Source organism: Streptomyces sp. NPDC014623 (genome assembly GCF_043088245.1).
Taxonomy (GTDB): Bacteria; Actinomycetota; Actinomycetes; order Streptomycetales; family Streptomycetaceae; genus Streptomyces.
In genome coordinates this window covers 1-113583 of sequence record NZ_JBIBZU010000008.1, presented here as the reverse complement: position 1 = coordinate 113583, position 113583 = coordinate 1, and the positions used below count along the sequence as shown (strand labels likewise).

Annotated in this window: 96 protein-coding genes and 9 pseudogenes (1 of these 105 only partly in view); 58 read left to right on the top strand and 47 right to left on the bottom strand. The window is 69.7% G+C overall.

The window, feature by feature from the left end:
- Both ACF1FZ_RS15370 and ACF1FZ_RS15365 read right to left on the bottom strand, forming a co-directional pair.
- Nucleotides 1-1010, bottom strand: the 5' portion of a protein-coding gene (locus ACF1FZ_RS15370) for a methyltransferase (protein ID WP_391773874.1). 76 nt of this gene lie to the left of the window's left edge; the window shows 1010 of its 1086 coding nt (coding positions 1-1010); the start codon lies at nucleotides 1008-1010; its stop codon lies off the left edge, out of view.
- Nucleotides 1011-1053: 43 nt separating this feature from the next.
- On the bottom strand, nucleotides 1054-2157 hold the full coding sequence (locus ACF1FZ_RS15365; RefSeq protein WP_391773873.1) for a nitrous oxide reductase family maturation protein NosD: 1104 nt from the start codon (nucleotides 2155-2157) through the stop codon (nucleotides 1054-1056).
- Between the two features lie 123 nt (nucleotides 2158-2280).
- On the opposite strand from ACF1FZ_RS15365, the gene ACF1FZ_RS15360 reads away from it, so the two are divergent.
- Both ACF1FZ_RS15360 and ACF1FZ_RS15355 read left to right on the top strand, forming a co-directional pair.
- Nucleotides 2281-2682 carry an ACT domain-containing protein gene (locus ACF1FZ_RS15360; protein ID WP_391773872.1) on the top strand — a complete coding sequence of 134 codons (402 nt, stop codon included), beginning with the start codon at nucleotides 2281-2283 and terminating at the stop codon, nucleotides 2680-2682.
- A gap of 46 nt (nucleotides 2683-2728) precedes the next feature.
- On the top strand, nucleotides 2729-3229 hold the full coding sequence (locus tag ACF1FZ_RS15355; protein ID WP_391773871.1) for a hypothetical protein: 501 nt from the start codon (nucleotides 2729-2731) through the stop codon (nucleotides 3227-3229).
- Here the strand turns inward: ACF1FZ_RS15355 and ACF1FZ_RS15350 are convergent.
- On the bottom strand, nucleotides 3168-5432 hold the full coding sequence (locus ACF1FZ_RS15350; protein WP_391773870.1) for a germacradienol/geosmin synthase: 2265 nt from the start codon (nucleotides 5430-5432) through the stop codon (nucleotides 3168-3170). The two genes, ACF1FZ_RS15355 and ACF1FZ_RS15350, sit on opposite strands and share 62 nt — an antisense overlap.
- A gap of 237 nt (nucleotides 5433-5669) precedes the next feature.
- On the opposite strand from ACF1FZ_RS15350, the gene ACF1FZ_RS15345 reads away from it, so the two are divergent.
- Complete coding sequence (locus ACF1FZ_RS15345; protein WP_391773869.1) at nucleotides 5670-7001, top strand: N-acetylmuramoyl-L-alanine amidase; 1332 nt, start codon at nucleotides 5670-5672, stop codon at nucleotides 6999-7001.
- A gap of 99 nt (nucleotides 7002-7100) precedes the next feature.
- Here the strand turns inward: ACF1FZ_RS15345 and ACF1FZ_RS15340 are convergent, their stop codons facing one another.
- Entirely contained in the window at nucleotides 7101-8237 is a 1137-nt protein-coding gene (locus tag ACF1FZ_RS15340; protein WP_391773868.1) for an aminoglycoside phosphotransferase family protein, read from the bottom strand.
- A 231-nt stretch (nucleotides 8238-8468) separates the two neighbouring features.
- Between ACF1FZ_RS15340 and ACF1FZ_RS15335 the strand changes: the two genes are divergently transcribed.
- The gene (locus tag ACF1FZ_RS15335; RefSeq protein ID WP_391773867.1) at nucleotides 8469-9965 is read left to right on the top strand and encodes a hypothetical protein; all 1497 of its coding nucleotides are present in this window, start codon (nucleotides 8469-8471) and stop codon (nucleotides 9963-9965) included.
- A 126-nt stretch (nucleotides 9966-10091) separates the two neighbouring features.
- Here the strand turns inward: ACF1FZ_RS15335 and ACF1FZ_RS15330 are convergent, their stop codons facing one another.
- Both ACF1FZ_RS15330 and ACF1FZ_RS15325 read right to left on the bottom strand, forming a co-directional pair.
- On the bottom strand, nucleotides 10092-11528 hold the full coding sequence (locus ACF1FZ_RS15330) for a PP2C family protein-serine/threonine phosphatase (protein ID WP_391773866.1): 1437 nt from the start codon (nucleotides 11526-11528) through the stop codon (nucleotides 10092-10094).
- Nucleotides 11529-12446: 918 nt separating this feature from the next.
- Complete coding sequence (locus tag ACF1FZ_RS15325) at nucleotides 12447-12947, bottom strand: tetratricopeptide repeat protein (RefSeq protein WP_391773865.1); 501 nt, start codon at nucleotides 12945-12947, stop codon at nucleotides 12447-12449.
- Nucleotides 12948-13008: 61 nt separating this feature from the next.
- On the opposite strand from ACF1FZ_RS15325, the gene ACF1FZ_RS15320 reads away from it, so the two are divergent.
- Nucleotides 13009-13758 (top strand): VanZ family protein, encoded by a 750-nt coding sequence (locus ACF1FZ_RS15320; RefSeq protein ID WP_391773864.1) that lies wholly within the window; start codon nucleotides 13009-13011, stop codon nucleotides 13756-13758.
- A 62-nt stretch (nucleotides 13759-13820) separates the two neighbouring features.
- Here ACF1FZ_RS15320 and ACF1FZ_RS15315 read toward each other — a convergent pair whose 3' ends face one another.
- Both ACF1FZ_RS15315 and ACF1FZ_RS15310 read right to left on the bottom strand, forming a co-directional pair.
- On the bottom strand, nucleotides 13821-15563 hold the full coding sequence (locus ACF1FZ_RS15315; protein ID WP_391773863.1) for a glycoside hydrolase family 6 protein: 1743 nt from the start codon (nucleotides 15561-15563) through the stop codon (nucleotides 13821-13823).
- Nucleotides 15564-15578: 15 nt separating this feature from the next.
- Nucleotides 15579-15830 (bottom strand): hypothetical protein, encoded by a 252-nt coding sequence (locus tag ACF1FZ_RS15310; protein WP_391773862.1) that lies wholly within the window; start codon nucleotides 15828-15830, stop codon nucleotides 15579-15581.
- A 962-nt stretch (nucleotides 15831-16792) separates the two neighbouring features.
- On the opposite strand from ACF1FZ_RS15310, the gene ACF1FZ_RS15305 reads away from it, so the two are divergent.
- The 8 genes from ACF1FZ_RS15305 to ACF1FZ_RS15270 all read left to right on the top strand — a co-directional run bounded on the left by ACF1FZ_RS15305 (nucleotide 16793) and on the right by ACF1FZ_RS15270 (nucleotide 24419).
- Nucleotides 16793-19744: a glycoside hydrolase family 48 protein gene (locus tag ACF1FZ_RS15305; RefSeq protein WP_391773861.1), complete on the top strand. Its 2952-nt coding sequence runs from the start codon at nucleotides 16793-16795 to the stop codon at nucleotides 19742-19744.
- A gap of 101 nt (nucleotides 19745-19845) precedes the next feature.
- Complete coding sequence (locus tag ACF1FZ_RS15300; RefSeq protein WP_391773860.1) at nucleotides 19846-20361, top strand: DinB family protein; 516 nt, start codon at nucleotides 19846-19848, stop codon at nucleotides 20359-20361.
- Nucleotides 20362-20521: 160 nt separating this feature from the next.
- On the top strand, nucleotides 20522-21160 hold the full coding sequence (locus ACF1FZ_RS15295) for a DUF4230 domain-containing protein (RefSeq protein ID WP_391774024.1): 639 nt from the start codon (nucleotides 20522-20524) through the stop codon (nucleotides 21158-21160).
- Between the two features lie 115 nt (nucleotides 21161-21275).
- Nucleotides 21276-21713 (top strand): nuclear transport factor 2 family protein, encoded by a 438-nt coding sequence (locus tag ACF1FZ_RS15290; RefSeq protein WP_391773859.1) that lies wholly within the window; start codon nucleotides 21276-21278, stop codon nucleotides 21711-21713.
- Between the two features lie 125 nt (nucleotides 21714-21838).
- Nucleotides 21839-22510, top strand: a complete 672-nt coding sequence (locus tag ACF1FZ_RS15285) for a TNT domain-containing protein (protein ID WP_391773858.1) — start codon at nucleotides 21839-21841, stop codon at nucleotides 22508-22510.
- 8 nt (nucleotides 22511-22518) lie between these two features.
- Nucleotides 22519-22752 carry a hypothetical protein gene (locus ACF1FZ_RS15280; RefSeq protein ID WP_391773857.1) on the top strand — a complete coding sequence of 78 codons (234 nt, stop codon included), beginning with the start codon at nucleotides 22519-22521 and terminating at the stop codon, nucleotides 22750-22752.
- A gap of 103 nt (nucleotides 22753-22855) precedes the next feature.
- The gene (locus ACF1FZ_RS15275; protein ID WP_391773856.1) at nucleotides 22856-23854 is read left to right on the top strand and encodes an alpha/beta fold hydrolase; all 999 of its coding nucleotides are present in this window, start codon (nucleotides 22856-22858) and stop codon (nucleotides 23852-23854) included.
- 52 nt (nucleotides 23855-23906) lie between these two features.
- The gene (locus ACF1FZ_RS15270) at nucleotides 23907-24419 is read left to right on the top strand and encodes a DUF664 domain-containing protein (protein ID WP_391773855.1); all 513 of its coding nucleotides are present in this window, start codon (nucleotides 23907-23909) and stop codon (nucleotides 24417-24419) included.
- On the opposite strand, the gene ACF1FZ_RS15265 is transcribed toward ACF1FZ_RS15270, so the two are convergent.
- Nucleotides 24377-25216 carry an AraC family ligand binding domain-containing protein gene (locus ACF1FZ_RS15265; protein WP_391773854.1) on the bottom strand — a complete coding sequence of 280 codons (840 nt, stop codon included), beginning with the start codon at nucleotides 25214-25216 and terminating at the stop codon, nucleotides 24377-24379. The genes ACF1FZ_RS15270 and ACF1FZ_RS15265 overlap by 43 nt on opposite strands.
- An 88-nt stretch (nucleotides 25217-25304) precedes the next feature.
- On the opposite strand from ACF1FZ_RS15265, the gene ACF1FZ_RS15260 reads away from it, so the two are divergent.
- Together ACF1FZ_RS15260 and ACF1FZ_RS15255 are read left to right on the top strand one after the other, a co-directional pair.
- A complete protein-coding gene (locus tag ACF1FZ_RS15260) occupies nucleotides 25305-25736 on the top strand; it encodes a DUF2000 family protein (protein WP_391773853.1) in 432 nt (143 codons plus the stop codon).
- 123 nt (nucleotides 25737-25859) lie between these two features.
- Nucleotides 25860-26147, top strand: coding sequence for a hypothetical protein (locus ACF1FZ_RS15255; protein WP_391773852.1), 288 nt, complete (start codon nucleotides 25860-25862; stop codon nucleotides 26145-26147).
- Between the two features lie 25 nt (nucleotides 26148-26172).
- Here the strand turns inward: ACF1FZ_RS15255 and ACF1FZ_RS15250 are convergent, their stop codons facing one another.
- The 6 genes from ACF1FZ_RS15250 to ACF1FZ_RS15225 form a co-directional block, all read right to left on the bottom strand.
- A complete protein-coding gene (locus ACF1FZ_RS15250) occupies nucleotides 26173-26607 on the bottom strand; it encodes a protein-tyrosine phosphatase family protein (RefSeq protein WP_391773851.1) in 435 nt (144 codons plus the stop codon).
- 2 nt (nucleotides 26608-26609) lie between these two features.
- Complete coding sequence (locus ACF1FZ_RS15245; protein ID WP_391773850.1) at nucleotides 26610-26882, bottom strand: HPr family phosphocarrier protein; 273 nt, start codon at nucleotides 26880-26882, stop codon at nucleotides 26610-26612.
- A 45-nt stretch (nucleotides 26883-26927) separates the two neighbouring features.
- Entirely contained in the window at nucleotides 26928-28910 is a 1983-nt protein-coding gene (locus ACF1FZ_RS15240) for a fructose-specific PTS transporter subunit EIIC (RefSeq protein ID WP_391773849.1), read from the bottom strand.
- 81 nt (nucleotides 28911-28991) lie between these two features.
- Nucleotides 28992-29939, bottom strand: coding sequence for a 1-phosphofructokinase (pfkB, locus tag ACF1FZ_RS15235; protein WP_391773848.1), 948 nt, complete (start codon nucleotides 29937-29939; stop codon nucleotides 28992-28994).
- Nucleotides 29936-30697, bottom strand: coding sequence for a DeoR/GlpR family DNA-binding transcription regulator (locus ACF1FZ_RS15230; RefSeq protein ID WP_391774023.1), 762 nt, complete (start codon nucleotides 30695-30697; stop codon nucleotides 29936-29938). Before ACF1FZ_RS15230 ends, pfkB begins: the two co-directional genes overlap by 4 nt.
- Nucleotides 30698-30834: 137 nt before the next feature.
- A complete protein-coding gene (locus ACF1FZ_RS15225; protein ID WP_391773847.1) occupies nucleotides 30835-31089 on the bottom strand; it encodes a DUF6296 family protein in 255 nt (84 codons plus the stop codon).
- A gap of 275 nt (nucleotides 31090-31364) precedes the next feature.
- Here ACF1FZ_RS15225 and ACF1FZ_RS15220 point away from each other — a divergent pair, with 275 nt between their 5' ends.
- The gene (locus ACF1FZ_RS15220; RefSeq protein ID WP_391773846.1) at nucleotides 31365-31619 is read left to right on the top strand and encodes a DUF5133 domain-containing protein; all 255 of its coding nucleotides are present in this window, start codon (nucleotides 31365-31367) and stop codon (nucleotides 31617-31619) included.
- Nucleotides 31620-31798: 179 nt separating this feature from the next.
- A complete protein-coding gene (locus ACF1FZ_RS15215; RefSeq protein WP_391773845.1) occupies nucleotides 31799-32641 on the top strand; it encodes a PepSY domain-containing protein in 843 nt (280 codons plus the stop codon).
- Between the two features lie 94 nt (nucleotides 32642-32735).
- On the opposite strand, the pseudogene ACF1FZ_RS15210 reads toward ACF1FZ_RS15215, so the two are convergent.
- Nucleotides 32736-33232 (bottom strand): annotated as a pseudogene (locus tag ACF1FZ_RS15210) (GNAT family N-acetyltransferase).
- Between the two features lie 214 nt (nucleotides 33233-33446).
- Here ACF1FZ_RS15210 and ACF1FZ_RS15205 point away from each other — a divergent pair.
- Both ACF1FZ_RS15205 and ACF1FZ_RS15200 read left to right on the top strand, forming a co-directional pair.
- Complete coding sequence (locus tag ACF1FZ_RS15205) at nucleotides 33447-34592, top strand: hypothetical protein (protein ID WP_391773844.1); 1146 nt, start codon at nucleotides 33447-33449, stop codon at nucleotides 34590-34592.
- 209 nt (nucleotides 34593-34801) lie between these two features.
- Nucleotides 34802-35569 carry an NPP1 family protein gene (locus tag ACF1FZ_RS15200; RefSeq protein ID WP_391773843.1) on the top strand — a complete coding sequence of 256 codons (768 nt, stop codon included), beginning with the start codon at nucleotides 34802-34804 and terminating at the stop codon, nucleotides 35567-35569.
- Nucleotides 35570-35606: 37 nt separating this feature from the next.
- On the opposite strand, the gene ACF1FZ_RS15195 is transcribed toward ACF1FZ_RS15200, so the two are convergent.
- Nucleotides 35607-36038: a VOC family protein gene (locus ACF1FZ_RS15195; RefSeq protein ID WP_391773842.1), complete on the bottom strand. Its 432-nt coding sequence runs from the start codon at nucleotides 36036-36038 to the stop codon at nucleotides 35607-35609.
- A gap of 172 nt (nucleotides 36039-36210) precedes the next feature.
- Entirely contained in the window at nucleotides 36211-36633 is a 423-nt protein-coding gene (locus ACF1FZ_RS15190; protein WP_391773841.1) for a PPOX class F420-dependent oxidoreductase, read from the bottom strand.
- Nucleotides 36634-37000: 367 nt separating this feature from the next.
- Here ACF1FZ_RS15190 and ACF1FZ_RS15185 point away from each other — a divergent pair, with 367 nt between their 5' ends.
- Nucleotides 37001-37267, top strand: coding sequence for a hypothetical protein (locus ACF1FZ_RS15185; protein WP_391773840.1), 267 nt, complete (start codon nucleotides 37001-37003; stop codon nucleotides 37265-37267).
- 369 nt (nucleotides 37268-37636) lie between these two features.
- Here the strand turns inward: ACF1FZ_RS15185 and ACF1FZ_RS15180 are convergent, their stop codons facing one another.
- The gene (locus ACF1FZ_RS15180; protein ID WP_391773839.1) at nucleotides 37637-38179 is read right to left on the bottom strand and encodes a MerR family transcriptional regulator; all 543 of its coding nucleotides are present in this window, start codon (nucleotides 38177-38179) and stop codon (nucleotides 37637-37639) included.
- 472 nt (nucleotides 38180-38651) lie between these two features.
- Here ACF1FZ_RS15180 and ACF1FZ_RS15175 point away from each other — a divergent pair, with 472 nt between their 5' ends.
- From ACF1FZ_RS15175 to ACF1FZ_RS15160, 4 genes are all read left to right on the top strand, one after another.
- The gene (locus tag ACF1FZ_RS15175) at nucleotides 38652-38822 is read left to right on the top strand and encodes a hypothetical protein (protein WP_391773838.1); all 171 of its coding nucleotides are present in this window, start codon (nucleotides 38652-38654) and stop codon (nucleotides 38820-38822) included.
- 129 nt (nucleotides 38823-38951) lie between these two features.
- Nucleotides 38952-39458: a GNAT family N-acetyltransferase gene (locus tag ACF1FZ_RS15170; protein WP_391773837.1), complete on the top strand. Its 507-nt coding sequence runs from the start codon at nucleotides 38952-38954 to the stop codon at nucleotides 39456-39458.
- A gap of 289 nt (nucleotides 39459-39747) precedes the next feature.
- Nucleotides 39748-40413 (top strand): maleylpyruvate isomerase family mycothiol-dependent enzyme, encoded by a 666-nt coding sequence (locus tag ACF1FZ_RS15165; protein WP_391773836.1) that lies wholly within the window; start codon nucleotides 39748-39750, stop codon nucleotides 40411-40413.
- A 289-nt stretch (nucleotides 40414-40702) separates the two neighbouring features.
- A complete protein-coding gene (locus tag ACF1FZ_RS15160) occupies nucleotides 40703-41548 on the top strand; it encodes a GNAT family N-acetyltransferase (RefSeq protein ID WP_391773835.1) in 846 nt (281 codons plus the stop codon).
- Nucleotides 41549-41684: 136 nt separating this feature from the next.
- On the opposite strand, the gene ACF1FZ_RS15155 is transcribed toward ACF1FZ_RS15160, so the two are convergent.
- The gene (locus ACF1FZ_RS15155; RefSeq protein WP_391773834.1) at nucleotides 41685-42575 is read right to left on the bottom strand and encodes a TIGR03620 family F420-dependent LLM class oxidoreductase; all 891 of its coding nucleotides are present in this window, start codon (nucleotides 42573-42575) and stop codon (nucleotides 41685-41687) included.
- 368 nt (nucleotides 42576-42943) lie between these two features.
- On the opposite strand from ACF1FZ_RS15155, the gene ACF1FZ_RS15150 reads away from it, so the two are divergent.
- Entirely contained in the window at nucleotides 42944-44017 is a 1074-nt protein-coding gene (locus ACF1FZ_RS15150) for a glycerophosphodiester phosphodiesterase family protein (protein ID WP_391773833.1), read from the top strand.
- Nucleotides 44018-44666: 649 nt separating this feature from the next.
- Here ACF1FZ_RS15150 and ACF1FZ_RS15145 read toward each other — a convergent pair.
- Nucleotides 44667-45275, bottom strand: a complete 609-nt coding sequence (locus ACF1FZ_RS15145) for a hypothetical protein (RefSeq protein WP_391773832.1) — start codon at nucleotides 45273-45275, stop codon at nucleotides 44667-44669.
- Nucleotides 45276-46169: 894 nt separating this feature from the next.
- Between ACF1FZ_RS15145 and ACF1FZ_RS15140 the strand changes: the two genes are divergently transcribed.
- Entirely contained in the window at nucleotides 46170-46532 is a 363-nt protein-coding gene (locus ACF1FZ_RS15140; RefSeq protein WP_391773831.1) for a hypothetical protein, read from the top strand.
- A 335-nt stretch (nucleotides 46533-46867) separates the two neighbouring features.
- Here ACF1FZ_RS15140 and ACF1FZ_RS15135 read toward each other — a convergent pair whose 3' ends face one another.
- Nucleotides 46868-48331 (bottom strand): Gfo/Idh/MocA family protein, encoded by a 1464-nt coding sequence (locus ACF1FZ_RS15135; RefSeq protein ID WP_391773830.1) that lies wholly within the window; start codon nucleotides 48329-48331, stop codon nucleotides 46868-46870.
- A gap of 1022 nt (nucleotides 48332-49353) precedes the next feature.
- Between ACF1FZ_RS15135 and ACF1FZ_RS15130 the strand changes: the two genes are divergently transcribed.
- From ACF1FZ_RS15130 to ACF1FZ_RS15105, 6 genes and pseudogenes are all read left to right on the top strand, one after another.
- Complete coding sequence (locus ACF1FZ_RS15130; RefSeq protein WP_014158060.1) at nucleotides 49354-49557, top strand: cold-shock protein; 204 nt, start codon at nucleotides 49354-49356, stop codon at nucleotides 49555-49557.
- A gap of 803 nt (nucleotides 49558-50360) precedes the next feature.
- Nucleotides 50361-51683: a geranylgeranyl reductase family protein gene (locus ACF1FZ_RS15125; protein WP_391773829.1), complete on the top strand. Its 1323-nt coding sequence runs from the start codon at nucleotides 50361-50363 to the stop codon at nucleotides 51681-51683.
- Nucleotides 51684-51695: 12 nt separating this feature from the next.
- Entirely contained in the window at nucleotides 51696-52205 is a 510-nt protein-coding gene (locus ACF1FZ_RS15120) for a hypothetical protein (RefSeq protein WP_391773828.1), read from the top strand.
- A gap of 376 nt (nucleotides 52206-52581) precedes the next feature.
- Nucleotides 52582-52926: pseudogene (locus tag ACF1FZ_RS15115) on the top strand (DUF3662 domain-containing protein); the annotation flags it as partial.
- 984 nt (nucleotides 52927-53910) lie between these two features.
- Complete coding sequence (locus ACF1FZ_RS15110; RefSeq protein WP_391774022.1) at nucleotides 53911-54921, top strand: MinD/ParA family protein; 1011 nt, start codon at nucleotides 53911-53913, stop codon at nucleotides 54919-54921.
- 394 nt (nucleotides 54922-55315) lie between these two features.
- Nucleotides 55316-55942: a hypothetical protein gene (locus ACF1FZ_RS15105; protein WP_391773827.1), complete on the top strand. Its 627-nt coding sequence runs from the start codon at nucleotides 55316-55318 to the stop codon at nucleotides 55940-55942.
- A gap of 147 nt (nucleotides 55943-56089) precedes the next feature.
- On the opposite strand, the pseudogene ACF1FZ_RS15100 reads toward ACF1FZ_RS15105, so the two are convergent.
- Nucleotides 56090-56373 (bottom strand): annotated as a pseudogene (locus ACF1FZ_RS15100) (LysR family transcriptional regulator); the annotation flags it as partial.
- On the opposite strand from ACF1FZ_RS15100, the pseudogene ACF1FZ_RS15095 reads away from it, so the two are divergent.
- Together ACF1FZ_RS15095 and ACF1FZ_RS15090 are read left to right on the top strand one after the other, a co-directional pair.
- Nucleotides 56374-56621, top strand: a pseudogene (locus ACF1FZ_RS15095) (dehydrogenase); the annotation flags it as partial.
- 482 nt (nucleotides 56622-57103) lie between these two features.
- Nucleotides 57104-59104 carry an NAD-binding lipoprotein gene (locus ACF1FZ_RS15090; protein ID WP_391773826.1) on the top strand — a complete coding sequence of 667 codons (2001 nt, stop codon included), beginning with the start codon at nucleotides 57104-57106 and terminating at the stop codon, nucleotides 59102-59104.
- Between the two features lie 260 nt (nucleotides 59105-59364).
- Here ACF1FZ_RS15090 and ACF1FZ_RS15085 read toward each other — a convergent pair whose 3' ends face one another.
- Entirely contained in the window at nucleotides 59365-59643 is a 279-nt protein-coding gene (locus ACF1FZ_RS15085; RefSeq protein WP_391773825.1) for a hypothetical protein, read from the bottom strand.
- Nucleotides 59644-60025: 382 nt separating this feature from the next.
- Between ACF1FZ_RS15085 and ACF1FZ_RS15080 the strand changes: the two genes are divergently transcribed.
- Entirely contained in the window at nucleotides 60026-60292 is a 267-nt protein-coding gene (locus tag ACF1FZ_RS15080) for a hypothetical protein (RefSeq protein WP_391773824.1), read from the top strand.
- Between the two features lie 220 nt (nucleotides 60293-60512).
- A complete protein-coding gene (locus ACF1FZ_RS15075; RefSeq protein ID WP_391773823.1) occupies nucleotides 60513-61319 on the top strand; it encodes an alpha/beta fold hydrolase in 807 nt (268 codons plus the stop codon).
- 274 nt (nucleotides 61320-61593) lie between these two features.
- On the opposite strand, the gene ACF1FZ_RS15070 is transcribed toward ACF1FZ_RS15075, so the two are convergent.
- Together ACF1FZ_RS15070 and ACF1FZ_RS15065 are read right to left on the bottom strand one after the other, a co-directional pair.
- The gene (locus ACF1FZ_RS15070) at nucleotides 61594-63054 is read right to left on the bottom strand and encodes an amino acid permease (RefSeq protein WP_391773822.1); all 1461 of its coding nucleotides are present in this window, start codon (nucleotides 63052-63054) and stop codon (nucleotides 61594-61596) included.
- A gap of 297 nt (nucleotides 63055-63351) precedes the next feature.
- Entirely contained in the window at nucleotides 63352-64260 is a 909-nt protein-coding gene (locus ACF1FZ_RS15065; RefSeq protein WP_391773821.1) for an NAD-dependent protein deacetylase, read from the bottom strand.
- A gap of 168 nt (nucleotides 64261-64428) precedes the next feature.
- Here ACF1FZ_RS15065 and ACF1FZ_RS15060 point away from each other — a divergent pair, with 168 nt between their 5' ends.
- From ACF1FZ_RS15060 to ACF1FZ_RS15040, 5 genes and pseudogenes are all read left to right on the top strand, one after another.
- Nucleotides 64429-65007, top strand: coding sequence for a 1,4-alpha-glucan branching protein (locus tag ACF1FZ_RS15060; RefSeq protein WP_391773820.1), 579 nt, complete (start codon nucleotides 64429-64431; stop codon nucleotides 65005-65007).
- Nucleotides 65008-65144: 137 nt separating this feature from the next.
- Nucleotides 65145-65849: pseudogene (locus tag ACF1FZ_RS15055) on the top strand (DUF4872 domain-containing protein); the annotation flags it as partial.
- Between the two features lie 1072 nt (nucleotides 65850-66921).
- Complete coding sequence (locus ACF1FZ_RS15050; protein WP_391773819.1) at nucleotides 66922-67425, top strand: metallophosphoesterase family protein; 504 nt, start codon at nucleotides 66922-66924, stop codon at nucleotides 67423-67425.
- Nucleotides 67426-67860: 435 nt separating this feature from the next.
- Nucleotides 67861-68739, top strand: a complete 879-nt coding sequence (locus ACF1FZ_RS15045) for an alpha/beta fold hydrolase (protein WP_391773818.1) — start codon at nucleotides 67861-67863, stop codon at nucleotides 68737-68739.
- A gap of 66 nt (nucleotides 68740-68805) precedes the next feature.
- The gene (locus ACF1FZ_RS15040) at nucleotides 68806-69147 is read left to right on the top strand and encodes a hypothetical protein (protein WP_391773817.1); all 342 of its coding nucleotides are present in this window, start codon (nucleotides 68806-68808) and stop codon (nucleotides 69145-69147) included.
- 262 nt (nucleotides 69148-69409) lie between these two features.
- On the opposite strand, the gene ACF1FZ_RS15035 is transcribed toward ACF1FZ_RS15040, so the two are convergent.
- Complete coding sequence (locus tag ACF1FZ_RS15035) at nucleotides 69410-69652, bottom strand: DUF6411 family protein (RefSeq protein ID WP_391773816.1); 243 nt, start codon at nucleotides 69650-69652, stop codon at nucleotides 69410-69412.
- A gap of 318 nt (nucleotides 69653-69970) precedes the next feature.
- Nucleotides 69971-70552 carry a snapalysin family zinc-dependent metalloprotease gene (locus ACF1FZ_RS15030; protein WP_391773815.1) on the bottom strand — a complete coding sequence of 194 codons (582 nt, stop codon included), beginning with the start codon at nucleotides 70550-70552 and terminating at the stop codon, nucleotides 69971-69973.
- Between the two features lie 410 nt (nucleotides 70553-70962).
- Here ACF1FZ_RS15030 and ACF1FZ_RS15025 point away from each other — a divergent pair, with 410 nt between their 5' ends.
- Nucleotides 70963-71352, top strand: a complete 390-nt coding sequence (locus ACF1FZ_RS15025) for a siderophore-interacting protein (protein WP_391773814.1) — start codon at nucleotides 70963-70965, stop codon at nucleotides 71350-71352.
- Between the two features lie 251 nt (nucleotides 71353-71603).
- On the opposite strand, the gene ACF1FZ_RS15020 is transcribed toward ACF1FZ_RS15025, so the two are convergent.
- Both ACF1FZ_RS15020 and ACF1FZ_RS15015 read right to left on the bottom strand, forming a co-directional pair.
- Nucleotides 71604-71981, bottom strand: a complete 378-nt coding sequence (locus ACF1FZ_RS15020; protein ID WP_391773813.1) for a hypothetical protein — start codon at nucleotides 71979-71981, stop codon at nucleotides 71604-71606.
- Between the two features lie 435 nt (nucleotides 71982-72416).
- Nucleotides 72417-72674, bottom strand: a pseudogene (locus ACF1FZ_RS15015) (VOC family protein); the annotation flags it as partial.
- A 54-nt stretch (nucleotides 72675-72728) separates the two neighbouring features.
- On the opposite strand from ACF1FZ_RS15015, the gene ACF1FZ_RS15010 reads away from it, so the two are divergent.
- Nucleotides 72729-73001, top strand: a complete 273-nt coding sequence (locus ACF1FZ_RS15010; protein ID WP_391773812.1) for an ArsR/SmtB family transcription factor — start codon at nucleotides 72729-72731, stop codon at nucleotides 72999-73001.
- 408 nt (nucleotides 73002-73409) lie between these two features.
- Here the strand turns inward: ACF1FZ_RS15010 and ACF1FZ_RS15005 are convergent, their stop codons facing one another.
- Nucleotides 73410-74270, bottom strand: a complete 861-nt coding sequence (locus ACF1FZ_RS15005) for an SGNH/GDSL hydrolase family protein (RefSeq protein ID WP_391773811.1) — start codon at nucleotides 74268-74270, stop codon at nucleotides 73410-73412.
- Between the two features lie 489 nt (nucleotides 74271-74759).
- On the opposite strand from ACF1FZ_RS15005, the gene ACF1FZ_RS15000 reads away from it, so the two are divergent.
- Complete coding sequence (locus ACF1FZ_RS15000) at nucleotides 74760-75293, top strand: 2'-5' RNA ligase family protein (protein WP_391773810.1); 534 nt, start codon at nucleotides 74760-74762, stop codon at nucleotides 75291-75293.
- 944 nt (nucleotides 75294-76237) lie between these two features.
- On the opposite strand, the gene ACF1FZ_RS14995 is transcribed toward ACF1FZ_RS15000, so the two are convergent.
- A complete protein-coding gene (locus tag ACF1FZ_RS14995; protein ID WP_391773809.1) occupies nucleotides 76238-77740 on the bottom strand; it encodes a SulP family inorganic anion transporter in 1503 nt (500 codons plus the stop codon).
- Between the two features lie 392 nt (nucleotides 77741-78132).
- On the opposite strand from ACF1FZ_RS14995, the gene ACF1FZ_RS14990 reads away from it, so the two are divergent.
- Nucleotides 78133-78546, top strand: coding sequence for a MerR family transcriptional regulator (locus ACF1FZ_RS14990; protein ID WP_391773808.1), 414 nt, complete (start codon nucleotides 78133-78135; stop codon nucleotides 78544-78546).
- 347 nt (nucleotides 78547-78893) lie between these two features.
- Here ACF1FZ_RS14990 and ACF1FZ_RS14985 read toward each other — a convergent pair whose 3' ends face one another.
- A complete protein-coding gene (locus tag ACF1FZ_RS14985; protein ID WP_391773807.1) occupies nucleotides 78894-80315 on the bottom strand; it encodes a hypothetical protein in 1422 nt (473 codons plus the stop codon).
- A gap of 143 nt (nucleotides 80316-80458) precedes the next feature.
- Here ACF1FZ_RS14985 and ACF1FZ_RS14980 point away from each other — a divergent pair, with 143 nt between their 5' ends.
- Nucleotides 80459-81730 (top strand): molybdopterin-dependent oxidoreductase, encoded by a 1272-nt coding sequence (locus ACF1FZ_RS14980; RefSeq protein WP_391773806.1) that lies wholly within the window; start codon nucleotides 80459-80461, stop codon nucleotides 81728-81730.
- Nucleotides 81731-82040: 310 nt separating this feature from the next.
- Here the strand turns inward: ACF1FZ_RS14980 and ACF1FZ_RS14975 are convergent, their stop codons facing one another.
- From ACF1FZ_RS14975 to ACF1FZ_RS14965, 3 genes are read right to left on the bottom strand one after another with little or no spacing between them, the layout of a single operon-like run.
- Nucleotides 82041-82826, bottom strand: coding sequence for a class I SAM-dependent methyltransferase (locus ACF1FZ_RS14975; protein WP_391773805.1), 786 nt, complete (start codon nucleotides 82824-82826; stop codon nucleotides 82041-82043).
- Nucleotides 82823-83467: a DUF2064 domain-containing protein gene (locus ACF1FZ_RS14970; protein ID WP_391773804.1), complete on the bottom strand. Its 645-nt coding sequence runs from the start codon at nucleotides 83465-83467 to the stop codon at nucleotides 82823-82825. The genes ACF1FZ_RS14975 and ACF1FZ_RS14970 overlap by 4 nt, the downstream gene beginning before the upstream one ends.
- Nucleotides 83464-84207 (bottom strand): glycosyltransferase family 2 protein, encoded by a 744-nt coding sequence (locus tag ACF1FZ_RS14965; RefSeq protein ID WP_391773803.1) that lies wholly within the window; start codon nucleotides 84205-84207, stop codon nucleotides 83464-83466. Before ACF1FZ_RS14965 ends, ACF1FZ_RS14970 begins: the two co-directional genes overlap by 4 nt.
- 114 nt (nucleotides 84208-84321) lie before the next feature.
- Here ACF1FZ_RS14965 and ACF1FZ_RS14960 point away from each other — a divergent pair, with 114 nt between their 5' ends.
- Together ACF1FZ_RS14960 and ACF1FZ_RS14955 are read left to right on the top strand one after the other, a co-directional pair.
- The gene (locus ACF1FZ_RS14960; protein ID WP_391773802.1) at nucleotides 84322-85173 is read left to right on the top strand and encodes a response regulator transcription factor; all 852 of its coding nucleotides are present in this window, start codon (nucleotides 84322-84324) and stop codon (nucleotides 85171-85173) included.
- A complete protein-coding gene (locus ACF1FZ_RS14955; protein ID WP_391773801.1) occupies nucleotides 85170-86276 on the top strand; it encodes a sensor histidine kinase in 1107 nt (368 codons plus the stop codon). The genes ACF1FZ_RS14960 and ACF1FZ_RS14955 overlap by 4 nt, the downstream gene beginning before the upstream one ends.
- Before the next feature lie 23 nt (nucleotides 86277-86299).
- Here ACF1FZ_RS14955 and ACF1FZ_RS14950 read toward each other — a convergent pair whose 3' ends face one another.
- On the bottom strand, nucleotides 86300-87361 hold the full coding sequence (locus ACF1FZ_RS14950) for an NAD-dependent epimerase/dehydratase family protein (protein WP_391773800.1): 1062 nt from the start codon (nucleotides 87359-87361) through the stop codon (nucleotides 86300-86302).
- A gap of 139 nt (nucleotides 87362-87500) precedes the next feature.
- Nucleotides 87501-88158, bottom strand: a pseudogene (locus ACF1FZ_RS14945) (methyltransferase); the annotation flags it as partial.
- On the opposite strand from ACF1FZ_RS14945, the pseudogene ACF1FZ_RS14940 reads away from it, so the two are divergent.
- The 7 genes and pseudogenes from ACF1FZ_RS14940 to ACF1FZ_RS14910 all read left to right on the top strand — a co-directional run.
- A pseudogene (locus tag ACF1FZ_RS14940) lies at nucleotides 88150-88239 on the top strand (aminoglycoside O-phosphotransferase APH(3'')-Ia); the annotation flags it as partial. The pseudogenes ACF1FZ_RS14945 and ACF1FZ_RS14940 sit on opposite strands and share 9 nt — an antisense overlap.
- 279 nt (nucleotides 88240-88518) lie before the next feature.
- A complete protein-coding gene (locus ACF1FZ_RS14935) occupies nucleotides 88519-89331 on the top strand; it encodes a FadR/GntR family transcriptional regulator (protein WP_391774021.1) in 813 nt (270 codons plus the stop codon).
- A gap of 226 nt (nucleotides 89332-89557) precedes the next feature.
- The gene (locus ACF1FZ_RS14930) at nucleotides 89558-90877 is read left to right on the top strand and encodes an ABC transporter substrate-binding protein (RefSeq protein WP_391773799.1); all 1320 of its coding nucleotides are present in this window, start codon (nucleotides 89558-89560) and stop codon (nucleotides 90875-90877) included.
- A complete protein-coding gene (locus ACF1FZ_RS14925) occupies nucleotides 90877-91836 on the top strand; it encodes a carbohydrate ABC transporter permease (protein ID WP_391773798.1) in 960 nt (319 codons plus the stop codon). Before ACF1FZ_RS14930 ends, ACF1FZ_RS14925 begins: the two co-directional genes overlap by 1 nt.
- Nucleotides 91833-92687 (top strand): carbohydrate ABC transporter permease, encoded by an 855-nt coding sequence (locus ACF1FZ_RS14920; RefSeq protein WP_391773797.1) that lies wholly within the window; start codon nucleotides 91833-91835, stop codon nucleotides 92685-92687. Before ACF1FZ_RS14925 ends, ACF1FZ_RS14920 begins: the two co-directional genes overlap by 4 nt.
- 37 nt (nucleotides 92688-92724) lie before the next feature.
- Nucleotides 92725-93939, top strand: coding sequence for a D-mannonate dehydratase ManD (gene manD / locus ACF1FZ_RS14915; protein ID WP_391773796.1), 1215 nt, complete (start codon nucleotides 92725-92727; stop codon nucleotides 93937-93939).
- 562 nt (nucleotides 93940-94501) lie between these two features.
- On the top strand, nucleotides 94502-95164 hold the full coding sequence (locus ACF1FZ_RS14910) for an O-methyltransferase (protein ID WP_391773795.1): 663 nt from the start codon (nucleotides 94502-94504) through the stop codon (nucleotides 95162-95164).
- A 3-nt stretch (nucleotides 95165-95167) separates the two neighbouring features.
- Here ACF1FZ_RS14910 and ACF1FZ_RS14905 read toward each other — a convergent pair whose 3' ends face one another.
- From ACF1FZ_RS14905 to ACF1FZ_RS14865, 9 genes are all read right to left on the bottom strand, one after another.
- On the bottom strand, nucleotides 95168-96319 hold the full coding sequence (locus tag ACF1FZ_RS14905; RefSeq protein WP_391773794.1) for an HAD-IIIC family phosphatase: 1152 nt from the start codon (nucleotides 96317-96319) through the stop codon (nucleotides 95168-95170).
- Between the two features lie 44 nt (nucleotides 96320-96363).
- The gene (locus ACF1FZ_RS14900) at nucleotides 96364-97470 is read right to left on the bottom strand and encodes an acyl-CoA dehydrogenase family protein (RefSeq protein WP_391773793.1); all 1107 of its coding nucleotides are present in this window, start codon (nucleotides 97468-97470) and stop codon (nucleotides 96364-96366) included.
- On the bottom strand, nucleotides 97463-97765 hold the full coding sequence (locus tag ACF1FZ_RS14895) for an acyl carrier protein (protein ID WP_391773792.1): 303 nt from the start codon (nucleotides 97763-97765) through the stop codon (nucleotides 97463-97465). Before ACF1FZ_RS14895 ends, ACF1FZ_RS14900 begins: the two co-directional genes overlap by 8 nt.
- Nucleotides 97762-98655, bottom strand: coding sequence for a 3-hydroxyacyl-CoA dehydrogenase family protein (locus tag ACF1FZ_RS14890; protein ID WP_391773791.1), 894 nt, complete (start codon nucleotides 98653-98655; stop codon nucleotides 97762-97764). Before ACF1FZ_RS14890 ends, ACF1FZ_RS14895 begins: the two co-directional genes overlap by 4 nt.
- A 110-nt stretch (nucleotides 98656-98765) precedes the next feature.
- A complete protein-coding gene (locus tag ACF1FZ_RS14885; protein WP_391773790.1) occupies nucleotides 98766-99878 on the bottom strand; it encodes a Rieske 2Fe-2S domain-containing protein in 1113 nt (370 codons plus the stop codon).
- 4 nt (nucleotides 99879-99882) lie between these two features.
- Complete coding sequence (locus tag ACF1FZ_RS14880) at nucleotides 99883-101343, bottom strand: cytochrome P450 (RefSeq protein WP_391773789.1); 1461 nt, start codon at nucleotides 101341-101343, stop codon at nucleotides 99883-99885.
- 20 nt (nucleotides 101344-101363) lie between these two features.
- Complete coding sequence (locus ACF1FZ_RS14875; protein ID WP_391773788.1) at nucleotides 101364-102368, bottom strand: 3-oxoacyl-[acyl-carrier-protein] synthase III C-terminal domain-containing protein; 1005 nt, start codon at nucleotides 102366-102368, stop codon at nucleotides 101364-101366.
- Nucleotides 102369-102385: 17 nt separating this feature from the next.
- Nucleotides 102386-108451 carry an SDR family oxidoreductase gene (locus tag ACF1FZ_RS14870; RefSeq protein ID WP_391773787.1) on the bottom strand — a complete coding sequence of 2022 codons (6066 nt, stop codon included), beginning with the start codon at nucleotides 108449-108451 and terminating at the stop codon, nucleotides 102386-102388.
- Nucleotides 108448-109920: an acyltransferase domain-containing protein gene (locus tag ACF1FZ_RS14865; protein ID WP_391773786.1), complete on the bottom strand. Its 1473-nt coding sequence runs from the start codon at nucleotides 109918-109920 to the stop codon at nucleotides 108448-108450. Before ACF1FZ_RS14865 ends, ACF1FZ_RS14870 begins: the two co-directional genes overlap by 4 nt.
- Nucleotides 109921-111263: 1343 nt before the next feature.
- Between ACF1FZ_RS14865 and ACF1FZ_RS14860 the strand changes: the two are divergent.
- From ACF1FZ_RS14860 to ACF1FZ_RS14850, 3 genes and pseudogenes are all read left to right on the top strand, one after another.
- Nucleotides 111264-111716, top strand: a pseudogene (locus tag ACF1FZ_RS14860) (transposase family protein); the annotation flags it as partial.
- A gap of 354 nt (nucleotides 111717-112070) precedes the next feature.
- Nucleotides 112071-112274, top strand: a complete 204-nt coding sequence (locus tag ACF1FZ_RS14855; RefSeq protein ID WP_055611897.1) for a cold-shock protein — start codon at nucleotides 112071-112073, stop codon at nucleotides 112272-112274.
- A gap of 350 nt (nucleotides 112275-112624) precedes the next feature.
- Nucleotides 112625-113583: DEAD/DEAH box helicase (locus ACF1FZ_RS14850; protein ID WP_391773785.1), on the top strand; the 959-nt coding region annotated here is incomplete at its 3' end.

Here is a 113583-nt window from a genome sequence, read left to right as displayed (position 1 = left end):
GACATCCGGCCGACGAGGCTCTCCCGGGTGTGCTTGGCGCCCCCCACGTTGAGCAGGAGCAGCAGGTCCATGGCGGTGGTGAACCTCATCGACGGGGTGTCGTCGACGAGATTCTCGATGATCACCACGCGGGCGCCGGGCCTGGCCGCGGCGACCACGTTGCGCAGGGTCCTGCGGGTGCTCTCGTCGTCCCACTCGAGGATGTTCTTGATGATGTACATATCAACCTCGAACGGGACGTCCTCACGGCAGTCCCCGGGGACGATCCGCACGCGGTCGGCGAGCCGTCCGCCGTCCCGCAGCCGCGCGTCCGCACGTGCCACGACACCCGGCAGGTCCAGGAGGGTTCCGTGGACCGAAGGGTGCTTCTCCAGCAGGCTCGCGAGGACATGCCCCTGACCCCCGCCGATATCGGCGACCGAGACCACCCCGGTGAGGTCCAGGAGGCCGGCGACGTCCTGGGCGGACTGCATGCTGGAGGTGGTCATCGCCCGGTTGAACACCTGGGCGGACTCACCCGCGTCCTGGTGGAGGTATTCGAAGAAGCCCTTGCCGAACGTCTCCGGGAAGACGCTCGTGCCGGAGCGCACCGCGTCGTCGAGCCGCGGCCAGACCTCCCAGGTCCAGGGCTCCGTGCACCACAGGGAGATGTACTTCAAGCTGTCGGGGGTGTCCTCGCGCAGCAGCCGGGACATCTCCGTGTGGACGAACTTCCCGTCCGCCGTCTCGTCGAAGATCCCGTAGCAGCCCAGCGCGCGCAGGAGCCGTCGCAGAGGTACGGGCTCGGCGTCCACGAGCAGGGCGAGCTCGGCGGCCGACGCAGGCTCTTCACCCAGAGCGTCGGCGACGCCCAGTCGCGCCGCAGCGCGTACGGCCGCGGCACAGGCCGCTCCGAACGCGAGTTCCCGGAGCCGCATGGACGGAGGCGGGTTCTGCGCGGCGGAAATCCGCGGTGCGGCGGGAGGGGGTGCGACGGGGGTGGTGCCGGGGGTGGGACTCACGGTGGTCATACCGTCTCGTTTCTCCTTGTGCGACTTCTGCGGCGGTGAACCGTCAGCCGGCACACATGCCTGCCGGGACGGATGTCCCGCACGTGTTGCTGACGAAGGTGTTGCCGGTGCCCGAGGTGTCGCGGTCGGCGAGGTCGGCCGGCTTGTTGCCCTGCACGAGGTTGCGGCTGATGGTGTTGTCGGTGTTGAGCGCGCCCACGAAGCTCTTGAACAGCAGAATGCCGCCGGAGAGCGGGGTCGAGCCGACGTTGTCCCGGATGACGTTGGAACGGACGACCGTGGCCTCGCTGCCGGTCAGGACGATGCCGGACCCCTGGATCGCGGACAGGCGCGGGGTCGCCGGACAGAACTTGTTGTTCCCGATGATCCGGTTGCCGCTGATCGTCATCGCCCCGGCCGCGGGCTTGGACTCGTCACCGACGACGAACACCCCGCTGCAGTTACCGGTCAGGGTGTTGCCGTCGATCACGAGGTTCCTGACCCGGCGGGCGGTCACGCCGATGCGGTTACCGCTCACGGAGTTGTCCACGACCAGGGTCCCGCCGGTGTCGGTCGCCCCGCCCTCCTCGCTGACGGAGTTGGCGACGAAGATGCCGGCGTCACCGTTCCCGGTGGCGGTGTTGTTCCCGAAGTCACCGCGGGTGGACCGCTCCTGTGCGATGCCCCAGGTACCGTTCCTGCCGGCGGTCACCCTGCGTACGGAGAGCCCGTCGGTCCAGGACGCCCAGATGCCGCTCTTGTCGAAGCCGGAGACGGTCAGTGAGCGGATGCGGACGTCGTCGACCGTACGGTCTTTCGTCCCGATGACGCAGACGCCGTGACCGCCCGTGGCGCAGGCGTTGGCGGCCTTGGCCTTCTTGGCGCCCTTGGCCTTCTTGGTGGCCGCCGGCGTGATCACCGTACGCCCACCGGCTCCGCGCAGAGTCAGACCGGGCGTGGTGATGAGCACGCTTTCGCGGTACGTGCCGGCCAGGACGACGACGGTGTCGCCGGGCTGTGCGGCGTCCACCGCGCTCTGGATCGATTCGCCCGGACGCACCACGAGATCACGTTGACCGGACGCGGTGGAGGGAACGGCCGCGAGGCCCAGGGCCGTGGCAGTGGTCACGGTGATGCCTGCCAGGCATTTCATGTGTCTTCTTCTCATGAGCCGAAGCTATGGGCGATCGGCGGCCGGTGCCACGCAAGGTGCGCGTATGGATACATGGCGTGCCCGAATGGCTTACCCGTGCCGTCGTACCCGTTTCCACGCGGCCGGTAGCGTAGCCCCGTGACGGGCGAACATGATCTTCGGACACTCCTGCACCGGATGCGGCCGGAGCTGCGTTCCGGCCGCTACGTCTACACGACCCTGCCCGGCGGTGAGGTACCCGCCGGTGTCACCCCGGTGGTCACCGTGTCCGAGCGGGAAGGGCTCACGCTCGTCGTTCCCGAGGCGCAGGCCGTGGCCTCAGGACTCGAGTGTCATTTCGTCGCCGGCTGGATCACGCTCCGTGTGCATTCCGCACTGGAAGCGGTCGGACTCACCGCAGCGGTCTCCCTGGCCCTCACGGACGCGGGGATCAGCTGCAACGTGGTCGCCGGATTCCACCATGACCACCTCTTCGTGCCGTACGCGCGTGCGGCCGAGGCGGTCCACGTGCTCGAGGCGCTGGCCGCGGAGTCCGCGTAGAAGTGCCCGGCTCCGCAAGGTGAGCCGGGACACGTAACATGGCACCATGTCCTTCCTCCGCCGCCGTAGCGCCGCCACACCCGCGGGCCCGGACTTCGATGTCCTGGCCATGGACCCGGGGGACTGGCCCGGCAACCTCGGCGCCGGTCTGCTCCCTGCTCCCGATGGGAGCTGTCAGGGCGTGTTCCTTCGCTACGACCTGTTCGGCGGACGCGGCCCCGCGATGATCATCGGAAATCTGCCGGAGGGCTCACCGGCCCGCGAGACCGAGGAGGGCCAGGTTCCCTTCGAGGTCGCCCAGCTGCTCCTCGCCCTCGAGAACGACGAGCCGGTCGAAGTGACCGGCACCGAGGACGTGCCCGTCATGCAGGGCGACAGCCTGCTGATCGTGCGCCGTGTCAAGCTGTCCGAGAGCCGGATCTCCTGCGTCCAGTTCGACCGGAGCGACGGCGTGCTCGTCACCGTCGCCTGCTGGGACCGGCCGATCACCGACGATCTGTACGCCCTGTTGAAGCCACTTCCCGCAGAACTGTTCCAGCAGGGATGACATCTCCCCGGGGCATCAGCAGCCGCGTCACCCGCGCCGCCGACGTCCCGAACCCCGTGGGCCCGCTGATGTGCCACGGGGTTCCTGTGCCCCGGCGCAGATCCTCCTCGCGATAACGCCGGCAGTCCCGGTGCCAGATCAGGATGCCTGCCAGCCAGTGCTGGAGCTCCACCACGTAACCGGCCAGGACCTCCCTGGCCTCCGCGTCCAGATCGAAGTCGTCGTACAGAACCGGAAGCTCCTGTTCGGCGACATGCTGGAACTGGCGCATCCGTGAATTCATCAGATCATGCACGATCGCGACCCCCGTCGGGTAGTCCACCCCGAAGAAGTTCTGCACCACCAGGACGCCGTTGTGCACCTCACCCTCGTACTCGATCTCCTTCTGGTACGAGAACAGGTCGTTGAGCAGACACGCGTAATCCGCCGCCGCGTTCTCCAGGGACCGCATCGGACCGCTGCGGTAGACGGCGTCCGGCACCTTTCTGCCGTGGCCCAGCCGGCACAGGCTCATCGTCAGGTCCGAACCGAACGTCGCCCGGCGCATCTCCATGTAGTCCACCGGGTCGGGGATCCGGTTCTGCGCCTGATTGGCCAGTTCCCACAGCCAACTCGCCGTCATGGATTCCACCGCCTCCCGGAAGGTGCGGCGCGCGTCCTCGCCCATCGGACCGGCCGTCCGCCGCCAGAGGTCGGCGAGCCCTCGCTCCAGCGCGTTGACCGGCTCGGGCCCGGCCGATCCGTCCAGCGGCATGAAATGCGACAGCCGTTCGTTGGCCAGCCGTGCCCCCGCCAGATCACGGGACCGGCCGTGGACCACCGGAAACCAGTCGTCACCGTACGTCCCCCAGGTCAGCCACCCCGAGGACAGGTCGAGCTCGTCGGGAGTCGCGTCAGGATGCAGCCCCGCGGCACAGAGCGGCAGATCGGTCGCGATCAGCCGTTCCTCGTCCCAGATGTGCGAACCCGGCACACCCGGCTGCGCCTCCAGCAGCCCCATCCGGCGTGCCCAGTCCACGATCCGTACCCGCGCCCCGTCCAGATGCGGACTCAGCGTCGTGCTGAACGGCATGTCGAAGTCGGGCAGCAAGGAGGGACCGACACGCTGGTAGGGCACATGGGTGTGGCTGCGCAGCCGCGACGACTCCGAGCGGGGTGTGAAGCGGAGCGACGCGGCGGCCATGCCGAAACCGGGCACGCTCTCTCCCGCCCCGCCGCCGTTCATGTAGCGGCTGGAGCGCATGTGCCACTCATGGCCACCGGACTGCCAGTCCTGGAGCCCCTTCACGTAGGCCAGGACAGCGAGCGTCCCGTCGGCGGTCAGCCCCTTCTCCGCGCACAGCGGACCGAGTTCGGTGAGGGCGGTGTTCTCGAACTGCTGCAGGCGCGACGTCAGCAGGTCGTTGACCACTTCAGCGGCCTCCTGGGTCGAGCAGCCCAGAAACCTCTCCAGGACCAGGACACCGTTGCTGTTCTCGCCTTCGTCCTCGACCTCGCGCTGGTACGAGAACAGGTCGTTACGCAGATGCACGCCGTCGGAGAAGGCGTCCCTCAGCACCCGCAGCGGGCGTGAGGCGGACACCGCGTCAGGGACCTCCGCGTTCGCCGCGTACTCCACCAGCCCTGCCGACCACGGGGCCCCGCCCACCTTGCGGCGCATCTCGATGTACTCGACGGGGTTGGCGATGCGCCCCTCGTTGATGTTCGCGAGCTCCCACAGGGATTCGTAGAGCAGATTCTTCGTCGCCTCGGCGAACCGGGCCCGCCAGGCATCGGACATGGCAGGTACGGTCCTGGCCCAGAGGTCGGCCAGCCCCGCTTCCACCGGATTGGCCGGCTCCGGATTCGGCGCGCCCCGTTCCATGGGCATGAAGGCGGGCAACCGGTCCAGATAACGCTTGCCGCCCTCGCGGTCCGGAACCCGTTTGAACAGCTCCAGGAAATGGTCGTCGAAGAAGAAGACCCACACATACCAGTCGGTGACCAGGGACAAGGCCTCCGCCGAGCAGTCAGGGTGGGTGTACGCGCAGAGAAGTGCGTAGTCGTGGGATTCGAGGTCCTTCTCCTCCCAGATGCCGGAGCCTTCCAGCATCCCCATGCCGCGCGCCCACTCCCGGGTGTGGCTCCGGGCCGACTCCAGATGAGGGTTGAGACGTGCCGGGTACGGCACGTAGAAGTCCGGCAGTGAGAAGGGCTGTGCCATATTGCGTCCGGCCTTTCCGAGAGCTCGACGCGGTCCGCGCGGACCGGCCTGTCGGCGCCAGCACTACCCCTCGGCCATCCGGGGCACTCACGGCGCGAAATAGTCACACAATTTCAGGTCCGGCTGTGCGCGGCACTCTTGACTCTTCAGTACCTTCCGCCACAGAGTGTGCGCCGACCGACGAAGACGGGAGCGGCCCCGGGCACGGTTCTGCCACCCCGCCCAGGAAGGGTTGTCATGACGTCGAAGCAGAGGACCAGATTCGCGCTCGCCCTCACCGCGGCGGGGGCGCTGAGCGCGGCGCTCCTCTCCCCGGCTGCGGCCGGCGCGGACACCGTACGACCGGAATGCCCGCGCGGCCTGGCCTGCGACTGGATTCCAGCGGCCTACCAGCAGACCGGCGACCCGGCGGACAAGGACACCTACGGCAACTACGACACCGCGGACCGGCCCGGCAGCAACGCCGTCAAGTTCATCGTCCTGCACGACACAGAGGTCGACTACGACACCACCCTGAAGATTTTCCAGAACCCCGCCAACCAGACCTCCGCCCACTACGTGGTGCGTTCGTCCGACGGCCATGTGACGCAGATGGTGAAGAACAAGGACGTGGCCTGGCAGGCGGGCAACTGGTACCTCAACACCCATTCCATCGGCATCGAGCAGGAGGGCGTCGCAGCCGAGGGTGCCAAGTGGTACACCCCCGAGATGTACCGCTCGACCGCTCGACTGGTGCGTCACCTGGCGGCGAAGTACGACATCCCGCTCGACCGGCAGCACATCCTCGGACACGACGGTGTGCCGCCCACCAGCGCGGCGGGTACCCGGAACATGCACTGGGACCCGGGGCCCTACTGGGACTGGAACCGCTTCATGGCGCTGCTCGGCAAGCCCACGGGGCCCAGCGCGCCCAGGAAAAGCGAACTGGTCACCGTGAGCGCGGACTTCGCCAGGAACCAGCAGGAGTTCCGCGACTGCGAGAAGAACGTCGACCTGCCCCGGCAGGGCAGCAGCGCGGTCCCGCTGCACACCGGACCGTCCGCGGACTCGCCGCTCTTCTCCGATCCGGGTCTGCACCCGGACGGCTCACCGGGAACGAATTGCGCCGCGGACTGGGGCAGCAAGATCAGTGCCACCCAGCAGGCCGTCGTCGCCGACAGGGTGCCCGGCTGGACGGCGATCTGGTGGTACGGGGAGAAGGCGTGGCTGCGTACCCCCGTGGGTGCCCGGATCGTCAGCCCTGTTTCCGGCCATGTCGTGCGACCCAGGGAAGGCAGGGCGGAAGTACCGGTGTACGGCGTCGCCTACCCGGAGAAGGGGGAGTACCCCACGGAGTTCGCCAAGCCGACGGTGGGCAGCCCGCTCGTCTACACCATCAAGGCGGGGCAGGCTTTTCCCGGTGGTGGAGAGGCGCCCACCGGCTATTACTACGCACCGACGATCGACGCCTCGAAGCCTTACGACCACACGTACTTCCGCGGAGCGCAGAAGTACGTGACGGTCCAGATCGGCCACCGGATCGGCTTCGTGAAGGCGACCGACGTCGACGTGGTGCGAGCCGGCTCATGAGCAGCGGCTGAGACCACGACCGGCGCGCTGCGGGGCCCATGTGTCGGCATCGGTCCCGCAGCGCGCCCCGTCCGTCAGGCCGGCCCCGACCCGGCGTGGTCAGCGCGTGCCCACCGCCGCGCGCACGGCCCGCCGGGCCATCGCGCAGTCGTCGTGCAGCCTGCGCAGCAGCAGACGCTGCTCCTCACTGGAAGACATGACACCCTGCCGCTCCTGCCCCCCACCGGTCGATGCGCCTTCACGCATGGCCCGCTGGACAACCGTCTCATATGTACGGATCTCCCGCGTCAGGACGAGCATGAGGTTGACCAGGAAGGCGTCACGTGCCGTGGAGCCCGCCGCCTGCGCCAGCTGGCTGATCTGCCGCCGCGATGCCGGTGCGTCACCGAGCACGGCCCAGAGTGTGGCCAGGTCGTAACCCGGCAGGTACCAGCCGGCGTGCTCCCAGTCGACCAGCACGGGCCCGGTGGGCGGCAGCAGGATGTTCGAGAGCAGGGCGTCACCGTGGCAGAACTGGCCCATGCCCTGCCGGCCGCCCGCATGGGCCAAGCCGTGCAACAGCTTCTGCAGGTCACCCAGATCACGATCGGTGAAGAGCCCCAACTCGTGATAGCGGGCGATGCGCGAGGCGTAGTCAAGCGGCGCATCGAACAGGCCGGCCGGCGGCCGCCAGGCGTTGATGTGGCTGATCGCTCCGAGAACGGCCCGCAGATCCGCACGGGGCGGTGCCTCCGCCGGATGCCTCGTCAGTGCCGCGACACGGCCGGGCATCCGCTCGATCACCAGGGTGCAGTTCTCCGGGTCGGCAGCGATCAAACGCGGGACCCGAACCGGCGGACGATGCCTGACGAAGGCGCGGTATGCCGCTATTTCGTGCCGGAACCGTTCCGTCCACGCGGAGGAGTGGTCGAGTAAACACTTGGCCACCGCGGTCGCGCGGCCGGTGGTACCCACGATGAGCACCGAGCGCCCGCTGCGGCGTAGCACCTGCACCGGACTGAACTCCGGACAGATGCGGTGCACGGAGGCGATGGCCATCCGCAGCTGCGCGCCCTGGGCACCGGACAGGTCCAGTCTTCCGCTGAGTGGTTGCGCGCCCGGCCCCGCCGCCCGCCGGGTCCGACCCGTGCCGGACGCCGGTGACGCGGCGCGGGGGTCGAGATAGGGCCCGCCGCCCGCCCCCAAGGGACGAAGCGGCCGGAGCGGGGCGGGCACGGAGGACGATGCTGTGTACATGGGCGAGACAGATCCCTTCGTGCGCCGACAAGTTGCGTGCGTCGCCCCGGCCGGCGGCCGTTCGGCACCCTGGGGAGTGCCTAGGGCTGCCGGGCGGGGTGGCGCTTTCCTACCTGACACCGGTGGGCGGGTGGCACAACATCTAGCGACCCCTGGCGAACCCTGGCGAATATTCACCCGGCATCCGCCGGGGGGCTAGGGTCAAGTCAGCCGAGAACCTGGGGGCTTGACGTGACCGGAGAACCCAACACCCGCCTGTCCGACCTGTTCGGCCTGGCCGGCTGGTCCAAGGGCGAGCTCGCGAGAATGGTGAACAGGCAGGCGGCGGCCATGGGCCACCTCCAACTGGCCACCGACACCTCGCGGGTGCGGCGTTGGATCGACAGGGGGGAGTCCCCCCGTGATCCCGTGCCCGAAGTGCTGGCGGCTCTGTTCACCGAGCGGCTCGGCCGTGTCGTGACCATCGAGGACCTCGGGTTCGGCCGACGCGGGCGTGTGGGAAGGCGGCGAAAAGCCGGGACGGAAGACAATCCCGACGGTTTGCCGTGGGCGCCCGAACGGACGGCAGCGGTCCTCACCGAATTCACGGGAATGGACCTCATGCTCAACCGACGCGGCTTGGTGGGCGCGGGCGCCGCGCTCGCCGCTGGCTCAGCAATCACCGGTGCCATGCACGACTGGCTGCACTCCGAACCCGCTCCGGCGGCCCGGACCACCCGCCTCAACGACCCCCTGTACGCCGACAACGCCGGTTTCGATCTGTACGAAGCCGCCCCCATCGGATCCGAGGAGATCGAGGCCCTCGAGCACTCGGTCGAGGTCTTCCGGGCCTGGGACGCCTCCAGAGGCGGCGGACTGCAGCGCAAGGCGGTCGTGGGCCAGCTCAACGAAGTGGGCGGCATGCTCGCCTACCACCACCCCGAGCATCTGCAGCGCCGCCTCTGGGGCGTCGCCGCCAACCTCGCGGTCCTCGCCGGCTGGATGTCCCACGACGTGGGCCTCGAACCCACGGCCCAGAAGTATTTCGTGATCGCGGCACACGCCGCGCGCGAGGGTGGCGATCGACCGCGTGCGGGGGAGGCGCTCTCCCGCGCTGCACGCCAGATGGTCCACCTGGGCCGGCCGAACGACGCCCTGGACCTGATGAAGCTCGCCAAGTCCGGCTCCGGGGAGGAGACGCTGCCGCGTACCCGGGCGATGCTGCACACCATCGAGGCCTGGGCACAGGCGTCGATGGGCCGCGGGCAGGCCATGCGGCGAACACTCGGTGAGGCCGAGGAGCTCTTCGCCTCGGACAAGGGCGATGTGCCTCCGCCGAGCTGGATGCAGATGTTCGACGAGGCGGACATGCACGGGATGCAGGCCCTGGCCTTCCGTACGCTGGCCGAGCACGACCCCGGTGTGGCCTCCATCGCTCAACGCCATGCCAAGCAGGCACTCGACCTGCGGATAAACGGGCGTCAACGGTCCAAGATCTTCGACTACATCTCGCTCGCCTCCGCATGCTTCATCGCCGACGACCCCGAGCAGGCCGACCGGTACGCACGTCTTGCTCTGGTGTCGATGGGGGAGACGTCCTCGCACCGGACCTGGGACCGGTTGCGCGAGATGTACCGGCTCACCGGTCAGTTCGCGGGGCACGGCAAGATCGAGGACCTACGTGAGGAGATCGAACGCGCCCTGCCTCAAAGGGCGTCCCACAAGAAAACCAACGGCTCCCGGGTCTGACACCGGGGCCGCCGCCGACCAGCTCAGGACGACAACTGGGAACACATCGCAGGTCCGGCGGGTCGGACGGTGCCCATGGCGGACACAGGGCGGCCTGGAGCTCCTTGTGGGCGGTTCCGGAATCCCTCATGTCTCGACACGGGCCACCAACACACAGGCGCCATGGAACCGTTCGGCTGATCCGAGCGCTTCGACCATGGCTCGTACACAGTCCTGTGAGGTGCGGGCCTGCGTGAACTGAGACGTCAGCCCCAGGAGGAAATCCAGGTCGGCGCTCCAGTCGCTCCGGCGCGTCAGTCCATCGGTGTACAGCACGAGCACGTCGCCCGGGAGCAGGACCACCTGGTCCTGCTCGTAGGTGACTCCGGATGCCGCCCCGAGCAGTACCCCGTCCGGTGAGGGCAGGGGCCGCCCCACCCCGTCGCGGAACAGCAGCGGCGCCGGATGCCCCGCCTGCGCCCAGGTGAGTGTGCCGGTCGTGGGATCGAAGCGGCAGCACACGGCGCTGCTCAGGGCCGGCTGCGCCGAGCATTCGATCAGCTGGTTCAGGTGACTCATGGCCGCTCCCGGCTCGAGACCGGTCACGGCCATGCCCCGCAGGGCGCCGAGCAGTATCGCCATGGCTGAGGTGGCCGGGATCCCCTGGCCGGTGAGATCACCGACGGTGAGGAGGGTCTTTCCGTCCGGGAGCGCCAGGGCGTCGTACCAGTCGCCACCGATGAGATCACCCGGTGCCGACGGCAGGTAACGAGCGGCGATGTCCAGTCCACTCCCGTCCTGGCCGGGTACCTGCAGGAAGCCGTCCCGCGGAGGAAGGACAGCTTCCTGGAGTTCCACCGCCATCCGGTGCTCGGCGCGGGCCATCTGCTCCTGACGTCGCAGCGTGTCCCGTGTCCTGCTCACGATGTGCTGACCGCGTCTCAGCCTGCTGACATCGCGCACGACCGCCCACATGGAAGCGGTGCAGCCGTCCGCGTCCAGGACGGGTTCGCCCATCATGTGCAGGGTCTGCATACCACCGTCGGGCAGCAGGATCCTGAACTCGCCGTCTATCGGTCTGCCGTCCACCAGGCAGTCGGTCACCATGGACGTCAGGAGGGGCTGGTCCTCCCTGAGGAGGACGGACGGCAGTTCGTCGAGGGACAAAGCTCCTGTCCCCGGGGCCTTACCGAAGATCTGATACAGCTCGTCCGACCAGCTGACCTCATCGGTGAGCAGATTCCACTCGGCACTGCCCACCCTGCTGAGGAATGAGCCCGTCGGCGCATCGGCCGACGGCTCCGGGGCGGCAGCCCTTCCTGTGGATCCGGCGGCCGCGTCGCGGGTGATGCCGTCCCGCAGCTGTCCCAGATGCTCGCCCAGATCGTCGAGCTGATGAACGGCGAGCTCACAGAGCGCCCGCTGCCAGCGCAGCTGGGGATCGCCGTCGTCGATCACCGGGGTGTCGCGCCGCACGGCGTCCACGTCGCCGCGTAGCAGCCGGGCCCGGCTGATCAGGGCGTCGACGGCATCCCGCTCCGGCGGCTGCGGGGCGGGGCGGTCCGCAAACAGATGGGACGGCATCTGGTACTCCGATACAGGCGGTGCGGCCGGTTCATGGGGTGGACCGGACTCGACTGTCGCACAGGCCGAGAGGCCTCGTAAGCGGTTTGGCAACACTCGACGCGGTCTTGCTTTCGGCATATGCCATCGGCTGGGTGGAGTGAAAGAACGTCGAACACCCTTGCCGTTGACGAGAGTTGACGCAAGCAGTCGGGCGTGAACAACTCGGTGCGCGCCCGCGCGTGCGGCCCCGCGCGACTCGCGGGGGCCGGGAGCAGGGCGTATGCGGAGTGAGCGCCGAGGCGGTCGCTCGGGCCGCCTTTCGACGGCGCGCCCGGACTGACGACCGGGGATGCGTCGATCATTTGTTCGTGAATTGGATGCGGGGGTCTGTGGAGGCGTCCGGCCCCCGCCCCGGGTTGTTCGTAGCGGAATGCCCGAGGGGCCCGCCGTGGCGCGCCCGGGGCCGGACTCGTCCCCTGCTCGGGCCCGCCGCCGGAACCGGCCACGCCTGTGTGATGCGGAAGGGCCGGTGCGACGACCCGGCCCAACTGGAACCGCGGAAGTTCGACCCGGTCGCAGGCGGGCGTGTGATGCTCGGTGAGGCCCGCCGGTGCCCGGCCTCACCATCTTCCTGCTTCCCGCGAAGAATCCTTGGCCTGCATGTTCGTGGTGTGGATCACACCCCGGGGGGTGAATTGACGGGAACGCCGGAGGGTGGTTTATCGTTCACCTATACGTGGGAGTGAGGGTCCGGAGCGTACCCAGCGGTGATCCACCTCCACTTCCGCACACGAGCCGCCCCGGCTGGATTCCCCCGATCCGGCCGGGGCTCCCCCTTTTTCATGGGCCTGAGCGGGCCGCACGGGCCCAGCCGTTCTGCGCTCGTACGGCTCGCAGGCGCGGAGCTCGCAGGAACCGCACGCACAGCGCACGCGCTCACATGGTCTGCGTGAGATCCGCCGCGTAGTACTCGATGGCCGCCCGATACCGCTGCACCTGCGGATCTTCGCTCGTCGTCGCGGTCAGGTGCAGCAGCAGTCGCATGGCTTCATGATGCTCGCCGGTGTTGAACAGGGCCATGGACAGAAAGGTCCGCAGAGCCCCGTCGTCCGGGAACTCCGACACACCCCGCCGGAGCGTCTCGACGGCCTGCCCGAACCTGCCCAGGACGCGGTAGGTGCTGCCGAGCCCCAGCAGCGCTCCCTGGCGCTCCTCATCGGTGAGGCCGTCGCCCTGCAGACTCCGCTCGTAGTACGGCACGGCCTCGGCCTCCAGACCGAGCACATCGTGGACCCAGGCGGTCTGATAGGCGATGTCCGCTGCGTCGGGGAACGTGGCGGTGAGGGAGAGAAGGTGCTCCCTGGCCTGTTCGGGGTGGCCCTGTTCGCGCAGCCGCACGGCCTCCGCGAGCAGTTCGTCCTTCTTCTGTGCGCTCATTCGCTCATGCTCGCACCCGGCCCGGGGTGTGGGCGTCGATGTCGGGGGAATCCGTTCCGCCATGACAGCAGAGGCGAATGGCAGTGCACGACGCAGGAGGGTGGGACGGCTACTGTTGCGCGCCGCAGTGCTGACCGCAGCGTTCCTGGCGCTCGTCGCGTTCTCCGTGGCCCTGGCGAAGGTGACGCTCACACCGTCGCCTGCGTCGGAGGACATCGTGACCTCCAATCTGAAACCGGGGCGGTCCCTGCAGCAGTACGCGCAGGACTACACCTTCCTCGCGGCGTGCAAACAGGCCGGCGGAAATCTGCTGCTGGGCGCCCCGTTCGGTGTCCTGCTGCCGATTCTGGTGCCGCGCCGCCGCCGCATGGTCCGGATGATGGTGCTGACCGCGTCGGTCATGGCGGTCGTCGAGCTCGCGCAGGGCGCGCTCGTGGCAGGGCGGGCCTTCGACATCGACGACGTGATCCTCAATACGGCCGGCGCGCTGTTGGGATACGCGCTGGTGGGCCGGCGCATCAGCCACCGCTACCACACCCTTTCGGGCGCCCCGGCCGCCGAGAACGAAGCGGAGCGGGACACGGAACCGAGGTTCGGCCGCAAGGCGAAGGCCGGCACCGAGGGGGAGGCCGCCGTCATGTCGAAGACGGGGATCAGGGCGAAGCGAGAGAGCGGTCCCGGGGCCGGGTCCGCCGCACGCCGGAGCGCGTCCGCGCCGGTGGCTCGCGGACGCGCTCTGTTCGACAGGTGGCGCAGCCGTCGGGCGGGCCCGGGCGGGGAAGCGCCCGGGGCCCGTCGGCGCGGAGCTTAGGCCATGCCCCCGGGGTTCCGTCCGTCTCGCCCTCCGGACGGACGGAACCCCGGAGCACTCTCTCAGAGCGCCGGGTAGGCGTTCTTCATGAGCTCCTGGAACTGGGCAGAGAACCACTTGCCGGAGACCGGGGCGTCGGGCAGCGCACCGGACATGTTGTTGCCGTTTCGGGCGTTACCCTCATAGGTCGGGTCGCACATCCGGTCGAATCCCTTGCCCTCGTCGTTCGGGATCTCCTTGCTGGAGCCGTCGGACTCCCCCGGGGGCTTCATCCAGACGTACGCGTCGATGCCGGCGGCCGGAGCTGCCTGCGGCCGCTCACCGAGACCGGCTCCGGCCTGGTTGCACCAGTTCCCCAGGTGGATGCGCCGGTCGTAACGGCCGCCGTCCACGTAGGTGTCCACGTTGGTGGTCGCACCCGGTCCGGTCGGCCGGCCGGCGCCGCCCCAGCCGTTGCGTGAGGTGTCGATGAGCATGCCGATGTCGGAGTTGAAGCCGACGGAGACCAGTTCGTTGCGGAAGGCCTGGGCATAGGACTGCTCGTCCGTGTAGCGATTCCAGTCGATCCACTTCGACTGACGTACGGACGTGCCGTTGACGGTGTCGTCGATGGAGAAGTGATCCTCCGTCGTCGCGCCGTAGTTGGCAGTGTTGGTGATGAAGCCGTGCACGTCGTCGACGGTCGCGCCCTCAGTGGTCGCCGCCTCCTTGAAGATGTCGGCGGTGGGGCCGAAGTTGTCGTCCCAGCCGATCCAGCCGTGGTGCCCCGCGTCGATGTAGTTGTAGACGTTCGGAGCGTCGCCGAGCTTGTTGAGCGCGTAGCCGACGCCCTTCTGGTAGTTGCCGTTGGCCTTCATCACGTCGCACTCCGGCGTGGCCGTGGGCCGGCCGCCCGCGTTGGTCACGAGGTTCGGCAGGGAGTCGATCTCGACGGTGGTGACGATGCGCAGACCCGCGTACTTCTCATCGGCGAGGATGGCCGCGATCGGGTCGATGTACTCGCTCTTGTAACGGCCGATCTCGGTGGGGCCCAGCTCGCCGTTGGAGGCGAGTGCCGAGCAGTCGCGCCCGGGCAGGTTGTAGATGACGAGCTGGACGACGAGTTCGCCGGAGCCCTTCTGGGTCAGGGCCTCGTCCAGGTGGTCACGCAGGCCCATGCCGCCGTTGGCGCCCTCGATGGCGGCGATGCGGTCGAGCCACACACCCGTCGGCTGGTTCGCGACCCGGCTGCCGCCCGGTTCGGCGGCGGCGTTGGCCGACCACTCGGGGTTCACGTAGACCTTGGCGCCCTGGTAGGGGTTGTCCGCCCGCTCACCCGCGGGCGGGTCGGTCGGGTCCGGCGGATCGGTCGGACCGGTGGTGCCCCCGTCGCAGGTGACGCCGTTCAGCTTGAAGGTCGCGGGTACGGTGCTGTTGCCGTTCCCGGTCGCGTTGAAGCCGAAGGTGGCGGAGGATCCGGTGGCCAGGGCGGCGTTGTAACCGGCGTCCTTCGCGGTGACGGCGGTGCCGCTCTGCGAGACGGTGGCGTTCCAGCCCTGGCTGACCTTCTCGCCGCCCGAGAACGACCACTGCAGCTGCCAGCCTGATATGGCGGCGCCCAGGTTCTTGACGCTCACGGAGGCCGTGAGTCCGCCGTTCCACTGGTTCTGGATCTTGTAGTCGACGGTGCAGCCCGCCGCCGCCGCGGCGGAGGTTCCGAAGGGGGCTGCCGCAGCGGCGGAGCCCGCGGCTGCGGCGACGAGTGCTCCCGCGGCGATGAGCGCCGTTCGGGATCGGCTCAGGGTGGTGCGGCTCGTGCGGCTCATACGAATTCCGTTTCCTCAGCTGTCGAGGGCGCGCAGATGTTCACGCGGCCCGTTTCCGTACGGGATGGGGGTACCGTCGTAGTCGCTGATCAAGGACGGGGCCGTGGAACGCGGTCCCAGGTGTTCCAGGTCCGTCCGGGAGAAGAGGCCCCTGCCGTCGAACTCCTGCACGACCCGGTCGGCGGATCCGGTGGGGGCAGGTGTTCTCGCCGATCTCGCCCGTGGTGAGGGGGTCTCGGCCTGGGCGATGCGAGCGGGGCGCCGCAACTGCCTTCGTTCGCACGGAGGCCGGAGTTGCAGGCAGGCGAGGACGAGCGGTCGTGCGTGCCCGTGGTCCTCATGCCCGGCACCGGGGAGGGCGCCGTCGGCGCGCGTATCGGAGTATCCGGCGTAAGCGCCGGCCGGGCGGCCGTGCCCCGGGCCTCGGCCCGCCGGGCCGGCTCTTCCCGGGCACTGTCGTCCTTCTCGTCCGCGTACTGCGGATCCATGGTGTTCAGGCCAAGCCGGCACTCCTTGTTCAGGGGACACAGGGGCGGTGCGGTGACTCCCGCCGAGGCCCGCCCGTGCAGAGGCGTGCTCGACGAGCTCGTTGTTCCGCATCTCCGTTCCGGACGGTCCGGAGGAGGGGGCGGAAGGATCCACCGGACCGGTGGAGCCGGCCGGATCCGCGGTGCGGAGCGTGCTGTCGAGCCTGGAGGCACCGGTTGCGGGGTCCGGCCCGCACCGGCGGCCAGGAAGACCGCCGCAGATCCCGCACCGTTCGCGCGTGTCCCGTTCAGGCTGTCGCCGGTCGTAGCGTCCGCCTCGTGGGAACCGCCCCCCTGAGACGCGGTGCCGGTCTCCGCCGTGGGTACGCGGGCGGATCCGGAAGCCGTGACCATGGTCGCGACAGTGCTGCCGGCCATGGCGGACGCTGCTCCGGAGAACAGCCTGAACAGGTGCGATAAGTGCGGGAGGTGACGCATGAGCGACTCCTTGCAGATCGGGCGTGCCCCCTACGGCACGTCGACTGGTGGAACCGCTCCCACTGGTGTGGCTTGACGTTAGAGCGTCAAGTGGTGTCGGTCAACACACCAGTTCCCATCTCTTGCTGTCGAAATAATTCGACTCTTCAAGCGTCTTGACTCTCTTTTTCCCCCTCCCCATGCTGGGAGCGCTCCCACTGGTTCAAGGCTTGTGCTCAGCCCCGCACGCCCCCCATGTCGCCGAGCCGCGAGGAGGTACTGCGCATGCCATCGGGACGCGCACGAAGAACGTGGTTATCGAGGAGACCCGGCAGAACCGGAGCCCGACACCGCCGTCTGTGGACAGCATTCACGGCGGCACTGGCCCTCCCTCTGGGAATGACCGCCGCGGCCGGCGGGCCGGCCCAGGCCGCAGCCGTCCAGTGCAGCGTGGACTACAAGACCAACGACTGGGGTTCGGGCTTCAGCGCCGAACTCACCGTCACCAACAGGAGTTCCGCCGCGATCAACGGCTGGACCCTGACCTATGACTACGCCGGCAACCAGAAGCTCACCAACGGCTGGAACGGGACCTGGTCCCAGTCGGGCAAGACCGTCACCGTGAAGAACGCGGGCTGGAACGGCTCCATCGCCGCCGGGGCCGCTGTGACGGCCGGCGCGCAGTTCGCCTACAGCGGCACCAACACCGCACCGACCGCGTTCGCCGTCAACGGCACCGCGTGCGTCGGTGCCCATCAGCCGCCGATCACCGTCCTCACCAGCCCGGCGCCGGGCGCCGTCTTCTCCGCCGGAGACGCCGTCCCCCTGGCAGCCACCGCGGTAGCCGCCGACGGAGCGGGCATCAGCAAGGTCGAGTTCTACGACGACACGAAGCTGCTCGGCACGGACACCACGTCCCCCTACACCTACAGTGCCGAAGGGCTGTCCGTCGGCGGCCACTCGCTGTACGCCAGGGCGTACGACGGCCGCGGTGCTTCGGCCGAGTCGACCCCGGCGGGCATCACCGTCGCCGCAGGTCCGGCAGTCGTCGCCACACCCGCACAACTCGGCGTTCAGCAGGGTAAGTCGGGGACGTTCAACGTATCGCTGTCCACCGCACCCTCCTCGTCGGTCACCGCCACGGTGGCGCGGAGTGCCGGGAACACCGGCCTGAGTGTCACCGGTGGTGCGAGCCTCACGTTCACCCCGTCGAACTGGTCCACTCCCCAGAAGGTGACCGTCTCGGCCGATGCGTCCGGTACGGGGGCCGCGACCTTCACCGTGACGGCCCCTGGACACAGCAAGTCCGACGTCACGGTCACCCAGCTCGCCGCGGCGAAGGAGTACGACGCCCGCTTCCTGGACCTGTACGGGAAGATCACCGATCCGGCGAACGGTTATTTCTCCTCGGAGGGCATCCCCTACCACTCCGTCGAGACCCTGATCGTCGAGGCTCCCGACCACGGACACGAGACGACGTCGGAGGCATACAGCTATCTGATCTGGCTCCAGGCGATGTACGGGAAGATCACCGGGGACTGGACCAAGTTCAACGGTGCGTGGGAAACCATGGAGACGTACATGATCCCCACCCACGCCGACCAGCCCACGAACTCCGCGTACAACGCGTCGAAGCCCGCCACCTACGCACCCGAGCACGACACCCCGAACGAGTACCCGGCCGTCCTCGACGGATCGGCGGCCTCCGGATCGGACCCGATCGCCTCCGAACTGAAGAGTGCGTACGGCACCGATGACATCTACGGGATGCACTGGATCCAGGACGTCGACAACGTTTACGGATACGGCAACTCTCCCGGAAAGTGCTCGGCCGGGCCGAACGAGACGGGCCCTTCGTACATCAACACCTTCCAGCGTGGTGCGCAGGAGTCGGTCTGGGAGACCGTCACCCACCCCACCTGCGACAACTTCACCTACGGCGGTGACAACGGCTACCTGGACCTGTTCACCGGGGACGCCTCCTACGCCAAGCAGTGGAAGTTCACCAACGCTCCGGACGCGGATGCCCGCGCCGTCCAGGCCGCCTACTGGGCGGACGTCTGGGCGAAGGAGCAGGGCAAGTCGAGCGAGGTGTCGGCGACCGTCGCCAAGGCGGCGAAGATGGGTGACTACCTCCGCTACTCCATGTTCGACAAGTACTTCAAGAAGGTCGGCAACTGCGTCGGCCCGACCACCTGCCCCGCCGGCAGCGGCAAGAACAGCGCGCACTACCTGATGTCCTGGTACTACGCCTGGGGCGGTGCCACCGACACCTCGGCGGCCTGGTCCTGGCGCATCGGATCCAGCCACGCCCACGGCGGTTACCAGAACCCGATGGCGGCCTACGCCCTGAGCTCCGTCACCAGCCTCAAGCCGAAGTCGGCCACAGGGCAGCAGGACTGGGCCAAGAGCCTGGACCGGCAGATGGACTTCTACCAGTGGCTCCAGTCCGACGAGGGGGCCATCGCGGGCGGTGCGACCAACAGCTGGAAGGGCAGTTACGCCCAGCCTCCGGCCGGTACGCCGACCTTCTACGGCATGTACTACGACGAGAAGCCCGTCTACCACGACCCGCCGTCCAACCAGTGGTTCGGCTTCCAGGCGTGGTCCATGGAGCGGGTCGCGGAGTACTACCACGAGTCGGGCGACGCCCAGGCCAAGGCCGTACTCGACAAGTGGGTCGACTGGGCCCTGTCCGAGACGACCATCAACCCGGACGGTACCTACCTCATGCCGTCCACCCTCAAGTGGTCGGGTGCGCCCGACACCTGGAACGCCTCGAACCCCGGAGCGAATTCCGGACTCCACGTCACGGTCGCCGACTACACCAACGACGTCGGAGTGGCCGGCGCCTACGCCAGGACCCTGACCTACTACGCGGCCAAGTCCGGTGACGCCGAGGCGAAGGCCACGGCCGAAGGGCTCCTCGACGGCATGTGGAGCCACTATCAGGACGACGCCGGAATCGCGGTTCCCGAGACCCGGGCCGACTACAACCGGTTCGACGACCCGGTGTACGTCCCGAACGGCTGGACCGGCGCGATGCCCAACGGCGACACCGTCGACAACGACTCGACGTTCCTGTCCATCCGGTCGTTCTACGAGGACGACCCGAACTGGCCGAAGGTGCAGGCCTATCTCGACGGCGGAGCCGCTCCGGTCTTCACCTACCACCGGTTCTGGGCACAGACCGACGTCGCACTGGCTCTGGGGGCGTATGCCGATCTCCTGGAGTGAGTGACCGCGGTGCCCAGGGGTTCCGGCCGCCGGCCATCAGCCGGGGGCCGGAATTCCGGCCGGACCTCCCCCGGACGGACGGCGGGAGGCATGATCATGCGATGACATGGACAGCTCCCGAAACCACCCGCGTGCCCGGACCGCTCACCGGCGGTGAGCGCGAGACACTGACCGGCTACCTGGCCTTCTACCGCAGCACACTTCTGCAGAAGTGCGCCGGCCTGACGGGCCGAGAGCTCGCGGAGCAGACTGCCGAGCCGTCCAACCTCACCCTGCTCGGCCTGATCCGGCACATGGCCAAGGTGGAACGCATCTGGTTCCGTCAGGGGTTCGCCGGCCTGGCGCTACCCCCGATGTACGACCAGGACAAAGGTAAGGACGCGGACTTCGAAGACCTCTCACCGGAACGCGCCCCCGAGGACCACGCCCGCCTCGTCGAGGAGATCCGCCTCGCCGACGAGGCGGTGGCGGGGGCGTCGCTCGATGCCACCTTCACCTTGCGCGGCTCGGTCTACTCGCTGCGCATGGCGCATGTCCACATGATCGGGGAATACGCGCGCCACACCGGGCACGCCGACCTCCTGAGGGAGCGACTGGACGGCACCACCGGGGCCTGATGCCTCCCCCGCCTCACGCCCGTACAGGATCTGGCGTAAACCGGTGTCCGGGCGGACTGAAAGGGCCGGACCGGGTCACACGGAAGACATGACGTCCACTGACGTAACGACGGACAGCACCAGGGACCCCGGCCGCGGCAGCGGGCCGCACCGCAGCCGGATGCGGGGGTGCCTGCCGTTCGCCGGCGTGTGCGCCGTGGCACTGGTCCTGCTGCTTCTCGGCTCCCGGCTCAGCTTGCTGCCGGGGTTCGGGGACCTCTTCGGCGAGGAGACCGATGACCGCTCCGGCCCCGCAGTGCTCAAGTCCATCCAGGACATGAGCGCGTACGAGGCCGCCTCCGGAAACTTCCAGGTGGTCGTCGACCTGGAGAAGGACGCCAAGCTCCTGCCCGACGCCATCCGGGGCACCCGGACGCTGTACGTCGGCGCGGGCACCGTCGGAGCCTCCGTCGACCTGGGCAAGGTCGGGGCCTCCGGGGTGACCGTCAACGAGGACCGCACCACGGCCGAACTCGTGTTGCCCCACGCGGTTCTGGGCAAGCCCGCCCTGGACCCGGACCGCTCCTACGCCGTGTCCAAGCAGCGTGGGCTCCTCGACCGGCTCGGTGACTTCTTCTCCGGCAACCCCGGCAGTGAGCAGGCGGTGAACAAGCTGGCCGCACAGCACATAGGAGAGGCCGCCGCGGAGAGCGGCCTCACGGAGCGGGCCGAGAAGAACACCACCTCGATGCTCCAGGGCCTGCTCGGTTCGCTCGGGTTCGAGAAGGTCACCGTCCGGTACGGCGGTCCTCGCGGCTGACCCCTTCGCCGTTTCCGCCCGCCTGCCCCGCCTTCACCGGCCCGGCTGCCCTGCGCCACACTCACCGGAACGAACGGCCGCCCCGTCGGCCGACAGGACCCAGGGAGTGATGACCATGACCGCCGAAACCACAGCACGTTTCAGGGCCGCCGTCGAGCAGGGCGATCTGGCGGCACTGGAGGATCTGTTCACCGAGGACATCCGCCTCCTCAGCCCGGTGAAATTCACTCCCTTCGAAGGCAGGCCGATGGTGCTCGGCCTCTTCGGCGTGCTCCTGCGCACATTCGAGGACTTCCGCTACGTCGGTCACTTCGCGGGCGAGGCCTCCACCAGTGCCGGGGGTCCCCGGGAGCCCTCGGAGATCCTGCTGTTCAGGGCGACGGTGAACGGCAAGGAGATCCACGGGATCGACCTGCTCCAGTTCGGCGAGGACGGCCGCATCCAGGAGTTCACCGTGATGGTCCGCCCGATGTCCGCGGTCCAGGCGCTGGGCGAGGCCGTACTGCGAGGGCTCGCCGCCGACGGTTTCGTGCCGGACGGGACGACGCGCTGAGAGGACGGGGCCGGCCAGGGTCCTCCAGGCCGGGCGCCGGACGGCATGGCGCGAACGCGGTGCGAAGCGGCTCGATTACCCTGGGTGAAGAAGTAAGGCTTTCATGCATCCGAGGGGACCTCCGAATGAACCGTATCCGCACCGCACTTGCCGCGCTGGGCATCGTCGCAGGCCTGGTGACCGCGCCCGCTGCGAGCGCCGCACCGCATGAGAACCGTACGGCGGCGGCAGCCGGCCACGACCCCTGCACCGGTGAGTTCCTCGGGGACGCGCGGCTGGGCCCCCGGTGGCTGCCCTCCACGAAGCAGGCGCCCATCGGCCCGCTGCTCAAGGGGTACAAGCGCACGGGCAGCCTGTCTTCCTCCGCCTTCCTGAACAAGTACTGGGAGGGGACGGCGGACACAGGCAGCTGGAAGTACCCGCCCAACGACGGCTTCGCCGAGGTCAACGGACGGATCGACAAAGAGCCTGCGAAGCTGCGCACCGGGCAGCGCCTGGACCGCTTCGGATCGGAGTACGGTGGATACCTCGCCCCCGCCGGCGACGCCTACAAGGAACGCTCTCTGCCACCGCAGAACCTCAGCACCCGTGATGTCGCGTCTCCTTGTGACTACCGCCTCTACAAGGTCGCCAAGCCGTTCTGGGTCTGGCAGGGCAGCATCGCACCGTGGTTCGAGCAGCCCGGCGGAGGACAGCAGATCAAGCTCGACGCCGTCTTCCTCGACCCGGGAGCGGACCAGCGGCTCAACGTGAAGTGGCTGCTGGACCACGCCTACCTCACGCCGGCGGACGCGTAGACCGAGCTGTGGACCGCCGGGAGTTGCGTGCCGCACTCGTAGCGGCCGACGTGGCCGACGGCTACTACCGCATCGAAGGAATCCATGAACCGGCCCCCACACCCCCGGATTTCCTGTTCCTGAGGCAGGCGCCCGACGGCGTGTGGGAGACCGGTGCGTACGAACGCGGGAGGTACGGGGTGGTCGCGCGGCATCCGGACGAGGCAGCGGCCTGCGCACACCTTCTGCGCCTGCTCGTCTGACCGGCCACCGGCGGTTTTGCCGTAACGGCAAATTCCCTTGGTCAGAGGTATGGCGGCGCCGAATGATGGTCACGCAGTCAGGCCCGAGAACTCGAGGAGACACATGCCGCAGCCCGCCGAGCCTTCCGCGACCGTCCCCGGAGCCGTGCACCGGCTGGTGGACGTACCCGGCGGCCGGATCCACCTCCTGGAGCAGGGGACCGGCCCCCTCGTCCTCATGATCCACGGCTTCCCCGAGACCTCGTACTCCTGGCGCCACCAACTCCCCGCCGTTGCCGCGGCGGGCTTCCGGGCGGTCGCTCTCGACGTCCGCGGATACGGGCGCTCCTCGGCCCCCGGCACAGTGGACGCCTACCGTATGACGGCCCTGGTCGCCGACAACGTAGGAGTCGTGCACGCCCTGGGTGAGGAGACCGCGACGGTCGTCGGCCACGACTGGGGCTCGCCGATCGCCGCCAACAGCGCTCTGCTGCGACCGGACATGTTCACCGCCGCGGCTATGCTCAGCGTTCCCTATGCTCCCTGGAACCCTGTCCGTCCCACCGACGGCTTCGCCCGGATCGGCGGGAACGAGGAGTTCTACGTCAGCTACTTCCAGCAACCCGGCCGCGCCGAGGCGGAGATCGGTCCCGACGTACGCGGGTGGCTGGCCGGGTTCTACACCTCGCTCTCCGGCGACACCATGCCGCCGCCGGGCACGGACAGCCCCTTCTTCGTGCCTACCGGAGCGGCCATGCGTGACCGCTTCACCGGTGGGCCCCTCCCTTCCTGGCTCACGGAGCCGGATCTGGACGTGGTCAGCGCCGAGTTCGAGAGGACAGGCCTGACCGGCGCACTCAACCGCTACCGGAACGTCGACCGGGACTGGGAGGACCTGGCCGCCTGGGACGGCGCACGCCTGGCCTGCCCCGCCCTCTTCATCGGGGGCGCCCTCGACTCCTCCACCACCTGGATGGCCGACGCCATCGCCGCCTACCCCACGACGCTCCCGGGCCTGGTCTCCTCACACATCCTGGAGGAGTGCGGGCACTGGATCCAGCAGGAGCGTCCCGCAGAGGTCAACGCCCTGCTGACGAAGTGGCTGCACACCGTGAACCCGTGACGGGCGCGTGTCGAAGACGGGGCCCCGTCCGGGAACCGGCGATGGTGGACGTATGAACAGTGCAGGCATTCTTGCCGATGCGTTCGAACGCATCCACGAAACGGTGCACGCCGCAGCCGAAGGTCTCCCGCCCGAGGACCTCAACGCCAGGCTCGACGAGGACGCTAACTCCATCGCCTGGCTCGTGTGGCACCTCGCACGCATCCAGGACGACCACGTCGCCGACGCAGCGGGAACCGAGCAGATCTGGTTCACCGAGGACTGGGTGTCCCGCTTCGATCTGCCCCTCGAAAAGGGCTCGACCGGCTACGGCCACAGCAGCGCGCAGGCGGGTTCCGTGAAGGTGGCGTCGGGCGGCCTCCTCCTCGGCTACTTCGACGCCGTGCACGAGCGGACCCTCGGTTACGTCCGCGGGCTCGACGGACGGGCCCTGGACCGCGTCGTGGACGAGGTATGGTCGCCGCCGGTGACCCTCGGAGTGCGGTTGATCAGCGTCATCGCCGACGACCTGCAGCACGCCGGTCAGGCCGCGTTCGTCCGGGGGGTGCTGGAGCGCCGTCGGTGATCTGCGGATCCGGTGCGCGCGTAGTGTCCCGGACTCGTGCCGACCACCCGCTTGAAGTGCCGGGAGAAGTGGGACTGGTCGTAGAACCCGACCGAGGACGCGACCTCCGGCGCGCGCAGCCCACCGAGCAGCAGGCGCCTGGCCAGATCGACGCGGCGTCCTGTCAGGTACTGGTGCGGAGCCATGCCGAACTCCCGGCTGAAGGCCCGCACCAGGTGTGTGTGATGGGTGTGCAGCCGCTCCGCCGCGACACGGAGCGGCAGCCCTTCGGCGAAGTGTTCGTCCAGCAGGTCCCGGAGCGCGTACGCGATCCGGCGGTCGGGCACCTGCGGGGTGACGGGCTCGTCGCGCAGGTGCCCGGCGAGACGTTCGGAGACGAGCGCGAGACGGCTCTGCGCCTCCAGTTCGTCCCCAGGACGCTCGAGCGTCCGGTGGAGCTGGTGAACACGGTGGCGCAGCCGCGGATCCCGCAGTACGGGCCGGTCCACCGCGCGTCCTACGAGGTCCGCGTCGATCTGCTCGGTGTCCAGGTACAGGACACGCTTGCGGAACCCCCCGGGCCTCGCCGCATCGCCGTTGTGCGGGACGTGCGGGGGCAGCAGCGTCACCACCGAGCTGGGCGCCCCGTGCTCATGGCGGTCCAGGTCGTAGCGGACCATTCCCTCGTCGACGATGAGCAGCGTCCACGCGTCGTGGGTGTGCATGGGGTATGCGTGATCGGCGAAGTGCGCGTGGAAGACCTCCTGGATGCCCTCGACGCGCGGACGCCACGCGGTGATGTCCGGACGTGCACCCATGGGCGAAGCGTACAAGAGCGTCACCGGCCACCTCGGCATGCAAACTTCGTACAAGACGGCCGGAGGCCGGGCTCGGCAGACTCCCGGCATGACCGACGACAACGCACCCGTACGCTTCGACACCAAGATCGCTGTACTGCTCCGTGACGACCTCGAGACCTGGCAGCGGCTGAACGTCACCGCCTTCCTGGTGAGCGGCCTGGGGACGCAGGTGCCCGAGGTGATCGGCGAACCGTACGCCGACGCCGACGACACCCCGTACCTGCCCATGTTCCGGCAGCCCGTACTCGTGTTCGCCGGATCCAAGGAGCTCCTCACCACCGCGCACACCAGGGCGGTCGGCAGGGGCGTGACCCTGGCCGTGTTCACCTCCGACCTCTTCGCGACCGGCCATGACAAGGCCAACAGGGCAGCGGTCCGGGCGGTGCGAAGGGACGGGATGGACCTGGTGGGCCTGGCGGTGTACGGCCCGCGTAACGCCGTCGACAAGATCCTCAAGGGTGCGTCGATGCACCCCTGACGTGCGTCCCGGCGTTACCGAACGGATACCCACGGGCACACCCGTGCGGGTGATGGCCGCCGGTGCCATACTCAAGACAAGTCCGCTTGACAGGCTTGTCATTGTCCCGAAAGGCGACGCGTCATGAACTGGGCATCGTGGACCACCCTCGGTGTCTTCGCGGGAACCGGCGGAGTGCGCACCGAAGAGGTAGGTGTCGTGAGCGGTGATCTGACCGTGCACACGACGTGGACCGAGGACCAGGCCGAGGTCGCCGTTCAGTACAGCGGCGCCTCGGACTGGTTCACATTGGCCGGCAGTCCGGTACCGTGCCGGTCGGAGGAAGAAAGCAGGTCCTTCCACCAGAGCGTCGTCGAGGCGGTACGCGCCGGCGGCGGAGCCACGGTTCCGGTTCCGCAGACGGTGGACTGACCGGCACGCGAGGTACGGCAGCCGGTCAGTCTGCCGCGAAACGCGCCACGTACCGGCGCTGCCAGGGTGTTTCCACGGCTCTGGGGTGATAGTTCCGGCGGACGTAAGCGACCGCTTCTCCCGCCGGGACGCCGTCCAGCACGGCCAGGCAGGCCAGGGCCGTACCGGTCCGTCCGCGGCCGCCTCCGCACGCGACCTCGACCCGTTCGTCCGCGGCACGTTTCCACGCCTCCTCCAGCACGGTGCGCGCCGCCGCCCTGTCGGTGGGCAGACGGAAGTCGGGCCAGCGCAGCCACTGCGATTCCCAGGTCACCGAGGGGGGCGGGCCGCCCAGCAGATGGACGGCGAAGGCCGGCTCGGGGCCTTCGGGGAGCGGACGTCTCAGACCGCGGCCGCGGATCAGCCGCCCCGACGGCAGCCGCAGCACACCCTCATCCGCCGGGTCCCAGGTCTGCTTCACACTCAGTCCCTCCCGTCGAGATCCTGCGACAGGAGGCGAGCCAGTTCCTCGACCGCGTCCGGCGCGCTTTCGCCCACAGCCGACAGCACCAGCAGATCGCCGTGCTGGGCCGCCAGGGCGAGTACCGACAGCATGCTTCGGGCGTCGACCGGCTCACTGTCCTCGCGCGCGACGGTGACGGCGACCGGCTGACGCATGGCCGCCTGGACGAAGAGGGAGGCGGGGCGGGCGTGCAGGCCGCTGCGGGAGCCGACGGAGACGGTGCGCTGGTACACGGTTCACTCCTGGGTGGGGGTTCGTGGTTCGGGGAGAGGCAGGGATCAGGCCGCGACGGGGGCTTCGGACCTGTCGTCCGTGGGGGTGGCGCCGGGGTCCCGCCGCATGCCCTTGAGGGTGACGACCAGAACAGCGGACACCGCGGTGCCGACGGCGATCGCCAGCAGGTAGAGGAACGGCTCACCGATGAGCGGAACGACGAAAACACCGCCGTGCGGAGCGCGGAGCGTGCAGCCGAACGCCATGGACAGCGCACCCGTGACCGCCCCGCCGGCCATCACGGACGGAATCACCCGCAAGGGATCCCCCGCGGCGAACGGGATCGCTCCCTCGGTGATGAACGAAGCCCCCAGCACCCATGCCGCCCTGCCGTTCTCCCGTTCGGTACGGGTGAACAGCCTGCGGCGTACGGTCGTGGCGAGGGCCATCGCCAGGGGAGGCACCATGCCGGCCGCCATCACCGCGGCCATGACCTTGAGGCTGCCGGGAGTCGGATCGGCCAGTCCGCCGACCGCGAAGGCGTACGCCACCTTGTTCAGCGGACCGCCCATGTCGAAACACATCATCAGGCCGAGGACGATGCCGAGGATGACCGCGTTGGAGCCCGACAGCCCGTTCAGCCACTCGGTGAGGGCGTTCTGGAGGGAGGCGATCGGCTTGCCGACCACGATGTACATCAGGAAGCCGACGGCGACCGACGCGAGCAGGGGGATCACCAGCACCGGCATGATGCCGCGCAGCGTGGGATGCACCTTCACCCGCTGGATGGCCATCACAACCGCACCGGCCAGCAGGCCCGCGACCAGGCCGCCGAGGAAGCCCGCATCGACGGTGAGCGCGATGGCGCCGCCGACGAAGCCGGGGACGAGCGCGGGCCGGTCCGCCATTCCGTAGGCGATGTACCCCGCCAGCACCGGAACCAGGAAACCGAAAGCGGCGCTGCCGATCTGGTTGAGCAGGGCGGCCCAGCTGGCGGCCTCGCCCCATACGAAGTGGTCGGCCACCGACTTCGCGCTCGCGATCTCGTAGCCGCCGATGGCGAACGAGATCGCTATGAGCAGCCCTCCGGCCGCCACGAACGGCACCATGTAACTGACACCGGACATCAGGTAGGTGCGCAGCCGGACACCGAAGTGCCCGGAGGTTCCCGCTGTGCCGCCCGTACCGGCATCCGGGCCGTGGCGCTCGTCGAGGACCCCGCTGGTCTCTCCCCGCTCCGCCTTGCGCCGGGCCTCGGTGATGAGCTCGGCCGGCCGATTGATCCCGGCCTTCACGCCGGTGTCGACGACCGGTTTGCCGCCGAACCGGGCTTTCTCCCGCACATCCACGTCATGGGCCCAGATGACCGCGTCCGCGGCGGCGATCACCTCCGGGTCCAGACGGTCGAAACCGGCCGATCCCTGTGTCTCGACATCCAGCACGACGCCCTGGGCACGCGCGGCAGCCTGCAGCGACTCGGCGGCCATGTAGGTGTGCGCGATACCGGTCGGACAGGACGTGACGGCGACGATGCGGAACGGTCCGGTCGTCTCCCCTTCCGTGTCCGCCGCAGTCGTCTCATCCGGGGCCGGAACCGGTGCGGGAACCTCCTCGCCGCGGATCCGGGCAGCCGCGGTGCCGGGAGCGCCCTCGGCCCGTAGCGCGCCGGTGAAACCGGGGTCCATGAGCCGCCGCGCCAGGCTCGACAGGATCGTGAGGTGGTCGTCGTCCGCGCCCGCGGGCGCGGCTATCAGGAAGACGAGGTCTGCGGGACCGTCCGCGGCACCGAAGTCGATACCCCTCGCGCTGCGGCCGAAGGCCAGCGTCGGCATGGTGACATGCTCGCTCCGGCAGTGCGGAATGCCGATGCCGCCGTCCAGGCCGGTCGGCATCTGTGCCTCGCGGGCCGCCACGTCGGCGAGGAAGCCTTCGAGGTCGGTGACACGGCCGGCTGCGACCATCAGTTCGGCCAGTGAACGGGCGGCCGCGCTCTTCGTCTCGGCGGACAGATCGAGATCGACCAGTTCCGCGGTGATCAGCTCACTCATCGCGGGGCTCCTTGCTCGTGGACCGCCCGGGGGCGGACGCGGGGGACGGGGGCGTCGTACGGCTGGACAGGTACGGGACGGTCATGTGGTCTGCTCCGTGAGAGCCAGGTCCACGGGGATGTCCTCGGTGGTGACCACCGAGGACGGATCGAGGTCGGCCGGTGCCGGCATGGCGCTTCCGGGCAGCTGCACGGCGGCGGCGCCGTGCGCCACCGCCGCCGACAGAGCGGCGCGGCCCGCTCCGCCTGCGGACAGGAACCCCGCGAGCGAGGCGTCCCCCGCACCGACGTCGCTCCGGACGGTGTGCACCCGCGCAGCGGCGAAATGGGCCCCGGACCGTTCCACCAGCAACTGTCCGACGGCCCCCAGGCTGGCGAGCACCGACCGTGCCCCGAGCTCGCACAGCTCCTGTGCCGCCTCGAGCGCGTCACCGACCGTCGCGAGCGGACGGCCCACGGCCTCGGCGAGCTCCTGGGTGTTCGGTTTGATCACGTCCGGCTGTTCACGCAACGCGGCTACGAGAGCGGCGCCGGAGGTGTCGAGGGCGATCCGGACGCCGGCACGGTGGCTTTCGGCGACCAGGTCGGCGTACCACTGCGGGGGCAGTCCGCGGGGCAGGCTTCCGCAGCAGGCGATCCAGTCCGCGCCCGCCGACCGGGCCCGGACGGTGTCCAGCAGGCGCCCGGCCTCGGCGGGGGCGATCTCGGGCCCCGTCGCGTTGATCTTGGTGAGTGTGCCGTCGGGTTCGACGAGGGTGATGTTGGTACGGGTGCTGCCGGTGATCGGTACCCCGGCAGCTTCGATGCCGTGCTCTCCGAGCAGCCGGGCCAGCAACGCGCCCTCGGGTCCGCCCAACGGTGCGACGGCCACCGTGCGGTGCCCGGCGGCGGCGGCCGCACGGGAGACGTTGACGCCTTTGCCCCCGGGATCCACACGGTCGGCGGTTGCCCGCAGCACGGAGCCACGGATGAGCCCGGGAAGCTCGTAGGTGCGGTCCAGGCTCGGATTGGGAGTGACGGTCAGGATCATGCGCGTACTACTTCCGTGCCCCGGCTCTCGATGGCCCGGGCGTCGTCGGGGCTCAGCCCCGTATCGGTGATCAGCAGGTCGACGTGTGAAAGATCGCCGAAGCGTGCGAAGTGCTCCTGACCGGCCTTGCCCGAGTCCGCGAGGAGCACCACTCTGCGGGCCGCCGCGATCACGGCACGCTTCACGGCGGCCTCGGCCAGGTCCGGGGTGGTCAGTCCGCCCTCGGGAGAGAACCCGTTCGTGGCGAGGAAGACGACATCCGCGTTGATCTCGGCGTATGCGCTCAGTGCCCAGGCGTCGACAGCAGCGCGGGTGCGGTGTCTGACCCTGCCGCCGACCAGGTGCAGTGCGATCCCCGGATGGTCCGCGAGGCGTGCGGCCACGGGCAGGGCGTGGGTGACCACGGTGAGGCGCGAGTCGACCGGGACGGCGGCCGCCAGCCTGGCGGTCGTCGTGCCGGCATCGATGATGATGTTGCCCTCGGCCGGGAGCTCACCCAGGGCCGCGGCGGCGATGAGGTCCTTCTCATCGGCCGCCACGGTGTCGCGTTCGGCGAGATCCGGCTCGAAGCCGAGCCGCCCGGCCGGGATCGCGCCACCGTGCACCCGGCGGAGGAACCCTGCGCGGTCGAGCACCTTGAGATCACGGCGAATCGTCTCCGCCGTCACCTGGAACTGCTCGGCCAGGGACAGTACATCGACGCGTCCGCTCTCGTCGGCGATGCGGAGGATCTCCTGCTGCCGCTCCGGTGCGTACATGTGGTTACGTATCCGTTTCATGCCCGAGTCTGTGGTTTAACCGGCAGACTACGGCCGTATCTCCGGAAAGTAAACACATTCGGATGGAGAGTGGGCGTGAACGGACTTCGGTGCAGTGGAGGTGCCGTCCGGAGCCCTCAGTCGGAGCCGTGGGCTGTGGTTCGTGGGCCCAGCGGCCGGGCCAGCAGCGGGGCTCCCAGGACCTGATGGCCGCCGCTCGCCTGCATGCGCACCTCGCCGCGCTCGCTGATCTCGGCACGCACGATTCCGGACTCGTCCTCGTATATCGGATAACCGCCCGCGCCGGAGCGCGCCGTGAGGTGGACGGCGACCACGTCGTCCTCGGCGCCGCCCGCCCGGAATATGAGCTCGTAACTCTCCGGGTAATCCATGACCCACCTCCCGACCGGGCAGGCAACAGCCGCTCGCCCGTCACCTCCATTGTTTCCCATCGGGACGCCGTGCGCCGGGGGAAGCGGGGGCGGGTGACCCTCCGTGATTGCGGATGCGGAACGGGTCCGGCGGAGTGACCATCATTTACAAGGGACCGGACGCGTGCTGTCAGCTTCGCACGGCCGGCCGTGACGCCAGGCGCTACCGCCGGCGCGATCGGACTTCGTCGGCGCGGGACCCACGGTTCCCGGCCGCCCTGTGGAGAGGAACTGCCGTGCTGATGGCCAATCCTGCAACGCTGCGGAATCTCGTCAAGCGCTACGAGGCACTGCGAAGCACCCATGCACGGCTGGGCACTTCCGAGAGCAGCCGCCGGCTCGAGGACGTCTCCTACACCCTCTGCGTCACCACCGGAACCAGGACAGTGCCCGCCGCCCTGGCCACCGCCGCGGCGCAGTTGCGCGCCGTCCGGTCCACGGGATCGCTGAGTGCGGCACCGGTGTCCGCCGAGGCGCAGCTGACCGCTTGATGCCGCACAGCTCCTCCGGGGAAGGCGCCGGTTCGCACGAACCGGCGCCTTCCTTCTGTCCGTGCGTCTCCGGGCGCGGGGCGGCACGACACGCCGAATGGGCGGACGGCGCGGTCGAACGGGTGACAGCCGCCGGTCGGACAACATGACTGTTCGCAGAGGCGGCTAGGCATGCAGGCATGAGATTTGAGCCCCGTCGAAACAAGACCGTTTCCCCGCGTACCCGTCGGCTCCGTGTGGCCGGCGGCGCCCTGAGCGCCGCCGCACTTGCCGCCGCTCTCGTGACCGGTTGTGGTCAGGACAGCGGTGACAGGACAGCTGCGGAGACCTCGGAGGCAGCGAAGGTTCTCCCTGACCAGACGACCAGTCCCTCCGGGAGTGTTTCGGGCAGCCCCTCCGGGACGGCGCAGCTGACCGAGGACCAGACCGAGCGCAAGGAACTGCTGTCGACCGTCAAGGTCACCTTCGACAAGGCCGCCACGACGGCCGTCGGTGAGGTGTCCGGTGGCAAGCTGACCGACTTGGACCTCGAGGGCCTCGACGACGAGGACGACGACGACGCGACCGGCAGCCCGAGCCCGACCGGCAGCCCGACCGGCGCCAGCCCGAGTCCTGAAGCCACCGGGAGCCCGAGCGGGACCGGCAGCCCGAGCCCCAGCGGCAGCGCCGGCAGCCCGAAGTGGGTGGCGGAGGTCGTGGAGAAGGACGGCACCGCTCACCGTGTGACCATCGACGCGATGTCCGGCGACGTCATCGACTTCGCACCGGAAGCCGGTCAGAGCGATGCGGACAAACAGGAACTGGCGGCCCGGATCGCCAAGGCGACGCAGACGCCTCAGCAGGCCGCGAAGACCGCCATGGGCAGGCAGAAGGGCTGGGTCACCTCGATCGCCCTCGACGAGAACGACAGTCAGGTTCTGGTCTGGAAGGTCGACGTCGTCTCCAAGGGATGGAACAAGACCACCTTCGACGTGGATGCGGTGAAGGGCACGATCACGGACGAGCAGATCGACGAAGACTGACGCACAGCACGAACGGGCCCATCGGTGGCGGACCGCAGCGCGGTGCGCCACCGATGGGCGTTCCATGGCCTGAGCTCCGCGGGACTACCCGGGCTCAGCGGTCCGGGTCCGTCAGATCGCGGGTGAAGCGCAACCCGGGTCTTCCCAGCAGAGTGACGGCGCCGGTCTCCACGGAACCGCACGGGCCAGTACGGTCCTCGAACCCGTGTTGCCCACCGTCGTCCCGGCCCGGAGTGAGGTCAGGCCGTACTCCGCGAAAGCCCGTGCGCATGCCTCGCGGACGCCCGACGTGGCCAGCCCCGCCCCGCCCCGCCGCTCGCCCGGCGATCCGGTAACCGATCTCCGCCGAGCCGTCCGCGAAGCCGACGAGGCTGACCCGTCCCAGGACTGCCCCGTCCTCGTCCGTCAGGATGTGGAAGTGGTGCATCCCCGCTTTCTGCTCCGCCAGCAACCCGGCGTGCCGGGCGTCGGATCCGGAGAAGCAGTCGTCCCCCGGCCCGGGATCGAAGCGGCGAAATACGCCCGGTTCTCCTGCTCGGAGGTGAGCAGGGCAGGAGCATGATCGGCACGAAGATGTTCGAGGACGGTCATGAGGCGACGGTATGCAGGCGAGATGGCCGAGGCGGCATGGGAGCACCGTTTCGCCGCTGTCACACCGGGGCACGCCGGAGGCGCCGCTGCGGAGAAGGAGGAACGCCGGAGCCGAAGCGGGGGAGCCGGCGGTCCCCCCGCGGTTCCGATGGCGAAGCCCTTGTCCGTGCTCGTACGTCAGCACGAGCGGTGACCTCGGCCTCTTCTGCGCGTTGTGCAGGGCATGTCCTCTCCCCCTTCCAGCTCCTCCTCCGCTCCGGCGGTGAAGCCGAATCCCTTCCTGCTGACGCCCCACCAGGGTGAAGCCGCCCGCGCTCTTCTGGCGTATGTCAGCTCGCTGCCGTTGAGGGGAGCCGATGCGCGGCTCCTCGCGGTGGTCGTCGCCATCCGGGCGGCCCGGAGCGGGATCGGTAACCTCACCGGCCAGGATGTGCGTTCCCTCCGTCTGGCCGACCCGGAGGGAGCCGTCGGAGCCTTCGCCGCTCTCGGCTGGCAGGGGCAGGAAGCCCTGCTGGGCACGGATCTCGTCACACCGGTGGCGGTCACGGTGCCGGATCTGACCGGCCGCCCGGACTCCCCGTTGCCCTTCGGCAAGGTGATGCGCTCCAAAGTGTCGGGCTGGACGATCCGGACCCTGTCCGCCAAGCCGGTCAAGAAGGCCTCGGCCGCCGCACGGTTGGCCGCGCTGTTCCTGTCCGCCCACGGCCCGGCCGACGCGTACGGGACGCTCCCCGCCCACCTCCCCGACGAATGCCGGGACGCCTTGCCTGAGTTGCTCGCCAAGCAATTCCTGCGGGAGCGGGACGGCGACCGCTACCTGCTCGCCGAGGCCGTACGGCATCTGTCGGGAATGCGCCCCCTGCACGACACCCCGTCCGGCCCGCGTGACGAGCCGGAGACGGAACTGCTGAGCTGGGACGACTGGAAGGACCGGGCGAGTGCGGCCCTGCGGCGGCACGTCGAGGCCGTCGAGCACTGCCCCGAGTGCGCCCTGTCCACGGCCAGGGTGTCGGAGGCCTTCATGCGTACGGCGGTTCCCGCCCAGTTCGAGGAGAAGGTGCGCAGGGCCTACGGTGTCTGGCAGGCCACGTACCCCGACCAGGGGCCTGCCGCCGCCGAGTTCGCCGCCTCGTTCCGCGCTGCCCACGGTCACGGGCCCTCCGTCAAGCAGTTCTGCAAGGGCATGGGATGGGGCAAGATGTCCCGGGAGCTGCGGATCTACGTCATCCGCCGACTGATCGCGGATGGTTGGCTGATGAACACCGAACCGGTGCCATGGACCCTGCGTCCGGGCAAGGCTGTCCAAGCCGGGACGTCCGGCGCGACGACTCCCGTCGGCGCAGTCGCACGCCCGTGCTGAGTGGATGTCAGGTGCGTGTGACGGTGTCGTGCACCTGCCCTCCGGCCTCACGTCCACGGGGCCGAGAGGGGGAAAGGGCCCCTGCCGCCTGACCGATGCGGACATACCGGGGGCCGAACACGGCGCCCGTGGGGTTCGGGACGTTTGTGATGGGCATGCCAGGCATAGTGCGCGTGCCCCCACAGCCACGTGCCGACCCGGAGGACGCAGTGAAACCCAGCACATCGATCCGCAAGGCCGGTCTCGCCGTGACCGGTGCCATCGTTTTGGTCATCACCTCGGCAAGCAGCGCGTTCGCCGCCCCGCCGGCTGCGCTGCCCGCGAACGCAGAGACACTGGAACAGACATTTCAACCCGCGTACGACTACGACACGGACGGGTGCTACCCCACGCCGGCCATCGGCGCGGACGGGGCCGTCGCCACAGGCCTCAATACGACAGGCGCGGTCAACGGCAGCTGCCGTGACGCCGTGGACCTGGACAACACCAACGGCTATGCCCGCTCCACGTGCAACAACGGGTGGTGCGCGGTCATGTACGGGCTCTACTTCGAGAAGGACCAAGCAGTGGCGGGCAGTGGGCTCGGCGGGCACCGGCACGACTGGGAACACGTCGTGGTGTGGGTCCAGAACAACGAAGCCCGCTATGTATCCACCTCTGCTCATGGTGCCTTCGATGTCCATGCCAGTGACCGGATCAGATGGGACGGGACCCACCCCAAGATCGTTTACCACAAGGACGGCATCGGCACCCATTGTTTCCGCCCTGCGAATTCGAACGACGAGCCGCCGGAGAACCACTACCGGCAGTGGCGGTTCCCCGGCCTCGTCGGCTGGAACGGCTACCCTGCCGGCCTGCGGGACAAGCTGGTTCAGGCCGACTTCGGGAGCGCCGTCTTCGGCCTCAAGGACGGCAACTTCTCCAGCCACCTGGCAAAAGCCCGCCCGGCCGGCATTCCCTTCGACCCCAACGCCTGACACAGCGGGGCGGGACGGTGGCCGTCCCGCCCCGCTGTCAGCGCTCCGACAGCTCAGAGGGCGCCTCCTGGATCACCCATCCGTTGCCGTCCGGATCGGTGAAGGACATGAACGAATTCCAGGTGCCGCCCTTGCCCTCCTCCCAGCCGGCCGCCCCCACATGCCGGACCGCGGAAACATCCATGCCCCGGCCGGTCAGCTCCTCGCGGGCGGCCTCGATGTCCGTCACGCAGACCTGGAGGCCCTGCAGCGTCCCGGGGGTCATCGTTTTCCCCCCGGGGAACGCGGGCATCCCCTGAAGCACGGCGATCGAGCACCGTGAGCCCGGAGGCGTCAGCTGGATGATGCGCATTCCGGGAGCGACCTCGTCATCCAGATCCAGATGGAAACCCGCCTTCCCGGTGTAGAACTCCTTCGCCCGGTCCATGTCGGTGACGGGGACCGGGATGACCTCGAGCGTCCAGTTCATGCAGTCTCCTCAGCAGGGCCGGCGCGCCTGGCCGGTCGGCTCCTTCCCGGCGAGACCGGGGCGGCGGAGGCGCCACGGCGGACACCGGCGCAGGTCCACAGTCGTCCAGGGAACAGCCGGGCGCCCGCCGAAACGCACTGTGCCCCTCCGCCGCACCCGCCCGGCCCAAGGGTCAGCCCGATGCCTGGGAGCTGTCCCGGAAACCGCCCCAGCCGTGCCAGCGGTCGATCTCGATCCAGGCGTTCACCCGGCCTCGCCCCCTTTCCGCGTACGGCTGGCCGAGGTATTGCCGGGACAGCCGGTCGATGCCTGCCAGGCCCTCGTCGTCGCTCATCTCGGCGACCCGCCCGATCAAGGTCACATGGGTGTACCAGTCGGAGTCGTCGAGCACTGTGAGGGTGACACGCGGATCCCGGCGTACATGGTCAAGACGCTTGCGGCCCTCGTCCATGTTGACGAGGATCCGGCCGTCGTCCCAGAGGTACCAGGTGGCCGCGGACACCGGCTGCCCGTCCGAGCGAAGGGTGGCGATCACAGCGGGGTTCGGCTTGCGCAGCATGGTGATCGCGGCGTCAGGAAGGGGCGGCTTCGACATGTTCTCTCCTCTGTCTCGTGCTGTGCCCTCTTTGTGCCGATGGACCACCGGATGATTCAGAGGGCGCGTCTCCACGCTGCCACACGAAACATGCGGCCTCCGGGACTGCTGCCCCTGACAATGCGCGTCCGCGGTGAGCAGCCGCACGGTGTCCCCCGGCCGGCGGCACGCTTCCTCAGCCGGCGGCCGGGGGACACCGCGTCCGAGGCCGTCCCGCCCCGGGTGCGGGCGGATGCCTGCCTGGGCCCAACCGCCCGGAGGCGGCCGCACGGTGTGGTCCGGCCGCAGGCCCGGCGACCTGTACGGGATCGGGGCCGGGCACCGGTGCGCGGCAGGGGTTGTCAGTGTCGACTGTGATGCTGGGGGCATGGACGAACTGATGAGGCGACGTGTCTACGGCGCCGACCATGACGACCCCGACCCGGGGGCCCGGCCCGGGCACGTTTACGTGGAGCTGGTGGGCGGCCCGCTCGACGGGCTGCTCCTGGACGTGACGGGCTGGTCCGATGAGCGGCTTGCCACAGGGGCGGTCCTCGGCACGGAGCTCGGTAAATTCGGTGCGGGCGGACGCGTCGTCTACGGACCCGTGGCGGCCGACCCGAAGCGCTGGGCCTGGCAGGCGGACAGCCCCTGAGCTTTCCGCCCGCCAGGCGCGTCAGCTGACTTCCGTACGCAAGGCGGTGACGAACCACGTGAAGACCGGCCCGGGACCAGGAGGCGCAGGTCAGCCGTTGACCGTGGCGAGGAGCTGCCGGTAGTGAGCGGCTCGCCGGTCCGAGCCCGTATCCAGCCGCGTGATGAGCCAGTGGCCCGGCGTCGTCGGAGCGGGCGAAGGCGTGGGCGTGGAGCGCCATGGGGGAGGCGGCAGCCGGTGCTGCTTCTGCGGACGCCGGCCCGGTTCCCACTGCGAGGGCCCTGCCCGCCTCCTCGGGCACCGACTCGGTCAGCTCGTGGTGGGCCCCTGTGGTGTCTCCGTCCGCCCGCCGGGCTGCCTGCTGTCCGGTCAGCCGTCGCACCGCGGTGCGGAGCTCGGCGAGTTCGGTCCAGGTTTCCACCTGCGCAGGCGCCGGGGCGTCGGGGAACTCCGGCATGGCCGAACGCGTGAGAGCGACGAACTCGGGATTGGCGTCGACACCGCCGAGGGTGTCGTCGATGAAGTCGTGGGCCACCTTCCACCGCTCGTGTCCGGAGAGTTTCGCCGGTTTGTGCATGAGCTCCAGCCCTCCGTTGCGGGACCACGTCTGGCGACCGCCCGCGGTACCGCACGGCACAGGGTGCGGATCTCTACGTCCGGTGCGTCGGCGTGCGCCGCAGCGGCATCGGGTACGGAGAGTTCCCGGGCGAGGATCTCCCTGATGACGGCCGGGGTCATCCCGGGACAGCACAACGTACGCACGAGGTCGAGCCTGCTCGTCGCGCCGATGTCGTAGAGACGGTTTCCGGCCGGCAGCACGCCCCCCGCGTCGGAGTGGAACCGAACGGTCTTCACCGTCAGCCCGGTTCGCCGGGCAAGGTCACCGGTCGGGTGGAGCGCGTCGCCGTCCATGCCCCCCATCGCAGCCCCCTGCTGGAGACCCAAGCGGGTCGTGCGCAGGAGCAGGCCCCGGCCCGGATGACGACGAACTCAACTCGGTGTCCCCGCGCCCCCGTTATGCCGTCGCCGCACGGGCGCCGGCCACTCCCTGACATCCACGTAGCCGTTCCGGGCCCCTCCCGTGGAGTGCTCATTGTCATCAGGTCCATGAGCACGGGGCTCTCGCGCCCCTTCCCCTTGCGTCCTTTGAGGCGGACCGCGGGGGAGCGGTGCCGGAACTGCGGGAAGCGGGAGCCGACGGACGCAGCGGTGTCCGCGGGCAGGGCAGGGCCAGGACTGACCACGGCCCAGCGTTGTACCCACCGTGATCCGGGCCCCGGCCGTACCGTCGACGGCTGGGATCACACCGAAGGGGGTGCTGACGACCAGGTCTGATCCAAGCATGCGGGGGCACACGTGTGCCAACGACCAAAGGAGTTACGCCATGCTGGGAATAGCCGCGGCCGTACTGTTCTTCATCGCCTTTCTGATCAATGCCGCCGATATAGCGACGAACGACATCTTCGCCTCGACCAATGTCATGCTGATCGGCCTGATTCTGCTGGCCCTGCACGTCGCGGGTGTCGGTAACGGGCGGCGAGTCGGCCGACGCTGACCCTCACCCGCCCGGCCGGGGCGGCCGTGCCCGGTGCTGCCGGCCGCCCGGATCCGGCTGGGCCGGTGCGCAGGCAGCGAGTTCGCTGACCGGGACCGCTCGGACCTGGCCGCCCGGGACAATGGCCCCATGCGTATCCGCCTGGTGAACGACGATGAGTACCCGCTCCTCCAGGACATCGAGCGAGCCGCCGGGCAGCGCTTCCGCGACATCGGAATGCCCGAGATCGCTGACGACGAACCGCTGCCGGTCGATGAACTGGCTCGTTACCGGAGGAACGGGCTGGCCTGGGCCGCCGTCGATGCGGCAGACCTTCCGGTGGCCTACCTGATCGCTGAACGTCTCGACGGGAACCTTCATATCGAACAGGTGTCGGTACATCCTGATCAGGCCGGTCGCGCTATCGGGCGCCGTCTGCTGAACCACGTCGCGGTCCATGCTGCCGCCGACGGCCTGCCCGCCCTCACCCTCACCACGTTTGCCGGTGTTCCCTGGAACGCGCCTTACTACAGGCGCTGCGGATTCCACTCCCTCGACGACAGTGAACTCGGCCCGGGCCTCCGGGAAATCCGGCGGCAGGAAGCTGTCCACGGCTTGGACCGATGGCCAAGGATCTGCATGCGCAGAGACCTGTGACTCGGTGCCTTCGTCCGATGCGTTCGGCCACCTCGGGGCAAGGACCGGCTGCGCGAGCCAGTCCCCTTCCGGCTTCTGCCCGCCCGCCACGGTGCCGGAACCCGCTGATGGCACGGGCGCGTCCACTCGGTTTCCATATGATCCGGGTCAGGTCTTCCCGCGGGAGAGCCACGCGACACCGATGACTTCGCTCCGGAGTCCAAGTCTCCTCATGTGCCGTCCGGCACAATGGCGCGTGCTGCGGTCCAGGCCGACGGCTAAGCGGAACTTCTGACAGGAGAGCCACCGGATGACCGGTTCGAAACGAGTAGCCGACCGCAGACGTGGGGGAGAGATATGGTCCCGGGTCCGCTCCGAGCGGGCGGCTTTGGCAGCCGATCTCGCATGCCTGTCCGACCGTCAATGGGAGACACCGTCGTTGTGCAGCCAACTCACGGTGCGGGAGGTGCTGGCACATCTGACGGCGGGGGCGAGCCTTGACTCCGCGCGATGGCTGGCAGGTGTGATCCGTTGCCGGTTCGACTTCGACAAGCAGGTAGCCATGCGACTGGCCGAGCAGTTGGGTTCGTCGCCCGGGGAGACGCTTCAGCGGTTCCGGCGTGCCGTCCCGAGCACGACGAAGCCTCCGCTCCCTGTCATCGCCATGCTCGGGGAGACGATCGTGCACAGTGAGGACATCCGGCGTCCGCTGGGCATCCACCGGAGCCACCCGATCGAAACGGTCACGCAGGTCGCCGACTACTACCGGAGATCGGATCTCGTGGTCCTTGCCAAGGGGCGCATCCACGGCCTACGGCTCGTCGCGTGTGACGGGCCCTTCACGACTGGCTCCGGGCCGCTCGTATCCGGCACCACGTTGGCTCTGGTGATGGCTATGACCGGCCGAACGACGTTCATCGGCGACCTGGAGGGGGACGGGGTCGAGCTCCTCCGCACGCGTTGCGGAAAGGCATGACCCGCTGCCGGTACTTCCTCGGAGCTCAGCTGCGGAAGTGTGCGAGAGAGGTGGGACCTGGACACGGTCACCGGGCCGGTCGTATCACCGGATGACCTTGGCGAAACGTGTTCTCTCGCATGGGGAGCTGCCTGTCCGTATGAGGACTTGAGGGCCTGATCGGAATGGGTGAAGACTGACCGGGGAAGCGCGCAGCGGCCGGTCGTACTGTCACGGCCCCGCGCTGCGGGAAGGGACAGCGCAGCGCGGGCGTGAGCCTGGCCCGCCCCGGATCGAGTGGAAGAGGAACATGGCGAAATACGAGATCGTGACCGCCGGCATCGGTGACATGGCGAGGTTCCGGGAGTGGGCCGACGACGAGCAGTGGAACCCGGGGAAGCTGGACCACCTTCCCTTCCACGCGGCCGACCCGCACGGGTTTTTTCTGGGGAGGCTGGACACGGAACCCGTCACCTCCATCTCCGCCGTACGGTACGGAGTGGATTTCGGGTTCATCGGGTTCTATATCGCGCGCCCCTCCGTGCGTGGTCAGGGTTACGGGATCCAGGCGTGGCGGGCTGCCATGAAGCACTTGGACGGACGGAACGTGGGCCTCGACGGCGTTGTCGATCAGCAGGCCAACTACCGCAAGTCCGGGTTCGTCACCGCCTGGAACCACGTGCGGTATGCAGGAGTGCCGGGCAGTGAGAAGCCCGCTGGAGACATCACCGTGGTCGACGCCGGATCTGTCCCCTTCGACAGGCTGGCGTCCTACGACCGCCGTTTCTTCCCCGCGCGGCGTGATGCCTTCCTCTCCCTGTGGGTGGGAGTGCCCGGCCACACGGCCCTCGTGGCACTGCGGGACGGCGAGTTGCAGGGTTTCGGAGTGGTGCGTCCTGCCGAGTCCGGCGCGCGTGTCGGCCCCCTCTACGCCGCCTCCGACGGCATCGCCGCTGCCCTGCTGCACGGCTTGTCGGCAGGCCAGCAAGGTGCGCCGGTGGCCCTGGACGTGCCCGACGTGAACGTAGCGGCGGTCGGGCTGATGGAGCGTCTGGGACTCGAACCGACCTTTGAGTGCGCCCGGATGTACACCAGGGGGGCGCCCGACATCGACAGGGCGGGTGTCTTCGCCGCGACCACCATCGAACTCGGATGAGGACCCGCCGGCCCGCGCACCTGCATCCCATGCCATGCCGAGGCCGGAACCCGCTGCCGGGCCCCGGCCGTATCGGCACACGACCGGTGAAGCCGATACCGTCGGGCCCCGGCCGGTCTTTCGTGGGAGAGGCCCGTTACGTCTGGTCGGCGAACATCCCGGCCAGCTCGCGCCATTCGGCCCGCGGCAGGCCTCCGCCGCCCTCTTCGGCGGTGAGGACCTGGAGCGCCACATGGTCGGCACCGGCGTCGAGGTACTCCCGGGTCCGGGTCTTCACGCGCTCGGCGTCTCCCAGAGCGAAGAGGGCGTCGAGGAGCCGGACGCTGCCGCCGTTGTCGAAGTCGCTCTCCGCGAATCCCAAGCGCAGCAAGTTGGCGGTGTAGTTGGGAAGCTGGAGATACATCGCCAGCATGTTCCGCGCGGTGGAGCGGGCCCGGTCGGCATCGGTATCGAGGACCACTGACAGCTCGGGGGCGAGCAGGGCACCGGGGCCGAGCGCGGTACGTGCCTCTGCGGTGTGTTCGGCGGTGACGAGATAGGGATGGGCGCCCAGCGTCCGGCCGGCGGCGAGCTTCAGCATCTTCGGGCCGAGTGCGGCAAGAACCCGGCGCTCTGAGTCCACCGGTGGGTTCGCGGCGTCGAGCGCGTCGAGGTAGGCGACCATCGCGCTGTACGGCTTCGTGTACTGAGGCACCATGGGGCCGTGGCTGACGCCCAGACCGAGCACGAATCGCCTGCGCGCAGTGGACTCGATCGCAGCGATCCGCGCCGCCACCTCTTCAGCGGAATGGTCCCAGATGCTCAGGATGCCGGTGGCCACGGTGACCGTGCGGGTGGCCGCGACCACAGCCGCGGCGTCCTCGACCGAAGGGTTGCCACCGATCCAGAGAGTGCCGTACCCCAGTTCTTCGAGTTCGGCGACCGCTTCCGCGATGGCGTGTCTGCCGGCGTCGTCCGTACGCGACCCGTGCAGAGCACTGCTCCAGATGCCGACCCGTCCGAACGCCTCGCGTGTCTCAGAAGTCATGGTGTGGTCAACAGCGACCTGACCCCGCTATTCCCGACCGGGCGGGGTTTCATCCGAATGGGCGCCAAACGAATGGCTGCCCGGGACGGCGTGCGAGACGCTGGAGGTGTCGGCCGCGCGGCGAGTACGGTGCGCTCGGAGGGTGAGGTGAGGGTGATGGCATCCGCCGGCCAGGGCGAAGGCGGAAAAGGAAGATACTGGCCCCACCGCGCCGGCGTGCCCGGAACTCACGGTACGGAACTGGGTCATCACCGCGGGGACGGCCTTTTCGAGGACGTTCACGATGCTCTTACCGGGACTTCGTGTGCGAGCCGGCTCCGCGGGATTGGCTTTTCGGCATCCAGTTCGACGCAACAGACGAGGCACACATGTCCCTGAGGCACGCAGTCGCCGCCCTGGCCCTCCTCCCTGCGCTCGCAGTTCCGGCGACTGCGCAGGCAGCCGCAGCCACCCACAAGCACCAGCCGGTGCGTGGGAGTGCGTTCGACCTGCAGGCCCATCGTGGAGGGCTCGGGTTGACGACGGAGGGATCCCTCGAGGGCTTCGCGAAGGCGCTGCGCCTGGGAGTGAGCACCCTGGAGCTGGACACCCAGGTCACCAAGGACCGGAGAGTCGTCGTGACTCACGACCGTCAGGTCAGTGCCCAGAAGTGCAAGGACACCGGCCCCCTGATGGCCGGCGACCCGATGTATCCGTACGTGGGGAAATACATCAAGGATCTGACGCTCGCACAGATCAAGAGCATGGACTGTGGGCACCAGCAGCTGCCGGGCTTCCCGGAGCAGGAGCGGATCAAGGGATTCCGCATGATCGAACTGAAAGATGTCCTCGACCTGGTGAGGAGCTACGGCGCCAAGCGCGTCAAGCTGAACATCGAGACGAAGGTGGAGGCCGGAGCGCCGGAGCAGACCGCGCCGCGCAAGCTCTTCGTCCGTCGTGTGTTCGAAGAGATTCACCGTTCCGGCATCGAGAAGCAGGTGTCCGTCCAGTCCTTCGACTGGGGGGCGCTGAAGGAGATGCACACGCTCGCACCGGCCTACCCTCTGGTGGCGCTGACGAACTACGACTTCCTCCAGGTGGGGAAACCCGGTGCTTCCCCCTGGCTCGGCGGGATCGACGCCGATGACTACGACGGAGACTTCGTGCGGGCCGCCGCTTCCGTCCCCGGCGTGAAAGCGCTGTCCCCGAACTACGGTTTCCCGCAGAACGGCACGATCGCGGACCCTGGTTTCCGGTTCTACCCCGGCAAGAAGATGATCCGTGATGCACACCGGCGCGGGCTGAAGGTCATTCCCTGGACCTGTGACGACCCTGCCACAGTCGAGGCGCTCATGGACATGGGCATCGACGGCATCATCACCGATTACCCCGACCGTGTGCGGGACATCATGGCTTCCCGCGGCATGCCTCTGCCCACCGCGTATCCTGCGCGACGTCACTGACGACCGGTACGCCGTCCCGCCGGGGGAGTCCCCCGCCTCGGCCGGTGGCAGTGGAGGGAAGTGGCTCGGCTCCACCCAGGAAGCCCGGCCGGCTTCGGGCTGACGGCTTGTTGACGGGGGAGCGTGTGGCCCGGCTCACCGCGAGGGCCCGCCGAAAGGCGACGCGGGGCGGAGACGTGCGTCGTACCCGGACGGGACCGGAGCGAAGGGGCCGTACTCGAGACACTGCGGACAGACGTCGGGAGAGCCCCGCACCGCTGTATCCCGACGCGGACGGGTTCCTGGCTGCCGGCCGAGCACCCGCCCGTGCGATCGGCTTCGTCATGAACCGCGGCTCCGGCCGCACCTGCGTGCACACGCCGAGCGTGGGGTACGTGCACGGGCAACCGGTGGTGCGGAAGGTGTCCATGGTCAGGGTGAGCGGCGACTGCCACCTGGGTGGCGAGGGCATGTGCGCCAGTGCCCCGGAGATCCCGCTCAGCCGTGCGACCACGGAAGTATGCGGAGTCCCGGCCCGGGCCCCGGGGGCGTCGGTACCTGGCGAGTACACGTGCGGGGGTCTGGCCGGCCGCGGGCCGGCAGGCCCGGCGACGGGCCGTGCCGCATGCCCGCTCTCGTGGTACTCCGACCACCGTTCCCCTGAGGCCAGTTACTTGACAGGTTCCCCGGTCTCCTGCCGGTCCGCAGCCGAGACAGGGCTGTAGTAGACGGAGCGGCCTTGCTTGGAGCGCTCCAGCAGCCCCTGCGCGACCCCGTGTTCAAGGGTGTTGCGCACCACGGCGACCTGAGCCGGTCGCTTGGGGTGAGCTTCGGTCAGGGCGGCGGTCACCTCGGCAGCGGACTTCGGTTCCCGCTGTTCCACGAGATACCCGGTGACCAGCTCACGCCACGTAGGCTCGCCGGTCCCCTTGGGCGTCGTCCTGTCCGCGGGAGTCTGCTGTGCAGCCCGAGCCGAAGACTTCGAGCCGCTTTCCCCCTTCTGAGCGGAGGCCTTCCCCTTCGCGCGGCGGGCGGCGGGTACGGAAGCCGCCGCCCTGCGGCCGCTGCCCTTACGAGCAACCGGCTTTCCGGCGCCACCCAGTACCTCCTGCATCTTGACCAGGATCTGCTCACCCTCCTCCAGGCGGATGAGTTCGTCCTGCAGACGCGCCAGTTCGGCACGCGCTTGGTCCTGCTCGCTCCGGTTCGCGGCGAGGTCATCGTTGATCCTCTGTGCGTAGTCTTCGCTGATGCCGGATGTAGAAGTGTTTTCGGACATGTGGTCCTCGTCTTTCGCCATGTCTCAAACGGGTATGGGCGGCTGATGCTACCCACAAACGAAGGCAACACCCCCAGTGGATGCCGATTTACTGCAGATGCGGGATCTCTCCGGCGCTCGATCACAAGGCCCTGAAGCATGCGGTTTCCAGGCGTGTGGATTTCAACGGCACGAGCTCCATGCCATGTTGGCGTGAAGTCATGTACGCGGGTTCATGAAAAGAAGACCGGTACGGCGAGTCATCGTTCGGTCCGGCCGGATGCCTGCTGGGCGGGACCGAGAGGGGAGACGGGAGCGACCGGGCCGGACCGGGGCCTGTGCCGGCACCGGTGTACCACCTGGGCGGTCCTTCCGGCCCAGGGTGGTCCCTGCTGCGGAGCCGAAGAGGTATGACCCGTGACTCCCCTGAAATCACAGGGCAGATCGTTGATACCGACGGCAGGGGGTGGCTGTGGGTATGAAGTGGCCGGCCGAGGTGCGGACGCAGTCTGCGCGAGGCTGTTCGCGCCGATCACGCCTGGGCGGCCGGAATGCCCGCAGGACCTCGGCCGACAACAACTGGACGACCGGACGGGTGTGCCGGACCCTCCCGCAGGGTGGGGGGAGTTGCCGTCCGCCGCGTGCACCTGCCGACGAGAGCGTCCGGAGGCTTGCGTGTCGAGGCCGGTGGCCCGTCAAGATCAGCGGGGTGGGAGACTGGCCGGCTGTGGGAGAGAAGAGATGACGGAGACCGACGCGCAACGGCGGCAGAGGCGCACAGCTCCGGCGGCCCTGATCATGACGGCACTGATGACAGCGGTGGTTACGGCATGTGCCCCTCCACTGCGTGACCTCGGACCTTTGCCCCCGCGGTTTTCGGGTCCGCCGCTGTCTGCGGACACGGTGGTGTCGGAGATGACGACGGTGCTGGCGGCGGAGGGCATCACGGTGAGGCGGGAGCCGTCGGCCGTTCCGGGCAGTTGCTCCGAAAGGCTTTCCGGGCGGCACGCACCCGAGACGGTGGATGCCGCACTGGAAGAGGCCTTCGCACGTGCCCGTTCCGAGCACGGCTGGCAGACCGGTCCCGACATGGGCAGCGAGACACTCACCCTGGTGAAGGGCAACTGGACGGTCACGGCCGGCTTCCCGGGGGAGCCGGCGCAAGGCGTTGAGTCACCGGTGGTCATGTCGCTGATGTGCGTGGCCGGCGAGGGTTCTCCGGCCGCACCCGCAACACCTTCTGCGCCGGCACGCACACCCGCACCGGTGTCGTCCTGAGGGCGGTTCCACCACACCGGCCGGTCGGCGCCGCTTCGGTGACGGTACGGGCCGCACCGGAGTGAACGAGGCCGTTGCGGGTGTGCGGATCCGTTGCCGGGCGCTGCCTCCGGCACTCCCGGCCGGCTTCGTCCTGCGCCCGTCCCGGTGAGGCTGCCGGAAACGGCTTTCCGGCAGCCACCGGCACCGGCTGCCCGGCCCCGAGTCAGTTCGGGCGCTTGTACGTCCACAGACCCGTATGTCCACGCGCCTGTATGGCCACCACGGCGGTCGTTGTCACAGGGGTCCGAACGGGCCGGTCTGAGGGACAGGGTGGCCGGGGCGGGCTGACAGGGTCAGGAAACCGGCGGCATGTCCGTGCTGTGCGAGTCGAGTCCGGGACGGACGTTGACCCAGCTGCCCCGAGTGAAGTCCGGGACGGCGACCGGGCGACCCTTGTTTTCCAGGGACATGACACTCAAGGGGACCGGTGCGCACCAGGAGGCCGAGTCGTACACATCGATGTCAGGCACCAGCCCCGCGCGCATCAGCTGCACCGTGCGCCACTGGAGGACGTAGTCCATGCCGCCGTGGCCGCCGTTGTTAGCGGCGTCATCGCCGATCTTCTTCCACAGCCAGTGATCGAATTCCTTGCGGTATGTGTCGAAGTCCCGCCAGGAGTGGCCGTCATGGTCCGGCTCGACGTAGATGCGTCCGCCGGTCGCCGACGTGCCGGCGTAGTCCTCGAAGATGCCGCGACTGCCGGCAAGCGTGTTGATACGGCTGTACGGACGGGGCGAACTCACGTCGTGCTCGGCCCGGATGGTTCTGCCCCTGGCGGTCTCGATCGCGCAACTGACCAGGTCGCCGTTGATGTACGTCTCACGCCACGACGGGTGGGACTTGGGTATGAAGCGCTCCCGGTAGTCGGCGAGTCCCTTCGGTGCGGTCGCGGTCGCCTTCAGCGTCGTCATGCGGTCGCCGCGGTTGATGTCCATGGCGGCGGCGATCGGCGCCAGGCCGTGCATGGCGTAGAAGGAAGCGGTGCTGCGGGTGTGCCAGCGCCGACGCCACGCGTCGGTGTAGTAGGTGTCGGAGAAGAGCAGCTCGCGCAGGTCGTGCAGGTAACCGCCGTGGCCGTTCGTGACATCGCCGAACAGGCCCTCGTGCGCCATCCTGAGCATGGCCAGCTCGTTACGGCCGTAACTGCAGTTCTCCGAGAGCATCAGGTTCTTGCGGGTACGCTCCGAGGTGTCCACGAGGTCCCACAACTCGTGCAGTTCGGTCGCTATCGGCAGTTCGACGACGACGTGCTTGCCGGACAGCAGTGCGGCTCTGCCCTGTTCGTAGTGAAACTCCCACGGCGTGGCGATGTAGACGAGGTCGATGTCATCGCGCCGCAGCATCCTGGCGTACGCTTCCGCCGATCCGCCGTACTCCGCGGGTCGGGGGAAGCCCGCGGCCGCCAGACCGTCAGCCGTGCGCTTGGCGCGGTCGGCACGGATGTCGCAGACAGCCGTGACGACGCATCCAGGGACGACGGACCAGCCCGTGGTCATGCCGGAACCCCGGTTGCCGAGCCCGATCACGCCGACCCGGACCCTCTTGTAAGGGGCGAACGGTACGTTGATCATCGACTTCTGGCCGGGGTGGCGGCGAGGGGGTGCGGCCGCCGGATCCGCTCCCGCTCCTGATGCCGACGGCGTCGTACTCGTGGCCGCAGTCGCACCGGCGGCCGAGCCGAAGCCGGCCGCGACGGCTCCCGTGGCCAGTGTGCCTCCGAGTAGCAAGCGGCGTGAGAGGGCGGAGATTTCGGGCATGGCGAGACACTCCTCAATGCGTGACCGACAGCACTGGCGGGGACGACTCTGGCCATGACGTCGGTGTGTGTCAATAGATGCTCGAAAGAACAGGGTTACGAACAAAATCAAGCATTCAATTGCGAAGAGCTGCGCGCCGCCGGTATGTCCAAGTACCCCACTGTCTGCTGGCGGCCATGGGGACGTGGTTCACCGGTGCGGTGACGCAATCCGTGAGGGCCCTGACGGGGGAGAGGCCATGAGCGCCAGCCGACTGGAAACGCGTGTGCCTCAGCAAACGTCCTGCCTCGGCGCATCCCCGATCTGCGGCCGGCTCCACGCCCGGGTGGTACCTGCCCTCGTCGAGATTCCCGGCATGCTCTTACGGTGACCACCCGCGTACCAGGGAAGGAGGTGAGCGAGTCGAACGGAGCTTCGTCAGGACCTCCGGTCGCCGGGTGATCCGCCTCCGCCGCACACATGCTGGTGAGGACCGTCACCGGCTCCGTACCGGATGACATCGGCATGCCGCCGACGTGATCCGGGAGGACACGTTTTGCTCGAGGGAACCGAACCTCGTCGTGCGGCACGATCAGCAATGTCCGCAACAGGACCTGGGACCGGCACACGGCCTTGCGGCCCCTGTCCTGCGCGCACGACCTCGAAGGCGTCAGGTGTGATTCCGTCTCGGGCGCCAGGAGCGCGCAGGCCGGGTGACACCAAGCCGAGTGGAGGCCGGCGCCCACCGTGACCTGTGGATCCATCATGATCATTCGTCGGGCAGGGGGCTTGACGACTCGGTGACGACGACCTGGGTTCGCACCAAGTCGTGTGCCGTAGGAGTGAGTCGGATCCACCGGATGTACACATCGTGTCGTTGCTCTCTGGTGGGGGCCGGTTTCGCCATGTAGCGTCATCGTCAGATGTCGTGGTCCGCCGTACCTGCCCGCGCTTCGGCGCGGGCGTTCTGCTGTGCCGGTCCGGGCCACTACGTCCCCGGGACCGCGTGGTGCGGATCCGGATATCAACGGGAAGGCATGAGCATGGCCAGCGGAACCGTCAAGTGGTTCAACGCCGAAAAGGGTTTCGGCTTCATCCAGCAGGACGGCGGCGGGCCGGACGTCTTCGCGCACTACTCCGCCATCAACGCCACCGGCTTCCGGGAGCTCCAGGAAGGCCAGGCCGTCACCTTCGACGTCACTCAGGGCCAGAAGGGCCCGCAGGCGGAGAACATCACGACTGCCTGACCCGGTAGGTCGAGGTCGCCCAGGCCCCGGACAGCGCGATCCGGGGGCCTGGTGCCGGCTTCAGCCGCTGCGGGTGTCCGTGAGGAGCGGCCAGGTTCGTGCCGACTCCGCGCCGGACGAGGAGCGTTCAGCTTGAAGCGGTCTCGCGCTCGGGCACCTTGCCGGCAGTTCCACAGCGGCCTCGACGTGGTCGGCCCCGGGCGCGAGGGCGGCACCGCGATGCTCCTCCTGGTCGGCCGGGTGCCGCAGTTCGCGGCTCACCGGGCCGAGTTCGGCAAGCATCGTCGGCGGCGTGGTCTTCGTACGGCAGACGGCCGGAACGCAGCGACCAGGGCCGGGTCCATGTCCCGGCCGGCCACCAGGCCGGAAGGCCTAGACGTATGGCCCCGCAGGTGCGGTGCTCGAGCCCGTTCCGTCGGCTCCCCGCATCAACACCGTGACCGTCACGGCTCGGGCGCGGTGGGAGCTCTTGTTCCGGAGGACAGTCCGACCACGCGCTGTGTGAACACCGTCATGCCGGCCGCCTCACGGCCATGGGACTCCGCCAGGCTTCCCACCAGGGTGCCGGAGGCTGCTGGCGGCCCTGCCCCGATGCGTGTGAGCGTGAACTGCGCCGGAGGAAGTCGGCGTACGCCGGTGCGGGTCTCGGCCGGGTACTCCTCGCGACCTGATCGAGGGGATGCCCGGGGCTCGGACCGGGTATGTGCTCCGTGCGTAGCCCGCAGTCCGGTCTGCGGAGCGAACCACCGTGCCGGCGTCACGTCGGACGGCCTGACACGCCCCACGCACCGAGGAGTCAGCAAGTGGCGACAGACGAGGGTGTGGATTCCGGCGATGACCGGGCGCAGGTGATCGTGGTGGGCGCGGGTCCCGCGGGCTCGGCTGCGGCGTTGTACCTGGCGCGGGCCGGCGTGGACGTACTGCTGCTCGAGAAGGGCTCCTTCCCCCGGGACAAGGTGTGCGGGGACGGGCTCACTCCTCGAGGCGTACAGCAACTGGTGCGCATGGGTGTCGACGTCGACGCTCCGGGCTGGATGCGGACCAAGGGCATGCGGTGGGTGTGCGCAGGGCGCCAAGTCCACATCGACTGGCCCCGCTCGGGCAGCCATCCGGACTTCGGCCTCACTCGCTCCCGGCACGACTTCGACGACATCCTGGTCCGCCACGCCGTGGCCGCCGGAGCACGGTTGTGCCTGGAGACGAGGGCAACGGGCCCTCTGACCGACCGTGCCGGACGCATCGTCGGCGTGAGCACCGTCGTAGGACCCGAGAAGCAGCCGAAGAACTACTACGCCCCCGTGGTGATCGCGGCCGACGGCGCCTCCGCCCGGACTGCCCTGGCCATGGGGCTGGAGCGGGACCCGGGCAAGCCGATGGCGACTGCCGCCCGCCGCTATTACCGCAGTGAAGTCCGTACCCACGACCCCTACCTGGAGCTGTGGGCCGATCTGCTCTGTTCCCGTACCGGCCGCGACCTTCCGGGGTACGGATGGATCTTCCCGCTGGGGGACGGCCGTGTGAACGTCGGTCTGGGCGCCCTCCCGCACCGCGGTCACGGAGCGGTCGACCTGCGGGCCACCATGGACCAGTGGCTGACCCGGATGCCTCCGCACTGGGAGCTGCGGGAGGAGAACGCCGTCTCGCCACTGCGCAGCGCCGCGCTGCCCATGGGTTTCAACCGCAGACCACAGTACCGGCGCGGACTGATCCTGGTCGGCGACAGCGGCGGCATGGTCAGTCCATGGAGCGGTGAAGGCATAGTCCAGGCCATGGAAGCAGGGGAGATCGCCGCCGAGACCGTCGCACTCGCCCTGCACCGGCCGGCCGGGGCCGGACGTGAACAGGCTCTACATCGGTACGTGAGCGAAGTGAACCGCCGCTGGGGCCGTTACTACCGGCTCGGCAACACCGTCGCCGACCTGGTGTTCGCCCGCTACGGCTACCGTCCGCTTCTCAACCGCCGTGTCATGGCATCGCCCGCTCTGGTGAACACGCTCGCCCGGCTGCTGACACACGGAACCGACGCGCCCTCCGACGACCTGATCGACACCGTCGTCCACGGCCTCGTACGGATGGTCCCCGCACCGAGCCGACGCGCGCGGATCATGGACGCGCGTCGCCGGTAACCGCTGAAGCATGTGTTCCTCGGCGCCGGCGGACTGCTCGCCGTGCTGTCGGCCGAGCAACTCGGTGCCGAGCGGATCGTTCTCATGGACCGGTACAAGAGCCGTGCCGGCCCCGGCCGCTTCTTCGGCGCCGCCGACGTCATCGCTGGACACGGGCACGAGGGCATCACCCGCATCCGTGAACTGACAGGGGTTACGGCACCCTGTCCGCACCCGAAGCCGCCGGGCACCTGGCCGCACCAGATGGTTCCGGTGTCCCCGTCCCGGCGGAGTCATCAGCCGCGCCGGTGTCCCGCAGCGCGAGGAAGTCCCGTCGGCTTCGGCAGCCTCTTCGGCCCGGACGCCACCCTGACGGGACCCGCGCCCACCCGCACCTGCATGGACGAACTACTCCCCGCTGTCCCGGGCGGTGTCGTCGAGCCCGGCCGGGTATCCGACCGCACAGGCGCCCTGGAGCAGATCCCCGGGGGCTGCGGCGCCATGGAGCAGCACGAAGCTCTCAAGGTTCTCGTCACGCCCTGACCGGACGCCACCGGCCCCGGCGCAGTCAGGGACCGCATCGCAACGGAAGCCGCACGCGGCCCCGCGTCACACCCCGGGTGCCTGCGCTTTTCCGGTTCCGGGACAGGGGCCGTGAACTCGCGCGATCCTCACCCTCGCTTGTCCTGTTGCCCAGGGAACCGGCCCCACCGCTTTCTTGTAGGCCGTCAGGAGGGCCCGCGTGACGGGCCGGCTTTCGCTCCGGATCCCCGTGAGGGCCCGGACCCGTTGTGACCGTGCCTCGTACCGGCCCGTCGGATCCGGGCATCGGCCGAAGCGGGCGACTGCGGGGACGATCGGGTGAATCGCGGCGACACTCCGCAGCAAGGAGCGAATTCTGGCTAGAAAGCCCCCGTCAGTGAACGCACATTCGCTCAAATGGCGGGCGATCCGTACTGGAAGGCTGACAGTGGGAACGCTGAACAAGCTGGAGCAGCGCTTCGAGGCCTGGGTCAACGGTGCCTTCGCCAGAGCCTTCAAGTCTGCGGTCCAACCCCTGGAATTCGTCGGCGCCCTCCGGCGCGAGTGCGATGTCAATGCCAGGATCTGGAGTCACGACCGTACGGTCGTGCCCAACAGCTTCGTCATCGAGCTCAACACCGACGATCACGCATTGCACAGTACATGCCTCGTCATGCTCGGCGAGGAACTCGTCGAAAAGGTGCGCGACTACGCGGAATCGCAGCTCTACTCCTTCGTGGGCCCTCTGAAGGTCCAGTTGCAGTGCGCGGACGACCTGGAGACCGGGCGGTACCGGGTGAGAAGCCGGATCGAGATCCCTCCGAACGTCCAGCAGGCCATGGACATCGCCGAACGTCGCGCAACGGCGGCGAGCGAGTGGGGCGGTCATGGAAAAACCGTGACCTGGAGGAAGCCGCCGCGAACCTCGGACGGGGGGAAGCAAGTGCTGACCGTGGAACAGTTCATAGAGCATGAGCTGTCGGTCGACAACAACGGCATGTTGGTTCGAAAAAACTTTCGGTCAGCCACCAAGTCGTCGCAGCCTCAGAGCGTGAGGGGTCCCGGTGCGAAGGGTGCTGACGCCTCCGAACTGATCCCTTCCGGGCACAGGTCCCCACCCCGCCCGCACGGGTTCGGGGGCGGGCCTCCGGGTGGACCCGTGCCAGGGGCCGCCCGGCCGAAGACACATGCACCTGAGGTCCGGAAACGCCTCTCCACCGGCCAGTCACAGCTGTCTGCGCCCGATGCCTCGGACTGCTCCCGCGAAGACGTGTCCAGCCCACCAGAAGATCACGGTAGATCGGCGACGGAGGTCTCCCGTCGCCGACGCGCCGAACCCGTGCCCAGGAGTGCTTCGAGATCATGGAAAGGACTGAACAGCATGACTCATGACCGTGACGTCAGTGTCGGCCACCCTGCACCCGGTGGGAGAGAGGACAGGTCGGAGGCCTTCGGAGGTCCCAGGCAGCAGGACCGGTACGCAGCGAGCCAGTCCCAGGGGGCCGCCCCGAGGGAGTCCCGGCCGCCGGTGCGGGCGGCTGACGAGATCGTCCGGACCGGATTCGGGCCCCAGACGCCTTTCGGGGAGTCCGTTGCCAGCCATGCGGGCGGGACCCCTCCGTCACGCCAGTACGCAGGGGAATCGCAGCCACGGTTCGCTGACGGGCCACCGGTCGACCACCGCGCGGCGCCACCTTACGCACCTGCGGCTCCCTACACCCCGCCGATGCCTGATCACCCGGAGCATGGCAGTGCGTTGGGGCCCAGTTCGTCGGCCGAGCTCTCGGCCGACCGTCTCCTGCGTAACAGGTCCGGCGTCCGGAGCGGTCTCAAGAAGTTGCGTCTCGGCGGAAGGAGCGCCGAACGGGTGCGGCAGCAGAAGCTGGCTGTACTCCGGACCCCGGTGATGGACTGTTACAAGATCGCCGTCATCAGCCTGAAGGGCGGGGTCGGTAAGACCACCACCACGGCCGCTGTGGGCGCGATGCTCGCCACCGAACGCCAGGACCGGGTCGTGGCGATCGACGCGAACCCCGACGCCGGCACACTCAGCCGCCGGGTGCGCCGGGAGACGAACGCGACCATTCGTGACCTCGTGGCTGATCTCTCCAGCCTGCCCAATTACATGGCGGTGCGACGCTACACGTCCCAGTCCCCGAGCGGCCTGGAGGTTCTCGCCAACGACGTGGACCCAGCCGTCTCCACGGCATTCAACGACGAGGACTACCGCAAGGTCGTCGGCTGCCTCGGGCAGCACTACCCGATCATTCTGACGGATTCCGGCACCGGTCTGCTCCACAGTGCCATGGGGGGCGTCCTGGACCTCGCCGATCAGCTGATCATCGTCGCGACATCCAGCGTGGACGGCGCTGCCAGTGCGAGCGCCACTCTGGACTGGCTCCATGCCCATGGGTACGCGGACCTCGTCCAGCGGAGCATCACCGTGGTGTCCGAAGCGCGCAAGACCGGCAAGATCGTCAAACTGAACGATGTGGTGGCGCATTTCCGTTCCCGTTGCCGGGGTGTGGTGATGATCCCCTTCGACGAACACCTCGCCGCGGGGGCGGAGGTCGACCTGGCCAGGATGAAGGCGCAGACCCGCGAGGCCTACTTCAACCTGGCGACGCTCGTGGCCGCCGACTTCCACCGTACCCAGCCCTCTCCCGTCGGCTGGCCCGCGTTTCCGCACTCGGGGTACAACCCGGCCAGCGTCTTCTCGGCTCCTGTCTGGAACTGAGCCCCTGTTCTCCCGGGTATGGGCATGTGGCCGCGCCGCGGGCCTGCGCCGCCGCCGAACGGCCCCTGCCCGTCCGGCCCGTCTCCGCGGCGAGCGCGTACGGGCGGGCAGGCCCCGTCCCGCCGGTAGCAGCCGGATCGGCGGCTACCGGACGATCGGCCTGTTCCACGGCATCTACGGCAAGAGACGCGGCAGCTTGCCGATCGGCATCCGAGCACTGCCGGTCACGTCGACAGCGAGCGTTGACCGGCGGGCTTCAAGAAGGGTGGTGGAGGCGTTGACGCAGGAAGGGGATGAGGGCGTTGACGTAAACATAACGACAGAGAGCACTGCCGCCATATGGATTTGACAGCTTCCCTTGTCGCGTATCGTCTTTGGTAGGTATGTTTGTCGCATGGATGATGCTGTGGTGATCCCGACCCCTGAGAAGACCGACGAGAACTTCTGGGCCACCGTCGTGACTCCGGTGGAGCCGGCCTGGAAGGAGCCCGCCGAGGACGACGCGTTCGCCATGGATGACGAAGTGCTCGACGCGGCTCGCGCACTGGCGGAGCGGATTTCGACACGTGCACTGGCCTATCGCGCCGCCGGCAAGTCCTTCGATCCCGCACTCATGGCCGCGCCGGATGTCCAACTGGCGCTGCTGCGGGCACTGTACGAGGCCAAGCAGTCCGTCGACCGGCTGGCGGAAAGCGCCGCGACCGTGGCCGGCCGTGGTGGAGCCAGCTACGCCCAGCTGGGTGCGGCCTGGGGCGGCATCAAACGTCAGTCCGCTCGTCTCAAATGGCCCCACGCCGTGGTCAAGAGGGCCGCCAGCGAGTCCATTCCGCTTCGCTACGCGGGCGGCGCGGCTGTTATCCACCACGACCCGGGTGCTGACGCCTGGTGGTACACAGCCACCGCTGCAGACCAGCGGGGTGAGGAGTCCGAGGCCGTTCACCCCACCTCCACCGAGGCCATCGCGCGGGCCACGGAGTTCCTCCTGGCGCACGCTCATCCCACCCGGCACCCCTCCGCGTGACGCTGACCGCGCCTTCACTTCCACCTCTGCGCCGAGCTCCGGCCGAGCGGTCCCCGGGCCCGTCCGCAGGCGCATGGGATGCGGAGGCATTGCGGCGAAAGGCCCCGGTGCCTGCATGCCACGGCTTCCACCAGGGTGACGAGGACACAGGCGTGTCGCAGTCCGGACGAGGTCGGCGACCGCTCTGGACCGGCTGTGCGGTGGCCGGGCGATCACGGTGGTGACCGGCGGCACGCCCAGCACGGGCACGGAGGTGAGGTCACTGTGGAGCTGGGCCCGGCACGACTGCGGTGAGATCGCGCACGCACGGCCGAGCCCGGTCAACTGCAGCAGCTGCGCGTGGTCCCGCACCTGCGGGCCCGGGCCGGGCGGGCGCCGTCGGGGCCGGGCCAGCGCGGCAGGGGCAGGTCCGGCAACGCGGTGATGTCGGCGTGGCCGTGGCATACGCGCCGTCGAAGACTTTCCTGAACGCCGTCACCCTGCAGTACGCCCGGGAGCTGAGCGACACGAACATCCTGATCAACGCCGGATGTCCCGGTTTCGTCGCGGCCGACCTCAACGGGTTCCGCGGAGTGCGTGCCCCGGACAGGGTGCGGCGATCGCCATCGAGTTCGCGACCCTGTCCGACGACGGCCCGACCGGAAGGTTCTTCGAGGACGCCGGAGAGGTGCCCTGGTGAAGTGCGCGGGAGCCATCGGTGCCGGGGCAGTGCTCCGCGCCGCTTCGGAGCAGCACTCCGGTCGGCGAAGCCGAAGCCGGGCGCTGCCACCCGGCGTCGTCGCCGTCGGCCCTGTGCCCCGGCAACATGCCCGAGGAGAACCGCTCCGGTGAGCGAGGGACCTCCAGCGACGCAGTCAGCGCCCCGGCCCTCGGCCCTGTGGATGGCACCCCAGCCATCCGATCGCATCACTGCCCTGCACAAGGGCAGCGTGTCACCCGTCCCCGGTAACCCCCACCGACAGCCGGAGGAACCGGGTCGATCCATCGGAGGGTTCGTCGGCGGACCGGCTGTGACGACCGGTCGGGCAGACCGGTGTTCCGGGGGCAGGTGCTCCGTGGAACCGGCCCGGCACCCGGCCCCGCTCATGGCCGTGGATCTCGAAAGGATGAACCCAGGCCGGTTTCCACGTGCCGGGGGCGGCGAACTCCCACGCTGCTGCTGTGCAGAAGACAAGTGGCGGTACGGGCCGGCGTCCACGCCCCGGCAGCGCCCGGGTGGGGAAGCAGAGGCAACCGCAGGAAGCTCAGCGTCATCCGGTGCGCCCCGGAGCGGGCGCCGGGCGCCGGGCTCCCCTTGACGAGCAGGTGCGGTACTGGTTCGACAACACGCTGGCAGGCGGGGTGGCCGCCCTCATCGGATGGCTCGCCGTCGCCTGCCTGGCCATCGTGGTCCCTCTGAGCGCGGTTCTGGTCTGGACGGACGACAGGGCGCCCGCCGCCCTCCGGGGCAAGACCGCTGAGGTGTGGCGGACCGTCGGCCAGACGCTCCGGCTGGGCGGTGAGGTCGGGTCACCGCTGCGTGTTGCCCTGTCGGTATTGCTCGCCCTCGTCGCCCTCTTCTACGTCTCCACCCTCGTCAGTCTCATCACCGCTGCGATCACCGAGAAGCTCGTCGCTCTCCGGCTGGGGCACTCCACGGTCCTGGAGGAAGGGCACACCGTCGTACTCGGCTGGTCCGCCCAGATCCACACGGTGGTGACCGAGCTCGTCGCCGCGAACGCCAACCAACGGCAGGGCGCGATCGCGGTGCTGGCCGACCGGGACAAGACAGAGATGGAGGAGGCACTGAGTGCCGAAGTGGGCAGCACCGGACGCACACGAATCATCTGCCGCAACGGCCGGCCCACCGATCCCGCCGCGCTGGTGCGGGTCAGTCCCGGCACGGCCGATGTCGTCCTGGTCCTTCCGCGCGACGAGCCGGACGAGGACGCGGAGATCGTCAAAACCCTGCTGGCCCTCCGGGCCGCGGTCGACGACGACTGCCGGGTGCGGACGGTGGCCGTGGTCCGCGACGAGCGTTACCGACTCGCCGCCCGGCTCGCGGCAGGACCGGACGCAGTCGTCCTCGAGGTCGACGACATCACCGCCCGCCTGGTGTCGCAGTGCGTCAGGCAACCCGGCCTCTCGCTCGTCTATCAGGAACTGCTCGACTTCGCCGGGGACGAGTTCTACGTCATCGACGCTCCGGCACAAGCCGGCCGGACCTTCGGTCAAACGCTGCTGACCTACCAGAACGCCAGCGTGGTCGGCGTCGTGCACGCGGATGGCACCGTGCGGCTGAATCCGGCACCCGGCACGGTCGTGCGTCCCGGGGAACGGCTCGTCGTCATCGCGCAGGACGACGACACCGCAACACCGGCCGACGCCCCTGCGGCCTTCGACGAATCGGTGATCGTGTCCCGCCCGCCGACGCCGGCGCGCCCCCAACGGCTGCTCCTCCTGGGGTGGAACCGCCGGGCAGGACGCATCGTCGCCCACCTGTCCGGCCACACCACGGCAGATTCTGTTCTCCATGTCGTGGCCGCCGGGGGAGAGCTGACGGGCGCGGAGGTACGGGACGCGGCCGCCGGTGCCACCGGCCTCGGCGTCACCTTCCATCCGGGAGACCCCACCCTGCCCGAGACGGTGAACCGTCTGGACGCGACCGGTTACGACGGTGTCATCGTCCTTGGACCCGACCGTTCGGCCGGCAGTGGGTCTCCGGATGACCGGGCGCTGGTCACGCTGCTGCTCCTGCGCGCCCTCGAACGCGGCTCGGGAAGTCCGATCGCCGTGGTCACCGAGATGACCGACGACCGCAACCGGACGATCGCGCCGTTCGGGCCCGGTGCCGACTTCGTCGTCAGCGGCAAGCTGATCGGACAGCTGATGGCCCAGATCTCCCAGAACTGGCGTCTCGCCGTCATCTTCGAGGACCTCCTCGCTCCCGACGGAAACGGTATCCACCTCAGGCCTGCGGGTGACTACGTCAGGGAAGGGCATCAGGCCTCCTTCGCCACCGTCGTGGAGTCCGCGTCACGACGGGGGGAGTGTGCCATCGGCTACCGGATTCGCGACCGAGAGACGGACAAGCCTGACCACGGGGTACGTGTCAATCCCCTCAAGACGGAAGTCCGGCGCTGGATGGCGGACGACGACATCATCGTGATCACCGCACATTGACCGCGCAGCCGAACTGCTTCCGGAGGAGGGAGCGTATCCCGGCCCAGGCCTCCTCTCCCGGAGAGGGGGCACGGCCATGGGTGCGGCTCCGGCATCGGCCGTACCTGCCGGAACCTCCGGTTCAGGGAACCGCCCTGCCGATCATGGCCGGCAGTCTCCCGGGATGACTGCGACCCTCGACGAAACCGTCCGCACGCGGTTGCGAGCCCACCCCCGCACCCGGTACGCCGGCGTCGCGTTCGCCGAGGGAGCACCCCAGGTCAGCCGAGGCGGGTGGATCCGGAGGGGAAGGGCGAACCGGCGTTCAACACGTGGGTGGGCCGTGTGAAGGAGGAGGACCCGCGCAGCACCCCCGCGTCCACCTCCCGCACGCAGACGGCGCCGGTCTCTCCGGCCGAGTACAGACCAGTGGCGAGGTGGTCCGCCTTCATGGGCGCGGCTGTCACGCCCGTATACGCACCGGACCGGCCGTCGACACCGCGCAGGCCGCCGCAGGCCGCCGCGGGCCTCTCGTTCCGAAGTGCTGCCGGAGCGATCATGGCCAGGCGTGATCTCCTTGGAACCGGACCGTCGACACGCCCGGCCCCCGGGGCCCCGGGCCGGCCCGCCGCGCCCATGCGGCCCGCGTGCTCCGAGCCACTGCTCGCGGCCGGGGCCGGCCCGGCCTTCCGGGCGGTGGCTGCTCGATGTGGGCGCTTGAGGCGGCGCGAGTAGGCTGGTACTACCGCCTCACGACGGCATCCGGCTTCCCGCCGGGACCGTCGAAGGGCGGGGGCGGGTAGGGCGGCAGGAGCCGGTACGGAGCGGTGGAAGGCAGGACCGCATGACCGGACAGGCGTCGTCCGGGATGCAGAGGGTACCCGAGGTGCGAAACCTGCCCGCCCCGCACCAGAACGGGCGGGCACCGACGGGAGTGACGACATGACCGATCGCAGGCCCCAGGGAACCGCCTACACCGGGGCGGAGGGCAGCCCGCCGCCCATACCCGCCGACATGCCCGACCAGCAGGTCCAGAAGGGCGAGGACGCTCTCGACGTGGTCCTCCCGCCGGATTCGGAACGCCGCGGGGAGAAGCCGGACTCCGAGGCCGGCAAGCCCGACCCCGACGAAGCTGGCTCGGGCCGCAGCGCCGCCCGTAACGCCGGAGTCCATCCGGAGCACCCCACCCCGGACGAGCCGACGGGGTGACTCCCGCTCGGCACGGGTGAGTGCCCGTTCCGCAAGGCGCGGGCACTCGTGGCGAGCAGCCGAGACGAATCCCACGGTGCGGCACGTGAGCGGCGTCCCTCCCAGAAGTACGTTGCCACCTCCGCCAGAAGGTCCCTGCCCGACACCCTCACCCCACGTGCGCACGGGTGGGCCTCAGGGCACACTGGCTGGAACACGGCAGTTCGGAGAGGCCTGGGCCATGGGCGGCTACGCGGATCTTCCCGGTGTCAGGACGTGGTACGAGACCGAGGGCACCGGTGATCCACTGGTCCTGTTGCACGGAGGTTTCTGTACCAACGACACGTGGGGGGCACTGCGTGCCGACATGGCAGCCGGCAACCGTGTCTTCCTCCCCGAACGGCGTGCGCACGGGCACACCTCCGACGTCGCAGGGCCGCTCTCGTACCAGGACATGGCCGGTGACACGGTCGCCTTCCTGGAGGCGGTGGTGGAGGGACCGGCGCATCTGGTGGGCTGGAGCGACGGGGGCGTCGTGGCCCTGCTCGTTGCCATCGCCCGGCCCGACCTGGTCCGCAAGGCCGTGGTCGTCGGGGCCAATTTCCGGCCTTCCGCCGAATGCTTCGCCGAACCGGCGATGCTCGACGCGATGACGCCGGACAGCACCGAGCTCGCGTTCTTCCGGGAGCTGTACGAGGCGGTCGCACCGGACGGCGCGGACCATTGGCCGGTGGTGGCCGCGAAAGTGATCGACATGTGGCGCACCCAGCCGACGCTCCCCCCGGGGGACCTCGCCCGTATCGAGGCACCCACTCTCGTCATCGCAGGCGATGACGACATGATGACGCTGGAACACACGACCGCCCTGTACCGCGCCATTCCGGGGGCACAGCTGGCCGTCGTCCCCGGCGCCTCTCATCTGGTCCCGCTCGAGAAGCCGGCCTTGGTCGCCCGGCTGATCACGGAGCATCTCGCGCAGGGCGAGGTGGAAACGATGCTTCCCGTCCGGCGCGCTCCGGCATCCACCTCGGGGGCCTCCGCGCCGTAGTCCGTCCGCTTCGACGCGGGCCGTGCACCGGCCCGTCAGCGGCGCCCGGCGCTCATGGCTTCAACCGCGCTTTTCGCCGGGTGTGCTTTCCGGCTCGCGCGAAGGGCGTCTCGCCCTCTCCGGGCGGGAGATAGGGGCACCGAGAGCCTCCCGTCCGGAGGCGGCTGCCTCCGGACGGGAGCCGGCTGCCTCCGGACGGGAGCCGGCCGCCTCCGGACGGGAGCCGGCCGCCTCCGGACGGGAGCCGGCCGCCTCCGGACGGAGCGGAAGAGGTTCAGGCGTCCTGCCTGGCCCGCGCCATCTCGTGCACACGTCCGCGGACGAGGAACCAGCCGCCGACCAGCGCCGCCGCGATCAACGGCAGGAACATCACGGTGGTCCGGCCGATGCCGCCGCCCCACCACATCAGGAAGACCACCCCGGTCAGGAACAGCAGGGTGACGATCTGGGTGTACGGGGCCCAGGGCAGGCGGTAGGAGGGCCTTGAAACCCGGCCGTCCCGCGAGCGGTGCCAGAACACCAGGGAACAGAGCATGATCATCCCCCAGGTCCCGAGGATCCCGATCGACGCGAAGTTCAGGACGATCTCGAACGCCTGGCCGGGCATCACGTAGTTCAGCCCGACCCCCAGCACACCGAAGCCCGCGGTCAGCAGGATGCCGCCGTAGGGCACCTGCCCCTTGTTCATCAGGCCGGTGAAGCGGGGCGCGGAACCTGACAGGGCCATGGAGCGCAGGATGCGGCCGGTGGAGTAGAGACCGGAATTCAGACTCGACAGGGCCGCGGTCAGAACAACCAGGTTCATCACGCCGGCTGCACCCGGTACACCGAGCTTGTCCATGACGGTGACGAACGGGCTCTGGTCCCCCGAGTAGGCGGTGTAGGGCAGCAGCAGCGCGAGCAGTGCCACCGAGCCGACGTAGAAGAGCCCGACCCGCCACATGATGGAGTTGATCGCACGAGGCATGATCTTCTCGGGGTTCTCGGTCTCGCCGGCGGCGACGCCGCACAGCTCGACCGAGGCGTAGGCGAAGACGACACCCTGGATCACGAGCAGCATCGGAAGTGTGCCGACGGGGAAGACACCGGTGTCCGAGACGGTGGACAGACCCGGGGTGTGGCCGTCCACGGGATGCTGGGTGACGACGAGGAAGATACCGATCAGCATGAACGCGACCAGGGCCGCCACCTTGATGATCGCGAACCAGAACTCCATCTCGCCGAAGTACTTCACCGAGATGAGGTTGGCCGCGAGTACCACGGCGAGGGCGATCAACGCGAGGATCCACTGCGGGATGTCGCTGAACATGCCCCAGAAGTGGGCGTATGTCGCCGCTGCGGTGATGTCCGCGATCGCAGTGGTCGACCAGTTGAGGAAGTACAGCCAGCCGGCCGCGAAGGCGCCTTTCTCGCCCATGAACTCACGGGCGTAGGAGACGAAGGCACCCGACGAGGGGCGGTAGAGGATCAGCTCACCCAGCGCGCGCACGACGAAGAAGGCGAAGACGCCGCAGAGGGCGTAAGCGATGGCGAGCGAGGGGCCTGCGTCAGCGAGACGCCCGCCCGCGCCCAGGAAGAGCCCGGTGCCGATCGCGCCGCCGATGGCGATCATGTTGATGTGGCGGGACTTGAGGTCCTTGCTGTAACCGGCGTCGCCGGCGTCCACGTGGGGGGAGTTCGCCGCCGGTGCACCGGCGGCGAGCTGATCGGCTGCTGTGATGCTGCCGTCACTCATGGAGAGGGTTCGCCTTTGTGAGGGGAAGATGGTCGGTCCCGGCCGGTTCCCGTGGGGGAGGCATCCGGCGATGGCTCGAAGGCGCATGATCAGGAACCCTGCGATTCTGGCAGTGCGTCCTACCTTTCGAAAACAAATCTGAGGTATTTCTGAGGTTTCGTCGCAGTAAAGTAAGTGAGATCCCCCCGCAGGGGTGAGGTGGGCGTGGTCAGTGCTCCCCGGCGGCCGGTCGATCCTCCTCCGTGCCGGGCCTGTCGTCAGACAGGAGGACGGCACCCTGTGCGCGGGCGGGCCCCGTCAGTCACGCCGTCCTGGCACCTCGTCCTCGACGGGGATGCCCAGGCGGCCGGCGGCTTCGGTCAGGGCCGCTCCCAGTGGGAGCTCGATGCGGGTGACGGCGTGCTGGTCGCCCCGGGTCGGGTCCCGGTTGACTATCAGTACCGGCTTTCCGGCCTGCGCCGCCTGGCGGACGAAACGCAGCCCTGACATCACCGTCAGTGATGAACCCAGCACCAGGAGCGAGGTCGACTCACGGACCAGTTCGCGGCAGTGCTCGACCCGCCGTGGGGGGACGGCTTCTCCGAAGAACACCACATCCGGTTTGAGGATGCCGCCGCAGACCGTGCAGGGCATCACGCGGAAGTCCCTGGTCTGTTCGTCGGTGAGATCGGCGTCGCCGTCCGGGTTGAGTGCGGCAGCCACCGGCTCGAAGCCGGCATTGGCCTCCTCCAGCCGCCGGGCGAGGTCGCTACGCGGGCTCAAGGCGCCGCAGGAAAGACAGACGACCTGCTCCAGGCTTCCGTGGAGCTCCACGACGTCTTCGCTGCCTGCGGCCCGGTGCAGACCGTCGACGTTCTGGGTGATCACGCCCGAGAGCAGGCCGTGCCGCCCGAGCGCAGCCACGACTCGGTGCCCGGAGTTGGGGCGGGCCCGGCCGAAGGTGCGCCAGCCGAGGTGGCTGCGCGCCCAGTACCGCCGCCGGGCCCGCGGACCGGCGGTGAAGTCCTGGTAGGTCATCGGGGTGTGCCGGCTCAGGCTCCCACCCTCGCCCCGGTAGTCGGGGATGCCCGACTCCGTGGAGATGCCCGCCCCACTGAGCACCAGGACACCACCGGTGCCCAGCGCGTCGGTGGCCGGCTTCAGATCCGTGGTGCCCGGCGGCAGGTCCTCGGGAGGTGCCCAGCTCAGTGTGGGGCGCATGCGCATGCCCCCAGGGTACGGAACGGGGCTGCCGCCTCCCGGCCCGCCACCGACAGGAACGTTCCGCGAAAGGGGCAGCCGCGCGGGTGACGGAGCGGTCGCCCGCCATCCACCTATAGGTTCGAGCACATCCCGTCGGAGGACGGGTGCAGACCCACGCATGAGGGAGCTCGTATGGCCACCATCCATCGCACCACCATGACGCCCACCAAGCTGGAACTGCTCACCGGCTGGCTGCCGAAGCAGAAGTGGTACGCCGGCGATGCGGAAGCGCCGGAACTGGTCAAGGCCGGTGGGTTTCGTCTGGACGATCCGGAGGGCGTGGTCGGGATCGAGTTCATGGTTGTGGCTGATGCCACCGTGCAGGAGCCGACGGCGTATCTGGTCCCGATGGGCTACCGGGATGTGCCGCTGGAAGGCGTTCCGGACGAGGCGCTGATCGGTACTTCCGCGCATGGGGTGCTCGGCACCCGGTGGATCTACGATGGCGTCCATGATCCGGCGGTGACGGGGCAGTTGCGTGCGCTCATGCGTGGCGAGGCGATGCCGCAGCACCAGAGCGAGAGCGATACTCCTGACCCGACCGTCACTGTGCACGGGCCTGTCCCCGGCGAAGGGTTCGACGTCCGGATCAATCGAGTCCTGCGGTCGGCGGAGGCCGCGCAGGGGGCGTCCGGCCGACTGGCAGCCGGGTGGACCTGGCCGGACGGGACAGCGGTACGGGGCGTACTCGCGGCCGTCACGCCCCGGTAGGAGATGGCGCCCGCAGGACAGGTGTCCGGTCCTGGCCGACGTTTCGGGCGTTCGTCCCGCCCTCGTCCTCATGTTCTTCCTGCTGTGGCCTTCGCTGCCGAGGCGGCAGGTCGCGGCCCCACCGGCAGAGGGGAGGGCTCGCCAGCCACCACCTGGCCTACTCCGGGCCGAAAGCGGACTTCGGCGGTCACGTCGTCGCCATGTACGGCTACGACGACCTCGACGCCTTGCTGGTGGGCACCCACCAGCAAGGCGGAAGGGTCTCCACCGGCCTGACCAGCCTCGCCCGTGCCAGAGCCGCGCGCGGTCCGATGGCCGCCAGGTACCGTTCATTCACCCTCACCGCTCCGAGGAACCCGCCCCGCCCACAGGAACGGATCGTTCCCGCCCTCACCGCCTGCGCCGACGCCTTCCTCGACCCGCCCATCGCCGACCTCGGTCACCGAGGCATCGAGAAGGCCGGCAGACTGATGCGCACATGGCTGCAGCGGACCGACGACCCGCAACGGGACCTACCGCAGACTGCCCTCCTGATGGAAGAGGCAGGAACCGGCGGAGCCCTGTTCCGTAACCTCTACCGCGACTTCCTCGCCGAATGCACGCAACAGATCGACAGCACCCACCCGCGCACCGGCCACCGGCTGTACACCGAGGCGGCCGTCCTGTGGGCAGAAGCCGCATCACTGATCACAGGAGCCGGTGAATCGGGCGACGTGCAGAACCTCGTACAGGCAGGCACCATCCTCTGCGATCTCTCACGCATGGAACGCGAGGCCATGCAGGCGCTGGACTCACTGCGGCCGGGTGCCGAACGATCTTCGCGGACATGGGAAAGCACATGAGGCGTGTGCGCGACCGGTGAGGGGCTCGGCGCAGCTCAGCGGTCCTCGTTGCCCGCGTACCGGGTGGCCGGACCTCCGGAGAACGCCCTGACCGCCGTACGCATCGAGTACGGCTCGGGCGCCCCGCCGAAGCAGTTCGCCGTCGGCGCACGTCGCGGCGGACCCGGTCCCTGCGGCCGATCGTTGTGACGACGCGTGGCCGCCGGCTCCTGTCGTAGCGGAGGGGCAACATTGAGAGGCGGGCCCGCACGGCGGCGGGACGGTCGTCGCAGTGTGCGGACCACGAGGAACGGGATGCACGTGACAGTGCTGTCGTGGACATCGCCCTGGTGGTGCACGGCACCGTGCGTGCCGTCGAGCGGGCTCTCCCGCTCGGCCGCGCCGGCGGACGCCGGTCCCCGCAGCAAGCGCGGTCATCGGAAGCGTCACCGCCCACATGGTCCATGGACGCCCGGTCGACGTCATCATTCCTCGTGAACATGATCGCGAGCCTGCCGGGCGTCACCGACAACAGGCGGGGGAGGGGCACAGGGCCAGGTGCGTCGCTGTGACGTCCTCATCGGCCCGGACGGCGGAGACGACCTCCGCACAGACCCCTGGCCGGTGCGGAATCGAGCACCGCCTCGGTGCACGTCGCGCAGGAGTACGGCCTCGTGGTCGGTCTTCCCGGTCCGGCGGTGCAGAGCCAGCCCATGCGCCGGCCGGGTCGCGTCCTCGCGGTCCACGTCCTGAAGGCGGAGGATGGTCCCCGCGGTCCGAGGATGCCGGAGGCCGTGGTGGCGTGCTCACGGCCGACGTCCCCGTAGCACTCCAACAAATCGGCAAAACCAGAATTTTTAGGAAGAAACCGTAGGTGAGCTGGGAGAGGTCGGGTGTGCCGGGGTGGTGCCGTCCCGGGCGCGCAGGCGGATGGCACAGTCCGCGGACAAGGCTCTCCCAGCCGTTGAAACTCCACGGGACAGCGGGTGAAGCAAGAGATGGCGGAGCGAGGCGGTCAGGGCCGGCCGCGAGGACACCGCCCCGGCCGAGCAGTATGCTCGGCCGCTGGATCGACGGACCGGAGGTGTAGCGCGTGCGCCTGCTGCTGACGTCGGACACGCACCTGCCCAAGCGGGCCAGGCGACTACCCGGCTCCCTCCTCACCGAAATGGATGCGGCGGACATCGTCTTCCACGCCGGTGACTGGGTGGACACAGCCGCTTTGGACCTGTTCGAGGCGCGTGCGCGACGCTTGGTGGGTGTCTTCGGCAACAACGACGGCCCGGAGCTGAGAGCCAGGCTCGACGAGGTCGCACGTGTCGAGTGCGAAGGTCTCCGTTTCGGTGTCGTACACGAGACGGGGGCGGCGCAGGGCCGCGAGGGCCGGTGCGCAGCTCGCTTCCCCGATCTCGACGTCCTGGTGTTCGGGCACAGCCATATTCCGTGGGACACCACGGCTCCGAACGGGCTGCGGCTGCTCAATCCGGGCTCGCCGACGGACCGGCGCAGGGAGCCGTACTGCACCTACATGACCGCTGAGGTGTCGGGCGGCCGGCTCATGGACGTACGACTGCACCGTCTTCCGCGTCCTGCCTGAGGAGGATGCAGGCAGCAGTGCACAACGGCTCCGGTCGTGCGAGCGGCTCATGACGCCCGGGCGGGTGTGCCCCTTGAGCGCGGTGCGCCTCCCGTCGCCCGCCGCCTCCCGCGGACCGGGACATGGCGGGGTGGTCCGCATGGGTGGGTGGCCGGCCTCTCCGTCCGTCGGGGCCAGGGACCCGGGGGAAGGAGCCAGCCGGAGGGGGTGATACCGGTTGCGCCGGTGATCTTTCGCTGAGTAGTGTCCCCGTGGAATATCGGGCAACTGTTCGCGTGTCCCTCGATCGACGCTCCGCGTTCGGTGGGTATTCCCTGCTGTACGCAGACAACTCCCGGCGGGCGGCGCAGAGCAACGAACCGACCGGCGTCGTGCGGTGTGCAGGAACGGATCGATCCGCACCGTGTGCGGTGCACAGGCAGCACAGATCAGAGAGTGAGCAGACAGATGCAGCCGACGTTCGTCCTGGTCCATGGAGCGTTCGCGAACTCCTTCTCCTTCGCGCCGCTCCAGGCGGAACTCGGCCTTCTCGGGCACCGGTCGGTCGCTGTCGACCTCCCCGGCCACGGTTTCGGGGCAAGCTGTCCGAGCGCCTATCAGGCGCCGCAGGATCTCGAGGGACTCGCCACCGCGCCCGGCTCGCTCAAGGGGGTCACGCTGGCCGACAACGCCACTCACCTGATCGGGATCCTGGAACGGGCCAAGGAGAACGGGCCCGTGATCCTCGTCTCGCACAGCCGCGGCGGTGTCACGGCGACTGCTGCGGCCAACGCACGGCCGGACCTGGTCGACCGCATCGTCTATGTCGCGGCTTGGTGCCCGGTGGATCTGGATGTGAACGACTACTACGCCGAGCCGGAGATGGCGACGGTCGACGCCGCATCGCTGACCCATGCCTTGGTCGGGAACCCGGCTGAAATGGGTCTGTTGCGCGTCAACTTCCGGACCTCGGACCCCGGAGCCCTCGCCGCGTTCAAGGCGGCCTTCCTCGCCGACGGCACCGACGAGGAGTTCCTGACTTTCCTGAACACCTTCCAGCCCGATGAGAACCTGGACGTAGGCAGCTCCGCCGACCGGGCGCAGGCCGCGACCTGGGGCCGTATCCCCAAGACTTTCGTGCGTCTGGCCGACGACGCGAGCATGCCGCTCGCCATGCAGGACCGGCTCATCCGCGAGGGCAACGCGATGACGCCGGACAATCCGTTCGATGTCCGCACCCTCAGAAGCAGCCACCTGAAGTGGCTGATCACTCCGGCGCCGGCGGCAGAGCTCCTGGGAGAACTCGGTGCGCTCGTGGCCCGGCCTTCCTGCTGATGGGCAGAGTGAGACGGGGGGCGCCTCACCGGGCGGTATCTGCGCATATGGGGCAGTCTGAGTCAGGTGGTTCCTTCTGTGCAGCCGGAGCGGACGCCCGACGGCCGGTACGTCGTGGTGGGCGGTCGGCGGTGGCGGGCGACAGACCCTGAGATCCCCGAGGACATCGCGACCGACCTGCGCCGTCACCTCATGGCGGCCCGGCGTGCGGTAGCCGCTTCGCGCCGCAATGAGGACGCGGCAGCCGAGGGCCTGGCCCGGAGCCGGGTGCACGCGGCGAAGGTGGCGCTCGGCGAGCGCGGCACTCCGTGGTGGGAACAGTCCTCCACCGAGCGACGACTTCGCTGGGAGGCCGGGGCCGCCGAACTCGATGCCGGCCGAACGGAAGAAGACCATTCCGCACCGTAGCCGTCCGCGACCCGCAGAAGTCCTTCCCCGCTCCGGGACATTCCACGGAGCGGGGCCGGAAAGCGGCTGATCCGCGATCGATCTGCTTCGAACCGGAAATCCCGCGCGCCGCACCGCACGATGAATGTCCACAAGGGCGGATAAGCCCCTCCGGTCGGCGCGCGGTGGACCGCAGCGGTGTTCGTGGCGAATTCCAGGCCCCTACCACTCGAGGCGCTTGGCCGGGTAGGCCGTGGAGCGAGCCGGGTCTGCGGCGAACCGGTCAGAACGGCATGTGGCCGCGGGCTCGGCGGCCGGCGGAGCCGCTGTTGCCCACGGCCTTGGAGCTGCTGCGGAACGGCTTGCTGAAGACGCGGCCCAGTACGCCCGGGGCCTTGCCGCCGGCGCGTGATCCGGCTCCGAGAGTTCGCTGGGTGCCACGCTCGGGGTGGCGTGACAAGCGCGGCACGAAGAAGGCAAGGACGGCCAGAACGATACAGACAGCGACGATGCCGGCAATCATCATGGAAAGCTCCCTTGGTTGATGTGTTCTGCCGTCTGCCCTCCCGGACCACTGGTATGCACCACCGCTTCGTAGCTGTTGCCGTACGCGGCGAGGCCGGGCCGTCCGAGGGCAGCAGACCCTCGACGGTCTCTGTGCGCTCCCGGCGGCGGCGAGCGCACGGAACCGGTGACGGTGGCCACCGTCACCGGTCGGCGACGCACGTGCCCGCTTCGCACGTCACCCTGCGGCCCGGCCGCGAATCGTTGCAGGGAGCAGTTCCAGCCGGTGCCGGCAGGCCATGGGGTGGAGTCGGCTGCCCAGTGACTCGTCAAACGGCTTTCAGGGCGTCTCCACCAGGATGCGGCCGTCGGCGGGAGTGAGAGAGGCACTGCCGCTGGCGTAAGCGGAATTGACGCGGGCTCGTTCAGTCGCGTTCGGAACTGCGTTCCTGCAACTGGTGCCTGCGCTCGACCCTGACATCAGCTGGGAGCACGGGCCAGGCTTGGTGTCGGGAAGGCCCAGGCTGTGCCCGATCTCATGGGCGGCGATGCGGGTCTTGTCGTGCCCCTGGGATACCGCTTGGCTGCCGAGTTCGACACGAACCTGTCCGCCCGGGCGGACAGGGCCGAGTGTCGCCTGCGGCCAGCCGCTGGTGGCGACGATCTGTATTTCGGCTCGGGTGCCAGGTGCGGCTTCGATCAGTCTGACGTTGCCGACGTTCTGGTTCCATGAGGCGACTCCCGCGGTAATCGCCGCTTCCCAGCCGCCTGCTCGGCTGTCGTCGTATCGGAGTGTCACTACCGCTGCCGTGTTCTTCGCTGCTGTCGACTGCGCTGGGGGAGCGGCGTGCGCGGCTGTCGCTGTGGCCAGGGTGACTGCGGCGGCGGTGCCTGCTGCCTTCAGCCATAAGGAGTGCGGCATAGCTGTTCCTTCGCTCGTGGGGGCTCGGGCCGCTCGGGACGGAGAGCGGGGGAGGGGCTGCATCGGCGGGGTGGCCGACTGCAGTTCTCCCAGGGCCTTAGAGCTATGCCCAACCCTCCAGACTTATCATGCCCCTGTCATGAACATGGGCCGGAAAAGAACCTTGGGCGGGCCGGATCCGTGAGCCGCTTCGGGCCTCTCGCCGTTGTTGCGCGGAGGTCCGGGACGCCGTACGCGTGCTGGGCGGCCGTGCCGCTAAGCGGTGGCGCGTTCACGGCTGGAGTCGGTGTGGTGCTCAACAGCATCGCGCAACTAAGCTAAACCTAACCTAACAACGGTGTCCCTTGTTCAGGAGTGCTTCTTCGATGTCCCCATCGCTCGTAGCCGATCAGGTGCCACCGCAACGGCCCATGCTCGTGACTGTCGCCGGGGTGCGCCGTCTCACGCCGCGAATGGTCCGGATCACGCTGGCGGGGGACGGCGTGGGTGATTTCCACTACGCCGGCCCCGACCACCTGGTGCGGCTGTTCCTCCCGGTCGGTGAGGAGCTGCAGCTGCCGACCAGCTCCGACTGGTGGGCCGAACTGCAAGCGATGCCCGCCGATCGACGCCCTGCCGTCCGCAACTACACGGTTCGCCATATCGACCATGCCCGACGTCGGCTCGACATCGACTTCGCGTTGCACGGGGACAGTGGTCCGGCCTCCGCCCGGACGGTGGAGCGTCCGGAGTGGCCGCAGATCTCCTTGCAGCGGATCCTGGCCGCTTCGGCCTGTGGGCCGGCCCCGGCGGCGTCCTGATGGCAGGGCTGAAAACGCGCCGAAGCCGGACGCCGGCCGGCGGATGCGAACTTCACGAGGAGGACGGCTCGTCCTCCTCGTGCGTGTGGCGACGACGCCCTCGCCGGCCTGGCGTCGGATTCCATACAGGGGTGGGCGTCGGCGTCGAAGCGGGGCCGACGCGAGCCATCACGTACGGCGTCCGGTGAACTGGCGGGCTGTCAGGAAGGGTCTGGGGGATCCGGGAACGCAAAGAGCGAGCGTTTGGCGGGTCACCAGCAAGGACTGCCGTCATCCTCGCGCCAGGCCACGTTCGTGACGGTCATAGGCACGGTGAAGTAACTTCCCTGGCCCCTGCTGACGCATGCCGTGGACGCAGGCGCCTGCCCCTCACCCTGGACGACGTACGTCATCGTGACGTCCCGGGCGGTGTTGTTGTAGAAGATGTGGCCGGGGGCGCTTCCGGACCATTCGCCGTCCGTTGCCAGCGATGGAGGTATGTCGGTGTCGCCGTACCACCAGTCGGGCCAGACACAGAACGTGCCTGCCGGGCAGTTGCCGGGAGCCCATGCCGACGCGCTGGGCGCAGATGCCATCACGCCGAGGAAGGCTGCGGGGACGGCTGCTAGGGCGATGGTCCTTAAACGCATGAGGGGCTCCACTTCTGAGACGTCGGATCACGCTAACAGCGCAGATGTTGAAAGATCAAGCGTTGAGCGCTGGTCCGGTTCCGGCGATGCGGAGTGACGGCCGGCGCCGGTTCGGCAAAGGCCTGTCGCTTGGCGTACGGGTCCCGACTGTGCGTCCAGGGCGTGTCGAAGGTGAGCGAAGCCGCCTCGGCGCGAGGTCGAGGCGGCTTCGGTTCTCCGGTGTGACGGACGGACGGGCGAGCGGAACGGAGCGATGCTGTCGCCTGTTGCGGCAGAGGTTACGGCCGCCGGTCCGGGACATTCCGGGTGGCCGGGGGTTCCGTGGCTTCCGCCGTTCCACAGCAACGGCAGACGCCCGTGACCAAGGCGGTTCTCGTGCTTGGACAAGGTTGTCCGTGGTGCGAGACCGACAGGAAGACCTCGGCTGTGCTCCGGTCAGCTTTGACCTGCTGTCGGGTCCATCCACATGATCTCCCATGTGTGCCCGTCCAGATCGTCGAAGGCGCGGCCGTACATGAAGCCATGGTCCTGGGTTTCGCCCGTGGCCGAGCCACCGGCGGCGATCGCCTTGTCGACCAGTTCGTCGACCTTCTCACGGCTGGGGGCGCTCAACGCGAGCAGCACTTCGCTGGACGTGGCCGAGTCCACGATCTGCTTCTTCGTGAACTCGCCGTACCTACGGTGGTCGTGCAGCGCATCGGCCTGCATGCGCCTCTCCAACGGGACGGAGCCCAACTCGCGATCCCCATGAGCGCCTCCCCGGACACGAGACCGCTCATCGCCCCCGTCCTCGGAGCAACCCGCCTGGCGATCCTGAACAGTCTCACCGAACCGTGCACCACCACGGCGTTGGCCGCTCGACATCACCTCACCCCCGGCACGGTCTCCTTCCACCTCTCCCGCCTTCTGGCCGCCGACCTCGTGGTACGCGAACGCAATGGGCGGCACGTTCACTACCGCCATACCGCGAGGGCCCGCGCCCTCCTGTGCCCGGCGCCCCCGGCCGGTGAGGGGGAGTAGCGGTCTGTGGAGGAGACCGGACCAAGCGGCTTTCCCATGATGTCCTGGCGTCCGTGGACAGAACGCCTGGGATTCCTACCGCTGTCGAGTGCCCCTGAACCACCTCGCCACCCTGCTACGCGGTTACCTTCGGAGCTTGCCCATGTCCTTGACGCTGGGTGGTCCCTTGGGGAAAGAGGGCGGGAACCGTCGGCGACGCCCTCTCGTCGCGGTACGTATCGGAGCCGTGCCCCTTGTCGCCGAGGCGGCTCCGGACCGTTCACGGAGGCCGGCGACGGGCGGGATGCCGTCGGCCAGGACAACGTCAGCAAAGACCAGGTAACCGCCGAGCAGGCAGGAGAGAGCATGCGCCGAGCCGTGGCGGTACAGCCCCGGCCGGTCACCGCTGCGTTTCACAGGCGCCGCTCGTCACCCTGCCGATGTCGCGCGGACGGACGCGGCGAGGGCAGCACCGATGGCCCGGGCGCCTGAGGCGTTCGGATGCAAGGGCGCAGCTGGACGCGTGGGGGCGGCGCCCTCGATGTAGCGGTCGGCGGGGGCGGCGCAGGTGTCGTGCCCAGCGCCCAGGGCGTAGGTGTCGACGAAGTGGGCGCCGCGCTCCTGGGCCACATGCTTCAGTACGCCGTTGAGGTGGTTGACCACGCCTTGGATGTAGTTGGCGTCCTGCTTCCAGAAGGGCTGGGCGGGGTAGCAGCCGTCGGTGCGGAAGTAGTTACCGTAACCGACGACGAAAACGCTGGCGCGTGGCGCCCGCCGGGTGATTTCGCCCAGAGCGGCGGTGAGGGCCGGGGCCCAGGCGTCGATGCGGGCCCTGACCTTGTCGGTACCGCCGGCGGTGTTCTCTTCCGCGCAGCTGGTGCCGTGGGGCCGGGGCAGGATGTTCACGCAGCCCAGTGCTTCGCTGAAAAGGTTGGCGTCATTGCCGCCGATGGTGACGCTGACGATGTCGGCATCGGGCGCGAGAGCATCGAACTGAGGCGCGACCCCTAGGTGCTGCATGGTGCTCAAATGGTTGACGGTAGCGCCGGAGCAGCTGACGTCGGTGAGCTCGGCACCAAGGGAACTGGCCGCGATATGCGGATAGTCGGCCAAGGAGCGCTGGCACGTCGGATCGGCCGGGTCGAGGGGCGGCACCAGTGGCGTGGCCGCGAAGGAATCGCCGAGCGCGACGTACCGCAACGGTTCGTCCGCGGCCGTGACCGGTGACGTGGCCGATACGGCACCGACGGACATAACGACGGCCAGGGCTACGCGCAGAGTTGTCTTCAAGGACGGCTCCAATCGGAACGAGGGGACACATGATCCTTCGAGCATGGCCGAGCAGGTGTGCCGCCGCACGCGGTCCGCAGCCTCACGCAGGAGGGGCGGCTGCTGATGACGGTACCCCCCGTTCGCGTTCCGGCGTTGCCTGACCAGAGCACCACCGACCCGCGTCGCCCTCCGTTACGCCTGCTGCCGTAACTCGGTACGCAACGCGTTACGGCAGCAGGCCCGCATACAGGGAACGCATCGAGCCGGTCGCGCACCCATATCGCCCCCGTGCCGTCCGGTTGCCTCCGCGATCCGCGCGGTCAGAGAGGGAACCCGCTCACCGGAACGGGGGCGGAGGGGCAGCGGGCGCCTCGACGGCTGGACCGCCGGAATGATCCGAGCGTGCCCGTCGACCATGCTGCCGCACTGCGAATCCCCGAGGTCCCCGACGGAGCCAAGCTGAGTCGGAGTTCCTGTTCGTCCTGGTCCTGTCGGTAGACTGCGGGGGTGCGCACGGTTGAGCTTCTGTTGGACGAAGCGGCAGAGCTGGTGGTGCGGGAGGCCTGGCGGCGGCTGGCGGATGCGGGGCTGCCCAGTCAGGCACGTCACCGTTCACCGACCAACAGCCCGCACCTCACCCTGGCCGCCTGCCCGGAGCTGACCGCTCCCATCCGTTGGGAGCTCGCCGAGGTGGCCGCCGCCCTGCCGGTGCCGGTGCGGTTCACCGGTGTGGTCCGCTTCGAGCGGCCCACTTCGGTGCTGGCCTGGGCACTGGATCTCGACTCCGCGCTGGCCGGCTTGCACCGCCGGGTATGGGAGGCGGTGGCCTCGGACAGCCCACCCGGGAGCCTCAGTCCCTTTCATGAACCCGGGCGCTGGAGTCCGCACATCACCCTGGGCCGTACTCGGCGGGCAGGTGCCTTCGGTGGCCGGCGGGTCCCCGAACTGCTGCCGGCGCCGCCGTTGTCGGTCCGGCTCATCACCTTGCGCAGCTATGACACCGAGACCGGTGCTCTGGAGGTGTGGGAACCCCGCTCCTGAGGGCGCCCCGGGGCCCACCGGCCGGCGCCCTCCGCCGAAGTGCGGCAGTGGCCGGCGGCACCGCCCGTGATACCTCTGCCGTCGCAGCGCTCCTTGACCTGCTCATCCTTCGAGCCGTACGGACGGATCCAGCCGAACGGTTCGACGGCGGGCTCGAGGAGTGGTCAGGATCCGTGGACGGGAGGCAGCTTGCCGGTCCGTTTGTCGGCGTACTCGGGAGAGTGCCCAGGCAGGTGCGAGCGAACGAGGGCTTCCGCTGTTCTTCTGATGCCACGCCGAGCCGATCGTTCGCGTAGGTGTGTGTCTCGGAGGGCTTACGGCAGGCCTTGCCGCGTCCTGCGGACGTGGTGGTGGAGACAGACAGTGGAACAAGGCGTGAATGCCGTTGTGCTGCGAGCGCGTTCTTCGTGTGCGCTCGGCGGGGTGCCCGCAGAGGGGAAGCGGCCGGGACGCATACACGGACGGTACGAACACGGATTGCGGACGGGTCGTCGGGCGGGCTGCCGGTGGTGATCGTGCTACTGGTCCGGCGGTCCGAACGCCTCATGACGGACTGCCCAGCGGTCAGGTTCGCCGAACAGAGAACCGAGCTGGCCCGCCCGCGTGCCCGACACCCTCCGTAATACACGATCTGCTGCCCGGATCGCGCAGACGCTCGCCGGACGGCGCGGTGCGCGACTCGACCGAAAACCGGGTATGCCGACTGCCGAAGACACCATGCTGCTACCACCGCGGGGCAGCCCACTGGAGGAGCCAGGCGCCGTGCGAGTTCTGGGTGGCGACGGATTCGCCCTGCGGTTCACGCGTGCGCGTGGGGGATCTCGAAGGCACTCCGCAGACCTTCCGGCGCCTCCTGCGGCCCTTCGCCGGCGTAGGACCTCTTGAACGGCCGAGGGGCCCCGGCGCTTGTACCGGGGCCCCTCGGCCGTGAGGCTGCGAAGGGCTCAGTGGCTGGTGAGTTCCCCTGTGAGCTTGCCGTGGAGGTCGGCACTCAGGTCGTTGAGGCCGATGATTTCCACTGTCTTGCCGCGCTGCTTGTACTTGGTCTCGACGGCGTCGAGGGCGGCGACCGAGGAGGCGTCCCAGATGTGGGCGGCGGACAGGTCGACGACGACCTTGTCGGGGTCGCCGGCGTAGTCGAACTGTCCTACGAGGTCGTTGGAGGAGGCGAAAAACAGTTCCCCGGTGACGGAGTAGACCACCGTGGTCCCGTCCGGGGCGGTGACGGAAGCGACACGGGCGAGGTGGGCGACCCGCTTGGCGAAGATGACCATCGCGGTGACGGAGCCGACGACGACGCCGATGGCGAGGTTGCCGGTGGCGACCACCACGATCACGGTGATGGCCATGACGGCGATCTCCCCGGCCGGCATCCGCTGCAGCGTCTTCGGGGCGATGGAGTGCCAGTCGAACGTCGCGAACGACACCATCACCATCACCGCGACCAGGGCGGCCATCGGGATGTCGGAGACGACCGGTCCGAAGACGATGCACAGCACCATCAGGAAGGCGCCCGCGAGGAATGTCGACAGCCGGGTCCGGGCGCCGGAGACCTTCACGTTGATCATCGTCTGGCCGATCATCGCGCAGCCGCCCATCCCGCCGAAGAAACCGGTCACGATGTTGGCGATGCCCTGACCGATGGATTCGCGGGTCTTGGAGGAGTGGGTGTCGGTGATGTCGTCGACCAGCTTGGCGGTCATCAGCGACTCCATCAGCCCGACCAGTGCCATCGCGAAGGCGTACGGGGCGATCGTCGTCAGCGTGTCCATCGTGAAGGGCACGTCCGGCAGGCCGGGCGCCGGCAGCGAGGAGGGCAGCTCGCCCTTGTCGCCCACGGTCGGCACCACGATGCCGGCCGCGACCGTGATGACGGTCAGGATGACGATGGACGCCAGCGGGGCCGGGATCACCTTGGTGACCTTCGGGAAGAACACCATCAGCGCGAGACCGCCGATGATCAGCGGGTAGACGGCCCACGGCACGTCGTGCATTTCCGGGACCTGGGCCATGAAGATCAGGATCGCCAGTGCGTTGACGAAGCCGACCATCACCGAGCGCGGCACGAACCGCATCAGCTTGGCCACGCCCAGCGCACCGAGGACGATCTGGAAGACACCGGCCAGGATGACGGCGGCGATCAGGTAACCCAGGCCATGTTCGTGGTTCAGGGGGGCGATGACGAGCGCGATGGCGCCGGTGGCGGCGGAGATCATCGCCCGCCGTCCGCCGACGATCGAAATGACGACGGCCATGGTGAACGAGGCGAACAGACCGATCGCCGGGTCGACCCCGGCGATGATCGAGAACGAGATCGCTTCGGGGATGAGGGCCAGGGCGACCACCAGGCCGGCCAGGATCTCGGTGCGCCAGACCTTCGGATCGCCCAACCAGTCGGGGCGCAGGCCGCGCAGCCGTGCGGCGGGAGTCACTGCAGAAGAAGACAAGGGGACGAGTACCTGTCGTGCTCAGGCACGCCCCGTCGGCAGGCCGGGGCGTGCGGGAGGAATGCGCAAGGGCCGGGCCGGCACCCTGCGGACGGCCTGGAAGCCGAAGAGGAGGGCGGAGCCGGGGCCGGGTGCGGGCGGGCGGCCGGGCGGCTCACATCTGGTGGCAAAGGGTCACGGCGGGCAGGCGGCGACGATCGGCGTCCTGGGCCCGCGCACGCTCTCTCCCGCAAGAATCAGATCTTCGCCGGGGGCGCCATCGGCCCCGGAACGTCAGTGGCGGGGCAGGCCAGCCACCCTCGCCATCAGCAACTCTACCCTAACGTTAGAGTAGAGATCGGTGGCTGGACGGAACGCGGCCTCCCTCGACGAGAAGGGCCAGGGGCACGGGCGTGGACGACAAGCACATGCAGATCGGCGAAGTCGCCGCACGGACCGAACTGTCGCTGCGCACCATCCGTCACTATGAGGAGACCGGCTTGGTCGCCCCCTCCGCGCGCTCCCAGGGAGGCTTCCGCCTCTACACCGAGGCCGATGTCGCCCGGCTCATGGTGATCCGCCGGATGAAGCCGCTGGGCTTCACCCTGGAGCAGATGCGCGACCTGCTCGACGCCACCGACCGTCTCGATGCCACCGACCACCTGGATGCCGGTGAGCGGGAGGCCCTGCTGGAGCGCGTACGTGTCTACGAGCAGGCTGCCGTCGATCAGGTGGAGAAGCTGCGTGTCCAGCTGGCCCGGGCCGAGGAATTCGCCGACACTCTTGGCGCCCGGCTGGAGCCGGGCGTGTCCGCCGTCCGGTCGTGACGGCCGGCCCCGGGGTCCCGGTCGGCGGCGGATATCTGCCGGCGTCAGCTCTTTCTCACCACGGCCGGCGCACTCGTCCGGCTCACAGGTGGATTCCTGCTCCCGTCGGCCATGGCGGAGCGTTCCGTCGTGGACCGGAGGTATGCCGTCGAGCGGCGGCCGAAAACCCTGTCCGGGCGGTCGGTCCACCACTTCGTCGAGGAGCTCGTCACCGAGTGCAGTCGCGTGGATGTGCTGGTGGCCGGTGCGGGGGCGCCGGCCCGAGCACCATGGCGACATCGGCCGTCGACCCCTCCCCGCGACCTCCGGGTTCACGTTCGTCCGGGGACGAGTCCTGTGGCGGGCCGTCACCACCCCGTCCACAGAAGATGATTGATCAGCAGCGCCACAACCGCCTGCGCTGCCAGCCAGCTCCTGTGGTCGTGCCGGGGGAGCAGCGCGGCCGCGGGGAGCAGCCAGAGGATGAAGGGCTGCCAGATGCGCTCCGTCTCGGCCTTGCTCATCCCGGACAGGTCCGCGGCGGCGATGCTCAGCAGCGCCGCCAGAACGAGCAGGGCCAGGCACGTTCCACCGGTCACCGTGCCGCTGCCGCGGCCTGGAAGCAGGTTGCGGACGCCTGAGGGGACCACCGCCGCGACCGCTCGCCGTAGTCCGGCGACCGTGGCGAGGCCTGCTGCCAGGGTGGCGCAGGCGAGATTGCCCCACACCCAGTAGGAGTACGGACGGACACCGCCCGCGCCCTGGTAGTAGCGCTCGACCAGCAGATGGTAGGCCTCCCACCAGTTGAATCCGGCCACGGTGAAGGCGACGGGGGTGACCAGCGCCCCGGCGAGGAAGGGCAGGACGGGCCGGGCGGTCCGGGTGAGCAGGAGGACGGCGCCCAGGAGTACGCCGATGAGGGTGAGGCCGTAACTGAGGTAGCAGGTCAGCCCGAACAGCAGACCGGATCCCAGGGCGGCGCCCCGGGTGAGGCGGGTCCTTCCGGTCGCGGCGAGAGCGAGCAGGGCGATCGACCAGGCGGCCACCCCGGCGAAGTAGCCGTCGGCCGAGGTGCCGGTCCAGACGGCGGACGGAGCGAGTACCAGGAAGGGGGCGGCGCGGCGGGCGAGGTGTTTTCCGGCCAGGGCACGCACGGCGACCAGGACGGCCGGCACACCCGACGCGCCGAGCACGATGCACCAGACCCCGGCCCAGGCACCGCCGCCGAGGCCGACGCGGTCCAGGCCGACGAAGGTCAGCGTGGCGCCCGGCGGGTGGCCGGCGACATGAGCGGGCCAGTTTCCCGGCGGCCCGATCAGGATGTGGTCGGTGAAGCCACGCAGCGCCGACGGGACGTCCTCGAAGCGGTCGATGACCCTCAGGTACTCGTGCTTGGTGGTGAGCCGACGGGCGACACCCCGGTACCAGCCCTCGATCAGGGCCAGCGAGAGGATCCAGGCCAGGGAGCCCGCCCACGCGGCGGCCAGGAGGCGGCGCCATGGGAGCCGGTCCGCGAGGCCGGGGCCGTATGCGACGACGGCGGCCGCGACGACCGCGGCGGCCGGGGTGCCGGGGCCTACGTGCGGGTCCCAGGAGGCGAGCAGCGGCGGCCAGCGGACCTGCAGGCTGCCGTTCGCGTTCTGGACCGCCCACCCCACGGCGGACGCCACCGCCACCAGCAGCAGACCCATCGCGGCGGCGGCGAGATCCCGGCGGCGGTCCTTCCGCCCGCCGGGGGGGACGGACATCCCGGCGGGGAGGGTGCTGTCGCTGCGCTCCTCGGTCTTCACAGGGGCACGTTATGCACGCCGGTGCCCCGAGCGGCGGTGCGACGCCACCGCGTCACACAACTGTCAGATCCTCCGGGTGACGTCAGACTTCCGTCAGGAGTCGTACACCCCTCGCGGCCGGGAGCCCGGCATAGCGTCGGCGCATGGACGACTCACGTCTCAAGACCTCCGCGCGCCCCGCCGTGCCGCCGCTCCCCTCCGCGCCCGGGTTCTGGCGCAGCCCCGTCCGGGGTGCCAGGTTCACCGCGGTGCTCGGAGCGGCCCTCCTCGCCGGGATCACCCTGCTGTTCGTGACCGGCCTGCTGTCGTACGCGGCGTACAACCCGGACCTGGCGGCGGTGAACGACAAGACACCGGACAAGGGGCTGCTGGGCTTCTACCTCTTCGCCTGGCCGACCGGCCCTCACTGGCTGTACCGCCTCACCCAGGGGCTGCACGTGACTGCGGGCATCGTCCTCGTCCCCGTCCTGCTGGCCAAGCTCTGGTCGGTGGCCCCGAAGCTCTTCGTCATGCCGCCGGCCCGGTCCGTGGCGCAGGCTCTGGAGCGCGTGTCCCTGCTGTTGCTCGTGGGCGGCGTCCTGTTCGAGTTCGTCACCGGGCTGCTGAACATCCAGCTGGAATACCTGTTCCCCGGATCCTTCTACCCGCTGCACTTCTACGGGGCCTGGGTGTTCGTCGCCGGCTTCGTCGCACATGTGGGACTCAAGTTGCCCCGGACCCTCCGTCTCCTGCGGCACGGCATTGCCCCCACGGAGACGGACGAGCTCGCCACCCCCACTCCCGCGTCCCCGACCCTCTCGCGGCGCGGCGCGCTTGCCGTCGTCGGAGCCGGGTCGCTGCTCCTGCTGGTCACCTCGGCGGGCCGCAGCTTCGACGGCCCCTTGCGCCGCATCGCGCTCCTCACTCCGCGCGGCGGCGCCGAGCCGGGAGAGGGGCCCAACGGCTTCCAGATCAACAAGACGGCCGCCAAGGCGGGCATCGTCCTGGCGGACACCCGGGAGCGGTGGCGGCTCACCCTCGTCGGGCCCGCAGGAGAGGTCCGGCTCACCCGCGCAGAGCTGCTCGCCATGGGCCAGCACAGTGCGGCACTGCCCATCGCCTGCGTCGAGGGATGGTCGACCTCCGACCAGTGGTGGCGGGGGGTGCGCCTGCGTGACCTCGCCGCGCTCGCCGGACACACGGACAGGGAGCAGCCCGACGTCCTGGTCGAGTCGCTCCAGCCCAGCGGTCCCTTCCGGACCGTCGCCCTCCGGGACAACCAGGTGGCGGACCCGCGCTCGCTGCTCGCGCTCGGCGTCAACGGCGAGGAGCTGTCCCTGGACCACGGCTACCCGGCGCGGATCGTCGTACCGGCGGCCCCCGGCGTGATGAACACCAAATGGGTGACCCGGATGACCTTCGGAGGAGTGCGATGAAGAGGCTTCGCCGCCGGTACGGAGGAGGACCGCTGCACCTGGTCCTGATGGCAGCCTCCTTCGCCCTCGCCGGATACGCCGGGGTCCGGCTGCTGGAGGGCGGCGACACCTACCTCGTCGTGCTGTGGTTCGTGGGAGCCGCCCTGATCCACGACCTGGTGCTGCTGCCGCTGTACACACTGGCCGACCGGACCATGGCCGGGGCACCGGGGCGGCGGAGGGGACTGGTCAACTTCGTACGGGTACCCGCGTTCCTGTCCGGGCTGCTCCTGCTGATGTGGTGGCCGCTGATCACGCGGAACACGCATCGCTACGAGCCGGCCTCCGGAATGTCCCCCGACAGGTTCCTCGGGAACTGGCTCCTGATCACCGCGGTGCTGTTCGCGCTGCCGGCGCTGTGGCTCGTGGTACGCGCCGTGCGGTCGAGGCGCAGGGTGACGAAGAGGCGCCCGTCGGCCTCCCACTGATCGGCGGGCCGCCAGCCGTGCAGTCGCGCGTAGCGCAGCAGCGCGGGTGTCCCGAGGCGCGCCCAGGGGAAGTGGGTGCCGGGCGCAGCCGGTGCGCGCCCGTCGTCCAGCCGGACCTGTACGCGTTCGTCCACGTCCTCCGGGGCCGTCTCGGCGAGGAGGAGGCCGCCGGGGACGAGCAGCGCGGCGGTCCGGCGGAGCAGGGCGCCGGGGTCACCCCCGATCCCGAGGTTGCCGTCGAGGAGCAGGGCCGTGCCCCAACGGCCCTCGTCGGGCAGCTGGTCGAAGACGCTGCGGTGCAACGCCGAACCGCCGAGGCGCCGCGTGTGGGCCACCGCCGCTTCGCTGACGTCGATTCCCAGGGCGCGGTGCCCGTGTGCGGTGAGGGCGGCCACCAGCCGGCCGGGCCCGCAGCCGATGTCGACGACCGGCCCCTCGCAGCGGCGGAGCGCCGAAAGGTCCGCCGCGTCGGCGTCCGCGCACCAGCGTTCGACATCCAGCGGCAGCAGCCAGCCGTCCGTGCGGCGGAGGAAGAGAGGGCCCCGGCCGGTACGAAGGGCGTGGGCGTACGGATCGGCGGCCCAAGCGGTGGGGCGTCCCGGGCCGGTGGGCGGCAGGGTGGTGCTCATCGGACCGCCGCCCGGGTCAGCCGGGCCAGGGTCGCCGCGAACTCCCCGTGCGGCGCGGCCTCCGCGACGTGCCGTGCGTCCGCAGCCCCGTCCACGTCGCGCAGTTCCGGCAGATCGCCCACGGTGAGACCGGCGTCGGTCAGGCGGGCCCGCTGGGTACCGCCGGTGTGCGGCAGCGACATCGGGACCCCGCGGATCAGATCCGGCCGCGGCTCGGCCAGGCCGAGGGCCCAGAAACCGCCGTCCTCGGCCGGTCCGAACCAGGCGTCGCAGCTGTCCCAGCCGTCCGGCGACAGCGCGGGGGCGAGGTGCGCGGCGGTCAGCTGGGGCGTGTCCATGCCGATCAGGAGGGCCGGGCCCGCGCACTCCGCGAACGCGGCGGCGATGCGCTCGTCGAGGCCGCCCGCGCACTGGGGCCGTACCTCGATGCCGGGCGGCAGCCAAGGGCCCGGTCGTCCTTCGAGGACGAGCACCCGGCGACGGGCCGGCAGCGTGCGCACCTGGCGCAGGGTGTCCGCGAGGGAGGCCGCGGCGAGCTCCGCGGCCTCGTCGGGGGTGAAGGGCGGGGTGAGCCTGGTCTTGACCCGGCCAGGCACCGGCTCCTTGGCGAGGACGAGCAGTGTCGTCGGCCCGGGCGTCACCGGCGGGCTCCCGCACGCACGCTGCCCGTCCCGGTCGGCGCGGCCGGAGGCCGACGCAGCACGGCCCGCATGTCGCGGACCGCGTACCAGGTGCCCCGCCATGTCCCGGTGACCTTGGACCTGCCGGTACGGGCGCGGTACGGCACATCCGTTTCTGTGATCCGGAGCCCGGCGTCCGACGCCCGGACCACTACCTCCAGCGGATAGCCGCTACGGCGATCGGTGAGATCCAGGGCCAGCAGAGCCTCCCGGCGGGCCGCCCGCATGGGCCCGAGATCACGCAGCCGCAGACCGGTCCGGGCACGGAGCATCCTGGAGAGGGCGATGTTGCCGGCGCGGGCGTGCGCGGGCCAGGCACCGAAGCGCTCCGGACGTCGTCGGCCGAGCACGATATCGCTCTCGCCCCGGGCCACCGGGGCGACGAGGCCGGGAAGCAGCGCCGGATCGAGGGACCCGTCGCAGTCGCAGAAGCACACGAACGTGGCGGTCGCGGCGAGCAGGCCGGCGTGGCAGGCGGCCCCGAAACCGCGCTGCGGTTCGTGCACGACGGTCGCGCCGAGCGCTCGCGCGACGTCCGCGGACCCGTCGGTGGACCCGTTGTCGACGACGACGGCGCGCCAGCCGTCCGGAATGCGCCCCAGCACCCAGGGCAGGGCCGCCGCCTCGTCGAGGCAGGGCAGCACGATGTCCGCGGTGACGGAGGCGGTGAGTTCAGCCGAAGAGTCGTTCACGCCGATCACCCTACGGAGCAAAAACCGGCATTTCGGGCTTCAGGTTCTTACGAAACGTGGACATCGACCGTGTGGCGGCACACAGCCGCCCGACGCGCGGCGCGGGGATGCCAAGGTTGCGGTATGCAGAACAGCCCGTTCGACCTCACTCCCGGCCAGGCTCCCCACACCGCTCACGGCGTCGGGGCGTGTCCCGGGAATCCGGTCAGGCCCGGCGACCCCGCCCGGGAACCGGCGCCGGACCCGGCCCACGGATCCGGGTCGCGCGGGCGGGTACTGGTCGTCGATGACGATCCGACGGTCGCCGAGGTCCTCGCCGGATACCTGGACAGGGCCGGCTACGACGTCGAGCGGGCCGGTGACGGTCCCGGGGCACTGGAGCGGTTCGCCGTGAACCGGCCCGACTTGGTCGTCCTCGACCTGATGCTGCCGGGCATGAACGGATTCGAGGTGTACCGCCGGATGCGCACGTACGGACCGGTGCCGGTCATCATGCTCACTGCGCGGGGGGACGAGGAGGACCGTGTACTCGGTCTGGAGACCGGTGCGGACGACTACGTCACCAAGCCCTTCAGTCCGCGCGAGCTCGTCCTGCGTGTCGCCTCGGTCATGCGGCGCTCCAGGCCCGGCGCGCCGGAACAGGGAGGCGCGGCCATGAGGACACTCACCGGAGCCGGACTCTCCCTCGTCCCCGGCGCCCGCAGCGTCACGCTCGACGGGCGCGTGCTCGCCCTCACCCTCCGCGAGTTCGACCTCCTCTCCTTCTTCCTGCGTCACCCCGGCCGGGCCTTCGCCAGGGAGGAACTCATGCGCGAGGTCTGGGGATGGGACTTCGGCGACCTGTCGACGGTGACCGTCCACGTCCGGCGGCTGCGCGGCAAGATCGAGGCGGACCCGGCGGACCCCCGGCTGATCCGGACCGTCTGGGGGGTCGGCTACCGGTGTGACCTGCCGGACGACGGGGAGCCTTCATGACCGACACACTGCTCATCGCACTGTTCGCGTCCCTGGGCGCCGGCGCAGCGGGTCTGCTGGGCGCACTCGCGCTGCGGCTCCTGCGCCACCGTTCCCTCGTCGTCTCCCTGGCCGTGGTGGCCGCGGTCGCGGTCGTCGCCATGCTCGCGGGCACCCTTGCCGTCGCCTGGGCGATGTTCCTGTCACCGCACGACCTCGAGGTGGTCACGACCGTCGTCGCCATGGCCGCCGTGGTGTCCCTGGCCACCGCGATCCTGCTGGGCCGCTGGGTGGCGGCCAGGAGCCGGGATCTGGCACTGGCCGCCCGTACGCTCGGTGAGGGAGGTACATTCGCCGTCCCCCAGCAGCGGACCACCGCCGAGTTCGCCGGGCTCAGCCGTGAGCTCGCCGCCACCAGCGCCAAGCTCGACGCGTCGCGGGAGCGCGAACGCGCCCTGGAAGCCTCCCGCCGCGAACTGGTCGCGTGGATCTCGCACGACCTGAGGACACCACTGGCCGGACTGCGCGCGATGTCGGAGGCACTGGAGGACGGCATGGCCGCCGACTCCGGCCGATACCTGCGCCAGATCCGCACCGAGGTGGAGCGCATGAACGACATGGTGGGCGACCTGTTCGAGCTCTCCCGTATCCATGCCGGATCGCTCGCCCTGAGCCCCTCCCGTGTCTCCGTCCACGACCTGGTCGCCGACGCCCTCGCGGGAGCGGACCCGCTCGCCCGCGAGCACGGGGTGCGGCTGATCGGGCACCGCGTCGACGCGGTGCCCGTCGAGGTCGACAGCAAGGAGATGAGCCGGGTCCTGGGAAACCTGCTGATCAACGCGATCCGCCGCACACCCACCGACGGGACCGTCGCAGTGGCCGCACACAGCCGGGCCGGCGGCGTCGTGCTCTCGGTCACCGACGGGTGCGGTGGCATCCCCGAATCGGACCTGCCGCGGGTCTTCGACACCGGATGGCGCGGTACCCATGCCCGTACGCCCCCGGCCGGGGCAGGGCTGGGCCTCGCCATCGTGCGCGGCATCGTCGAGGCGCACTCCGGCCATGCCGAGGTCCGGAACGTAGCCGGCGGGTGCTGCTTCGAGGTGACCCTGCCCGCGCTGTGAGGGAGCCCGCGGCGCGGACAGGGTCAGACCTGGCCGCCGCGCAGCGCGGCGGCCGCGAACTCCGCCATCCCCTCGGCGAATCCCACCGCCGGTTTCCACCCGAGCTCGTCACGGAGCCGCCGCGAGTCGGCCGTCACATGCCGCACGTCCCCGAGCCGGTACCCTCCCGTGACGACCGGATCCGGCCCCCCGCAGGCCGAGGCCAGAGCGGACGCCATCTCGCCGATGGTGTGCGGCTCCCCGCTCCCGGTGTTGTACACGGCGAAGGAACCCCGCTTCCTGCCGCCGAGCGCCGCCAGCGCCACCACGTTGGCCGCGGCCACGTCCCGTACGTGCACGAAATCACGCCGCTGCGCCCCGTCCTCGAACACCTGGGGGGCCTCACCCCTGGCCAGGGACGAGCGGAAGAAGGAGGCGACACCGGCGTACGGGGTGTCGCGCGGCATCCCCGGGCCGTAGACGTTGTGGTAGCGCAGCGAGACGGCCCGCCCCCCGGTGTCGCGGGCCCAGGACGACGCGAGGTGCTCCTGCGCGAGCTTCGTCGCCGCGTACACGTTGCGCGGGTCGGTGGGAGCGTCTTCGGCGACGAGGCCCGGCAGCAACTCCGCACCGCACCACGGGCAGTACGGCTCGAACCGGCCGGCCGCCAGATCACCCTCCGCACGCGGCCCGGGCCGGACCGTGCCATGCCGTGGGCAGTCGTACCGGCCCTCTCCGTAGACGACCATCGATCCGGCGACGACCAGATCGCGTACTCCCGCCGCCGCCATCCCGGCGAGCAGGACGGCGGTGCCGAGGTCGTTGCAGCCGACGTACTCCGGCGCGTCCGCGAAGTCCTTGCCCAGGCCGACCATGGCCGCCTGGTGACACACGGCATCGACGCCCGTCAGCGCTCCGGTCACCTGTTCCGCGTCGCGCAGGTCAGCGATCACTGCCCGCGTCCCCGAAGGAGGCCGGTAGGAGGCGTCCGGATGGGCGGTGGGCAGCAGGGCGTCGAACACCACTGGTTCGTGCCCCGCCGAAGCGAGTGCCTGGACGATCTGTGCTCCGATGAATCCGGCTCCGCCGGTAACCAGTACGCGCATGGCCACCACGCTAGGCCCGCCGGTGCGAGCCGGAGGGCTGCGGTACGGGCGTGTCACGCAACCGTAAGCACCTGACGGCAGGGCGCCGGCCCGAAGCTGCCCGGACGGTTCGCTCACGAACGGCTCGCCGGGTGTCGCATCAGGTCGCCGATCGATACGGGAGCCGACGTGGCCGGTCGCCGGAACGGTCCCTCACGGTGCGGGTCCTCTCGCGGACCGTGAGCTCTTCACGGGCGGCCTCCGTGAGCGGAGTGACCGGTGTGAGGGACAGGCCCGCACGGTGGCACACTTCCTCGAAGTCCTCGCGGGTACGTTCTCCGCCGCCCGCGTTCACCGACATGTTGAGGTCGTTCAGCCAGGGGGCCCCGCCGTCGATGACGTCGGCAGCCGCGCTGGTGCCGACGGCTTCGGGAAGCACGGGCTCCACGATCAGGACGAGGCCGCCGGGTGGCAGCACCTCGCGGCAGTGGCTCAGGACCATGACCGCATGGTCGTCCGTCCAGTCGTGCAGGATGCTCTTCATCGGACAGAGATCCGAGCCCCGGGGACCGAACGGAAGAAGTCCCCGGCGGTCGGGGAACAGCGCTCGTTCAGCCCGTGCCGCACCCTCGTCTTCGGTGCCCCGGCCAGCCCCTCCGCCGCGCCGGGAACCGCACCGGTGAGGCCCGGATGCGCGGCGAGTACACCGGCCAGAAGGGTTCCGTCGCCCCACCGGCGTCCGTGACGGTGGTGAACCGGCTGAAGCCGAAGGCGTACGGCAGCGCGGTGGCGGACTCCGGGGCCGCCTGGCTCATCGCCATGCCGAGTGCGTACCCGCTGCGGGTGCGGCCGGCCTGGAGGCCGAGCGCGACCGGGCCGCATGGGCTGAGAGGCCAGGAGGTGCCTGCGGCGTCGAACGGCTGCATCATCTGCGGGCGGGTGAGCTGACGCTCTCCTTCGAGACGTTCGCTCTGCCCGACGAGCGGAACAGCCGCCCGTCGCCCGGAGCCGGCTCGCCGTCCGCTGCACACCGCGCCTGCTCGCGAGCTGGAGCGCGGACGCCACACGGGCGGGGGGCCCGTCCCCCGAGAGGCCGCGGACAGGCTGCGATCCGAGACCGGCCCGGCGGTCTCCCGATCGGCCGTGTATCGCCCAGGACCAGCCTGTACCCTGCGGGGATGCAGTCGTCCGCCTCTTCCTTCTCCGCGCGATCCGGCCAGGCCGCGGCTCCCGAACGGCGTGGTCTCCTGACGGAACGGATCGCGCGGGAACTCGAGCACGGCATCCGCTCCGGTGACATTCCGGTCGGGACCAAGCTCCCCTCGGAGCGCGAGCTCGCGACCCAGTTCGGCGCCAGCAGGAACGTCGTGCGTGAGGTTCTACGGCGGCTGGAGGCCCAGCATCTGATCGAGGTCGCGCCGGGCCGCGGCTCCTTCGTGCGTGAGCAGACCTCGGGGCAGGCCAGGGGGTACGACGCTCTGTACCGCGCAGGCCGGCCCACCGTCCGGCAACTGATCGAAGCCCGGCTGCCCCTCGAGGTCGAGACGGCGCGCCTGGCGGCCGAGCACGCGACGGACGAGGACATCGAGGCGCTGAGGGCCGCCAGGAACGCCTTCGAGTCGGCGAGCGACGTCGTCGTCAAGGCCCGGGCGGACATGGCCTTCCACGACGCCGTCGCCGAGGCGAGCAAGAACCCCGTCCTGCGGATCATGCTCTCCTCGATCAGCGGAATGATGTTCGAGATGATGCTCCGCTCCAACTCCGACCCCTCGATCGGCGAGCCCGGAGTTCCGCACCACCCCGAGATCTTCGAGGCGATCGAGGCGCGTGACGTGGACCTGGCCGGTGAGCGGATGCGGGAACACTTGCTGCTCGGCCTGCGCACCTACGGTAAGGATCTCGACATCCAGGTCGACATCATGGCGCGCAACCACATCGAGACGCTGCTGGACGGGACCGGGAGCCGGTACGGCGGCGGGACGGCCGGATAGCGCCCTCCGCATCCTCTCCCGCCGTCGGCCCGAGTCCCGGCGGGAGGCATACAGGCTTCGGCGAATCCCACCCGGCAAAGGGCTGTCCGGCACGCCTCTCTCCTGCTAACGTCCGTCTGGTTCAACTGGTCCTACCAGTTGGGCCAGATTGGTCCGGGAGCTCCCGCGGAGGCGGCACGCCTCAGGTGAGCAGGACGCACGACAGCGCAGAGAGACGAGGACGACGATGTCCACGAGCAGCCCGCTCCTCAGCCGGCGCTCCTTCGGCAGGCTGGCGGCAGGAGTCGCGGGAGCCGCCGGAACGGGAGCGCTCGGCGCGTGTACGAGCAAGGGCGGGCGGCCCTCCGCCGGCACCCCGTTGCGGATCATGGCGATCAACCACGTGTGGTCCCAGGCGATCCGCCGCCGCATGAAGGAGTTCGAGGAGCGCATCGGACGACGGGTCTCCATGACCCTGCTCACCGCGGACCAACTGGCGAGCAGCTACAACGTGAAGCTCAACGCCTCGGGCACCGACGTGGACGTCATGATGGTCCGCGCGCTGCAGGAACAACTGCTCTTCGCGCACAACGCCTGGCTGACCGACCTGAGCGACCGCGTCACCCAGGACGAGGGCTTCGCCTGGTCCGACTTCCAGGACGCCCCGCGCGAGGCCTCGGTGACGGCGGGCAAGGTGCTGAGCGTCCCCGTGGTGACCGAGCGCCCCGCACTGTACTACCGCAAGGACCTCGTGGAGGACCTGGGTGGGCCGCCACGCACCCTGGAGGCGCTGATGGCGGCGGCCGAGGAACTCACCGGGAAGAAGAAGGGCCTCTATGGTTTCGTCGGCCGGGGGCAGCGCAGCGGCGCCGTATCCCAGTGGTCGAGTTTCCTGTACTCGCACGGCGGTGACTTCGTCGTGCGGGGCAGGTCCGGCATCGGCACACCCGAGGCCCTCGCCGCGTACGAGTACTACGGGAAGCTCCTGGCGAGGACGGGGCCGCCCGGCGCCACCAACATGAGCCTGGAACAGACCATGCCGGTCTTCGCTCAGGGCAGGGCCGCCTTCTACATCGACGCCGACGCGATCTACAGCAGTTTTCTCGACCCGAAGGTGTCGACCGTGCGCGAGACCGTGGGCTTCGCCCCCTTCCCGGCCGGACCGGCCGGTGCCCGGCCGCACAACATCCCGTCCTGGAGCCTCGGCATCAGCAGGTTCAGTCTGCTGCGCGACGACGCCTGGGAGTTCGTCAAGTGGGCCGCCGGCACCGAGATGACCGCGGCCCTCCAGAAGGACGGCATCCCGGGCGCCCGTAAGTCGGTCTGGTCAGACCCCGCCTCGCTGGCCTCGTTCCCCCCGGATCTCGCCGAGGCCATGCGGCTCAACGCGGAGCGGGGCCTGGGCTACGACAGGCCCCGGGTCCTGCAGGTCGGCCGGGCCAGGGACATCGTCGGGCGGCCCCTGGTCGCGGGCATCCTCGGCGACGACGTACGGCCGGTGGCCCGTGACGCCGATGCGGAGTTCGCCGATTTCCTCGTCCGCGACAACCGCCACAAGGAGTCCTGATGCCCACCACCGAGGTCTCCCCGGCCCGCTCGGCAGCGGCGCCGGGCGCCGGTCCGGCCCCCGTGCGCCGTCCCCGCACCTTCGAACAGGCAAACCGGCGGCTGAAGTGGACGATGCTGGCCCCGGCGCTGCTGTTCGTCGGCCTCATGATCGTCTTCCCGCTGGTCTACACCGTCGGCCTCAGCCTGACCGACGCCTTCGGCGCGGTGAACGCCGGCAAGGAACACGTGGGCCTGCGGAACTTCACCGACGCCCTCGGCGACACCCGGCGCTTCTGGCCCGCAGCGCAGCGCACGGTGGTCTTCACCGTCGGGGCGGTGATCCTGGAGACGGTTCTCGGGCTCGCTCTGGCCATGCTCATGCGCAAGCCGTTCCGGGGCATGCGGTGGGTGCGTACGGTTCTGGTCATCCCGTTGCTCACCACTCCGGTGGCGATCGGCATCCTCTGGCTGCTGATCCTGGACCCCACCAACGGCATAGCCAACCATCTGCTCGCCGGCGTCGGGCTGCCCCGGCAGGAGTTCCTCGGCTCCGTCAGCCAGTCGCTGCCGACCCTGATGCTCATCGACGTCTGGCAGTGGACGCCCATGATGACCCTGCTGCTGCTCGCCGGACTGACCACGCTGCCCGAGGAGCCGGAGGAGGCCGCGCGCGTCGACGGGGCGAACGGCTGGCAGCGATTCCGGCACGTCGTGCTGCCCATGCTCGGCCCGACGCTCGCCGCCGCCCTGGTGCTGCGCGCCGTGGACGCCCTCAAGACCTTCGACATCCTCTACGCCACCAAGGGCGCGGGCGGCGGCTCGGACTTCGAGGTGGAGACCCTGAACGTCTACGCCTACGGGCTGACCTTCGACTACCAGGAGTACGGCCTGGCCGCCGCCGTCCTGGTCCTGTTCACGCTCTTCATCGTCGGCGTCGTGGTGCTGCTGCGCCGCCGGAGCGGAAGGAAGACCGCATGAGTGTCACCGTCACCCCCACACCCGTACCGGCACACCTGCGCCGACGCGCGGTCAGGTCGTGGCTGCGAGGCACCGCCATCGCCCTCGTGACGCTGGTCTTCGCGCTGCCCCTGGTGTGGATGTTCGCCGCCGCCTTCAAGACCAACGTCCAGGTGACCGATCCGTCCGTGGGCCTGTGGTTCAGTCCCACCCTCGAGAACTTCCGCAGCATCGTCGAGGCCGGGCAGATCCTGCGGTCGATGGGCAACTCCCTGCTGGTCGGCGTGGTCTCCACCGTGCTCTCCGCGGTCATCGCGGTACCCGCCGCCTGGGCGGTCGGCCGGTTCGGCATGCACCGCACCGGATCACTGATCCTGGTCGCGCGCATCGTTCCGGCGATCTCGCTCCTCGTACCCTGGTACTACCTGTTCGCGCAGATGGGACTCGTCGGCTCCTACATGGTGCTGATCCTCAGCCAGATGTTCGTCTCCGTCCCGCTCATCATGTGGGTCATGATCAGCTTCTTCGCCGGTCTGCCGGTCGAACTGGAGGAAGCCGCGCGCACCGACGGGCTGAGTGCCTTCGGTGCCTTCCGGCGTATCGCGCTGCCCCTCGCGGCCCCCGGGACGGCGACCGCCTCTTTGCTCGCCTTCGTCTTCAGCTGGAACAACTTCATGTTCGCGTTGATCTTCGCCGACGACCGCACCCAGACGGTGCCGGTGACCCTCTTCAACTTCATCTCGTACGCGAGCACCGACTGGGGCGGTCTGATGGCCGCCGCGACGCTCATCACCATCCCCGTCGTCCTGGCCGCCGTCCTCGGCCAGAAGTACCTGGTGGCCGGTCTGACCTCCGGTGCCACCAAGGGCTGAACGCCCCTCACCACCGCATTCGGAAGAAAGTGCTCCTATGAAAATTGTCGACGCGAAGGTCCTCGTCACCAGCCCGGGCCGTAACTTCGTCACCCTCAAGCTGACGACCGACGAGGGTCTCACCGGCCTCGGCGACGCCACGCTCAACGGCCGCGAACTGGCCGTGGTCAGCTATCTCGAGGATCATGTGGCCCCCCTCCTCCTGGGGCTGGACCCGCACCGCATCGAGGACACCTGGCAGTCCCTGTACCGGGGTGCCTACTGGCGGCGCGGGCCGGTGACGATGGCGGCGATCGCCGCCGTCGACGTCGCGCTGTGGGACATCAAGGCGAAGGCCGCGGGACTACCCCTCTACCAGCTTCTCGGCGGCGCCAGCCGGACCCGGGTGGGGACCTACGGCCATGCCGACGGCCGTGACATCCCCGAACTCCTCGACTCGGTCCGGGCCCGCCTCGCCGAGGGCTATCCCGCCGTACGCGTGCAGTCCGGCATCCCCGGTCTCAAGGCGGTCTACGGCGTGTCGAGCACGGACGGCAACGGTTCCGCCGTGCTGCACCAGCAGGCCCGGCCGCTGGTGGAGGACTGGGACACCGATGCCTATCTGCGTCACATACCGAACGTGCTGGAGGCCGTGCGTGCCGAGTTCGGCCCGGAACTCCCCCTTCTGCACGACGCACACCACCGGCTCACCCCCCTCCAGGCAGCCCGCCTCGGTAAGGATCTGGAGCCGTACCGCCTCTTCTGGCTCGAGGACTGCACGCCCGCCGAGAACCAGGAGGCCCTGCGCGTGGTCCGCCGTCACACCACCACACCGCTGGCCATCGGTGAGGTCTTCAACACGGTGTACGACTACCAGTCCCTGATCACCGAGCAGTTGATCGACTACGTACGTTCCGCCGTCACCCACTTCGGAGGTGTCACTCCGCTGCGCAAGCTCTTCGACTTCGCCGCTCAGTACCAGATCAGGAGCGCGATCCACGGCCCGGAGGACATCTCTCCGGTCGGCATGGCTGCCGCCGTCCACCTCGACCTCGCCGTGCACAACTTCGGAATCCAGGAGTACTCGGGCCACACGCCGCTCACGGATGAGGTCTTCCGCCACGCGTACACCTTCGAGGGCGGCCACCTGCACCCGGGCGAGGCACCGGGCATCGGCGTGGATCTGGACGAGGAACTGGCGGCCGCGCACCCTTACGAGGCGGCTTACCTCCCGGTCAACCGGCTGCACGACGGGACGGTCCACGACTGGTGACCCCGCCGGTGACGGCCGGGCGGCACCCGGCCCGTATCCCGCGGACCGACTGCTCCCGTCGCCCGGGCCCGGCGACGGGGGCAGTGGGCTGCCGCACGCTGCAACTGCCTGACGAACGCCGCTGTTCATTGGAACGGCACCGGACACGGGTGGTTCGCCGTGCGGGGAGCCGCTCCCCGTGTACGGCATGCCCCAGCGCCTCGGACAGCACCGGCCCGGCCTTGCGCAGCGGCTCCGCCGGCTGCTCGCCGGGCGGCCCGGACGACGCGTTCGGTGCGCAGGGCGAGGCCGTCGCAGCACGAAACGCTGTGCGGCCTGTCGGTGTCGAGGAGTTCGCCGAGCGCGGCGAGGTCCTCCGGGTCAAGTTCCGCGGGCCCGTCCCGAGAAGCGTGGACTTCTCGGAAAGCCACTGGTGCACGACGGCACGCCCCGCCCCTTGTTCTTCCGCCATGGCACGTGATCCAAGAGGTCAGCGGAACCTCCGATGCACCGCAACGAATTCGGCCCGGTGGCGCGGCAATGCGCTGTTGAATCCCGTTGGGAGACGACCTAGGGTTTCCTCATGGCGAATCAGATGACGACCGGTCCGCAGCTTCTGGAATATGTCAGGGAATTCTCACTCAGGGAGGACGAGATCCTGCGCGATCTGCGCCTGACGACCGTGGAGCTGCCAGGCGGGGAGGCGATGCAGGTCATGCCCGAGGAGGGACAGCTCCTCGGCTTCCTGATCGCGGCGACCGGCGTCGTGGATGTCCTGGAGATCGGCACCTTCACCGGATACAGCACCTTGTGCATGGCTCGGGCCCTTCCGCCGCACGGGCGTGTGGTCACCTGTGACATAAGTGAGCGGTGGCCTGAAATAGGTGCCGACTATTGGCGGCGGGCAGGCGTTCTCGACCGGATCGATGTCCGTATCGGAGCGGCGGCCGAAACACTTGAGGAAATGCTCGCCGATGGCTGTTCCGGCCAATTCGGTCTCATTTTCATCGATGCCGACAAGGCGAATTACCCGCAGTACTACGAGCTGGCGCTGCGGCTCGTGCGGCCTGGTGGCTTACTGGTGGTGGACAACACGCTCTTCTTCGGCCGGGTCATCGATCCCCTCGCCGACGACGCGGACACCGCCGGTGTCCGTGAGGTGAATGCCAGGATCCGGGACGACCGGCGGGTCGACGTCTGCATGCTCCCCATGGCCGACGGCATCACGCTGGTGCGCCGCAGATGACCGTCATCGGGCAGGCCCGGACCGGTGATGCAGTGCTCGATACGGGAGGGCCTCACCGGCCGGCGCCGGGTCGGTGAGGCCCGGCGCGATCAGCCGTACCGTCGTGGGGACGCCCCGCCGCCCGGGGACGAGGTGCAGCAGTTGGACGTCCTTGCCGGATCCCCCGGAGACCGGGGCCCGGCAGTCACAGGGCTGGTCGTCGAAACCGGCGAACCGGTAGGCGATCTCCATCATCCGGTTGCGGTCGGTGGCGCGGAAGTCCGCCAGCAGGTGGACACCGGCGCGGGCGGCCTGGTCGGCCAGCCAGTTCAGGATGATGGTGCCGACACCGAACGCCACCACACGGCACGATGTGGCGAGCAGTTTGAGGTGCCACGCCCGCGCGTGCTTCTCCAGCAGCACCACACCCACGGCACCGTGCGGCCCGAAGCGGTCGGTGAGCGTCGTGATCAAGACCTCGTACCCGGGGCGGACGAGGAGTGCTCGCAGCACCTCGTCCGGGTAGTGCACTCCGGTCGCGTTCATCTGGCTGGTGCGCAGGGTCAGTTCCTCGACCCGCGACAACTCGACGTCCGTGGCCCTCCCGATGTGCATCACCATCTCCAGTGAGCGCAGGAAGTCCTCGTGCGAACCGGTGTGCCGCGCCTGTTCGTCCGTACGCCGGAAACCGGCCTGGTACATCGTCCGGCGCCGGCGCGAGTCGACAGTCACCGACCGCGGGCTGAACTCCGGCAGCCCGAGCAGCGTCACGGCTTCTTCCGCCGGGTAGCAGCGCACGTCCGGAAGGTGGTGAGCGACCTCGGCCCGCTCAGCCGGCTGGTCGTCGATGAAGGCGATGGCCCCGGGAGCGAAGTCCAGCTGCTCGGCGATCCGGCGTACGGCGTCCGACTTGTGCCCCCAGCCGATCTCCGGCACGACGAAGTAGTCGGCGACGCCGAGTGCCTGGAGCCGGGCCCAGGCGTGGTCGTGGCTGTTGCGGCTGCACACCGACTGGAGTATGCCCCGTGCGTCCAGGCCGAGGATCACCTCGCGGACCGCTTCGGACAGGACGACGTCCCCGTCCTCCAGCAACGTGCCCTGCCAGAGCGTGTTGTCGAGGTCCCAGACCAGGCACTTCACGGGCGTGGACGGGTCAGCCGGGGGAGTGCCACTCATGTTCGGCTCCTTTTCGTGGCGTGCTTCGGCGGCCGTGAGCGAGGTCACCTTCTGCTGAGTGCGTGGTCGGCCAGGATCAGCTGGCACACCTCGTTGCTCCCCTCGATGATTTCCATGAGCTTGGCGTCGCGGTACGCCCGCGCGACGACGTGCCCGTCCTGCGCACCGGCCGACGCGAGCACCTGGACCGCGGCCGCCGCGCCCTTGGCCGCGTGCTCCGCGCCGACGTACTTCGCCAGCACGATGGCGGTGGCCAGGTCGGCGGCGTTGTCGTCCCAGCAGCGGCTGGCGTACTCGCAGGCCCGGGTGGCCACCTGCTCGGCGGTCCACAGATCGGCCAGGTGCCGGGCGACGAGCTGGTGCTGCCCCAACGGCCGGCCGAACTGGTGCCTCGATCCTGCGTGGCCGGCAGCCGCCGTCACGCAGGCCCGCAGGATCCCGACACACCCCCAGGCGACGGAGATCCGGCCGTAGGCCAGTGCCGTCGTCACCAGCAGGGACAGCGGCTGGCGTCCGCCGCCCAACAGGCTGCCGAGCGGCAGTCGCACCTCGTCGAACGCGACGTCCGCGTGTCCGGCGGCCCGGCAGCCCAGCGGATCGGCCACCCGCCGAACCCGGACGCCGGGGGCCGCACGGGGCACCACGACCACAGCACCTCCCTCTCCCATCCTGGCGACGACGAGGAAGAGGTCGGCGTAGTCGGCGGCGGTCACCCACTTCTTGCGGCCGGTGAGCAGCAAGGAATTCCCCTCGACGGTCACGGTGGCCTCGATGGCCGACAGGTCGCTGCCCGCCTGCGGTTCGCTGAAGGCCACGGCCGCCAGGTCGCCGGAGGCCAGCCGTGGAAGCAGGTCCGCAGCCTGTGCCGGGTCACCGAGCCGTTCGACGGCCCACGCGGCCATTCCCTGCGAGGTCATGACGCTCCGCAGCGAACTGCACAGGCTGCCGACGTGGGCGGTGAACTCGCCGCTGTCCGCGCTGTTCCACCCCGGTCCGCCGTAGTCCGCCGGGATCTGGACGGTGAGCCGGCCGGCCGCACCGAGTTCCCGCACCACGTCCTCGGGCAGCCGGCCCGCCCGGTCCCAGTCGTCCGCCCGGCCGCCGACCAGCTCCGTGACGGCCGAGGCCGCCGCGGCGACGGCTTCACGCACCGGAGCCCCCGGAGGCCGGGATGCGGAGCCGCTCGACCAGTGCGGTCATCTGCAGCACGGTGCGGAAGTTCTCCATCCGCAGGTCGGCACCACGGATGGAGATGCCGTACGCCCTCTCCAGATGCACCACCAGTTCCATGGCGAAGAGGGAGGACAGCCCACCGGCGCCGAAGACGTCGGCGTCGGTCGTCCAGGTCCTGCCCGTGCGCTTCTCCAGGAGCCGCAGCAGGTCCGTCTGGACGGTGCCGGGCCCGCCCATGGATTCCGGCACCGGCCGGTTGGATGACGTGGTCATGCGTGTTCTCCCTCGTACTCGTAGAAGCCGCGCCCGCTCTTGCGGCCGAGGTGACCGTCCCGCACCATCTCCAGCAGCAAGTCGCAGGGGCGACACCCTTCGTCGCCGGTCCGGCTGTGCAGCACCCACAGCGAGTCGACCAGGTTGTCCAGTCCGATGAGGTCGGCGGTGCGCAGCGGGCCCGTCGGGTGGCCCAGGCACCCCTGCAGGAGAAGGTCGACGGACTCGGCACTCGCGGTGCCCGCCGCCACCACCCGTACCGCGTCGTTGATCATGGGGTGCAGGATCCGGCTCGTGACGAAACCCGGTGCGTCGTCGACCACGATCGGCTCCCGGCGCAGCGCGCTGAGCAGTGCCCGCAGCGCGTCCACGGTGGCCTCCGAGGTATGCGTGCCCCGGATGACCTCGACCGTCCGGATCAGACAGGGCGGATTCATGAAGTGGGTGCCGATCAGGTCCGCAGGCCGGGCCGCCGCCCGGGCCAGCTCGTCGATGGGGATCGCCGACGTGTTCGAGATGACCGGGATGCCGGGAGCGACCAGCGCGGACACGTCCGCGAGGACCTTCGCCTTGGTGTCGGCGTCCTCGGTGACCGCCTCGATCACCGCGGTGGGAGTCGCGCCGTCGGCCGTCACCAGGCCGGCGAACGACAGGCCGGTGACGAGCGTGCCGGGGACGGTCTCGTCCGGCAGCGCGCCCATCAGCCGTGCCGTTCGTACCTGGTGGGCGATCTTGGCCGGCGCCTCTTCCAGCCGGCGCCGGTCCAGATCGATCAGCGACACCGCGAGCCCGTGCCCGACGGCCAGGGCGGCGATGCCCGACCCCATCACCCCCGCTCCGAGCACAGCCAGTCGCTGCCCGGGGCGGGGCGTACCGTTCTCCGCTGCCATGTCGCCTCTCTTTCGGACCCGGCTCGGCCTGCTTCCCGGGTTACGTCTGAACACGGTGGGGGCCGACGGCCCGGGAGCGGTTTCGGCATTGCCCGGGCCGTGGTCGTCGGTCACTCCTCCGGGTGGCTCGCTCCGGCCCGGCGGGGCGGCCGCGGGGGTACGAGGCCGCCTGTGGGTTCCGTGTAGAACTGCTGGGCCCACTGCCGGTACCGGCCGATCGGACCGTCGCCCTTGGCGAGCTTCGGCTGCTCGACGTGCTCCTGGTGGTGCCACATCAGCAGGTCCGCTCCGGTGTCGACGCCGGCCACCCGCTGGAGGACGGCACTGAACAGCCGGGCCACGGGCGTCACCGCCGCGCGCCCGATCGTCCCGGGCACGCCGGGGATCCCGTTCAGCTCCAGCTTCGTGCCGAAGCGGAGCTGGATGCGTCCCGGGCCGGTCGGGGTCGCGTGGAGCATCACATAGAGGTTGCCCGCGTCCCGGGGCAGCACGGACCGGGCCGCGATGGTGCCCAGCCCGATCACCGTGAGCGTGTAGGACTGGCGGAACCCGCGCATGACGGTGCCACGGGCGGTCGCGGTGACGGTGCTGACCGGTTCACCGGCCACGGGTGTGCCCTCGATGTCGAGATCCTTGAGACCGTGCAGTGCCGGCAGGTGACCCCAGTCGAACGCGTTCTCGATGACGTCCTGAGGGTGACCGGCGATGTCGTAGGTGTCGTGGCTGAACGGCTGCCGGCCGTCCATGGGAAAGGCAGGGACGTCCCACTGCGGGGGCAGGCCGAGGGCGTGCCACCACACGTAGACGGAGCCGTTGGTCTCGCACACCGGGTACTGCGTCAGCGAGGCCCTCGGCGGCGGCTCGTCGTAGCCCGTGCGCACGCAGGCGCCGGTCGGGTCGAACGCGAACCGGTGGAAGGGACAGACGATGTCCTCCCCCTCGACCGATCCGCCGACTCCGAGATGAGCTCCCAGGTGCGGGCACCGGGGCCGGACCGCCCGCAGCACGCCCTTGGCCGTGCGGTAGACGACGACCTCCGCGCCCGCGAGCGGACGGGTGATGACGGATCCGGGTCCCACCTCGTCGGCGAAGGCCAGGCAGAACCACCCGTTCGGATAAGGGCGGGAGGGGGCGTGCAGGGTGTCGGCCGGGGCCGCTCCGCCCAGGTCGGCCCTCCGGGAGCTGAGGAGCTGCTTCACCAAGGGCTTCAGGTGAGGCTTCACGGCATCACTCCTGGTGCTTCACGGGGCAGGTGGCGGCACCCGGCTGTGTGGACGGCTGGACGACTGCGGGCCGGGGGGCGGCCGAGTGGAGCCCGGGGCCCTCGGTACCACCCGTCCACCGTTCGCTGAGCCGCAGGCTCAGCCCGCGCGAACTCAGGCTGGTCTCCACCTTCGGCCGGAACGGCTGGTCGCCGACGGGGGTCAGCTCCCAGCGGGCGACGACGGCGGTGAGGGCCAGGACGGACTCGGTGAGGGCGAACTGGTCCCCGATGCACTTGCGGGGGCCGGCGCCGAACGGGATGTAGGCGGCCCGGTCGGGCTGGGCGTCGAGCCAGCGGTCCGGGTCGAACCGGTCGGGCTCGGCGTACAGGTCGGGCCGACGGTGCAGGAGGTACGGGCTGAGCACGAGGGTACTGCCGCCCTTGAGCCGTACGCCGCCGAGCTCGGTGTCCTGCCTGACGGTGCGGGTCATCATCCAGGCGGGCGGATACAGTCGCAGCGTCTCGGTCACCACGCGGCCGGCCAGACCGAGCGAGGTCAGGTGCGCGGGATCGAGCCGGTCGCCGTTCAGGACGTCGTCGGTCTCGGCCTGAAGGCGGTGCTGGACGTCCGGGTTCGTGGCGAGCAGGTGCAGCGCCCAGGCCAGGGTGATGGCCGTGGTCTCCATCCCGCCGAGGAAGAACGTCAGTGCCTCGTCCGCCAGTTCGGCGTCGTTCAGCTGCTTCTGACCGTCCCCGCTCTCCTCGTCCACCGCCCCGACCAGTGCCGAGAGCAGATCGGCACGGTCGGTGGGATCGGCCCGCCGCTCGACGATGATCTGCGCGATGGTGTCCGACAGCCGTTTGCGGGCCTGGTCGTACCGCCGCTTCCGCGGGGTCGGCAGCCGGCGCAGCGGGGCCGGTGTCATCATCCGGCGGAAGAACGCGCTGACGATGGTGGCCGTGTCGGCCAGGGCCCGCCGCATGGTCTCCTCGGGCAGCGCGCCGCTGAACATCGTCTCCATGGTGGCGCGCGTCGTCAGCGTCATCATTTCCTGGGTGATGTCGAGGACGTCCCCGTCCCTCCAGGATTCCGCCTTCAGCTCGGCCGCCCGGGCGAACACCGCCCCGTAGCCGGGGAGCCGGGTGGGGTGGAACGAGGGCTGGCACAGCCGCCGCTGCCGCCGGTGCAGGGTGTACGAACAGGTGGACAGGCCGTCCCCGATGACCTCGCGGATCCGGTCGTAGATCGGCCCGCCCTTGTCGAAGACGCGGTCGTTCAGGAACACCTGCCGGGTGAGGTCCGGATCGCAGATCATGACCGCGGAGCTCGGGCCCAGCCGGACGCGGACCATCGTGCGATGTTTGGACAAGGACATGATGAAGGCCAGCGGATCGCGGAGCAGGGGCAGTGCGTGGCCCAGCAGCGGCAGGGCCCGTGGGGCGAGCGGGACCGACGCGGCGGTCCCCGTACTCGTGTCTGTCATGGTCAGTCTCATTCCGTTGGTTATCGCCCGGCCGGTACCGCGGCGGTGGGGTCGCGGGTGACTTCGAGCAGCGCGGTGGTCCAGCGGAAGCCGAGTCCGAAGCTCACGACGAGAACGCGTTCACCGGCCCGCAGCGTGCCGGAGCGGAACAACCGGTCGAGGGCGAGCAGGACGTCGCTCGGCCCGGCGTGACCGAGGTGCCGGCCGAAGACCCAACTGGTTTCGTCACAACGGACGCTGAGCGGTGATCCGGCGAGCACCATGTCGAGCACGACCGACCCGATCGCGATGGCCACCACGTGCGAGATGTCCGCCGGTTTCGACGCGGTCTCGTCGAGGACGGTCTCGACGCAGCGGCGGGTGGAGCGCTGCAGCGCGTCGATGTGCGGCATGAGTCCGGTCTCCTCGGCGAGGAACGGCCGCCCGGTGCCGGTGTGCCCCTTCCTGGCCCGGGTCAGCACCTCCAGCTGCGGCTCCGCCGCCTGGGCGGTCGCTGCCAGCCGGGCGAAGCCCGTCCCGCGGGTGAGGACCGCGGCGGCGCCGGCGTCGCCGGCCACGTAACCGGTCTCCCGGACATGGCCCCAGCGCTCGGCGGGGAAACGGGCACCGGCCGTCACCAGCGCGGCGTTCGCCTGCGGCCGGGCGGTGAGGTGTTCGGCGGCGGTGACGAGCGCGGCGGCCCCGCCGTCACTGGCGGCGCCGACCTCGATCCCGGTGGTGTCGGGTCCCCCGAGCACCCGCAGCAGGTAGGGCGCGGGGGTGTAGTGGTCCTCGTCCTGGAAGTGGGCGTGCACGAGGAGGCTGAGGTCGGCGCCGGTGACGTCCGCGTGGCGCAGCGCCTTGAGGCCGGCGCGGGCCGCCATCTGCGTCGCGGTGTGGTCCGTCGAGACGGCGGCCGAGGTGAATCCGTTGAGCGCCGCCATGGAGGGCTCCTCGGTGTCCGGCCCGCCCCACGGCTCGCGCTCGCGCCTGACGGGCGGTATCCACGCACCGGTCCCGGCGATCGTGATGTCCTGCCACAACACTGCTGTCTCCTCGGCTGTCATGAAAGGGGCGGCTGGGGAACGCGGGGGTGGGGCCGGACCAGCTCTCCGCTGTGGTCCAGAGCGTGTGCGCTGACCCCGGCGATCCGGGCCAGCACCCGGCCGCCACCGGTCGCGGCGGTCAGGGCACCGGTGGCGAAGTCGCAGTGCAGCCGGATCTCCGGGTTCTCCGCACTGAGCCGGCAGTCGTTGCCCGGCCCGCCGAGATCGACCTCGTCGAGGCCGGCCATCGGGCCGACCAGGGGCGGGCTGTCCCCGCGCGGTGGCAGCAGCAACAGGTGCACCATCGCGTCGAGCAGGATCGTCGGCACGGTCATCCCGGCCAGGGCCGGAGCCCAGGCCTCGTGGTCCAGGCGGAACCTGCCGCTGTTGCCCCCCGGCCCGCGGGCGTAGTCGCCGGTGCCGGCGAACGGGCCGGTGAGCGAGATCGGCGGGTCCGGGGAGTAGACCGGCATCACGAAACCGGGTTCGGGTTCGTAGGCCGAGCAGTCGGGGGGCGCGGGGAGCTCGGGGAAGCGGTCTGCCAGTACGACCTTCGTCTCGCCCAGCAGGTCGTTGAAGCGCAGCACCTTGCCGTTCTTGCCGATCCGGTGCGCCGTCAGCCTGACGGCCACCTCGGCCCGGTCGTGCTTCCGGCTCGTGACCCGGGCCTCCACCGCGACGGTGCGCGGCGGCCCGGCGAGCCTGATCTTGACCGACGCACGGCAGACGAGCCCGCGGAACCCTGTGACCACGAGGCCGGGGCAGAGCGCCGCGGCCGCGCAGGCCGCGGCCTCCAAGGCGAACGTACCGGGCAGCGTGTACTCCCCGTTGACCCGGTGGTGACGCATCCAGCGCCCGTCCTGCTCGGCCAGGGTGCGCGGGTCCCAGGTCTTGGTGAAGACCGCCCAGTCCGTGCCGCGGTACAGGACACCGTCGAGCAGCGGCGTGGTCAGCGCCGGGTCCGGCGGGGCGGGCGACGGGGCGTCCGGGGCGGGGACCGGCAACGCGCGGGAGGAACCGCAGGTGCTGATCCCGCGCCGGCCCAGCAGGACGCGTTCCTCCTCCCGGATGAAGAACGCCACCCCGCCGGCCGGCGGCCGGGTCACGGCGGAGAGGAACTGCGCCTGTCCTTGCGCAGTGCTGATGTAGGCGTCCATCCCGTTGCGTTTGAGGGTCTCCCGCATGGTGAGGCTGCTGGCGACGCCGACCTCCCGCCAGCCGCTCCAGAGGATCGCGACCTCGTCGTGGCCCTCCGGCCCGTGCCGCTGGGCCCGGGCGCTCGCGTACGCGAGGTACTCGTTGACGGCGCAGTAGTCGATGTCACCGGGTGCGGGAGCGAGTGTCGCCAGGGTGCTGAAGTTGCACCAGATCCGGGGCAGCCGGCCCGTCAGGGCCCGTTTGAGATTGCGGTAGCCCGTCGCCTTCGTGGCCCGGACCGCCCGGAAGTCGGTGAGGGTCTTGGCGTGCAGCGCACGCGAGCGCAGGTCGAGGACGGTGTTGATGAGCAGGTCGATCCGTCCGTGCCGGCCGAAGACCTCGTCGAGGACGGCGGTGGTGCGCTCGGCGTCGAGGACGTCGCACAGCCGGTGGTGGACACGGTCCGGTCCGCACAGTTCGGCGAGCCGTTGCACGGTACGGCGTACCTCCAGGCCTGCCTGGGCCTTCACGTAGGCGGCGCGCAGCTCACCCACCGACGCCTCGGGGCGTCTGCGGCGCTGCTCTGCGATGAACTCGGCCTGCGGCGGCAGCGCGTCACCGCTCTCCGGCATCGGGGTGCGGCCGATGACGTACACATGGGGACGGTCGCTGGTGCGGGCGACGGCGTGGAGCAGCTCGGGGGTGATCCCCCGGGCGCCGCCGAAGGCGACCACGACCGCGCCGGGTGGCAGGGGCGCCTCTGTGGCCGGGGGCGGCACCGCGGGGTCGTCGGCGACGGCCAGGGTGAACCATGCACCGCCGCGGCAGGCCAGCGTGTGCGTCGGCACCTGGGCGGTGGCCGCCCGGGCCAGCTGGTCCAGGACCGTCGCGATGTCCGGTGCGTCGCTGAGCAGGGTCACCCCGCCGCACTGCGGAACCTCGGCCCGGACGGAGCGGACGAGACCGGTGAACAGACCGCTCAGCGGGGCCGGCAGGTCGTCCGGTACCGCCCCGAGCAGTACCACGCCGAGCGAGCCGCCGGTGCGCAGGGCGGGCAGCGCCGCCTGGAGGGTGGTGAACGTGAGGTCCTGGAGGTCTTCCATGCGGGTGGCCTCGGCGTCGTCGCTCCCGTCGTCGACGGGCAGCCTGGAGAGGACCCGGATGTGGCGCGGGACGAACGGCAGACCGGTGAGGGCGGCGGACGCGTCCTCGGGAGGCACGTGGATGGCGGTTCCGACGCCCGGCCGTGGTGACCAGACGGCGGTGTCGGGGCCCGGCACGGCCTCGGCGAGGTCCGGGGCGTCGGTGATGACGACGGTGCCCGGCGGGATCGGCGGCGCGGCCGGGACTTCGGGCGGCGGGGGCGTCGGGAGGAGCCGGAACGTCTGGCGGCGGCCGGTGACGTCATCGGTGTGCTCCGGCGTGCCCGGTGGAACCGGTGCGGGCTCGGTGCGCTCCGGCGCGTCCAGGACGGGCTCGGTGTGCTCCGGTGCGCGTAAGGCCTGCTCCGCTCCTTCCCGGTCAGGGCCGTGGTGACGCGGGGCGGCCGGCCCGGTGAACCGGATCAGAGGTGATCCGGGGGCGGCGGGCGTCACCACGGTGTCCGTTCCGGTCACGACGGCTTCGACGACCGCCAGCAGTGCGTCCAGCGACAAGTAGGTGTGTCCGGCGCCGGCCAGCACGGGAAGGGAGTGCGCGGGCGCCGCCGGGTGGCGGGAACCGGCACCCTCGACCGAGGTGGAGAGAGCCCCCAGGACGGGCAGGCCGTGCTCCAGCGCGGTCGAGCGCCGGGTCACCGCCAGGACTGCGGCACCTTCCGCGATGGACCGGCCCTCCGGCACCAGGCCGGAGAGGTGGCGGTCCCAGCCGCTGATCGGCCGCTGGCACACGGCGCCGACGAGAGCCAGGTCGCAGGCCCGGTGCCGGAGCTGGCGCAGGGCCAGGTCGACGGCGCTGTGCGCGGAGTCCCTCTGGGCGTAGACGCTGGTCCCCATGCCCTGGAAATCGTAGTAGTTGGCGGCCCGGCCGGACAGGATGCAGGAGACCGCACCGGTGAAGTCGTCCTCGTTCAGGTCGCCGGGGATGACCCCCTTGGCCGCCGCCATCCCCTTCTCGAGGTATTCCTTCAGTGTCTGTGCCTGCACCGGGTCGGGCAGGATGTCGAACGTGGTGGCGCACTCGCCGGCGTGCACCCGCAGTGCGGCCCTGGTGTTGTGTGTGGTCGGCAGCGTCGATCCCACCATGACCGCCGTGGTGGGCCGCAGAGCGGTGCCCGGCTCGCCGAGTTGCTCCAGCAGCGGGCCGAGGGTCTGGAGCACCATCAGGTGAGCGGCGTCCATGTGCCGCATCGTCAGGGGCGGGATACGCACCTCGCGGGGGGAGGGCAGGGGGTACGGCGTCCCGAAGCCGGCCTCGGGACGCGGGCCTTCACCGCCCAGCCAGGCGGGCACCTGGGCAGGGTCCAGGCCGGGCAGATGGGTGTTCCAGCCCACGACGACCAAGTCCTCCGTGTCGGCTGACACGTCACCGCCTCGCCTCTCGGCGGGTACGGATCGCGGCACACGGTCGGAGAGGACCACGTGTGCGTCCGCTCCTCCGAGACCGAACGACGAGACCCCGACCACACGCGCTCGGGTGTCGTCCGTCGGCCAGGCCGCGTCCTTGACCGGTACGGTCAGCCGCTCGCCGTCGCCGAGCAGCGGGTGCGGATCGGTGACCACGGGCTGACCGGGGACCGTCCCGCGTTCGAGGGCCACCAGCGCGTGTGCGACCGAGACAAGACCTGCCAGTACACCTGTGTGCCCGAAGACCTGCTTGTTCGACGTCAGCAGGCACGCCCGCTGACGCGGTCCCAGCCGGGAGAGCAACGAGCGCAGTTCGATCTCGTCACCCACCGGCGTGCCGGTGCCGTGCGCCACGACCCAGTCCACGTCGTCGGCCTCGACGCCCGCGTCGGCCCAAGCCCGGGAGATCGCCAGTTCCTGGCCGCGCGTGGCGGGAGCGTGAATGCCCTTGCCCCGGCCGTCGGCGGCGAGGCCGGTGCCCCGGATGACACCGAGCACCCGGTCGCCGTCGGCCACGGCCCGCTCGTACGACTTGAGGGCCAGCGTGATCGCACCCTCACCGATCAGGGTCCCGTCGGCCGCCTGGTCGAAGGGGCGGATCCTGCCGCTCATCGAGATGCCCTGGGCACGGCAGAACAGTGTGAACCCGATCGGTTCGATCACAGAGGTCCCACCGACCAGCGCCACGTCGACCGAGCCCTCGCGCAGCGCCTTGACCGCTGCGTCCACGGCGAACAGTCCGCTGGCGCAGGCTGCGTCGAGGGTCAGGTGCTGGGCGTCGTCGGGGATCAGCCCGCGCAGTGCGTTGCGGGAGACGGACGCCGGCAGGTAGGCCTGCGGGTCACCGCCGTCACCACCGTAGTGCGCGGTGATCGCGTGGTCGGCGAGCTCGGCCAGCCAGTCGCCGTCCCCGTCGGCGGGGAGGGCCTCGCGCACCATGCGCCGGTATTCGTCGCCCAGCACGACACCCTGAGGGCCGAGTCCCGTCTGGTCGTGTATCCCGGTGGTCGCGGCGAGCCACCGGTCCGTCGGCCGCCGGTGTACGCCCTCCAGGGCCTGGACGGTGCAGTGCCGCAGCCAGCGTGTGGTCCGCGGCCACCCGGGGTGGCCGGCGTTCCCGTCCGGCTCGGAGACCGAGGCGGGGTCGGGGACGAAGCTCTGGATGTACCCGGCCTCACGGACGTAGAAGGCGTCGGTGTCCTCCCTTGTCGGCGCCCAGAAGTGCTTCAGGTCGAAGGCCGACGGCTCGCTGGAGAGCAGGACGCCGTCCCGCAGCCGGTCCCAGAACTCCGCCGCGTTGTTCGCACCGGGCAGGGCCAGGCCGAGTCCGACCACGGCGACGGCTCCGGGGTCCGTCTCCGCCGGTGGCTCCGGCGCGGGAGGTGTCACCGGCGCGGGCGCGGGCGGGGGTGGCGGGGCTTGTTCCCGTGCCCGCTCAGGGGCGGGGTCCGGCACCGGTGGGGGAGTGGGCGCCGACGCCGGGCGGGCGGCCCCCGGTTGTCCAGAGGCCGCCGGGTTCGCCTCCGGCGGCGGTGCTGCCGACGGGGCCGGCTGATGCCGGGCGGGTACGCTCACTCGGTCCGCCAGCCTGCTGTGCAGCCGCATGCCCTGCATCCCGGCGATGCTGATGCCGCCGTCGGCGACGATGGTCTGCCCGGTGATGAAGCCGAGATCCTCGTGCAGGAGGTGGACGATCAGCTTGGCCGCCTCCGGTGTCGAGAGGGTGCGACGCATCAGCTCGCCGCCCCCCGCCGAGCCACCGAGGGCCGCCGTCGGGGCGTCGAGATTGACGACGATCTCGCTGGCGACGGAGCCCAGCAGCACCGTGTTCACCCGGATCTCCTGGCCGGCCAGTTCGAGCGCCAGGTAACGGACCATCGATTCCAGCGCGGCCTTCGTGACGCCGCCGGGACCGTAACCCGGAACGGGCTGGTGCGCTCCGACGCTGGACAGGCAGAGGATGCTCGCACCCTCTCGTCCCGCCATGAGTTCAGCCGCCCGGCGCGAACAGTGGTAGGCCGCCATCACGTTGGTGGCCCACGCCCGCTGCCAGTACGTGTCGTCGACGTCGAACAGGGGCAGGAACGCCCCGCCCGCAGCGTTGTTTATCAGAATGTCCAGGCTGCCGTGCCGCTCCTGGATCAGGTCGAACATTCGATCGATCTCGCTGGTCTTGGCCACCGAGGCGCGGATGAACTCACAGCTGTGCCCGGCCTGTTCCAGTTCCGCCCGCAGCGATTGGGCCTGTTCGACGGAGTGGAAGTAGTTGACGATCACGTGTGCACCGCTCCGCGCCAGGCGGCGGACCACGTCCGCGCCGAGGCTCTTCGCGGCCCCGGTCACGAGTGCGACCCGGCCGCGCAGGTTGTCCGTAGGGGTCATCGTGCGGCAGCCTCTGCTCGGGCCTGCACGACGGTCTCCGCGATCCTGCGCAGCGTGCCGACGGTCAGCAGGGAGGAATTCGCCCGCAGCCCGGGGAGGCCGAACCGGTCGGAGACCCGCCCGAGCAGAACGACCTGTTTGAGTGACTCCACACCCAGCTCCGACTCAAGGCCGTCGTCCTCACCGAGCAGATCCGCCGGGTAGCCGAGGAAGTCACCGTAAAGAGTCCGCAATTCGTCCAGCACCGAGTCGTAGTCCAGCCCGGCAGAAGCGGCCGGGACCGGAGCGGCGGCGGGGACCCTCGTGACCGGGGCCTCCGCGAGCGGCACTTCCGCGACCGGGGCCGCGGGGGTCACGTAGGTGACATGGGCCGCGTAGGGCGGGGCCGGCGCGGCAGCCTCGGTCGACGGAGTGGGGGCGGGGGGCACCGACACGACGCGGGCCGGTGCGGGAGTACTCGCCCGCACCGCGGAACCGTGTCCCGTGCTCGACGGCGCCGGCAGGCGCGACCCGAACCGGCCGACGTCGCCGGACTCGGCGAACAGTGTCCGCACGGCTTCGACCGGATCGCCCTCACTCAGCGGGACGACACACTGCACGCCCGGGACCGACGCCTCGACGAACTTGGTCACGACTGGCCACTCCCCACACTCCACGAAGGCGTCAGCGCCCGCCGCGTGCAGCTCACGGATCGTGTGCAGCACCCGGACCCGGGCCGTGAGCGCGCCGGCGACCAGATCGACCGGGTCGTCGTCGCCGACATCCCGGCCCAGCCAGGGCGAGCACACCCGCCAGCGCCCGGAACCGTAGGGAACCCGCGGCGCGGTCGCCCGCAGGTCGCGTGCGGCCTGAGCCATCGCCGGAGTATGGGTCGGATGCGGGACGTCCAGGGGGAGACTCGGCCAGCCGAACGCGTCGGCCACCCGCTCCACCTGCTCGATCAAATGTTCGGGGCCACTGATGACACTTTGCCGTGGGGCGTTCTCGCAGGCCAGTACCAGGTCCGGATGGTTCATCAGTCCGGCCAGCGATTCCGCCCGGTGGCCGTCCACACCGACCGCGAGCATCTTGCCGTCCCAGTTCTGCCGGGTCAGCACCTGGGACCGGACCACGGCCAGGCGTGCGGCGTCCTCCACGGACAGGTGCCCCGCGGCGGCCAGAGCCCACAGCTCCCCGATGCTCTGCCCGACGATGGCCACGGGCTTCACACCCTCGGCGATCAGCATGTGGTGCGTCGCGATGCTGACCGCGAAGATCTCCAGGTACTGCACCTCGGGGCCGCGCCGTTCGGCCGTCCCGTTGCGCTCGATCAGCCGGGCACTGATGAGGGGCAGTCCCATCTCCTGGGCCGCCTTGTCGATGCGGGACAGCGCCTCTCGTACGGTCTCGTAGCGGTTGTGCAGTTCGGACAGGACGCCCGCGCGGGGGGCGGCCACCGTACCCGGCATGACAAAGACGGAATCCACCACGTGCATCACCCTCATCTCCGTCCCGGACCGGTGGCGACGGAGCGTCGGCCGGCCGGGCCCTGATACGCCACAAGGGCGCGACGAAATCGACGACTTACGTGCGCTTGCTTCGCTGTACCGGAGGGACGGGCCGACCGAATGCGCCCCGTCGTTGAGTGCCTTTCCTTCACACGTGTGACCCCGTACAGAATGCTTTCTTCTGTACGGGGCGCCGATCCAAGGTAACGGGGCCTCTTCCGGGCAGTCAATGATCCTTAGGCCCTACTTTCAGCCTAAACATGGAGAGCCCTTTATTTGTCGAGCGTGTAATGGCAGGCGACAATTGCGCTCTTGTCGTCGCGCGAGATCTCGTGTTAACCGCAGTCCACCAACCACGCCATCACCCCCGACAGAGTGTGTCCTGGCCCGACCTGATCGTGGCCCTGGAACGACCCGCGTCCGGGATCTCGAACGTGATTCGACGAACCGAATTGGCTGAGATCCGGCGCGTGAGCTGGGTCCCGCCGCTTCCGGTCCTGCGTGACGATGCGCTACGGGCGGCCACGCAGGCCGGCACCGCGCTTCTTCGCGGTGGGAACGCGGGCAGGAGTGCTGCACGCGCATGGTGGCCTTCTGGTCAGGGGTTTTGACGAGGAGCCGGCCCCCGGCACGCCGCCGTCGTCGACGAAACGAAACTGACCGTATACGTGTGAGGTTCCCTGCGGACGGTCGGCTCCACCTTCTTCGATCCCCGCCGTCGTCCTGTGGCGCGCGGCGCTGGAGTCCGCGACCGCCTCCGGCATGCGAAAGGGGCGCAGTGCCCACCCGGTGAGGTCTGCGAAGCGCTACCAGGCCTCTCGCCGCCCTCGCCCGGATACCCGGCTGTGGGCGGTATTTCCCGGTGGCCACGGGCGACAGGGCGTCAAGGGTGCGCCACCGGCTTGGTTTACCACGAAAGCGTCAACGGAAAGGAAACATCGCAGCACACTCGTGGAAATCCGGGAAGGAGGGAAGGGGGTGTGGCGGACCGTCGTGCGCCCGTCTTCCGGCCCGGCAATATCATTCGGGCGGACAGCGGGCATCCGTGCCCGATTTCCTTCCGAATTCACGAGATCGCGCCATCGAACAGTTCGAGCCGCCCGCATACGGTCCACACGGCCTGTGACGCACATCATGCCGCGACTCGCGGCGTACACCTCCACCCCCTTGCCCTTCGGAGACCGTCGCAGAGCCGGCCGCAGACCAGCCGGCCACGATGGGGTGCGCGCCGAAGAGGTCGCCGCCCCGTCGCGGGCTGTTGCGAGCAGCCGGGATCCGGCGGTGGCGCGGACGAGGCTCCGGCGACGCGTGCGAATCCTCGTCCGGCCGCCGGCCTGCTCAAGATTCCGCGTGAGCACGAACGGAGCCGGAGTGCGTCCTGTTCGACGGGACACTCGCCGAGTGCGAGCGTGTGGGCGGCGGTCGGACCGACTGCTCGCACAAGCACCGTCACTGCGGTGTGGACGCGGAGGTCGTAACCGACCCGATGGGGTGCGCGCTGTGGATCTCGCCGGCCTTGCCGGACCGGTTCCACGACCTGACCGCGGCCCGCACTCACCGGATCATCCGGATCTGTGAATGCCAGGGCGTACGTACCCATCCCGGCCTGCCGCGCCTGCACGGGCGCCGGATCCTGGGGCGTCACCGGACGCAGACGCCCGCCCGGTGGACAACTGGCCCCGACGGAACGGACGATCGACCGCGCACTGGCCACGTCCCGTGCACCCGTCGGACGCGGGGTGGCGCGACCCAAGTCCTGACGGATCTCACGAAGACCGTGACGCGGCCCGAATCGAATGACGTCAATCGTCGAGGCCGCCCTCCCCAGGAGAGGTAGGGCTCAAAACGCTCAATATCTGTGCCCGTGAGGTGAGAGTTTGACGGGCCGGGCAGCAAGAGTTTTTGTCACGAAGAGTGGAGTGGAATTATCGAACACGCGCAAGTGGTTCCGGCGTGCTACTGTCGGTCTCAGTTGCAGTTGTGGTTCCCAAAAACTTCAAGTGCCCCCACCTGGTTCCTGCCGGTGGGAGCACTTTTGTATTTCCGGTCATTTTCCGGGCGGGGTAATCATCGCGGCGACACAGTGTCCGCGCAGTGTGGATTCTGATGTACTGCCCCAAAGGAGATATGACATGGCTGCTGGTACCGTGAAGTGGTTCAACGCGGAAAAGGGTTTCGGCTTCATCGAGCAGGACGGTGGCGGCGCAGACGTGTTCGCCCACTACTCGAACATCGCCGCCCAGGGCTTCCGTGAGCTGCAGGAAGGTCAGAAGGTGACCTTCGACATCGCGCAGGGCCAGAAGGGCCCGACGGCCGAGAACATCGTTCCCGCCTGATCTGACGCGTACGAGCTGGGGCCCGCACCTTGGGGTGCGGGCCCCAGCTCGTTCCGTTCGGGGGCGGGGTATTCCACGTCCCGCCGTGATCGAAGCGGCACGCACCCCCGTCCTCACCCCTGAAGGGGCTCTCCGGCCCTTCGCCTCTGTGCTCCGTGCGAGTTCTCACTCCGGGGCCGGGGCCATGCCGGCCGTGCTCCTGAATTTCGGCGACCGGCTCGGCTCTCCTCCTGCCTGCCGGATTCGCTTTTGATCTATTTCATTTTTCACTCAGGCTCGTTCTTGCGATTCGCCGTGCTGTTCATTTGCTGCGGATGCCTTGATACGTGCCTCATCGAGGAAGGTTCCGCATGAACCGCACACGTACGAATGACCGCTCCGCCCGCACTCGCAATGGCAGTGCCGACGCAGGAAAGGGCGGCGTCCGCTTCGGTTCCCCGTCCGTCGGCCGGCCGGCCGGTGCCGGCCGTCGGCCCGCCACGGTGAGGGGAGAGTTCGCTCTTCCCAGGACGCTCACCCCGGCGCTGCCCGCGGTCGAGGCGTTCACCGATCTCGACATGCCCCAGCCGCTTCTCGCCGCGCTCGGGGCCCAAGGCGTGAGCGTCCCGTTCCCGATCCAGGGGGCGACCTTGCCCAACACCCTCGCAGGCCGTGATGTCCTGGGCCGTGGGCGAACCGGTTCCGGCAAGACGCTGGCCTTCGGGCTGGCGTTGCTGGCCCGTACCGCCGGGCGGCGTGCCGAGCCCCGGCAACCGCTGGCCCTCGTGCTCGTTCCCACCCGGGAGCTGGCCCAGCAGGTCACCGACGCGCTCGCTCCGTACGCCCGTTCCGTCAAGCTCCGGCTGGCCACGGTCGTCGGCGGTATGTCGATCGGCCGTCAGGCCGGCGCCCTGCGCGGTGGCAGCGAAGTCGTCGTCGCGACCCCCGGCCGGCTCAAGGACCTCATCGACCGTGGCGACTGCCGGCTGGACCAGGTGGACATCACCGTCCTGGACGAGGCCGACCAGATGGCCGACATGGGCTTCATGCCGCAGGTCACCGCGCTGCTCGACCAGGTCCGTCCGGGGGGCCAGCGCATGCTGTTCTCCGCGACCCTGGACCGCAACGTGGACCTGCTGGTCCGCCGCTACCTGCACGACCCGGTCGTCCACTCGGTCGACCCCTCGGCCGGCGCGGTCACGACGATGGAGCACCACGTGCTGCACGTACACGGTGCCGACAAGTACGCGACGACGACCGAGATCGCGGCCCGTGAGGGCCGGGTGATCATGTTCCTGGACACCAAGCACGCCGTGGACAAGCTCACCGA

Excerpts from the sequence above, each read along its gene's own strand:
- ACF1FZ_RS15330 (WP_391773866.1), bottom strand. The coding sequence starts at position 11,528 with ATGCCGTCCCATCTGTTTGCGGACCGCCCCGCCCCGCAGCCGCCGGAG.
- ACF1FZ_RS15185 (WP_391773840.1), top strand. The coding sequence starts at position 37,001 with ATGGACGAACTGATGAGGCGACGTGTCTACGGCGCCGACCATGACGAC.
- ACF1FZ_RS15165 (WP_391773836.1), top strand. The coding sequence starts at position 39,748 with ATGACCGGTTCGAAACGAGTAGCCGACCGCAGACGTGGGGGAGAGATA.
- ACF1FZ_RS15035 (WP_391773816.1), bottom strand. The coding sequence starts at position 69,652 with ATGATGATTGCCGGCATCGTCGCTGTCTGTATCGTTCTGGCCGTCCTT.
- ACF1FZ_RS15340 (WP_391773868.1), bottom strand. The coding sequence starts at position 8,237 with ATGTACACAGCATCGTCCTCCGTGCCCGCCCCGCTCCGGCCGCTTCGT.
- ACF1FZ_RS14950 (WP_391773800.1), bottom strand. The coding sequence starts at position 87,361 with ATGCGCGTACTGGTTACCGGCGGAGCCGGATTCATCGGAGCACAGATC.
- ACF1FZ_RS15105 (WP_391773827.1), top strand. The coding sequence starts at position 55,316 with ATGGATGATGCTGTGGTGATCCCGACCCCTGAGAAGACCGACGAGAAC.
- ACF1FZ_RS15225 (WP_391773847.1), bottom strand. The coding sequence starts at position 31,089 with ATGGATTACCCGGAGAGTTACGAGCTCATATTCCGGGCGGGCGGCGCC.
- ACF1FZ_RS15160 (WP_391773835.1), top strand. The coding sequence starts at position 40,703 with ATGGCGAAATACGAGATCGTGACCGCCGGCATCGGTGACATGGCGAGG.
- ACF1FZ_RS15325 (WP_391773865.1), bottom strand. The coding sequence starts at position 12,947 with ATGAGCGCACAGAAGAAGGACGAACTGCTCGCGGAGGCCGTGCGGCTG.
- ACF1FZ_RS14935 (WP_391774021.1), top strand. The coding sequence starts at position 88,519 with ATGCAGTCGTCCGCCTCTTCCTTCTCCGCGCGATCCGGCCAGGCCGCG.
- ACF1FZ_RS15355 (WP_391773871.1), top strand. The coding sequence starts at position 2,729 with ATGTCCTTCCTCCGCCGCCGTAGCGCCGCCACACCCGCGGGCCCGGAC.
- ACF1FZ_RS15260 (WP_391773853.1), top strand. The coding sequence starts at position 25,305 with ATGACCGACGACAACGCACCCGTACGCTTCGACACCAAGATCGCTGTA.
- ACF1FZ_RS14960 (WP_391773802.1), top strand. The coding sequence starts at position 84,322 with ATGCAGAACAGCCCGTTCGACCTCACTCCCGGCCAGGCTCCCCACACC.
- ACF1FZ_RS15315 (WP_391773863.1), bottom strand. The coding sequence starts at position 15,563 with ATGAGCCGCACGAGCCGCACCACCCTGAGCCGATCCCGAACGGCGCTC.
- ACF1FZ_RS15320 (WP_391773864.1), top strand. The coding sequence starts at position 13,009 with ATGACAGCAGAGGCGAATGGCAGTGCACGACGCAGGAGGGTGGGACGG.
- ACF1FZ_RS15130 (WP_014158060.1), top strand. The coding sequence starts at position 49,354 with ATGGCCAGCGGAACCGTCAAGTGGTTCAACGCCGAAAAGGGTTTCGGC.
- ACF1FZ_RS15295 (WP_391774024.1), top strand. The coding sequence starts at position 20,522 with ATGCGGGGGTGCCTGCCGTTCGCCGGCGTGTGCGCCGTGGCACTGGTC.
- ACF1FZ_RS15180 (WP_391773839.1), bottom strand. The coding sequence starts at position 38,179 with ATGGACGGCGACGCGCTCCACCCGACCGGTGACCTTGCCCGGCGAACC.
- ACF1FZ_RS15270 (WP_391773855.1), top strand. The coding sequence starts at position 23,907 with ATGAACAGTGCAGGCATTCTTGCCGATGCGTTCGAACGCATCCACGAA.
- ACF1FZ_RS15145 (WP_391773832.1), bottom strand. The coding sequence starts at position 45,275 with ATGTCCGAAAACACTTCTACATCCGGCATCAGCGAAGACTACGCACAG.
- ACF1FZ_RS15155 (WP_391773834.1), bottom strand. The coding sequence starts at position 42,575 with ATGACTTCTGAGACACGCGAGGCGTTCGGACGGGTCGGCATCTGGAGC.
- ACF1FZ_RS14890 (WP_391773791.1), bottom strand. The coding sequence starts at position 98,655 with ATGGCAGCGGAGAACGGTACGCCCCGCCCCGGGCAGCGACTGGCTGTG.
- ACF1FZ_RS15085 (WP_391773825.1), bottom strand. The coding sequence starts at position 59,643 with ATGATCGCTCCGGCAGCACTTCGGAACGAGAGGCCCGCGGCGGCCTGC.
- ACF1FZ_RS15305 (WP_391773861.1), top strand. The coding sequence starts at position 16,793 with ATGCCATCGGGACGCGCACGAAGAACGTGGTTATCGAGGAGACCCGGC.
- ACF1FZ_RS15170 (WP_391773837.1), top strand. The coding sequence starts at position 38,952 with ATGCGTATCCGCCTGGTGAACGACGATGAGTACCCGCTCCTCCAGGAC.
- ACF1FZ_RS15150 (WP_391773833.1), top strand. The coding sequence starts at position 42,944 with ATGTCCCTGAGGCACGCAGTCGCCGCCCTGGCCCTCCTCCCTGCGCTC.
- ACF1FZ_RS14980 (WP_391773806.1), top strand. The coding sequence starts at position 80,459 with ATGGACGACTCACGTCTCAAGACCTCCGCGCGCCCCGCCGTGCCGCCG.
- ACF1FZ_RS15140 (WP_391773831.1), top strand. The coding sequence starts at position 46,170 with ATGACGACGGTGCTGGCGGCGGAGGGCATCACGGTGAGGCGGGAGCCG.
- ACF1FZ_RS15365 (WP_391773873.1), bottom strand. The coding sequence starts at position 2,157 with ATGAGAAGAAGACACATGAAATGCCTGGCAGGCATCACCGTGACCACT.
- pfkB (WP_391773848.1), bottom strand. The coding sequence starts at position 29,939 with ATGATCCTGACCGTCACTCCCAATCCGAGCCTGGACCGCACCTACGAG.
- ACF1FZ_RS14955 (WP_391773801.1), top strand. The coding sequence starts at position 85,170 with ATGACCGACACACTGCTCATCGCACTGTTCGCGTCCCTGGGCGCCGGC.
- ACF1FZ_RS15065 (WP_391773821.1), bottom strand. The coding sequence starts at position 64,260 with ATGCGCATGCGCCCCACACTGAGCTGGGCACCTCCCGAGGACCTGCCG.
- ACF1FZ_RS14880 (WP_391773789.1), bottom strand. The coding sequence starts at position 101,343 with ATGACAGACACGAGTACGGGGACCGCCGCGTCGGTCCCGCTCGCCCCA.
- ACF1FZ_RS15075 (WP_391773823.1), top strand. The coding sequence starts at position 60,513 with ATGGGCGGCTACGCGGATCTTCCCGGTGTCAGGACGTGGTACGAGACC.
- ACF1FZ_RS15285 (WP_391773858.1), top strand. The coding sequence starts at position 21,839 with ATGAACCGTATCCGCACCGCACTTGCCGCGCTGGGCATCGTCGCAGGC.
- ACF1FZ_RS14930 (WP_391773799.1), top strand. The coding sequence starts at position 89,558 with ATGTCCACGAGCAGCCCGCTCCTCAGCCGGCGCTCCTTCGGCAGGCTG.
- ACF1FZ_RS15135 (WP_391773830.1), bottom strand. The coding sequence starts at position 48,331 with ATGCCCGAAATCTCCGCCCTCTCACGCCGCTTGCTACTCGGAGGCACA.
- ACF1FZ_RS15255 (WP_391773852.1), top strand. The coding sequence starts at position 25,860 with ATGAACTGGGCATCGTGGACCACCCTCGGTGTCTTCGCGGGAACCGGC.
- ACF1FZ_RS14975 (WP_391773805.1), bottom strand. The coding sequence starts at position 82,826 with ATGAGCACCACCCTGCCGCCCACCGGCCCGGGACGCCCCACCGCTTGG.
- ACF1FZ_RS14925 (WP_391773798.1), top strand. The coding sequence starts at position 90,877 with ATGCCCACCACCGAGGTCTCCCCGGCCCGCTCGGCAGCGGCGCCGGGC.
- ACF1FZ_RS15195 (WP_391773842.1), bottom strand. The coding sequence starts at position 36,038 with ATGAACTGGACGCTCGAGGTCATCCCGGTCCCCGTCACCGACATGGAC.
- ACF1FZ_RS14870 (WP_391773787.1), bottom strand. The coding sequence starts at position 108,451 with ATGACCCCTACGGACAACCTGCGCGGCCGGGTCGCACTCGTGACCGGG.
- ACF1FZ_RS14855 (WP_055611897.1), top strand. The coding sequence starts at position 112,071 with ATGGCTGCTGGTACCGTGAAGTGGTTCAACGCGGAAAAGGGTTTCGGC.
- ACF1FZ_RS15010 (WP_391773812.1), top strand. The coding sequence starts at position 72,729 with ATGAGCGCCTCCCCGGACACGAGACCGCTCATCGCCCCCGTCCTCGGA.
- ACF1FZ_RS15275 (WP_391773856.1), top strand. The coding sequence starts at position 22,856 with ATGCCGCAGCCCGCCGAGCCTTCCGCGACCGTCCCCGGAGCCGTGCAC.
- ACF1FZ_RS14910 (WP_391773795.1), top strand. The coding sequence starts at position 94,502 with ATGGCGAATCAGATGACGACCGGTCCGCAGCTTCTGGAATATGTCAGG.
- ACF1FZ_RS14895 (WP_391773792.1), bottom strand. The coding sequence starts at position 97,765 with ATGACCACGTCATCCAACCGGCCGGTGCCGGAATCCATGGGCGGGCCC.
- ACF1FZ_RS15110 (WP_391774022.1), top strand. The coding sequence starts at position 53,911 with ATGCCTGATCACCCGGAGCATGGCAGTGCGTTGGGGCCCAGTTCGTCG.
- ACF1FZ_RS14905 (WP_391773794.1), bottom strand. The coding sequence starts at position 96,319 with ATGAGTGGCACTCCCCCGGCTGACCCGTCCACGCCCGTGAAGTGCCTG.
- ACF1FZ_RS15240 (WP_391773849.1), bottom strand. The coding sequence starts at position 28,910 with ATGAGTGAGCTGATCACCGCGGAACTGGTCGATCTCGATCTGTCCGCC.
- ACF1FZ_RS15345 (WP_391773869.1), top strand. The coding sequence starts at position 5,670 with ATGACGTCGAAGCAGAGGACCAGATTCGCGCTCGCCCTCACCGCGGCG.
- ACF1FZ_RS15350 (WP_391773870.1), bottom strand. The coding sequence starts at position 5,432 with ATGGCACAGCCCTTCTCACTGCCGGACTTCTACGTGCCGTACCCGGCA.
- ACF1FZ_RS15070 (WP_391773822.1), bottom strand. The coding sequence starts at position 63,054 with ATGAGTGACGGCAGCATCACAGCAGCCGATCAGCTCGCCGCCGGTGCA.
- ACF1FZ_RS15175 (WP_391773838.1), top strand. The coding sequence starts at position 38,652 with ATGCTGGGAATAGCCGCGGCCGTACTGTTCTTCATCGCCTTTCTGATC.
- ACF1FZ_RS15025 (WP_391773814.1), top strand. The coding sequence starts at position 70,963 with ATGCTCGTGACTGTCGCCGGGGTGCGCCGTCTCACGCCGCGAATGGTC.
- ACF1FZ_RS15190 (WP_391773841.1), bottom strand. The coding sequence starts at position 36,633 with ATGTCGAAGCCGCCCCTTCCTGACGCCGCGATCACCATGCTGCGCAAG.
- ACF1FZ_RS15020 (WP_391773813.1), bottom strand. The coding sequence starts at position 71,981 with ATGCGTTTAAGGACCATCGCCCTAGCAGCCGTCCCCGCAGCCTTCCTC.
- ACF1FZ_RS15265 (WP_391773854.1), bottom strand. The coding sequence starts at position 25,216 with ATGGGTGCACGTCCGGACATCACCGCGTGGCGTCCGCGCGTCGAGGGC.
- ACF1FZ_RS15230 (WP_391774023.1), bottom strand. The coding sequence starts at position 30,697 with ATGTACGCACCGGAGCGGCAGCAGGAGATCCTCCGCATCGCCGACGAG.
- manD (WP_391773796.1), top strand. The coding sequence starts at position 92,725 with ATGAAAATTGTCGACGCGAAGGTCCTCGTCACCAGCCCGGGCCGTAAC.
- ACF1FZ_RS15080 (WP_391773824.1), top strand. The coding sequence starts at position 60,026 with ATGACCGATCGCAGGCCCCAGGGAACCGCCTACACCGGGGCGGAGGGC.
- ACF1FZ_RS15290 (WP_391773859.1), top strand. The coding sequence starts at position 21,276 with ATGACCGCCGAAACCACAGCACGTTTCAGGGCCGCCGTCGAGCAGGGC.
- ACF1FZ_RS15060 (WP_391773820.1), top strand. The coding sequence starts at position 64,429 with ATGGCCACCATCCATCGCACCACCATGACGCCCACCAAGCTGGAACTG.
- ACF1FZ_RS14920 (WP_391773797.1), top strand. The coding sequence starts at position 91,833 with ATGAGTGTCACCGTCACCCCCACACCCGTACCGGCACACCTGCGCCGA.
- ACF1FZ_RS15300 (WP_391773860.1), top strand. The coding sequence starts at position 19,846 with ATGACATGGACAGCTCCCGAAACCACCCGCGTGCCCGGACCGCTCACC.
- ACF1FZ_RS15215 (WP_391773845.1), top strand. The coding sequence starts at position 31,799 with ATGAGATTTGAGCCCCGTCGAAACAAGACCGTTTCCCCGCGTACCCGT.
- ACF1FZ_RS15030 (WP_391773815.1), bottom strand. The coding sequence starts at position 70,552 with ATGCCGCACTCCTTATGGCTGAAGGCAGCAGGCACCGCCGCCGCAGTC.